Genomic DNA, 115,343 nt, shown 5'->3' on the forward strand with positions numbered 1-115,343 from the left:
CCGACGCGTAGCCGCTCAACGTCGGCCACGGATCGGTACGATCGCCGGCCGAACCGCCATTCCCTTCATCAGCCACAGCACGCACTCCGATGGTCACAGGATCTCGGGTCCAACCCCGTACATGGTGACACGAATCGGACACACGGGTCATCCGGACCAGCATTGGTACAGCTCACAATCCGACCGCCGATCGACGCGGACCTTTCCCGCCTTCCCGGAAGCGTTGTCGCCGCGAGGTTCCCGGTGACCGGATCAATCGTCCCCCTCCGGCCCCCGGGCCGGGTCGGCATCCTGCGTCCACACGGACAGCCCCTGGCGGCGGCGTTCCTCGCGGGTGAGGAAGTCGTGGATGGTGCCGAGGAAGTCCTTCGAGCTGACGGGATCGGACGGCGGGTCGGGCGCGGTGGCGTAGGTCCATTCGGTGAGGTGGAGGCGCTGCGGGCCACGGTCCACGTCCAAGTGGGCGAGGTGGTTGCGGGCGGATCTGCGGAATCCGATGCGGGCCTGGTCGTCCACGGGGATCGCGGTCGAACCGGATTGCAGGACGTAGCCGGTGCCGTCGGCGTCCACGTAGAACGCGACCGGCTTGCCGAGGCAGGTACCGAGCAGGCCCGCGGTCGGCGCGGACCGCCCGGCGGGGCGCAGGCGACCGACGACGCGGCCGGTCGCGGTGTCGTAGCGCACCCATTCGAAGCGGTCGTTGCGTGTCAGCCAGATCTCCCGCCGAGACATCTAGCGCACCCCGAGCATTCGATTCACGTGGGCGCTGGTGCGACCCGCTCCCTTGATGATGTCCATCGGTGTTTTGCCCTTCACGTCGTGGAGGAACTCGTAGGTGGGGCCGACCGGGTGCCCGTAGTGCCGGACATTGCGGCGCTCGGCCCAGATGTTGAGGACTCTGGGTAGCTTCGCACGGGTCGCCGTCTTCATGGCGTTGCGCTCATCGATCGCCCAGCGCGCCACGGTCTCCGGGCTCTCCCCCGCCGCTACACGCGCCAGACCCCGCTCGGTGATGCCGCGCACGGTGTCGACATAATCCTGCCGGGCGGCGCCGATCGGACCGAAGGTGCGCAGCTTGCGCCACCAGCCGTCGCCGCAGGACGCCAAGCCGAGCGGGTCGGCCCAGGTGTGCGGATTGTGCACGTAGGCATGGGCGTTCGACGGGTTGGGCGCCAGCCCGAGGGGATCGGGCGCGGTGTAGGCGGCGGTGGCGGGATCGTAGTAGCGGTGCCGGTTGTAGTGCAGTCCCGTCTCGGCGTCGTGATATTGGCCCGCGAACCGCAACGCTGTCGACGCGTGGCCGTTCCATCGGGTGTGGCCCCACAACGTGGCCGAGGCCCACCCCGCGACGGTGCCCGCGCGCGGATCGATCAATTCGGTCGGCGCGCCGGCGAGATCGGTAACGATGGCGTAGAACTCGGTGTCGACGGCGGACTGGTCCACGCCCGCGAATACCCGGGGGCCGCGCGCGGGACCGGTCGACCGCGTGTACTGGGTGAGCGGCTCCCCGGTCTCCGGGTGATGGGTCCAGCACCAGGTGGTGCTCGACGGGGCCGGACCGTGCGATATGTCCTGCTGGAACACCAATTCATCGCCGTCCCAGCCGAATACGACCGTATCGAGCACGGCGCCCGCACGATCGGTGCGCACCTTCGTGACCCGCCTGCCGAACGCGTCGTAACCGTAGCGCCAGAAGGTGCCGTCCGGTGCGGACACGGTGCGGATCTGGCCCGCCGCGGTGTGGGTGAACTCGAAGACCTCGGGCTTGTGCGACAGTCTGGTGCGCACCACCCGGACCAGACGTCCCGCGGCATCGTAGGTGAACCGGCGCCGGCCTGACGCGGTCACCAGGGTTCCCGACGACAGCACGCGCTCGGGCAGGGCCGATTCCTCCGGATCGGCGGCGAGCGTCACGACACCGGCGGGGTCGTAGGCGTAGCGCTCGATGCCCGTGGTCCCGCGTTCGGCCGCTACCGCGGTAACCCGGCCCGACGGATCCAGTTCGACTCGGCGCGAACCCCGCAGCAGGTCTTGGCCGCCGGTGGTGTAGCCGTCGGCACGATAGGTCCAGGTGCGTCCGGCGACGAGGCCGGACGGGTTGCGCACGTGCTGGGCGATGATCCGGTCCCGCGCGTCGTAGCGCCGGTCGACGACAGCGGCGCCGACGCCACGCACGATCTCGTTGCCGGAACGGTCGTAGCCGAAGCTCACGATGTCGGCGGGCCCCTGCCCATCATCGGTGGCCGCGCTCACCAGCAGCCCCGTGTCGTCGCGCCCGAACACCGTGCGCCTGCCGAGCCCCGCCCCCGGCAACGCCCTGGTGTCGACGATCCGCTGGGTTCGCCTGCCCGCCCTGTCGTACGCGACGGCCACCGTGACGCCACCGACGCGTTCGGTGAGCACCCGGCCCGCCGCGTCGCGCGTGATCAGCACCTCGGCATCGGGATTGGCGGCCTCGACGAGATCGCCGTGCCGGTCGTAGCGGTATCTGGTGACGCCGTCGTCGCTGTGCTCCTCCAGCACGCGGCCCGCGGCGTCGTACACGAACCGGGTCCTGCGCCCGGTCGCGTCCGTGGTGGAGCGGATCCGGCCCGCGGAGTCGTAGGTGTAGGAGGTGCGCGCGCCGTTGTAGTCGGTCTCGGCCAGCAGTCGCCCGGCCGGGTCGTACTCGTAGCGCCACACCAGGCCGGCGGGATTCGTCACGGAGGTGATCTGGAGCTGGGTGTCGTAGCCGATGCGCAGGCGCGCGCCATCGGCTCCGGTGACCTCCAGTGGCGAATCCAGCACTGTGTAGCGGGTCGTGCTGACATTGCCCGCCTCGTCGACACGCGAAAGTTCGTTGCCTTCGGCGTCGTAGGCCCAGACGAGTTCGGTACCGTCGGGGTTACGCTGGCTGAGGGGCTTGCCCTCCGGTGTCCAGGTGTATCCGGTGCTGCGGCCGAGCGGGTCGATGCGCGAGCGGATCCGGCCGAAGTCGTCGCGCTCGTAGGTCCACGTGCGACCGCCGGGCGCGGTGACGCGCACCGGCCGTCCCGCGTCGTCGCAGTCGACCTCTGTGACCAAGCCGGTCGGATCGATCACGCGGCGGAGCACCGAACCGCTCGGACGATAGTCGTATTCGTAACGCTCGCGGGCACCGTCGGGGCCCGTCACCGCGACCGTGTTACCCAGTTTGTCGGATTCGTATCTCCAGGTCCGGCCGCCCTGACCCACTTCTTCGAGCGGTTCACCCCACGCGCCGCGAACGACTCTGGTCGTCGTCCCGTCCGGCGTGGTGACGGCGGTGATCAGTCCGTGGCGATCGCGGTCGTAGACCGTCGCCGCGCCGGACGGATCGGTCTCGCGCACCACCTGATGCGCGGTGTCCCGGCCGAAGGTGCGCACGCCGCCGACGGCGTCGGTGATCTGCCAGACGTCTCCGCGCGCGTCGGCGCGGAACAGCAGTACCCGGAGCCCGCCGAACACCGGATCGTCGGGCACCGCCGCGCGATTGGCGACAACGCGCGGCCCGGCACGCTGAATCTCCCGGACCAGCGGCATGGCGCACAGCGCGTCCATCGCCGCGTCGAAGTCGAGCGCGCCGGACGCCGAGAGGTCGAGCGGCCGAACGGTTTCCACCAGGACGGTCCATCGGCCGCCGGGTGGCGCGTCGGGCGCGTCGTCGACGCCGTGCACGAACGCGTTGGCGTAGACGCCGCCGGTGCCGATCTGCGCGACACAACGGCCCAGCGCGTCGTAGCGGTGGTGGTAGGCGACTCCGTTGCGATCGGTCCACGAGCTGAGCCGGTGGGCCTCGTCGTAGGTGTAGCGCAGTTCCGCGCCGGACGCGTCCGTGACGCCGAGCAGATCACCACGGTCCGAGTACCGATAGGCGGCAACGGGAATGGTGTTCGCACCCGAGTCAAGCGACAGCGCGGTCACCCATCCGGTGACCGGATCGGTGCTGGTGCGCAGGACCGTTCCGCCCGAATGCCGGACGGCGGCCACCACACCGCCTGCGCCGTATTCGAAATCGAGGCGGTGACCGCCACGATGGGTGATCGACGCGATCGGCGCCACGGTGGGCGCTACCGCGAACTCCCGGACGGTCCCCGCGTCCAGGTCCCGTACCCGGTACACCTCACCCGACAGCGATAGCGGCAGTCGCCGTCCGGATCTCGGAAAGACCTCCGCCCCCGTGGCATCGGGATGCGGGTAGTCGAGCAGCGCGCCGTCCGCGCACACCAGCACGAGGCCGCGGTCATCGATCTCGAGCCGCTCGTCCAGCATCGACAGCCACCCGGGCCCGAAGTGCCGCCCCAGCCGCAGCGAGGACAGGTGAACGCGCCGCAGGCTCAGCGGCAGCGCACCGTCGGCGCGTACATCGTCGGCTTCGAGAAGTACGGCGCCCGTGGCCATGTCGACGGGCTCACCGTCGGTGCACCGATCCGGGCCCGAGATCGAGCTCGCGTCGCGTTGTTCGGTCACCACATCGCGGGCGCTCGGGGTGGGCGGCGACGCCTCCCGCTCCGGCGATTCCGGGGTCGCGAACGACTTGTCGTCGCTCCGCGCGGGCGGGGTCTCTCGCGCGTCACCGGCTGCGGGTTCCAGCGGACTCCCGTGCCGTGCCTGGGCGTCCCGCCAAGCCTTCGTGGCCTCCCATTCGACGACTTGGCGCTGAATGTAGTCGAGTTCGAGCCGGTGGCCGGCGGACAGGATGGCGTCGATGTCACCACGATCCTTGGCCCGGTTGGCGATCAGCTTGAGCACGATCACATCCTCGACCGAGATCACCCCGCCGGCCGCGCGATCGAGCGCGTCGTGCTGGAGCGGCGTCTCGGCGACCATCAGGTCCGCCGCTATCCCCTTGCCGTGCAAGCGGATGAGATAGACGTCGCCGTCCTCGTTGTCGAACGTGGCCACCTCGTATCCGGCCTCACGCAGCCGCGCCGGGAGATCGCCGACGTCGCGGATCATCAGATCGATGTCGTCGGTGGCGCGCGGCGCGGCCCGATAGACGTTCGCGGCCGTCGCACCGAGCGCGGCCGTCTCGGCACCAAGCTCTCGCAGGTAGGACAGGAAATCCACGGCCTGGTCGGGCAGCGGGCGGCGCGGACCACCGGTAACGGGGACGACCGCCTCGGCGCGGCCGGGGGCCGGCGTGCGCGCGCCGGAGGCGGCGCCAGGGGATCGCTCGTCGGGTGTGCCGCCCAGATCGCTGTCGTCGCGGCGGGCGGCGCCCGAACCGTCCGGCCGCTCCCCGATCCCTACGTCGGGGCGGTGCGCGCTCGGGGGGTAGGTGTCGACGGGTCGGTCCGCGCCGTCGGCTCGGAGGAGTATGCCGTGTGTGGCCAGCACACCCGTGGGTACCAGCCCGCGCCGGAACGGCTGGGGCGAGGTGCCCAGCGTCCGGTCGTGGATCATGACGCGACCGTTCTCGACGGACAACACGTAGGCGTGGGCGCCGATGCCGTCGCGACCGGCCGGACCGTGGTACTCGTCCACTACGAGCATCATCGGCGCGGGCCGGGCCGGGCCGGTCTGGGCGGCCTCCCGCTTCAACATGCTCGCGATCTGCGCCGGCGAGGGGTGCATCCGCAGCCGCCCGCCCGCGGCCTGCTCCAGCTCGTCGGCCGTCAAGCCGCCGGGACCGACCGAATCCGGCACCCGCACACCGGCGTTCGGCAGAGCGTCGGCGGCCACTCGCAGCGCGTCGATCGCACAGAGCGGCCGTGCGGAGACCTCCCGGCGGGCCGGGAGCCAGCGCGACCTGGGTTTGTGATGCTCGGTCGTGCCGTCGGCGTCCGGTCCGGTGGCCGGACGCTGGTCGGCGCTGCCTCTGGTGTCCTCGACGTCGAATTCCACAGCCGTGCGCCGGGATTCGGGGTCGTTCGGTGTGGCGACTTGACGCTGCCGCCAGCCGGGGTCCTCCAGTCCCGGTCGCGATCGCGCCGCGATCATGTCCTCGGCGCGTTCCGCGACGAACAGCGCCACGTTGCGCAGCGACTCCGAGGCGAGGGTCCGCGCATCGTCGAGGTACTTGAAGTAGCCACGGTGCTGGGTGATCCGATCCATGCCCGCGGGGAACTCCGCAGTCACGCGTCGCACGGCTCCGAACGCCCGCGTCGTCGGGTCGAGTCCGTGCCCGCGCCCGGCGAACCTGCCGCCACGCCCCGGGGTGTCCGCACCGGCCCAGGTCACCGGATCGCCGGAGGACGCCGCGACATACACCGGGACGCCGAACTCGGATGCGTGCCGGATCGGACCGACACCGGGCGACCCCAGCAGCATGATCGCGTCGACCATGCCCGCGAGGCGCGCGTTCTCGCCCGCGTAACTGGTGGCGACCGAGCCGTAACTGTGCGACAGCAGATAGACACGCGGCCGCTCGGCCGAAATATCCTGTCGCGCATCGTATTCCCGGCTCGCACGGAAACTCGCCAGATCCCGGCGCAGGATGCGGCCGCCCTCCCTGGCCGCCTCGGCACCCACCGTGCTCTGCACGACGGTTGAGCCGTTGGGGGTCTCGTACCCGATCCAGATGACCGAAGCGATCGCCAGGTCCGGGTTCATCCGGGCCGTCATCTCGTACACGTTCATCGCGGCGCGCAAGTTGCCGGGCAGCTTGTCCAGCGTGGTGGTGATCCCCGGCACGATCCAGGACAGCGACTGCGCCGTGTCGATGTCGCCGACGGACAGCACAGCGCGGCCGGTGCCGCCGAATTCGCTTCTGTCGTAGGACAGCACGTGTACCGGCGGGCTGTCGGGATGTACCGCGGCGCGCGCGTCCATCTGGCTGAGCGCCTGGGCGGTCCGCACCAGGTTGCGCAGTTGCAGCCGTTCGGCGGCGTCGAGCGTCGCACGCCCACCGTGCGGGTACCGCGCGAGGAAGGCGTCGAAATCCCGGGTGATCTGCAAGCGGTTCGCCTGGTCGCGCACGGCTGCCGGGACACCGTCGGCGTTGCCGATCTCGAACGGGTACACCCGCACCAGCGCCGCGCGCTCGGCGGCGCCGAGTTGCTCGTGCCACCAACCCGCGACGCGGTCGGTGTGGGCGGCGGCCTGGGCTTCGATGGTGGACTCGTCGTAGTCCCCGTGCTTCAGCGCATCGGGCCCCGCACCGGGTTCCAGCAGGTCGAGCGCGGCGCGGGCGAGCGCGCGCTGCTCCGCGGTGGGCGCCACGACGCCGGTGCGCTCGGCGGCCGGGTCGACCGGCACGTCCACGTCGTGCCCGAGGAACCGTACGGTCTCGCGCGTGCCGGGCCGGTGCGCGTCGGTGGTGACGGTGTCGGCTTGTCCCACGGTGATGCGTCCGAGGTTGTCCAGTGCCTCGGTCGGCACCGTGCGGCTCGGGTCGGTGTACCAGAAGTACTGGTTGCGTTCGGCCAGGATGCTGGCGAACCGGGGCGCGACCGGGAATTCGGCGGCGACGCGGACGGCGCCGAAGCCCGCCGACGCCGGATCGACGCCGAGCACGCGGGCATCGGGTCCCGCGATGGCGGCGGGAGTGTGCGCGCCGCGCCAGGTGAGGCGATCCGAGGTGGCGGTGAGCGCGAAGACACGGTCGGCGCCGAGGCCGAATTGTCCGGCGTCGGTGACCGGACCGACTCCCGGCGAACCGACCAGCGTCACGTCGGCAACCTGGCGGGCGAGGCCACCGTCGGCTCCGGCGTAACCGACTGCCGTGGAACCGTATCCGTGCCCGATCAGGTGCACGGCCGGGCGTCCTCGTTCTCCGGCGTCGCGCACCGCGTTGAACGCGGCGAGGTCGCCGAGCAGCGAACGCCCGCCCGCGCGGGCCGGACCGGTGGACGCGTACTGCGCCCACATGGCGCCACCGCTCGGCGGGTCGTAGCCCAGCCAGAGCACGGCCGCGTGCGACGACTCGGGTGCGGTGCGCGCGGCGGTGTCGTACAGGTTGTGGACGGCGTGCATGCTCTGGTTCATCGAGCGGACCGTGGCCGCCGCCCCCGGCACGTGCCAGGCGACATGGTCGGCCGTGTCGATGTCACCCAGCGCGATGACGGCCCGTCCGTCGCCCTGGTAGGCCGTCGGGTCGAAGACGAGGACGCGGACCGGCGGCGACCCCGGCGACCCGGCCGCGTCCCGATCGGCGCGGACCAGCAGCTCCGACATCGCGGTGAGGTCGGCGAGCAGGGTGGCGTCCGGACCCATCGCGCGCAACAACCTGCGCGCGCCACGGCCACTCCAGTCCGGCATCCGGTCCGGCACGGCGTCGGACGGCACCGCCGCGTCGGTGAACAGCAGCCGGCGCACGATCGCGAACTCCGGCTCGTTCAGCGGCTTCGTCCCGAAGTGCCGGAATGCGCGCGGGTTCGCGCCGATGCGCTCACCGAGTTCACGCCACGCCCTGCGGTGCGCGAGCCGGTTGGCGCGGTCGCGGAGGTCGGTGGGCAGGCCGTCCATGGCTCCGACCGTCTCGGGATGCGCGCGCAGCATCGCGTTCCGGTGCGCGCCGTCGAGCGAGTCCCAGACCCGGCGGTTCTCCAACGCCCACGCACGATGCGCCGCGGTGACGGTCGCGTCGGTGTCCTCGGCCCGAACCGCTGGGCGCACCGGGAACCGGTCGAGCGCGCGGGCCGCGGCATCAACGTCGCGCGCGTCGAGCCCGGGATCGGAGGGCAAGGTGGGCGGGACAGCGGGTTCGGGGAGTGCGCGGCCGCGGTGTTCCATGACATCGCGCAACCGGTCCGGGAAGTCCGTCACGATCGCGTCGACGCCCAGCCCGATCACGCGATGCATGTCGGCTGGTTTGTTCACCGTCCACACCGACAGCCGCACGTCCGCCGATTCGGCTTGGCGCACAAGCTTTTCGGTGACCATCGACCGCTCCGGCGACAGAATCGTCGCCCCCGCCTCCCTGGCCGCCGCCGCCAGATCCCCACCCGCATCACGCGGCTTACCGGTGAGCTGCGCCCACAACATCCGCGCGCGCTCACCCCGCGAAACCCCCGGATCCCGCCCCAGCCAAGTCTCGCTCGCGGTCCGGGCGCTCACCAACGCCACCCGCTCGGCATCCGGCGCCAACTCCGCCGCGTGGGTCAGCACCCGCCAGTCGAACCCCAGGACGCGGAAGTTCGCGCCGTGCGCGCGCATGGTCCGCACGGCCGCGTCCACCACGGCGCGCACCTCGGCGTCGGGCCAGCTCGGGTCGGTCTTGATCTCGACCGAGAACGTGCCGTCCCAGCCCGTGTCCGCAGCCAGTCGCGCGACCTCGTCCAGGGTCGGCACCAGCGCCCCGGGCTCGGCCCGCTGGGTGTCGGCGAAGCCCGGGTGCACCACGGCCGCGTCGAGGGTGCGCACCTGGTCGAGGGTCAGGTCCCGGATCCTCTGACCGACATACCTGTGGTCCGGGTCGGTGTCGCGAATCGTGCGCTTGTCGATGCGTTGCTCATGATGCACCACCGGCACGCCATCGGAGGTCAACCCGACATCGAGCTCGATACCGTCCACACCCATCCGCATCGCGGATTCGAACGCGGGCAGGGTGTTCTCCGACCACAGACCACGACCACCCCGGTGCCCCTGCACCTCCGGGCCGGTCGGGCGGGTGACCGGTCCATCGACCGGACGGTAACCCTGTGTGCCGTCATCGATTCCGGCCGTCGTGGCCGGATCGACCTTCGGCACCTTCCCGATCACCCGACGGAAGACATTCACGTCCCCCACGCCCGGCCGGTGTGGTTCGGGCGTGACCGTATCGCCCAGCCCCGCCGCGATCCTGCCGAAGTTCTCCAACGCCTCCGTCGGACGCGTCCGGGACGCATCGACATAGTCGTAGTACTGCGTGTGATGCCTGCGCGAATCGGCGAACTCGGCGGTGTCCGGGTACTGCGCCGTCACGCGGCGCGCGCCGAACGCCTCGATCGACGGGTCCACGCCGACGCCGAGGAATCGCGACGCCCGCCCGGCTCTGTTGCCGCCCACCCACGTGACCTTGTCCGTGGACAGGGTCGCCACGAAAACGTTGTCCCCCACCCCGAACTCACGCGCATGCCCCACCGGACCCGCACCCGGCGACGCCGCCAACGTGATCGAGGAGACCTCGTGCGACAACCGGCCGCCGCCCCCCGCGTAACTGGTCGTGGTCGACCCGTAGCTGTGCCCGAACACATGGTTGTCCGGACGACCCGTTCGGACTTCCCGAGAAGCGTTGAACGCGGCGATATCCCGCGCCAGCGATGCGCCCCCCTCCCGCGCCGGCCCCAGACGGAACGCACCCGAATACCCCGACGGCGCGCCGTAACCCAACCAAGCGATCGACGCCACCGCACGCCCCGGAGCACGACGAGACGTCACCTCAAAGTGGTTGCGCGCGAAATCCGTATTCCACGCCAGCTTTCCGAGATCGGTCTTGATACCCGGCACATGCCACGACACCGAATCGGCCGAATCCACATCACCGATCGCCAGCACCGCACGACCCTTACCACCGAACGCCCCCGCATCGAACGACAACAGGTGCACCGGCGGTGTCGCCAGATCCTCCGCCAGCCCGGTCTCGCGCGCCATTCGATCGGCGTCGACCAGAGCGGCGACGGTGGTCTCCAAGTTGGCCAGGGCGGTGCGCTGGGCATCCGTCCGCGCGCTCGAATGCACAGCGCGCAGGTCCACCAGATCACGCACGATCGCCAGCCGGTTCGCGTAATCACGCGCCACCGCGGGAATCCCGTCCGCGTTACCCAGCTCCCGCGGATGCGCGAGCACCACCGTCCGCCGCTCGGCGGCATTCAGCCCGTCCCACCAGCGCGCGTTCGCGGCCGCCCGGTCCCTGGCGGAGGTGACCGTCTCGGTATCGGCGTAATCCCCGTGCAGCAACCGATCCGGTCCCGCGCCCGGCGATCGCCGATCCAACAGCTCCCGGGCCAGGCGCGATTCGTCCTCCGTCGGCCTGCGGTCCGTCGGGAGTACGTCGGTGAGCGCGAACTGTCCGTCCCCGTCGCCGCCGGGCTCGGACGGCACGGCGGGCACCGGCGGTGTACCGGGGCCCCGACCGCCCCCATCGTGACCACCGGCGGCGGCACCGGGACCGTCGTCACCGTCCTCGTCCGGCTCCGTGGACGGCGGATCGATGCCGGGCGGCGTGCGTGTGGGGTCGATCGTGCCGGGACCGGAGTCCTCCAGGGGAGTTCCGAGGCGGTCGCGCGCATCCTGCCACTCGCGCGTCACCTCCCATTCGCCGGCCTGCCGCTCGATGTAGCCGAGGTCGAGCCGATGCCCCGCGGACAGGATCGCGTCGATGTCCGCACGGTCCTTGGGCCGTCCGCCGATCAGCTTCAGCACCAGGATGTCCTCGATCGAGATCACCCCGTCGAACGCGCGGTCGAGCGCGGCGATCTGGACCGGTTCCTCGGCGACGATCAGGTCGACCGCGCGGCCGTCGCGCCGAGCCCGGATCAAGTAGATCTCGTCGTCGGCGTTCTCGGTGGTGGTGACCTCGTAGCCTGCCTCGCGCAATCGCCGGGGCAGATCGCCCGCTTCGCGGATCAACAGGTCGACGTCCTCGGTCGGGCGCGGGTCGGCCCGATACACATTGGCCGCGACACCGCCGAGAGCCGCGGGGTCGGCGCCCAGCGAGCGCAGGTGAGCCAGGAGGTCGGTGACGTGGCCGGGCAACGCGCGACGCGGACCACCGGTGTCGGGTGGGGTCGGCGGCGGCTCGGGAAGGGCGCGGCCGCGGTGTGCCATGACGTCGCGCAACCGGTCCGGGAAGTCGGTCACGATCGTGTCCACACCGAGTTCGATCAACCGGTGCATATCGGCGGGATCGTTCACCGTCCACACCGACACCCCGATGTCCGCCGATTCGGCCTGGCGCACAAGCTTTTCGGTGACCATCGACCGCTCCGGCGACAGAATCGTCGCCCCCGCGTCCCGCGCGGCAGCCGCCAGGTCCCCGCCGGCGTCCCGCGGCTTACGGGTGACCTGCGCCCACAGCATCCGGGCGCGCTCGCGCCGGGAGATACCCGGATCCCGCCCGAGCCAGGTCTCGGTCGCCGTGCGGGCGCTCACCAACGCCACACGCTCCGCATCCGGCGCCAACTCCGCCGCATGCGTCAGCACCCGCCAATCGAATCCCAGAATCCGGAAATCGACCCCCTGCCCCCGCAACGCGCCGGTGACCGCCGACACGACGGCCCGCACGTCGGCGTCCGGCCAGCTCGGATCGGTCTTGATCTCGACGGCGAGCGTGCCGCGCCAGCCGGTTTCACGCGCGAGGGCGATCACTTCGTCGAACGTCGGTATCCCCGCGCCGGGTTCGGCCCGTTGGGTGTCGGCGAAGGCGGGATTCACGACCGCCGCGTCGAGGGTCCGGATCTGATCGAGAGTCAGATCGCGGATCTTCTGACCGACATACGTGTTGTCCGGATCGGTGTCCCGGATCGTGCGCTTGTCGACGTGCTGCTCGTGATGCACCACCGGCACACCGTCGGAGGTCAGCCCGATATCGAGTTCGATGCCGTCCACGCCCATCCGCATGGCGGCGCGGAATCCGGGCAGCGTGTTCTCCGCCCACAAGCCACGACCACCACGATGCCCCTGCACCTCCGGACCGACCGGACGGGTGACCGGTCCATCCACCGGACGATAGCCGTGTGTGCCGTCATCGATTCCGCCTTTCGCGGCGAAATCGACCTTCGGCACCTTGCCGAGCACGCGACGGAAGACATTCGCGTCCCCCATGCCCGGCCGGTGCGGTTCGGGCGTGACCGTATCGCCCAGCCCCGCCGCGATCCGGGCGAAGTTCTCCAGCGCCTCGGTCGGGCGCGTCCGCGACGCATCGACGTAGTCGTAGTACTGCGTGTGATGCTTGCGTGGTTCGGCGAACGCGGCGGTATCCGGATACTCGGCGGTGACCCGACGCGCACCGAACGCCGCCACGGACGGATCGATCCCGACGCCGAGGAACCGCGACATCCACCCGGCCCGGTTGCCACCCACCCAGGTGACCTTGTCCGTGGACTGCGTCGCCACGAAAACGTTGTCCCCCACACCGAACTCGCGCGCATGACCCACCGGACCCGCACCCGGCGACGCCGCCAACGTGATCGTCGAGACCTCGCGAGCGAGCCTGCCCGCTCCGCCCGCGAAGCTCGTCGTGGTCGACCCGTAGCTGTGCCCGAACACATGATTGTCCGGACGCGCCGGTCCGCCGCGCGCGGCACTCGACTCGCGAGAAGCGTTGAACGCGGCGATATCCCGCGCCAGCAGCGCCCCACCCGCCCGCGCCGGGCCGAGCCGGAACGCCCCGGTGTATCCGGTCGGCGCGCCGTAACCCAACCAGGCGATCGACGCCACGGAGCGGCCCGGCGCGCGCCGCGTCGTGACTTCGTAGTGGTTGCGCGCGAAATCCGCGTTCCAGGCGAGCTTCCCGAGATCGGTCTTGATCCCCGGCACATGCCACGACACCGAATCGGCCGTGTCCACGTCACCGATCGCCAGCACCGCGCGACCCTTACCCTCGAACGCTCCCGCGTCGAACGACAGCAAGTGCACCGGCGGGGTATCGCCGCCGGTCTCGCGGGCCATACGGTCCGCCTCGGCGAGCGCCGCGACTGTCGTGTGCAGATTGGCGAGTCGAGTGTGCTGCTCCTTCGTGCGATCGCTCGAGTGCACGGCGCGCAGGTCCGCCATCTCCCGGACGATCGCAAGGCGGTTCGCGTAATCCCTGGCGACAGCGGGAATCCCGTCCGCGTTGCCCACGTCCCGCGGGTGCGCCGAGACCACCGCCATCCGCTCGGCGGCACTCAGCCCGCGCCACCACTGCGAGTTCGCCGACGCCAGGTCCCGAGCCGACGCGACCGCCTCGGCGTCGGCGTAGTCGCCGTGCGCCAACCGGTCCGGACCGCCTCCGGGCGCGCGGCGATCCAGCAGCTCCTGCGCCAGACGCAGTTGTTCCCCGGTCGGCCGCCGATCCACGGGCAGCAGGTCCGACAGCGCGAATTGCCGGTCACCGTCGTCGGCGGGGTCCGGCATGGCGCCGCGCTCCCCGGGATCACCCGGGCCGCGGCTCCCGTCGTCGGCGTCGCCGGGGGCAGGTGGTACCTCGTCGTCCCCGTCGGTCCGCGGCGATTCCGGCGCGGGCGGCGTGGTCTCCGAATCCGATTCGGCTGCTTCGGATTCCGCCGGATCAGAGGTGGGCTCGGCGCGCCCGGACGCCAGCGCGGCCGCATCGGGACGCGATGCCTTCGGGTGGGGCGAGGTCCCGTCGCCGGGACCATCGGACGGATCCCGGCCCGGCGCCACCGGCCCCGGATCGTCGGGCCTGCGGTACTTCGGCGAGCCGTGCTCGATGGTCGCGACACGCGCCGCTTCCGGGTCGCGCGGCAGGGAGCCGACACGGCGCTGCAACCAGGTCGGCTCCTCCACACCGGGCCGGTGCTCGGCGCGGCTCACCTCGTCCGCGCGGCCCGAGACGATCAAGCCGAAGTTCTCCAGCGCCTCGGTCGGCGTGCGGTGCGCCCACTCGGTGTACTGCCAGTACTGACGGTGCGTGCGCAGACCGTCCGAGAAGCGCGGCACCCGGGGGAATTCCGCGCGCACGCGCTGCGCGCCGAACGCGGCGATGGCGGGATCGGTGCCCTGTCCGCGACCCGCGAAACGACCCGGCAGGCCCGGGATGTTCGCGCCGACGAACGTGACCGGGTCGCGCGATCCGATTGCCACGTAGACGTTCTCGGCGCCGATGCCGAAATCGCTCGCGTGCCGCAGCGGCCCGGCACCCGGTGAGCCGAGCAGGGTGATGGTGGTGACCTCCCCCGCCAGACGGCCGTTCGCGCCGGCGTGCCCGGTGGTCGTGGACCCGTAACTGTGGGCGAGGATGTGGTTCTCGGTGCGTCCCGGTCCGCCCTTGTCCGCGTAGAAGTCGCGCGCCGCGTTGAATCCGGCCATATCGCGGGCCAGCAGCTTGCCGCCCTCCTCGGCCGGACGCTGCGACACCGTCTCGGTCGCCATGGTCTTGCCGCTCGGTGCGTCGTAGCCGATCCAGGCCACCGAGGCGATCTCCCGTTCCGGAGCCATCCGGGAAGCGACTTCGTACAGGTTGAGCGAGTTGCCCATCCGCGCGCGCATGTGCTGTGCGGTGGTGGTGATGCCCGGAATCTGCCAGGCCACCGAGTCGGCGGTGTCGATATTGCCGAAGGAGAGCACCGCGCGGCCCGCGTGACGGAACTCGGTGGCACTGAAGCCGATCAGGTGCACCGGCGGCCTGGCCACATTCGGGTGCAGGCGACCCACCCGCTCCTCGGCGACCGCCAGCGCCCGCCACGTGTAGACCAGATTCTCCACCTCGAGCCGGGTGGTGCCGTCCAGCTGAGAGCGCATCCACTGCTCCGGATCGGTGCCGTCGGGCACCTGGCCGGCGAATTCCGCCAGATCGCGGGCGAGCGCCAGGCGGTTCGCGTAGTCGCGGACATGCGCCGGGATGCCGTCGGCATTGCCGATATGGTGCGGGTGGGTCCGCACCAGCAGACTCCGTTCCTCGGTGGTGAGCGAGTGCCACCACCGGGCGTTGTCGGTGGTCCGTTCCCGCGCCGAACCCATGATGTCGTCCGGGTCGACGGCGTGCAGCAGTCGCGCGGGGCGCGCGCCCGGGGCCAGCCGGTCCAGGAGTTCACGGGCCGCGACACGATCAGCGTCCGTGACGGGCGCGTCGGGAGGCAGTACCCGATCAGGACTCCATCGCGGCGCGTCACGGTCGGGCCCGGCGTCCACCGGGATCGCGTGCTCGGGTCGTTCGCCGCGCGCGACGGCGAACGCGCGGCTCACGTCGGCGGCCGTCACGACCTGGGAGCTGGGTTTCGGGCGCGGGGGCGACTGGTCCGGGGTGGCGATCTCGTCACCCCGGCCCGCCGTGATCAGCCCGACATTGGCCAGCGAGGCGGTCGGGGTGCGGCTGTGGATATCCGTGTGCGCCAGGTAGCCGCGATGCGCTTCGCGGCGCCCCGCGAACTCCCTGGTATCCGGATAGCGCGCGAGGATCTGCCTGGCGCCGAAGGCATCCGACACCGGATCGGCGCCCAGCCCGCGCCGTAGGACCCGACCGGCCCGGCCGGGATTGGCGACCGTGTCGCGCGGCGCGGCGGCCACGAACACGTTGCCGCGCCCGATGCCGAAGTCGTCGGCGGTGCGGACCGGCCCGGAGCCTGCGGGTCCGAGCAGGGTGACAGTCGAGATGCGCCCGGCCAGTCTGCCGTCGGCACCGGCGAAGCCGGCGGTGACGGCGCCGAACCCGTGCGCGATCAGGTGGGCGGCCCCTGGTCCGCCCGGAGCCGTGTGCGCTCTGCTCGTGTGCCATGCCGCGACGTCCCGCGCCAGCAGGTACCCGCCGACCGCCGCCCGCCGGGGGTTGCCCGCTTCCGGTTTGGTGTCCGGATGGTCGTAGCCGATCCAGACGACCGAAGCGACGTCGGCGTGCGCGGTGAGATTCGAGGTGACCTCGAACTGCGCGCGGGCGAACGACATCCGCGTTCCGACGTCGGCCAGCGTGGTGCCGCGCCCGCTCACGTGCCACGACACCGAGGACGCCCGGTCCAGATCACCGAGCGCGACCACGATTTTGCCCTTGCCCTGGAAGGCGCCGGGATCGTAGGAGATCAGGTGCACCGGCGGGGAGCCGAGGGTGCGGGCGGCCCGGCGGCGCATCGCGACCAGCTCGTCGTGGGCGGTGACGACGTTGCGCAGCTCCCGCCACTGCGCCGGGGTCAAGTCCGGCCGCCGCCCGCCGTTGTCGCCGAGTTCGACCAGTCGGCGCAGGTCCCGTGCCAGCGCCAGCTCGTTGGCGGCGTTGCGGTCGGCGGCCGGGATGCCGTCGGTGTTGCCGATCACCCTGGGGTAGGTCATCGCCAAAGCGGAGCGTTGCTCGTCGGTGAGCCCGTGCCACCAGGTCGCGTTGAAGTCGGCGCGGCGCGCGGACGCGTCGACCACGTCACCGGGCGGGACGGGACGCGCGAGCATGGCGAGCAAACGCGCTTCGGGATGGGCGGGTATGTCGGCCCGCACCTCGGCGGGTAGCAGTGTTCGCAGCTGCCGCACGGCGTCCTCGGCCAGCTCCCGCTCCGCCGCGGTGGGCGCGCGGTCCGCGGGAACTCCCGCATCGGCGCGTGGCTCGTTGCCGGCGGGCGGCACCGGCGCCGTGCCGTCCCGGACCACCAGCGGTTCCGGCTCGCCGGAGCGGTCGCGGGCGGCCGGGGCGAGGTCCTCGCCCGCCGCGATCATCCCGAACTGGCGCAAGGCTTCCGAAGGCAGCCTGCCCTCCGGATCGGCGTGGAAGTACAACTCGGACAACGGCACTCGGTGGTTGGCCGGCGTATCCACGGGAATCCGCCGCGCCCCGAACGACTCTGCGGTCGGGTCCACCGGTCCCGTGGCGGTGATCGCCCCCACCAGTCGCGCGGGCACGGCGGCGAACCACGGACCACGGTCCCGCTCCGACGTGGCGACGAAGACATTTCGGCCGACGCCGAACTCGGCTGCGGATCGGATGGGGCCCACCTCATGGGCGCCGACCAGGGTGACGGTGTCGGCCAGCGCGGCAAGTCGCCGGCGCCGGCCCGCGTGGCCGAGTGTGATCGCGCCATGGCGATGGCCGAAGAGGTGGTTCGAATGGCCGGGCGCATCGCCGCGCGCGGCCGCCGCGGCTCTGGTGGCGTCGAACCCGATCAGGTCGCGCACCAGCAGATCGCCGCCCCGGCGGGCGAGGCGGTCGGCGCCGAGCGCCAGCCGGTTCGCGGGGGTGCGTCCGCCCACCCAGGCCACGCTCGCCACCGGCCGGCCGGCGGCGGCCCGCGCGGTGGACTCGTAGTGCGCGGCGGCCGCCGTCACATGGTCGTCGATGCGGCGCAACGACGTTCCGCTGTCGGGCACGTGCCACGCGACCGACTCCGCCCGATCGAGATCTCCGAAGGCCACCACCGCGCGGCCGTGCCCGCCGTTGATCGCGGCGTCGTAGGCGAGCAGCCGTACCGGCGGCCGCGGCACGCCGGGATCCAACGCCGCCGCGAGACGATCCGCGCGCGCCAGCGCTTCCCTGGTGCGGATCATGTTGCGCAACTGGTCGGGCTCGGCGCGGTGGAACTCGGGGTTCACCACCTGGCCCATGCCGAGCCGCTCCGGCGTGCGGGCGCGGAACGATCCCAAATCGCGTTCCAGGGCAAGGCGATTGGCGCGATCCCGGACATCGGCGGGGATGCCGTCGGCATTGCCGATCAGCTCCGGATGCACGCGGATCATCGCGGCGCGCTGGTCGTCGGTGAGGCGATGCCACCAGTCGGAGTTGGCGCGCGCCCGGTCGCGGGTCGCGACGTCGGTCGCGGGTCCGTGCTCATCGCCGTGCAGCAGCCGGGCGGGGCTACCGCCGTCCAGTTCACGCACCGCCGCGGCGGCGAGGTCGATCTCGGCGTCGGTGATCGGCTCGTCGACCATCCGGCTGGCAGGCGAATCCGGGTCGGTGATCGGATCGTCGATCGTCTCGTCGGCGGGCGAATCGTCGTCGGCGCGCGAATCCGTGTCCCCGATAGCGGAATCCGGCCGCACCGCGTTCGCGGCGGTCTCCGCGGTGTGCGCCGCCGTGACCGGGCGTAGTGTCTCCCCCTTCGCCCCGTAGAAGATTCCCCAGGTGGCTTCCGCTTCGGGTGTGTCGTCGGGGTCGAAGACGAACGGCCGATCCGCGCGCAGCGGATCGTCGACCATCACCGAGTCCGTCTCGGCGTCGTAGTACATGGTGTAGGCGTGCGCGCCCACGCCGTGCTCGTCCGCCGCGGCGCGCTGGTCGACCACCACGGCCGTGGCACGGCCGCCCAGCTGCGCCAACCCGTTCGCGATCATCTCGTGGGGCGAGCGCTTCCGGTCACCGGTCACCGGCGTCAGCTCGCCGCCCGCGGCGTTCTGCGCCTGCTGCCAGCTCACACCCTCCGGGCCCACCGCCCCCGGTTCGAACAGCGTGATAGTCGTATTGCCGGTCTGCGTGGCGGCCCGCCACAGCGCCGACTCGAGGCAATTGTTCTTGCTCGGGGCGGGACGGCTGGGGAGGGCGTCCGCCGGAACGGCATCGGGCGCACGGTGGCCCGTCGCGCCGACGAGATCGGCGACCACGGCGTCGATGCGATACATCGCGTCGGCCGGTACCCCGCCCGGCAGCGTGCCGCGCTGGGCCGTGCCGAGCGTGTGATAACGCCGCCCGTTCTCGTCGGTGACGTGGACGCGCACCTCGTCACCGAAACTCCCCGGGCGAATGCGCGCGTCACCGGGCAGGCCGCCGAGGACGACATCGCCGGCCATACCCGTCAGACGGCCGCCGCGGCCCGCGGCCTCGGCGACGTCTACGCCGTAGTCGTGGGCGACGATCGTGTTCCGCGGGCGGGCGCCGTCGTCCGACCGCACCGAACGCGCCGCGTCGGCCGCCGCGACGTCGCGCAGGAGCAACCGCGCCCCTTCCCGCGCGCGGGTCAGCGAGACCGATTGGAACGCGGCTCGCAGGCCATGTCCCTTACCGGCCGGCGCGTCGTAGCCGACCCAGGCGATCGAGGCCAGAGAACCACCGCCGCGCACGCTGCCCGCCGCGGCCAGGTGCGTGTTCAGCACGGTGCCGAGGCTCTCCCCGAGCGCGCCGACGGACTGCCCGCGGCCACCGACGTGCCAGGACACGCGATCGGCGGTATCGACATCGCCGAATGCGACCGCGGCGCCGCCCTTTCCGCCGAACGCCGTGGAGTCGAACGCCAGCACGCGCACCGGCAACCCCGGCGATTTCGCGTCGGCATGCGCCTGCGCGGCGGCCAGCGCGCGCACCGTGCTGCGGAGGTTGGACAACTGCGTGCGCTCGGCGTCAGACAGGGTGTCGCGGGAGAGGAGATCATCGATCTCCCTGGCGATTCGCAGCCGATTGGCGGCGTCGGACGAGGCCGCATCGATACCGGGCGCGCGGCCGACGGTGGCCGGATGCGTCCGGATCATGGCGGCGCGTTCGTCCGGTGACAGCGAATCCCACCACCGGGCGTTGGCGCGGGCCAGTTCCCGAGCGCGAGCGCGCGAGGTGGTCCCCTCGTTGTGCAGCAGATCGCTGAGGTCCGCGCCGTCGCGCTGCTCGGCGAGCTTGCGCGCGGCCGACTCGGCGGCGCGGGTCTCCGCGTCCGACGGCGGAGCCAGGTTCTCGGGCAACACATGCCGGCGCGGACGGGCGCTGTCGCCGGAATCATCGGCGCCGGGTGGGGTCGGGGCGGATTCCGGGTCGGCGTTCGCGTCCGGGTTCGTGTCCGGTCGAGTGCCCGCTCCCGCCTCGGCCGTGGCGTCCCTGGCGGCGGGCCGCGTGCCTTCCCCCGCCCGTGTCCCCGCTTCGGGCCCCGCGACGAGCGGCGGCGCCGGGGAGACCACCACCGGGGCCACCGTGTCCGCACCGGTGTCGACCTCGAGGTCCGAATCGGTGCCCGCGCGCGCCGGGTCCGCCGCGGACGGCGCTTCGGTATCGGCCGTATTCGCTTGCACGACAACGGGATCGGTGACCGTGCTGGCGGCCGGGGCGCCCGCGGCCCCGGCCCGTGGCCGCGCGTCGCCGGTGTCGGTGTCGGTGTCGGTGTCGGTGCCCGGGGTGCGCGCCACCGAACTCTCTCCCGGGCGAGGCGAACTACCGTCGAGCACCGAGGTTCCGCTCGGCTGAGTGCCGTCGGCATCCGTGGCCGAGGTCTGGCGCGCCGGGCCGGCCGAAGAGGCGCCCGCCGCGGGCGCGCCGGGCTGGGCCCCTTGGGCGGGTGTCCCGGCGGCCGGGCCGGTCGCCGCGGAAGTCACTCCTGACGGCGTCGCCGTGACACCGGCCACGGGAGTACCGGGCGGCGGCGAACCGATACCACCTTGTGCCGCACCGGCGTTCGCGGCAGCTCCGCCGCCCTCGGCGCTGCCTTCCATACCCTCGGTCTGCGCACCGCTGCCGTCCATCGAGACAGACGCACCGGCTGCGCGCGCGCCGTCGGTGGTCGAGGAACTCGACGGCTTGTCGCCACCGGAATCCGCGCGTGTATCCCCGGAAGCACTCTCGGACTTGCCTGCCGCGTCCACGGAACGGTCGCTGTCCCCACGACCGTCCTGCCCGCCGTCCTCGGACGGTGACCGCTCCCCCGACCCCGCGGTGGCGCGGTCGTCCGCCGCACCCTGATCACCGGGGGGTGCCGCACCCCGGTCGCCACCACCCTGTCCGGACTGCTCGCCACCGCCGGTCGAGGACGGTTGCGCGCCCGAATGTCCGGCGCCGTTCCGCTGTCCCGCGCCTTCACCCGCGTTCTGCGCGGCGCCCGCGCCGTTCGGGGAGCTGGGCTGGGCTCCGTGGGACTGTGTGCTGCCGGTGTTGTTCGCCGACCCGCTCGGAGAGCTGCCCTGCCCGTCCGGCGAGGGCCCGGAAGCCGGCGGCGTGGTGCCGTCCGGCCCGCCGGGCATGGTGCCGATATTCACCGTGGGGTTACGCACGTTCGGCATGGGTCCGCCGCCGAAATCGGTCAGTCCGCGCCAGCCGTAGATCGCGCTCGGCCCCATGCCAGACAACGCGCCACCGACGAACATTCGCGGATCCAGATCCCACTCCCCGGTGATGACGCCGGTGGACACATAGGCCGCCGCCGCGCCGCCGAGCCCCGCGGTCCCACCGACGACCGCGCCCTTGAACATTCCCTCGAAGCCGGAGTCACCGAGGCTGGTCCGGCTCATCAGCCGGTGCATGCCGAACCCGGTGGCGCCACCCGCCCCACCCGCGATCGCGGAGATGATCGCGTTCTGGCCGACCTGCCCCCAGTTCATCTCCTTCTGGTAGCCCTGGGAGACGTTGAGGCCCTGGATCGCGGTCTCCTGAATGGTGCCCTGGATCACCTCCACGATCGCCTCCTGGACGATCTCGTAGACGACCTTGATCACGATGTCCTGCGCCGCGCGCGAGATCGCCATCCGGCCGACGATGGAGGTGATCCGGTTCAGCAGCATGCCCCCGAGCCACCGGATCGCCACCTGGGTCGCGGCCGTGAGACCCGCCTGCGCGAACGGCGCGCCGGGGCCCAGGAACGCGGCGTAGGCCAGCTCCGCGGCGAGCCAGGCCAGTGAGAAGATCACATTGAGCTTCCCCGACCGGATCTGTCCCGCGTATTCGAGCGCCGTGTCGCCCATCTGCTCGAAGATGCCGGCCAGCGCGTCCAGCGACGCGTCGCCGGAGATGAGCTTGTCCAGCTCCTGCCGGATCTGCTCTTTACCGTCGCCTTCCGGGTAGGCGACCAGCAGCGACCTGATCGCGGTCTCGGCCTCGGGAACCGCCATGGTCCGCAGGTCCCCGCCGACCTCGGCGAGTTTCTCGGCGAGTTCCTTTTGCAGGTCCTCGTTACCTTCGGGCCACTCGCTGCCCGCCACCCAGTCCAGCCATTGCAGCCAGCCGGGAATCATGATCGCCATTGCCGCCCCGACCGCGCTCTACCAGCTGGAATCGACGACCCCGTTGCCGGGTTTGGCCGGACGGTCGTGGTCGATCTCCTCCACGTCTGTGAACGTCATCTCCGGCTCGGCGGCCTCGGCGCGCTCGGGTGCGTCCGGTGGCGCGAGGGAAACCGGCGGCTCCGTGGGAATCTCGTTCTCGAAGTCGGGCATGCCCTCGATCACTTCGGACAGCTTGGGCAGGCGGGCGCGGCGTTCGGTGAGCGGCGCGGCCAGTTCCCGGCTCAGCTTCGCCACTTCCGCCGCGGCCTCCTGGGCGGTCTTCGTCACGGTCTCGGCGATCTCGCCGTAGCTCAAATCCTCGATACCGGAGGAGAACTTGGTCTCGATGACGACACCGTTGGCGTTGACGGTGACCGTCACGCGCCGGTCGCGCGAGGTGGCGGTGGCGGTCAGCCGCACCCGCTCCCGCTGGGCCCGCGCGATCGCGCGCATCTGCTGCTGGAAGGCATCGATCACCGATGCCATGTCACGTTCGTCGTAATCGCTTGCCATGCAGACCTTTCCGCGGACACGCCGCCACGGGCGACCGCACACCCGCGGCGGCGCACCGGCGCGTCTCAGCGCCCGAAGTTCTCGGCCGAGGCCTGCTCGTAGTTCTGGACGGCGTCGGCGGCGCGATACTGGCCGTCCGACATCGACCGGAAGGAGGCGGCCATTTTCTCGGTACCGGTGACGATCTTGTCCATCGAGGCGACGAATCCGTCGGGGCCGTCGGCGAACTGGGTGCCGAACTTGTCCGGCCCCCAGGCGGCGGAACCGACCGACATCGCGGAGGTCACCTTGGCGGCGAGCTGGCGTACCGTCCGGTCGACCGCGGCGGTGTCCTGCCCCGCGATGCGCAATTTCTCCTCGTAGCTCTCGAATCTCTCCGCCATGCGTGAACCCCGTGTCCTTCCAGCAGAACTCGAAACGATGATCGCACGACGAGCGTATTGCCGGTAGGTGAACGGCCATGAACAAAATGACGGAAATCGGCCACGCTCTGACGGATCAAGCGGTCGGCGAACCGTGCCTGCGCCGGAAACGCTCTTCGAATTCGGCGATGTAGCGCGAGGGCGCGACCGAGGAGGACGACTGTTCGAGCACACCGTCGTCGGCGACGTAGAAGATGGCCCGGCCGATCGAGATCTCACCGGGCGCGGTGGGCACATACACCATCCAGCCCACGCCGATCCGCTCCGCGCGCAACTGTTCCAGCGGATAGCCGCTGGTATCGAGGTTCTCGTCGGCGGCGAAGCGCCGCACGGACTCGATGGCGTCGTCCTCGGGCAGCGGTTCCGGCAGCGTCATGGTGACCCCGGCCATGGTGAGCTGGTACAGGGCGCTGTCGATGTCATAGGTGCCGTCGTCGCCGAACACCTCCGCCAGCGTGGCCCTGGTCACGGAGCCGACCTCGGCGGCCGTGACCAGATCGGCCACCGCGGGGCGGCGTTGCTCGCGGACTTGGTCCGCCAGCAGGCCGCAGACCACGTCGATCACCGTCTCCTCGGTCCAGACTCCGGGCACCGCGTCGCTGAGACGGTCGGCGGACGGCGACTCACCGCGATACCATTTCCCGGCTTCCCACCAGTAGCAGAACGACAGCAACCCGTTGGCGGCGCGGGGATTCAGCACCGGGTTGGCGATCCACTCCGGCGCGCCGGCGTAGATCGCCGGCATCGGTTCGCCGCCGTTGTACACAGCATCCAACTCGGGGGCGTTCCAGACACCCCCGGACAGGACCGCCCGCCCGCCCGGCAGCACGTACAGCGTGGAACCACCGCGCTTCGCACCTTCGAACCAGCCGAGCGAGGGCAGAACCCTTGGACCCCACTGCGATCCGGCCGCGACGAAAGCCGCGGCCAGCACCGCCCAGCGCGCCCACATGACCGGCATCGCGGGGAAGTCGTCCCAGGACGGCACCGCCCGAACACCGTCGGCGCGGTCGGCGCGCGCCTGCGCCGCCGCCTGCTGCGCCGTGCGGGACTGCCTGCCCTCGTTGCCGATGTAGGCGGCCAGCCACACCGGCAGCGAATCGCGGGGGTACACCTCGAGATCCGCGCGGTAGACCTCCGGCGGGAACAGCTGATCGTCCGGGAACGGCTCGTCGCCGTAGTCGTAATCGACCTCCAGCGAGCCCTCTTTGGTGAGGGTGACCAGCAACCGCCACCACGGGCCGTCACTGAGCTGCGCCGACAGGTTCCGCTGCTCGCGAACCAAGGCGAGCACCTCGTCGCCCGGCTGGACCCGGACCGAACGATCCCGGTCGTCGGAGAAGATCACTTCGGCGACCTGGACGGGCGCGGTGCACACGAATACGGCCTGAACGCGATCCCAGCCCGCCGGCCCCAACGCGGCCAGCTCCCTGGCGATCCGATGGTTGAGCTGTTTGGCCTGGTCGGCGGGATCGGTGTCGTCCTCGCCCGGCTCCACCAGGGTGAACTCGACGTCAGGATCGTCGTTCTCGTCGGCGAAGCCGCGCATGAACTCCCGCAGGAACTCCTCGTCGGCCTCTGCTCCGGGCAGGTGCTCGGCCACCTCGCCCGGCGCGGACTCACCGTCGGGACGCACGCGGGCCTGGTCGTCTGGGTTGGTCACGTCGCCGCTATCTCCTCATCTGTCCCCGCCGCCGCGACGCCGTTGGCGGCGTCGCGGCGGCGTTCCCATCCTGACACAGCCGCACACCCGGTGAACGGCGATCGAACCGCCGTCCGGCACAAGCACGTCCGGGAGGGCCGCCGGCTAGGCCCGGTCGTGTTTGCGGCGATTGTGTTCCTCGATCATCCGGTCCAGCTCGGCGCGCCGGGCCGCGGCATTGGACCCGTCCAGCTGGCCGGCGAACGCGGCCCGTGCCGCGGCCACCAGATCCTGGGGCACGCTCGGGTAGGCCCGGGCGATGGCGATCAGCGCGGCATCGGTCTCGACGTCCAGTCCGGTCTCCGAGCGCAATCCGCCACCGGTCGTGACCGAGGCCAGCTCGGCCTCGAAGTTGCGCCGCAGTTCGTCATCGGTGGGGTATCGACTGCGCACCAGCGTGCTCCGTTCGTCTCGGTGGGTCCGCCGCGGCCGCCGCGGCCGGTGTCGGCTCCGGGGCCACCTCCCGGCCCAGCCTATCCCCACCGGCCGTGCGGTCGCCGTCCTTGCGCGGGTCGTCGTCCAGAGGGCGGAAGAAGTCGGGCCGGGTGGGCCCAACGCCGAGTTCATCCGAAGAGTCCGCGAGTGCCCGGTTTTCCGCGGTCACCGCCGCGGCCCTGCTGACCGGCAGATCGTCGAGGACGCGCTCACCTTCGGTCGCGGCGTCACCGAGGTACAGCGCCGCGGCCGCGAATCGGTCCGGGCGCCAGACCGGGCGTGGACCACCACTCGCGCTCGCGAAGTCGGTGCCGTCGGCGTCGGCGTCGGCGTCGGCGTCGGCGGGCCAGGGTATCGGCCACGAAACGCCGTTGTAGTCGCGCAACTCGAAGCCGTCCGCGGGAATCAGCCCCTGCTCCAGCAACCAGCGCACCGCTTCGACGTTGCGCGTCATGTCGGGCAGGTAGTGACCGCTGAGGTTGTTCAGGAACAGAATCCGGCCCGCGTGGACGTGGATCATGCCCGCCGCCGCCACATTCGCGCCGGCGAGGAACGACGAGTGAGCGAACAGTCCGGCGGTGTGCTCCCGGTAGGCGTACAGATTGCCGCGGCCGTCCATCACGAACTCGGTGCGGTTCCCGGTCTCCCCGACCGACCTCGTATCGAAGGGTTTGCCGTCGATCACGCGATAGAGCCTGCCGTCCGGACCGATGACGATGCGGGACTCGGCGCGCTCCCGCTCGGTGAAATAGTGGAATCGCCTGCCCAACGGGCGATCCGGAGAATCCTCCCCGCGATAGACCTCGCCCATTTCCACCGTCGCGGGCGGTCCGGCCGAGGTGTTGGCCCGCGGGATCCGGTCGGCGGGCAAGTCGCGCGGGACGGCCCGCCAACGACCGTCGCGGTCCTCCCAGTAAGCCGTCCGCAGCCCCGCCCACAGACCGGATTCGACTGTGCCGCGCCATATCTCGGGCGCCTCCAGCACGTCGAGCAGGACCTGACCGTCCGCGGTGGCCCGCGCGTCGAAGTATTCGACGGTGGCCCCCGGTACCAGCAGCGCCCGCGCCAATTCCGGATGCGCGTCGAGGACCTCGGTGAGGGTGTCGTCGATGCCGGACCCGATCCACTCGGCGACGATCACCCGCGGCGCCGGACCGTCGACCAGGCCCGTGCGGGTGCCGAGCACCCGCCCCCCGGCCGCGGTAACCACCTCCCGGACCCGCTCCGCGAGCACCGGCTCGAGTTCATAGAGATAACCGTCCTCCCACACCGGGATCAGCGGGCGGGGGGCAGGCTGACGGACCGGGCCCAGGGGACGCGCACCGCGTCCCGGGATGCCGGGCCTCCCGTCGGGAACGTCCGTTCCGCCCACGGGGGCTTCGTCCGAGCGGGGCAAAGTGCCGTCGCTCGCGGCCGACGGCACGGCAGGCCCCTGCGCCGGCTCGGCGGCGGGACCGGCCGGGAGCGGATCGAGCCGGGTCACCGAAGACGTTCTCCCGCTGCGCCCTTCGGCGAACCGACCGGTGATCGTGCCATTGTCGACCAGCTCCGACAACCGCAGCGCGACGCTCTCGGCAGCCTCGGGCGCGATCCCCCGATCGTCCAGGTGCCGCTCGAGTTCGTCGCTGTCGACAGCCTCGAGCTGATCGAGAACCTCGACTTCGAGCGGCCGGAACAGCGCGGCCGTCACGAATTCCGATCCGTCGACACCGGCGAGATAGTCGATCGCGGCGCGCGCGGACCGTTCGAATTCGTCGGCGTGCTCGAAGGCGACGGCGTTCGCGAGTCCGGGAAGCAGACCGCGCAGCGCCGCCCGGATCCGCCTGCGCTCGACCGGTTCCGGGTCGGCGCTCGGCGCGGCGCGATCGGGCCGTACCGGTTCCTCGGGCAGGGCGAGCACAGTGGCGGCACCGGGCACCGAAGGACCTTGTCCTCGAGCCGCGTTCGCGAGCAGCGAATCGTAGAGCAACCACGCGCCCTCCCCGGCACCGGCGCCGAGGTGCCGCACCGCCGCGAATGCCTCGGCCACGGCTTCCGCGGGCAGGAAGTCACCGTGCGCGGTGAAACTGTAGGAACCGAATTCGCCGCGCAGCCAACGCTCGAAACCGGCGTAGCTCGCCGCATCCGCCGTGCTCAGGTAGTGCCGCATCAGCGTGGTGGTCGCCTCCCGACGGGTCGCGTTGCCGCCCAGGTGATCCAGCGCGTGTCCCAGCTCGTGCACGATGTTCGCGTACACGGGGCGGTCGCGCGGGCCGACCCGGCGGCCGGAGTCCAGTTCCTCGGCCCAGGAGCGGGCGAACAGCTCCGGATCGACAGCGAAGCGCTGCCCGAGCACGATGGCGCCGGTGCGGACCCGGCCCGCCACCGTGGTGTGTGTCGCCACGGCGAAAGCGCTGTCGGGCAGCGGCGCGATGGACGCCTCGGGAATCCGCAGGGTGGGGTGGTCGTGCAGGACGTCATCGAGTGCGCGGGCATACTCCCGCGCCGTCCGCGCGTCGACGCCGGGCAGGTCGAAACCGTGCACGATGAACCCGTGGCGCGCCGACAGTGCCCGGCCCACGCCGGCGGCCGTGCCGTACCGCGTCAGGTCCCAGGCCGCGTCGACCGGACCTGCCGCGTTCGTCTCGCCGGGAGCGTTTCCGGCGGTGAGTTCCGCAGGCCGGCCCGGCGATGCCGGCCCGCCGTACGCGCCGGCCATGTCGATACCGTCGCCGGGTGTGGTGGGAACGGGCGGCGTCAATTCGTCCGCCAGCAACAGCACCAGGGTTCTGGCCGCCCGACGCTGAAGATTGCGGGCGCGCGCCAGGACGATGTCCATCGCCGCCGCGGTCTCGGCCAGGGAGAGTCCGTCCACCAGGCGCAGTTCCACCAACCGGCGCTGGGCGGGCACCAGCAGCGCGAGGGCGCGCCGGAACGCGACCGGATCGGCCCATTGGACAGACCGGACCGCATCGAGCGCCCTGGCGTAGCCGGGACGCTCCGGCGGCGACGCGCCCCTTTCGCGCGGCACGGTCGCGGTCGCGGGTTCGCTCGCACCGATCACGCCCGCGTCACGCAGCAGAGCCGCCACCAGCCCGCGAACGGCGCCGAGTTGCAGGACGCGCACCGCGTCCTCGGTGAGCGCCAGTTGCCGGGCCGTGCCCGCGATGCTGTGCTTGTCCGAGAAGCGCACGATGAGCACCCGCCGCAGCCCCGGGTCGAGGGTATCCATGGCGCGCTGGATATCCGCGCGGTCCGCACCCGCGAGCGCCGCGTGGTGAGGGCTCGACCGATCCAGCCGCCCGCTGGACTCGAGTACCGTCCACAGCGCCTGCCGGAACTTGCCGAACTCGGTGTGCGCGCGGATCAACGTATCCGCGACCGCCGACAACCACTCCGCCACCGATACTTTCGCGGTGTCGACCGTCGCGATGCCGCGTGCGGCCCGATCGAAGACCTCGGCGGTGATCTCCCCCGCGGTCCGCTCCGAACCCACCCGGGCCAGCGCCATCGCGTAGATCTCGCCCTCGTACCGGGCACGCAGCCGAGCCGGCGCCCCGTCGTTCCCCGCCGCGATCGCGGCCACCAGCGCGCTGTCGGAGAGTTGCTGTTCGGCGGTTTCGCCGGGCCGCCCGGGGGCGTCCCTTGTGATCGCCTCGGCGAGCAAGTCCGGCATCCGTCGCAGCGCGCGGCGCTGGATCGCCGATATCGCATCGACGGTGCGTCCCATTTCCTCGGCTACCTCGGCCGGCGACCGCTCGCGCAGGAAACGCAGCTCCAGAACATGTCGTTCGATCTCGGGCAGCCGTCCGACGGCCTGGCGCAACGCATCGGGATGGTCGCGCTTGGCCTCTTCGACCAGTCGCGCGAGTTCGCCGCGCGCTCGGGTATTTTCGGCCGCGCGCGGGGGTGGTCCCAGGTCGGCGGCCAGTAGCTCGGTGAGCTTCGGCAGCACGCGCCGCTGCAGGCCTGCCACCTGGTCCGCGGAGCGGCCGAGCGCGGACGCGATGGCGACCATCTTCTTGTCCCGCAGGTAGCGCAGTTCGGCGAAAGCACGTTGCGCCCCGGACAGCTCGGCGATGGCGCGCCGCAGGAGGTCGGGATGGTCGTCGCGCGCGGCGCGCACGAACGCGACTTGTTCGGCGGTGGTCGGCTCGCGGACGCCGGCGAGTTCGGCGGCCAGGCGCCGGACCGCCCGACGCTGGAGGGCGTTGACCTGATGTTCGGTGCGGCCCATCTGGGCCGCGGTCTCCGCGATGGATCGTTCGCGCACGATCCGCAGCCGGATGACGCGCGCCTCGTCGGTGGTGAGGGCGCGCAGTGCCCGCCGCAGCGCGGCCGGATCGTCACGCTGAGCCGCGCGGACCGTGCGCAACGCCGCGCCGCCCGCGGGGAGAGCGGGCTCGGCGCCGGCGAGCACGGTGGCCACCGCGGCCACCGCTCGGCTCTGGAGGCGAGTGATCGAGAAGTCGCTGCGCCCCATCGCGGCCGCGGTCTCGGCGATGGATCGCCCCGCCAGGAAACGATGTTCGGCGACTTCGCGCTGCGCGCGCGGCAGAGTGGCGATCGCCTGACGCAGACGGTCCGGATCGGTCCGCCGCGCCGCCCGCACCGCGTCCAGCGCACGCGAGCTGGCCACGGGCTCGGCGGGTACCGCCTGCGCGGCGGGCTCGGACTCGAGCAATTCGGCGAGTTTGCGCACGGCGCGTCGCCCGAACACTTCGGTCGCGCCGACCGTGCGGCCCAGTTCGGCGGCGATCTCGGCGCCGGACCGCCCTTCGAGCATCCCCAGCTCGACGGCGCGGCGTTCGTCCGGACGCAGTCGCGCCAGCGCGGCGCGCACCGCGTCGGGCCGCTCAGCCAGCGCGGCGCGGACGGTCCGCGCGGCCGCGCCCCTCTCGGGTTTCCTCGCCCCGGCCAGCAGACCCGCCAGTGTGCGGTACGCCCGGGACTTCAGCTGACCGAGCTGCGACGGGCCGCGATCCATCTCGGTCGCGATCTCGGTCATCGACCTGCCCTGTAACAAGGCGAGTTCACTGAATTCGCGTATGGCACGCGGCAATCGGGCGATCGCCGCGCGGACGGCGTCGGGATCGTCGCGCAGCGCGGCCCGCACGGCCGCTTCGCTCGGTGACAGTCCTTCTCCCCGTTCATCCGCGAGGAATCGAGCCACCTCACGGACCGCACCGTTCTGGAGGGCGACCACCGCGGACTCGGGCAGACGCAACCGAACGGCCGTCTCGGCTACCGGATGCCGGTGCCAGAACCGGGCGACGACGACCCGGCGGGCATCACGGCCGAGACTGTCGACGGCACGCCGCAATTCGTCCGGCGTCGCGGCCGCGATCGCCCTGCTGTAGGGGCCGTTCTCGCTCAGTCGCGCAGTGCTGAGCAGTGCGGCGTGAATACCGTCGCGAAAACGCTCGTGCCCCGCGGAATTCCGCGGCTCGCCCCCTGACCTCGATCCGTCCGAGCCGGTCGCGGCCGGTCCGGTCGTGCCGGGATCGCGGGCCGCGGCATCGACGTTCGCCAGCAGCAAACGGTTCAGGAAGCGCTGTCCGCCGGTGGCGTCCCTGCCGTGCATGCGCACCGCGGCGAACGCCTCCGCCACCGCTTCCGCCGCGAACAGACTCCCGTCGGCGTGGAACGCGTGCGCGCTGAACTGTGCGCGCAACCAGTCCCGGAACGCGTCGGCGTCGACGTGATCGAGGTCGGCGGCGTAGTGCCGGAGCAGTTCGCGTTCGGCGTGCGCCCTGGTGACCGCGCCGCTCATCCGGTCGAGCAGGTGGCCGAATTCGTGAACGACGTTGGCGTAGACGGGCGATTCCGCGGGACCCACGTGCCTGCCCGCCGCCACATCGGCCGCCCACATCTCACGCAGCTGCCCCGGATCGGCGACAAGGGACGCGTTCAGCGTGATCCGCGCGCTCGCGGACCCGTCGGCGTCGGTCCCGTACCGCGCCTCGGCGTACAGGTTCTCGTCGACCGCGCCGATGCGAACCTCGCGCACCGGTGCCGCGGGAAACGCGGAGAGCAACTCCTCGATCGCGCGGGCGTATTCGCGCGCCTCCGCCACCCGCACGCCAGGAGTGTCGAAGCCGATGACCGTCAGACCTCGACCGGAGTACCGCTGTTCGAGCGCGCGCCCCACCTCGGCCGCGCTGCGGTAGTCGGGCGGCTGTCCCTCCGGCACAACGGGTTCGACGTCGGGCACATCGACACCCGTTCCACCCTCGGGCCGCGCGGCCGACTTCGCCTGGTTCACCAGCAGGTCGTGCAGGACCCGCTGCGCGGCGGTCGCCGCCGCACCGCGGTGGCGGACCGCCGCGAACGCCTCCGCGAGCGCCTCGACGGGATCGAGCGTGTCGTCGTCCTCGAAGCTGTACGCGCTGAGTTGCGTGGCGGCCCACTGCGGGAACCCGGTCACCTCGTCGCCGCGGTGGGTCACCCGGAACAGATGGAGCAGTTCGAACAGGGCCTCCGCACGCGCGCTCCTGCGTCCGGCGTGGTCGAGGGCGTGACCGAGCTCGTGGGTGATGAGCCCGTACACGGCTCGATCCGGCGGGCCCGCCATATGCCCGGCCGATATCCGCTCCGCCCACAACCGCGCGAGCAGCCGAGGGTTCCTCGCGTAGCGGATGTTCAGGACGACGGACTCCGTGTGCCGGGCGTCCTGCTCGGGCGGCGGAAAAGCCCGAGCAGGCATGACCTCCAGCTCCGTCGTGGGCGCGGGGTCCTGCTCGATCGCGCCGATCCGTACTTCGCGTAGATCGATCCAGCGATACGCGCTGAGCACATCGTGCACAGCGCGGGCGTACTCCCGAGCCGCCTCGGTGTCGATGCCCGGGGCGTCGAACCCGGTCACCGTCAGGCCGTGCCGGGCCGCCAGCGCCGTGCCGACCTCGGCCGCCGTCGGGTACTCGGACGGGTCCCATCCGGAGGTCATCGACGCCGGCGAACCCGGGCGATGCTCCCCATGCCGGCCCGTGGCGCGATCGCGCGGAGGCGAATCCTCGTCGCGGGCAAGGCCGTCCGGCCCGGGTTCGGCGTCCGGCCGCAGGCCGGCCGGTTCCGTCCGCCCCTGCTCGGACACCGGCTCGGGGCGGGTGACGGACTCCGGACGCGGAGCCGGTTCGGGCGGCGAGTTCCGGATCGGTCGCGGGAGCGGTTCGGGCCGGGCGGGCGGACGCGGCTCGACCACCGATCCCGGCCGGGCCAGCGGGCTCGGCGCCGCGACCCGCCGCGGGGTCGCCTGCCGCGGGCCCGCGGTGCGCAGCAAGCCCGCCTCGGCGAGGAGCAGCCGGTGCAGGATCTGGGCGGGCTCGGCGGCGTCGGCGCCGAGCACTTCGACGTCGGCGAAGGCGTCGGGGACGCCTTCGACCGGGTTGAGCCTGCCGTGCGCGTCGAAGGCGTAATTGCTCAGTTGACGCAGCCAGGCGGCATAGGGCATGCCGCGCCGCCTGCCCCGCGAGGCGAGAAAGCGGTCGGCGAGCACCGCCTCCGCACGCCGCTGCGCGACGCCGGAACCCGCGGCGTCCACGGCGTGGCCGAACTCGTGGACGATGATGCTGTAGACCGGTCGCGCGCCGTGGCCGGGCAGCGTGTGCCCCGACGCGACGTCCTCGGCGATGCTGCGCCGCAACAGCTCCGGGTCGGTGGCGAATCGGCGGTTGAAGGCGATGTACTCGGTGTGTCCGCCGCCCGTCCGGCCGCCGGTGGGAAACCAGTACGTCTGACCGTAGATGTCCGGATCGTCCAGGTCGTCGGTGATCCGCACCTCGCGCAGGTCCACCTCCGGGTACTTGGTGAGCATGTCGTCGATGGCCGCCGCGTACTGGCGCACGACGTCGGGAGACACGGCGGGATCGTCGAAACCGGTGACGCCCAGCCCGTGGCTGTCGCGGTACTTGTCGCGCAGCCACCGCGCCACTTGGGCATTGGTTCCCCGCTCGAGGAGTTCGCGCCCCGCCGGCGGTGTTTCGGCGGGACCCGCTCCGATCCGCGCCACCGGGCGTTCTCCGTCCGCATACGCACGTGCCGGGTCCGGTGGGTGCGCGGGTGTCCCGTCGGCGTGGTAGACGATGCCGTACACACCGGCCAGCCGCGGTGGCGCGGCTCCCCAGGTGTGCACGAATTCGCGAACTCCGTTGAGTTCTTCGCGCACGATCACCGCGCCGGTCTCGGCCCGGAACAGGACGAAGGCGTGCGCACCCACCACGTCGGGGCGGTTCAGTCCCAGGAACTCCACGACGCCGACGACCACGCCGCCGGTTTCGCGCACGACCATGGCGGCCTCGTCCAGTGAGCGGAATCCGCCCGGCCGCCAGTCGCCGCCCGCGGCCGCCGCGAATTCCCCGGCACTCACACCGTGCAGCGCGATCTCGCCGGCCGCTTCGACCTGCGGCGCGATCGCCTCGACGCCGAGCCGCTCGCGGGCGAAGCCCAACGCTTCCGGTGCGCAGATCTTCGGAACTCCGCCCTCCAGATGCGATTTCGCGCCCTGGCCGGGGTACTGATGCGGAGTGGACCCGTCTGTGAGTGCGGCGCGGCGCGTGCGTTCGGCGGCGGCCTCTGCGTGCACTACGAGCAATCGGTGCAGCACCCGAGCGGGCTCGGTGGCGCTCGGACCGAGCACCTCGACGTCGGCGAACGCTTCGGCCACCGCCTCGTGCGCGACGAACGCGCCGCCCTCGCCCTTGAAGCTGTACCCGGCCAATTGCCGCAGCCAGTCGTCGAACCCGCCGCGCTGCCCGGGATGGGTGTCGCGGTAGTGCTGGGTGAGCACGTCCATCGCTCGCTCCCGTGCCACGGCTCCGCCCGCGTAATCGAGGGCGTGGCCGAGTTCGTGCACGATTCGCGAGTACACGGGCCGGTCGTCGTGCCCGAGGGCCATCCGCCCGGAGCTCACCTGGTCGGCCAACCGGTCTCGCAACGTCCGCGGGTCGGTGGCGAAGGGCAGGTTGAGGCCCAGCCATCGCACCCGGTTGTTGTCGTTGGGCCGAAGCTCGGCGATCGTGTCGGCACTGTCGAGTTCGGCGATTCTGATGCGCGGCAAGGAGATATGAGGGTGCCTGGTCAGCACGTCGTGCACCGCGGAGCCGAACTCCCTGACCACGCTCGCGTCCACGGCCGGGTGATCGAATCCTTCCACCTCCAGGCCGTGCCGGACACGCAGCCAGTCCGCGATCTGAACGGATGTGCCGGTCTCGAGCACCGCGGCGCCCGGCTGGAGCTCGTCCGGAATGGCCGTGCCGGGCGGCACCTCGGGCTCGGGCCGATCGAGGCCGAGACCGGGAACGTCCCACAGTTCGAACCAGGTCACCTTGCCGCCGGGCAGTTCCCGGACGCCGGAGTCGTCGGCCAGCTCCGCGACGATGGCCGTGCCCCGGCCGCGTTCGCCTAGCCCGGCGATGAGCGCGTCGAGTTCGGGCGGCGCCAGCTCATCGACCACATCGTCGGGCACCTGGGCGAACGCGGCGGGCGCGTGCGGGACGGGGCTGTCGTCGGTGATCTCCACGCGCACGGTAGCCGCGCTGTCCCGCTCCCCCACCAACACCGCCACGCGCACCGCGCCGGAGCTGTGCCGCAACGAGTTCGCCACCAGCTCCGACACGGTCAGCCGGATATCGGCCAAGCGGCTCTCGTCGCGCAGCCCGTGTTCACGCAGTTGCTCGACCACCCACTCGCGCGCGGTGGCGACCTCACGGACCCGCTCGCCTTCCACGGGTACGTCGGCGCGCCTGCCCTCCGTTCCGACGGCGAGTTCGGCCCGATGGAGCGGCTCGAACGGCCGTTGCCCGACCCTCGTGTACGAGTGCTCGACGCCCGCGCGACCCGTCGGGGCCGCACCGCGAACGAGCGGATCGACCGGGCGACCCCGCTCATCGAAGACGATGCCGTACACGCCGGCGACATCGGTGTGCCGCTGCCCCCACAGGTGGTCGTACTCGAACGCGCGAGCGCCGTCCCACTCCCGCACCATCACCACGCCGGGACGGTCAGCGGAGCGGAACAAGGTCAGCTGATGCGCACCGACTACGCGGTTCTGGAAGCCCCGGTACTCGACGAGGGCGAGCACGGTCGCGCCCGCGTCGCGGACTAGAGCGGCCGCCTCGTCCAGCGACGCGAATCCACCGCGATGCCAGTCCCCGCCCGCGGCGCGCGCGAACTGATCCGCCGCGAAACCGACGGATTTGATGGCCTCGCCGTCGCCGCTCAACGGGAGCACGCCGTCCAATCCGAGCACTTCGCGGCCGAACCACAACCCGTAGACGGCGCAGTTGCGCGGGGTGTCGGCAGCCAGGCGTGGCCCGGTGTCCGGCTGCCGGAATTCGACACGGGCACCGGCGAACTCGTCGGCCATCGGTCCGTGGGATTGGAGGTCCTGGCCGCGCGCGGCGCCTGCGGAACGATCGGGTGGACGCGCAGGCGCCTCGGCCGCGCCACCATGCCGCTCCGGTGTGAGTTCCGGATCGGGCGCGGACCGCTGTGCCCGCTCGACGACGAGGTTCGAACCCGGATCGTTCGGCGGGCGGCCCGAGCCCGGACGGCCGCCGTCCGCCGTGTCGGCCGCACCGCCGCGCGGCCCCGCCGCCCGGTCCGCCTGCGCCGGTCGGCCGCCGTCGGCCCGCGCCCCGCGTTCCGGTGCGCCCGCACTCCGCTCCGCGGCGTGGCCACCGCGTTCGGCCACCCCGCGCGTCCCGCTGTCCGCTGCCGGGCGGGCACCGGCGTCGGCCGCCGAACGCGCACCGGCGTCCGCCTGCGCCTGCCGCACCACCGCGTCCGCCGCGCCGGCACGGGCGGCGGTGTCGGGCCGGGCGGCGCTGCCGTCAGTGGGCGTGGTCCTGGCCGTCCATTCCTCGCGCAATTCCTTCAGCGCGGCGACGTGCCGCTCGCTGTACTCGTTGCGCTTGCCCGGCGCGTTCGCCTCACCGTTGATGTCGTTGACGCGCTGCATGAACTCGTGGGCGCGGCCGCGGGACTCGCCCGCCGGGAAACGATCCGGGTGGGCCTCGCGGCTCAGGTCGCGGTAGAGACTGCGGCCCTCGGCGCGCGATTCCGGTGTCACCACATCGGGTTTCGGCGCGGCCGCGGCACGCGGCGCGGATGCGTTCTGCGCGGTGACGTGCGGCGCGTCGCGTCCGTGCCCCAGACCCGCGCGCATGCCTTGGACCGCGCCCAACCCGACGCCACCGGCCAGCATCTGCATACTGAACGTGGTGTCCACGGTGTTCCAGTCGAACGAGCCGGCGGCGAGCTGCGCGCCGACCTGCCAGCCGATCCCGGCGCCGTAGCCGCCCACCGCGCCCGCCGCACCGCCCGCGGCACCCGCCAACAGCCCGCGGGCCGCCGGGGACAGCGCCGTACCGGCCAGACCTCGGGCCGCCGCGATACCGGCCGGGGCGCCGACCAGCCCGCCCACACCCCACTCCAGGGCCATCCGCGCGGTCTGCGCCAGGTCTATGCCGCCGTCGCGGTGCCCGGCCGCCACCTGATAGCCCTGGATGGCCAGATCGATCCCGCCCCCCATCGCGCCCAGCTGCACCGCGCCGATCGAGATCTGTTTCCAGTACCGCCGGACGAGATTGCGCAGGCCCTCCCGCGCTCCCTCGATGGCCAGCCGGGTCGCACCCTGCCGAGCCACGGTGGCCAATGCTTGCCGACCCGCCAAGAGCGCGACCGGTATCAACGCCTGTCCCCACGGGTAGGCGGCCAGCAGCTGATAGATGGAGTACACGGTGATCGCCGCGAACACCGCCATCAGGATCTTCGTGTACTCGATTTCCGTGCCGCCCCTGCGGGTGTACTCCCCCAGCTCCCGGATCGCCTCCGCCAGGAACTCGACCGAATAGTCGCCCTCGAAGAGGGTGTCCAGCTCCCGGGCCACCGCCTCGGCGCCCGCGCCGGAGTAGAACTGCTGGGTCGCCGCCGCGATGTCGCGCAGCTCCGGAATCAGTGACTCCAGGTCCGCGGCGGCGGCCAGCCAGGTATCGCCGAGTTCGAACAGCGCGGCCTCGTCACCGTCCGGGTAAGCCTGGCCGAAGTTGAGCGCGGACAGGATCCACGACGGCATCCACTCCCACAGAGAGGTGATACTCGACACGGACGCTCACCACCGTCGCCGCGGGCCGGCGCGGCGCGGCGTACGCTGCGCGCGGCTCACCAACCGGACTCGTGCACGCCGGTGTCGGCGGGCGGCCGGGTGTGGTCCCACTGCTCGACGTCATGGAACTCGGGTCCGGGCGCGATGTCGGCGGCGCGGTCGGCCGCGCCGGGTGGCGATGTCGGCACGTCCGGCGGCGTCGGCACCATGTCCTGCACATCGGGTATGCCCGGCACGAAGTCGGAGAGCTTGGGCATCCTGGCGTGCTGTGCGTGCAGCGAGTCCATGATCTCCCGCGTCCGGCCCCGCACCTGCGCCGCGGCGTCCTGGGCGGCGGCCGTGACGGCGGCGGCGACCTCATCGTGGGTCAATTCCCCGACGTCCGGAGCGAACCGGGTCTCTATCACCTCCCCGTTCGCGTTGACGGTGACGCGCACCCGGCGTCCGCCCGCGTACGCGGTGGCGGTGAGCCGCGCCTGCTCCCGCTGTGCCCGCACGATCGAATCCAGCCCGGACCGCACCGTATCCATGAGATCCGCCAGCTGAGCCTTGGCCATCCGCTCGGCCATCGCCGCACCTCCCGAATCGTGTGTCAGAAGTTCGCCGCTGCGGCCGCGTCGGTGTTCTCCAGCAGGTCCGCCGAGTCCCGCAGGGCGGTCGAATACGACTCGAGCAGTGCTGGTTTCGACTCGAAGGCGCTCTCGACATTCCGCGCGGACGCGAGATAGCCGTTGCCGTCCGCGAAACTGCGGCCGTATTCGTCGTCGCCCCACTTCCCCTCGTTCGGCGCCGCCGAGGCGAGCAGGGTGGCCAGAATCGTCCGGAACCGATCGGCCATGCCGTCGAGATCTCCTGCCACGCCGCGCAATTCGGATTCCAGCCGCACTTCGTCAGTCACGCCGACCTCCAGGTGTCCACCGATCAACCGTTCGATGAACAGTCTCGGCCGGTCCTGTTAACCGGGCATGACACCCAGCGAACAGAATCGCGATTCTGTGTTAACACAGTCCGGCGCGGTTGCGGCGCAAGCGGATTCAGCGCCGACGCACCCCTACCGCTCCAGCCACGCGGCGCTCCCCTCGGGCAAGGTCACCCGAAGGTGCTCCGACCCGCCCGACGCCGATCTCCCCGTGGCGTGCTCGGCCGACGTCACCAGTATCGTGTACAGCACCCGAGCCGGCTCGGAAGCTTCCGCCGCGAGCATCTCCACCTCGGCGAAAGCGTCGGCGAACGCCTCACCGGGATCGAAGGATTCCAGACGCCGATCGTGATCGCCCGCGAAGCTGTACCTGCTCAGCCGAACCAGCCAGTCTCGGAACTCCCCGGCGGGATGCGCGCCACGATGGAAGGCGCGCAACGTGTCCAGGACGTCGCCGGGCGTCAGCTGCCCCAGCACAGGGCTGCCGGCTCGAGCGAGCGCATGGCCGAGTTCGTGGCTGATCAGCGCCCGGATCGGATGCCGCGCGTAGGCGCGCGTGTGGAATCCGGACGCCACTTCTTCGGCCAGCACCGCGCGCAGACCGTCGGCATCCATCGCGTATGCCCGGTTGAGCATGATGTATTCGGTGAACCGGCGACCGCCCACCTCGATCGCCGGGCCGGTCTCGGCCTTCTCACTCGCCGGCATCGCGTCGATGTGGACGCCGCCGAGGTCGATGGCCGGATAGCGGCGCAGGACATCGTCGACCGTGCGGCCGAACTCACGGGCGACGTCGGCATCGACCGCCGGATCCGCGAAGCCCCACGCGTCCAGACCGTGCCTGCGCATGAGCAGCTCGCCCACCTCGCTCGCGGAGAGCGTCCGCCACTGGTCCCCGTCGCCCTCCGGCGACAACGACTCGAAGACGTCGATTTCGGCGGCGCGCGTGGCTATTTCGTCACGTACGCCCGCGTAGGCGGTGTCGATGGCGGTGTGGGCGTGGTGGGCGATCCCGGTGAGGATGTCCTCGCGGAGGGTGCGGACGAGGCCGGAATCGAGGCGGGCCTGGCTTTCGCGCAGCTCGACCGTCGCGTACAGGGCGGCGAGCTCGAGTCCGCGTAGCCGCATCGTGTCCGCATCGGCGTTCGCCATGCGGAGCCGGGCGTATTCCTCGGTGCGCCCGTCGATTTCGGCGCGCAGGCGCGCGGCCTCGGCGAGCCGCTCTTGCTCGTGGCCGATCGGCGCGTCCGCCGCCGCGCGCAACGTCTCCGCGACGACCGCCAAGCGCGCGGTCTCGGACCGCGCCCGCCGCGCCGCCTCCGAATCGGAGCGGCTCACGTCGGTGGACGCCGCCGCGGCGAGGCCGCGGCGCAACCGATCTTGTTCGCCCGCGAGCGCCGTGTGAATCGCCTCCAGCCGAGCCGGGTCCGGGTGGTGCGCCCGGCTCTGGACGGCGTCGAGCCAGTTCCGCAACCGGTCCAGCTCGGCCGCCCGTGCATCGGGGGGCGCCGTCTCGGCGATCAATTGTGCCTGGCGCGTGATGATTTCGGCGCGAATCTGTTCTATCGCGGTGTGCACGCGACCGCCGTTCATACCCGGTGTCACGCCCTCGGCGATGCCGAGCCACTCGCGCCGGCGAACCAGCTCCGCCTCGATCACCGATTCGGGGCGTGCGCGACCGTCGCCGCCTCGGGCCGCGGCGAGTTCGGCGGTGCGGAGTTCGACATCCGCACGCAACCGCTCCAGCAGTTCTTCCCGGACGACCGGACGATCGCCGCCCGCGAAAACCTCGAGCATCGTGCGGCGGCGATCCACCTCCTCGCGCAGCCGCACCACGACGCCCGGGTCCGCACTGCCGGATTCGGCGACACGCGCACGGAGAGCGGTGACGGTGCCGCGTTCCCGCGCGGCGTATCCGGCCGGATCGGTGAGCGTGCCGTCGCGAAGGATCCGGTGCCGGTCGGCGATCCACACGCTGCCTTCGGCGCCGGGACGCGCCGCCGAGTCCGCTCCCACCGCCGCGACGAACGGGATCGAGATCTCCGGTGTGCGCACGGGCGCCGGCCCACCCGCCAGAACGCCTGTTCCGGGCGCGAACTGCCGCCCCGCCGCCCATGCCGCGACGGTCCGGTCGACAACCAGGTGGGCGTAGTCGGCGAGCGCGGCGGCCTGCGCGGCGCGCGTCGCGTTGTCGCGGCGCATCGCCGCGACGGCGTCGGCGGTCGGCGTGACACCGCCGGCCGGCTCGCCCGGGCCGAGTCGCCGGGCGAGCTCGACGGCCGCCGCCCGGTCGTCGGCGGGCAGGCCGAGGGAGTCGCGCACGGGCAGCGCGTAGGCGGACGCGGCCCGCCCCGTCGAGTCCCCGATGACCGAGGACAGTTGGTCCAGCCGCTCGGCCACTCGCACCGTCTCGGCGCGCAATCGCTCGATCGTCGCGGCGAGCTGGTCGGGAGCCAGCTCCACGGGGGACACCCCGACGATGTCCATCCATGCATTCCGCTCGGCCGAGAGCCGATCCATGGTGGCGGTGTCAGCCGGAACCTGTCGCGCCGCATCGTTATAACGTCGCGCGAGCGCGGCGAGCGCCTCGATGGCACCGGCACGCGCCCTGGTGCGGTAGCGCAGTTCGGCGTGCGTCGCCGCCAGCGTCTCCGGATCGTACGCGCGCGGATCCAGGCCGAGCGCGCGCAACGGTTCCTCCGCGCCGGCGAACCGGGCCGCATCATCGGCCGGACGCGCGCCGCTGTCTTCCGGCACCGCGAGATCCGCCCGGCGAGGTCGCGACGACTCCGGCTCCGGGTTCGCCGCGGACGAGCCCGGCGGCGTAACCGAGGTGGGCGAACCGCCCTCCCGGCCGGAGGCGGACTCGGGTGGCCCGGCATCCGGCTGCCGCCGCTCGGCGCGACCGGCCTGGTTCGCCGTGAAGGGCTCGGGCAGTGCTCCCCGCCCCCGGGAGTGCTCCTCGAGCGGCAGATCGGTATCGGGTCCGTCGAACGTGCCATCGCGGCGGACGGGCGCGCGCAGCCCGTCGATCAGTAGCTCGTACAGCACCTGCGCGGGTTCGGGTGCGGCGCGACCGAGACGCTCCACCGTGACGTACGCGTCCGCCAACGCCTCGGCCGGGTCGAACGAGGCCAGGTGCTTGGTTTCGTCGCCGCCGAACGCCTGCCCGCTCAGCTGGGTCATCCAGCGGTGGAACGCGTCCGGGTCGAAATCCGGCCGGGTGGCGCGGAAATGGTCGAGCAGGTGCAGGATCAGCCGCCGCTGGGCGGCCGCCGGATCGAGCCACGTCGCCAGGCCCGCGTTGTCCAGCGCATGGCCCAGTTCGTGCTCGGCCACCGCACGGACCGGGTCGCGTTCGGCGCCCTCGGGCATGCGGCCGTTCGAAACCAGGCCGGCCACCGCGATCCCGAGACCCGCGAGATCCGTGGCGTACGAACGGCTCAGGGTGATCGCGTCGGTGTAGAGCCTTCCATCCGCACCCAGGCGGACGGTCGTCATCGCCAGCCAGCTGCTGTCGGGCAACTCTCCGATCCGCACGGCGCGCGGATCGATGTCGGGGAAGCGGTCGAGCGTTTCGGCGACCACGCGCACGAACTCCCGCACGATCAGCGGGTCCAAGGCGTGGTCGTCGAAACCCGTTGTCTCCAGGCCGTATCGGCGTTCCAGCTCGCGCACCTCTGGCGGGAGATCACCCGCCGAGATCCCACTCTCGTTCGCGCCCGCCGCACCGTCGGGAACACCGCCCGCACCCGGCGCCCCGGCAAGCGGCAGCGTGCCGGGGTGATCCCAGGGCGCATCCGAGGCCGCCTCCACGCTCCCTCCACCCTCGCTCGCGCCGCCGAGCGGGTCCGGAGTCGCGGGCGGCTCGGCGGCGTGGGCACCCTCCGGCGATTCCGCGCGGGCATCGCGCGGAATCATCCGTTCGGTGCGTGTATCGGCGAGGCTGTCGGCGCCGGTCGGCGCCAGCCTCGGGAAACCACGGGCCACCGCGTCGAGATCGGCGCGGCACCGGTCGATTTCAGCGCGGATCTCGGCCAGCGCGGCGGTGACCGGCGCCTGCGTACGCTCGGTGAGGTCGGCGATGAGCTCGTCGGCGGCCGCGCGGCGCTCGGCGTCGGTGAGCCGGACCGAACTCTCCAGCAGTGCCAGCAGCGTGCGGTCAGCGCGCAGGCGCTCGCGCAGGCCACGTTCCGCCGTGCCGTCGCCGCCGTCGAGTTCGTCGCTGCCGGAACGGGCCGCCAGTTCGCTCGCGCGGGCGGTGATGTCGGCGCGCAGCGCATCGATGACGTGAGCGGGCGGCACGGGCTGGGACGCGGCGGTCACCGGCGTCGACAGGAGCTGCCGGACCACCTCGGCCAGCTCCTCTTGCGCGCGCAGATCGGCGTCGAACCGCGCGAGCGGGACCGGCGCCCCGGTGGCGTCCACGATCTCCGCGCCGGGGCGCAGCGTGAGCCGGTCGTTCTCGGCCCGCAGGATGCGCTCGAGCAAATGGTCCACGGCCGCGTCCAGCTGTCGCTCGCCAGGGCGCGGCGCGCGGCTCTCCAACGCGGCCAGCCAGGGGCGCAGCGACTCGATCTCGGCGGCGACGGCGGCGCGCCGGGCCTCGGCATCGGATTCCCATCCCGCCGACAACACGGCGAATTCGGCTTCCGCGCGGGCGATCTCGGCACGCACGGCGGCGATCGCGGCTTCGACGGTCTTGCCGGACGGCGTCGCCACGTCGCTGTCGATGAGCGCGAGCCATGCCCGGCGTCTGCCGACCGGCGAATCGGGGGGTTCGGGTTCCCCCGCGGCGTCGCGTTCCCGTGCGGCCAGATCGGCGCGCAGCTCGACGAGCGCCGATTCCGGCACCGGCCGCCGGTCGCTGCCCGCGAACACCGCGAGGCGACGGCGGACCCGCTCGATCTCGGCGCGGACCCGCTCGACCGGCGGCTCGCCTTCGGCGCGCAGCGCGGCGAGTTCGGCCTTCGCCGCCGCACCGACCGCACTGCCGTCGACCTTCGGGAACTCGGGGAGGTCGAGCACGTCGATCAACCGGCGCAGCCGCTCGATCTCGGCGCGCACCAGCTCCGGTGTGCGGGGTTCGCCGTCGGCGCCGGTCCACTCGCCGCTGAACTGCCCGAGTTCGTGCAGTTCGCCGGTGCGGAAGTCGATTTCGGCGCCGAGCGCGGTGCGGATCCGCTCCAGATCGCCCGTCGCCAATTCCGCGTCCAGCGCCCGCCAGCGCTCGGCATCGGCGAGCAGGCGCTGCGCGAACAGCCGGCCGACGCGGGCGGCAGGCCCCGCGCCGCGGTCGGAACCGAAAGCCGCCGCGATCGCCTCCCGGTGGGCTGCCTCGGCGTCGATCCAGGTGCGGATGGACTCGATCTCCGCCTCCGACAGCGCCGTCCGCTGCCGTGCGCGTTTCAGGTCCACGTCGACGCTCGGGTCGCGATTCGCGGCGGCCAGCGCGGCTTCCAGCCGCCGCAGTGTCGCGTCCATCCGCGCGGTTTCGCCGACCCGTGCCAGCGCGCCGCGCACGGCGCCGGCGGGGAGTTCCGCGGCGTCGTCCACCCGCCCCGGCACCGCGTACGCGCGCAGTTCCCGTATGCGCCGGTCGATCGCCCGCTCCAGTTCGCCGCGCACCGCGGTCCGGTCGCCGGAGCCGAGTGCGGGCGGCGGCGCGCCGAGCAGCCGCTCGATGTCGCGGACGTGGACGGCGGTGCGGTCCGGCGGGAGGATCGGCGGCGCCGGGAATCGGTCCGGGCCCGCGTACAGGTCGGTCTGTCCCGCGACCCCGCCGAGTGCCCGAATCGCGGCGTCGCGATCGGAGAGCGGAACCGCCGCCGGAGACGGGATAGACCGCGCGGGAATCGCGTCGTTCTCGTTCGCCCAGGCGAACGTCGCGTGGCGGGCGAGCATGCGGGCGTAGTCGGCGGCGGCCTCGGCTTTGGCCGCCCGCAGCGCGTTCTCGTAGCGCAACGCCGCGACGATCTCGTCGGCGCGGCCGCTGCCGATCAGCTCCTCCGGGATGCCGAGGCGGCGGGCCGCGGCGACCGGATCGGCCTCGCCGGCACCGCCGACCTGGGCGGGCGAGGGTTCCGAATCCGATTCGGCCGGTGGCGGATAGCCCTCGACGTGCCAGCCGTCGCGCGTAGGGCGCAAGCGCGGCGCGGACAGTTCGCCGGCGAACACCGTGCCGTCCGGGTCCACCCGGATCGCCCGATACTCGACCACGACCTCGCCGCGCTCCACCGCGGCGCCGAGATCGGGCTGATCCGCCAGCAGCTCCGTCAAGGCCCGGTCGTGGGTTCCGTGTCTGCCGAACAGTGTCATCCGCCGCGGGCCGTCCCCGTCGAACACCGCGACCGCGGGAGACAGCCAGAAGCCACGCTCGGCGCGCACGATCACGCCGACCGCGTCGAACATCAGCCGGTCGGCCAGGTCGTCGGCTTCGCTGCGAGCCCGCCGCGCGCGGTCGGCGAGCCCGGGCAGTTCCTCCGCGACGCGAACGCGGCCGGCCAGGTCCGCGCGCAGGTTCGCCAGCGTTTCCGGTAGCCGCTCGGCCGTCAACGCGTCCATCGGGACGTCCAGCACATCGGCCCACTGGGCGAGCTCGGCGGTGACCAGGCCGCGTTCCACCGCCGCCGCCTGCCAGATCGGTTCCAGCGCGCTGCGTGCCCACCCCGGCTGCGCGCCGTTGTTCACACCCGACCAGTTCGCGATCAGGCGGCTGAGGTACCCGCCGTGCCCGTCGCGATAGTCGTCGACGAGGCGCCGCCCCGCGTCACGGTCCAGCACGTCCACCTCGGCACCCGCGGGCACGCGCAGCTCGGCGGCCCTGGCGGCGGCGTCGGCGAGCGCTTCGATCGCCCCGGCGCGCAACAGATTCCGGTGTTCGGCCTCGGCCACCAGCGCGCGCGGGTCGCGGTCGGCGGACGCGGCGTCGACACCGAGCGGGGCCGCCGCGCGGGTCAGCTCGTCGACCTCACGACGGTGGTTCGCCGTGGCTTCCCGCAGCCGCGCCGACCCGTCGGCCAGCTCGGCCCGGATCATGTCGGCGGGCTGGTAGCGCACCTCGGCATCGCCGGCCCGGTCGAGCACCGCGGCCTCGGCGTCGAGGGCGCGCGCCAGCTCGGCGAGCACGACGCGCAGCAGGTGCGGTTCGATTTCGGCGATATCGGTGTCGTCCGCACGGCGGATGCGCTCGACCGCGGCGTTCAGATCCGGGTCGCGCGCGGTGAGTTCGCGCACCGGACGCTCGACCCGCGCGACCGCGCGCTCGACCACGCGGTCGCGAACGCCGATGCGCTCGGCGATGCGGTCGGCGAGCGCCGCGGGCAGGTCGAGCCGGCCCAGCAGCTCGGGGTCGGCCTGATGATTCCAATAGTCGTCGAGAGCGCCGGTGTCGTCGACCGGCGGGCGGAACCGCTCCGGGTGGTTCGGGAAGATGCCGATCGCGATCTTCATGAATTCGGCCAGCCGGGCCCGGTCCGCGAACAGCTTCTGGGTCTCCGACAGGATCCGGGCCAGGTTGACGCTCTGGTCGTCGTTCGGCTGGCCGCCGAGGACGTGCTGATCGAACCCGTCGAACACCACCGTCTGCCCGTAGCTGTCCAGGCTGGACCCCGACGGGTGCTTGGCGTGCGTACGGCCGCCGTCGAACAGTGCCGCGCGAATCCACTGCCACTCGGCTGGCGCTTGCCTGCGCGCGTCGTCCAGCCATTCGCGCAGGGAGCGGCGCCGATCCCGCTCGGCGCGCAGCCACTCGGACAGGCCGCGAGGCCGCGCCTCGCGTGCCGGCCCGGAACCGTCGCCGGACAACGAATCCGAGGAACGAGGCGGTGCGGTGCCGGGGCCTTGGTGCGAGTCGCCGGCGGACCGGCTCGGTTCGTTCGCGCCACCCTCCGGTGGTTCGAGCGCACCGGATGCGGGTCCGCGCGGCGGATCCGACGGAGGGCCGGACGGCGGAGCCGCCGGTGTGCCGCCTTCCGAGCCGGGATCGTCCGGGTCGGCGGGGTTGTCCGCGTCGGCGCGCCGGTTGCCGGCCACGGAATTCGACGGGCCTGATCCCGGGCGCGCGGTCGCGGACCCGGGCTCGTTGGACGTCGTCGCGGAGACGTCATCGGCGCGGCCGGGCGCGGTGTCCGAGGGTTCGACCGCCGCGCTCGACGGCCCGCGCGGTGAATCCACGGGAGGCCCGCTCGGCGGCACGGCAGGGGTGTCCCGATCATCGATACCGGCTCGGTCACCGGAACTGCCGAGCGCCGGGGCGACGTCCGGTGGCTCGGTGATCGCGGCCAACCGCCGGTCGGCCTCGGCCTGGATCTCCTCGAGCCGATCCAGCCAACTCCGATGCAACGCATCGAGCTCACCGTCCACACGATCGGCCAGCGCCTCCCAGCCGCCGTCGGAAGAGGTCGGCTCACCGTGGGATTCGCTCTCGGCGGCCGGAGGGGCGATGCGGGCGGGCGGTGGCGAGGTGTTCGCCCGAGGCTCGGCGATCTCCGCCAGACGTTGTTCCGCGTGGGATTGGATTTCGTCGAGCCGGTCGAGCACACCGCGGTGCAGCGCGTCGAGTTCGCTGTCGACACGGTCGGCGAGCGCGGCCAGGCGCTCGTCGAAAGCGCCCGGATCGGGGCGCGCCGCGGCCTCGATACCAGCGGCGGGATCGGCGTCGTGGCTCGACACCTCGCCTTCCGAACCAGATTCACCGTCCGCCAAAGGGTCACGCGAGCGGGTCGGCTCACCGTCCGGGCCGGGCGCGTGCGCATCCCGCTCGTTCGCCACGCCGGAAGACTCGGGCGTCGGTTCGGCCTCGCGCTCGGTGAGCAAGGGCGCCAGCGCGTCCGGCTCCGATCGTGCCTGCTCCAGCCTGGGAGGCTCGGCGCGTGGTGGCTCCACAGCGGCGTCCTCGGTCATGACGGTCTCCACCGCGCGACCGCCCCGATCCGGGCGCTGGTAGGCGGGGTTCGGCGGAACCGGGGCCGGGGCGTAGGGCACGCCCGCGCGGTCGCCGGTGAGCGGTGGCCGGTCCGCGTCCCAATGGTGGCCGAGGGCGACGGCGTGCGCGTTCGCGTCCTGCCACGTCGCGGTGGGATTCTCGTCGAGGAATCGCGCCTCCGCGTGCGCGTCCCGCAGCAGCACCAGGTCCTGTCGCACCGGCCGGCCCGCGACGAGACGCGACCACGCCTCCGCGACATCGGCCACGGCGTCCGCGCGCCGGTAGACGATGGAGCCGGCCGGGTCCGCGTAGTCGCGCACGCGATGCTCGTCCTCCATCAGGTGCCGCTTGATGCGGCGCAGATCGTCCATGCCGAACTCGGTGACGTCGTGCCGCATGGACTCGGCCAGCATCTCGGCGATCAGCTCCGGGCGCACCCCGTCGGACAGCAGTTCCCGGATATCGGCGACGGTCTCGGTGACGGTCTCGATGTCACCGGTGGCGAAGCGCGGAGCCAGCGCGCGCGCCACGCGCTCGATCTCCTCGCGCACGGCTCGCATCTGGGCGTCGATGTCACCGAGCGGGTCGATGCCGCGATGCGACCGGACCAGCTGGGTGCGCACCGCGTCCACCACCTCGTTCGCGGCGGCGAGCTGGGTGTCGAGGCGGTGCCGCCCGAGTTCGGCGTAGATCGCGTACACGTCGGCGTCGCTGGCGAGGAATTCCTCGTAACGCTCGGCGGCCCACCGCTGGACCTGCTGCCATCTCGCCACGTCGTCGTCCCAGGAACGCCGCAACGACTCCGGGATGCGCGGCCGCAGGTGCGGCGGCGCGTGCTCGGCGGGCGTCCACGGCCGGTGCAGCGGCTGGATGTTGCGCTCCGGTGGCGCGGTCCACGGGAAGTTGCGCAGGAACGTGCCGAACGGCGGAATGCGGCGCAGCCACGGTTTGGACTTCACCCACTCCCCGATGGCGGGATGCGACTGCACCCAGCGCCGCACCGCCGGATGGGACGGGGCCTGGGCGAGCATGAGGATCAGCCGGACCACGTTGTAGGAATCCGCGCCCCAGTGCTGGGCGTAGATCTGATCCTCGTCGAGGCCCATGGGGTTGTACTGCGACGGCGCCATGGGCGCGTTCACCGGAAGGGTGCTCTCCGGGATCATGCCGGGCGGCACGTCATCGGTGGGCAGCGTGATGTCGTTGACGACGTCTTCCATCGCCCAGCCGCTCACCCCGTCCGGCGGGTCCTTGGGCGTGAACTTCTTCGGCACGGTGCCGGTGTCGCGGCCGAGCTGCCAGCTCGGCCGGGTCTCATCGAACGCCTGCCAGGTGCCGGAGCCATCGCGCCACAAGGTGAGGTCGAATCGGCTGGCGTTGTGCCACGGAGTCCGCATCCTGCGCACCTCGACCTCGCCGGCGTCCAGCACCCGCACCAGCCCCTCGCGGTCGGCGAGCACCCGGCGCAGCTCGATTGTCACGTCCTCCCGCAGCAGCAGCCGCACGACCCGCTCGTTGCCGCGCAGAGCGGCCTCTAGCGTGCGATCGAGGGCGGAGCGCGGCCCAGCGCCGTGCTCGTCGCGTCCGGCGAAGACCACCAGCCGGGGGCGGTCACCGTCCACGAAACCGACGCCGAGGGCGATCATCTCGCCGCCCTCCGCGGCGACGAACCGCTCCCACAGTCCGGTGATCCGCGCCATCTCGTCCTGGAGGCGGCCCGCGAGGTTGTGCGCCCGGTTGACATCGTCGCCCGCCTCGGCCAGCGCGTCGATCGCAGCGCGACGGGCTCGGGCCGCGGCGGCATCGATGGCGCCGCGCAACACGTCGTATTGCACCTGGCCACGCAACCGGCGAACCACGCGTTCGAGCCGCCCGGGCTCGAGCGCGGCGGTGTCGGCACTGCCGTCGGCGTCGACGATCCCGAGCCGCACCGCCAGATCGTCGCGCATCTCCCGGCGCGGTTTGATACGGCGCAGAACTTCGGCGCGGTCGCGGGCCAGCCGATCCAGTTCCGCCGCCAGCTCGCGCAGCGCGGGGCGATCCGGGGCGACGCCGGCCGCCTCCAGCTCGGCGATCCGGCGATCCAGCTCGTCGATGCGCGCGGCGAGCACGTCGAACTGTCCGGCGTCGGCGACCAGCTTTTCGATGATCAGCCTGCGGCGCTGCCACTCGGCCGGCTCCACCGCCTGCTCGACCCGGCGGGACGCCTCCTCCATACCGCCCTCGATGTCGACCACATCGACCCGGCTACGCGCGTCGAGGTCCAGGATCGAACGCTGCCGCTGCTCGGGGTCGAGGGTGACCCAGGCGGTGGGGTCGGCCAACCCGAGGTTCCCGGCACGGTCGTCCGCCTTGGCGCGAATGAACTCGCGTTCCCTGGTCAGGTCGCGCCGTTCGGCCACCAGCGCGTCGTACTCGACGCGGTCCGGACGTGCCTCGGGCGCCGTGGCTTCGGCGCGATACGGGCCGGACACCACATCGGTGGTGCCGGAGCCGCTGCCGTCCGGATCATCCGAGCCGGGCGCCGCGGGGCGCGGTGGGCCTGGCGGTTCGCCCGCGCCGCCGTCCGCGGGCATCCGGACAGTCTCGGGGGGCAGTTCGGTTGCCTCCGCCGGCATCGCGCCGGCCTCCGGGCGCGAGCCGGGCTCGATCTCGGCGGCACGGGACGCGACCGGCCCGGCGAAGCCCGGCGGGTAGATCGCGGTGGTCTCGGTGGTCGGGCCGGCGGCGGTGTCCCCGCCGAAGCGGTCAGCGGGCCCTCGTTCCCGCGCCGGGCGGTGTGTATCCGCCGCGATCGTGCTCGACGGCGGCGGGTCCGGCCGCACGGCCGCGGGTTCCGTCCTTTCGGTCTCCGTGGCGTTCTGGTCCGCGATCCCGTCGGCGAGCCGGCGGATATCGGCGACACGCTGGCGGATCTCGGTGCGCAGTTCGGCGTGGACCTCGGCCAGCCTCTGAATGTCGACGCCGTCGCCGGGTGAGGCCACCGCCGGGGCGGGTGGATGACCGAGAGCGGCCTGGACGCCGCGAACATCGAGCAGCCGGACGAAGTCGGCGTCCGGAAGTCGCGGCGGTGTGGCCCGATCCGATTCGACGGGCGCGAAATGACCGATGCCGCCGGACAGTTCGTCCAGGTAGGCCCGCGCGCCCTGGTCGTGCACAGGCAGTTCGCCGTCGGCGACGCGCGGGTCGGCCCCCGGCGCGCGGCGCAGCCCCTCGGTGAACGGGTCCACCGCGCCGAGCGCGCGCAGATAGCGGGTGAGCGCATCGGCAGCCGCGGCGCGATCGGCGGATGCCCGCAGCAGCGGCCGCAAGGCCGCGCGCAACGCGGCGGCGTCCACGCCGCTCGGGTCGAGTGTCGGCTGTCGCGGATCGGCGGCGTGTCCGCGGGCGCGCGGGCGCTCGACGGGTATCCCTATATCGTGTGCGAGCTGCCTCGACGCGGCCTCGACCGCGTCGCGGTCGATATCGCGCACGGCCCGCGCGTACTCGGTCAGGTCGCGCAGCAACCGCGCCCGCGCCGCACCGCGTGTGCCGGGGGCGACCACCGCCTCGGCGAACGCCTCGGGCGTCAGCTCATCGCGGCTGAGGCCGGCTCCGGCGGCCAGCCGGTCCGCCGCGGTGTCCAGGGCGGAGTATCGATCGATGGCGTCGGCGGTGCGCAGGTAGTCGACCAGAGCTTCGACCCGCAATGCCCGCAGCACCTCGTCCTGCCACAGATCGGCGAGTCCTTCGGGTGTGCGGGTGCGCGCCTCGTCGACGCCGAGGCGGCGCGCGGTCTCGGCGCGTTCCGCCGCGAGAAGCGGTGCCGGTCCGGGGACGCCCCGCGCCGCGCGCACCGGTTCGGCGACCTCGCGCGCCGCAGCTGTCGTCGGCACCGCGGCCCCGCCGGGCTCCCCGTCCACGGCTTCGCCTTCCGGATCACGGACGACGCGCCAGGGACCGTCGGCGTCACGAACCAGCGTGAGCACGGCGGGGCGGCCGTCCACCTCCGCGCGAACGTGGCGGACGTCGGGTGCGTCGAGTTCCACGATGTGGACGATGCCGCCGTCGAACAGCCCGGCGTGGAACTCGACGACGCGCTCGCCGCGCTCGAGCTCACCCGCCAGGCCGGCGTCATCGGCCAGTGCCCGCGCCAGCGTTGCCTCGTGGTGACCGGGCTCGCCGACCACCAGCAAACGACCAGGGTCACCCGGCAGAATGTGCACCGCATCGACGGCGTGACGCGCGGCGAATCGTCCGGCCATCAGCTCGAGATGATCGAGGAGATCGCCCCGCCGCGCATGCTCACCGCGCAGTGCCGCCAGGGTGGCGTCCCACCGTCCCGGACGCAGATCGGCGAGGTCGACGCCGAGCATCCGCGCCCAGAGGGAGCGCTCCTGGCGGATCCGTTCCCGCTGCGCCGCGAGGTCCGGGTCCAGGCCGCGATCGCGCTCGGCAGTGCCACGTGGGTACGGCTGTTCGGCATCCGCCGCCTCGTAGCGGAGCACGGAGTCCGCCAGCGCTTCGATGGCACCCGCGCGCCGCGCCCGGGTGTAGTGCGCATCGGAGACCACCCGGCGCAGAGAGCCGGGCGTCACCTCCGGCAGGCGAAGCCCCAGCCCGGCCGCCGCGGCGCGCAGGCTGTCGGCGACCGCGGCGCGTTCCCGCAGGTCACGCGCCATCTCCTCGGCCCATGGCGGAAGATCGCCCGCGCGGCCCTCGATGGTCGACATCCCGGTGCCGCGCTCCGCCGCCGGACCGGCGCCGACCGGGAACTCCGGTGCCGTACCCACCGTGTCGATCCGCACCGGCGGCGCGCCGCCGTCCAGGCCCGCCGCGGCCAGCTCCGCGCGGATCTCGCGCAGGTAGCGCGCGTCCGCCTCGTCGATCCACGGTGCGTACTCGTTGCCGTCCAGGCCGATCATCGGCGCCGGGTCACCGGCCTCGGCCGGAGTCCGCGCGGTCAGCCGCGACCACAGCGACGTGTGCTCACGCGCCCGCCATCTGGCGACGCCGTCACCGGCTTCAGGCGCCCCCGCCTCCGCTGCGGAATCCCGGTGCGGGGCGCCGAAACCCGTGCGCAGCGCTTCCCAGACCCGGCGCAGCATCGAGCGGCGCGCCGGGACGATCGTGCCGGGCTCGGGGACGAGAGGCGTGGGTCGCAGCAACGGCGCGGGTTCGGCGCGCCAGCCGCCTCGGCCGTCATCGACCAGCCGTACCGGGACGCGTTCACCGCCTAGATCGACGGTGTGCCGGCCCGCTTCACCACGCACACCGGCCAGCACCGCGTCCGCGAGATCGGTGATGTCGGCGACCCTGGCCAGCACATCGGCGCGCAACCGTTCGATGGTCGCCGCGGCCGCGGCCGTACTCACCTCCTCCGCGGTCACGCCGAGTCGCGCGGCCCACGACAGCACCGTGTCCTGCGCACGGACATGCGCACCGGGCGCGACCGTGTCGCGATCGTCGGCGGTGGCGGCGTCGCGGAGCACGACCGCCTCGCCGAGGGCGGCCACGGTGGCGGCGCGCACCAGCGCGCGGAACTGCTCGGCGGCGACGGTCTCCGCCAGCGCGCCGGGTACCAGCGCACCGGCGTCGAGCCCGAGGCGGGCGCTCAGGTCGGACGCCAACTCGCCGGGCGAGCGCAGATTCGGCACCCCGGCGGGCTCGGCCGGGACGCCAGCGTTCGACGTGTGGACGGGGTCGAGCAGGCCGCGGTCGGCAACCTCGCGGGCGAACGCGGCGAGCGCGCCGAGCGGGTCCGGATGGCCGGTGAGCCGCTCACCGAGGCCGAGCCCGTCGGCCAACCGGTCCAGGAACGCGCGGTCGGCATCGGCGAGACCGAGATCGACCGACTCGCGCGGCGTCGTCTCGCGCAGGAACGTGATGATCTCCGGCAGCGGTAGCCGCGTCCAATCCGGCGCAGCGACCGCCTCGTTCCCGCCGGAGTCGAGAATCGCCGCGGGTTCGGCGGCTGGCACGGCCGCATGCTCGGCGACCGGTTCATCCGCCCGCTCCGCGACCGGCTCGGCGGCGGTCCGCTCCACCGCCGCGCCCGGTTCACCGAGATCGGGCGCGATATCCGACACCGACGGTCCGATCAGGACGCGGCGCAGCCATTCCGCCCGATCGGCCGCCATACGCGCCGACCACTCGCCCTGCTCGGCCCGCAGCGCCGCCCACGGATCATCGGGCGCGGAGTCGGCGAGCGCACGCAGCCAGGCCGCTCGGTCCGCCGCCATTCGCGCTTCCCACTCGGCCTGCTCGACACGCATCCGTTCGGCGAACGCGCCGGACCACGCGCGGTCGTCCTCGGGCCGGGCGCCGAGGCCGGGCCGCCCGGCATCGCCCGCGACCTCACCACCGCCGGCGCGCTCGCCGGTAGCCGGCGCCCGCTCCGGATCCGCGGGCCGCGAATCCGCCGGCGGCCCGCCCGGCTCACGGGCGGTCCCGTGCCTCGAGGCCGGGTGGCCGACGCCGCCCTCGATCCCAGTACCGACGTCGGCACCTCCGGCGTCGGCGACGGACGCCGGCCACCGTCGCGCGCCACCATCGGCGGCGTCCGGGTCCGGCGGACCAGCGGAAGCCGGCGCGCCGTCATCCGGCGGTTCGGCGGCCGGCGTCGGGAGTTTCCCGCCCGGCGGGACGCCGCCGCCCGCGCCGGCTCCCGTGAGTTCGGGATGCCTGTTCTCCCAAGGCAGATCCCATTCCCAGCTGTCCGGATCACTGCCCGGGTCGTCTCCGGCGCCGGACAGCGAGCGACCGTCCGGCCCGCTCCGCACTCGCTGCTCGACCATGCCGATCAACTCGAGCCGGGAGGACGCGGACAAACCCGGCATCGCCAGGGCGATCGCGTCCGACACGGTGCCCGCGGCCGTCGGCTCGGGTATCCGCCACCGACCCGAGGCATCCGGCTGGACCCAGATCGGGAAGTGCACCGTGGCGGTGCTGACGATCGCGATCTCGAATTCCGGCTCGCGCCTGCCCGATCCGTCGCCGGGGCCCGGTTGGACCAGCGGTCGGCGCTGCTCGAGCAGATCGAGCAACACCGCTTCCGGGGTGAACGGGTCCGGAGGCGGGGCGGCCGGGTCCGCGGACTCGCCCCGCGCGGACTCGAAGGCGCGGTCCAGCACCTGCGGCGCGATGGCGACCTCCCCCGACGCGGGATCGGTGACCGCCTCAGAACTGGTCAACCACGTGTCGAGGTCGTCGGCGATGCGGCCGGTTCGGCGACCGTGCAGATACCGGGTCACCAACCGCGCGACGATGTCGTCGGCCTGCGGTCGGCGGTACGGCCCGGTGACGTCGGCGCGCGCCGCGCCGGATTCCTCGGCGACCCCCACGCCGACCTCGAGCCACTCCAGCATGGTGGACTGATCCCACCACACGTAGCGCAGTTCGGGATGCCGCTCCCACACCGCCTGGAAAACCTCGGTGTGCCTGCCCCGCTCGGCGGCGATGTGCACCATGGGGACACCGAAGACATCGCGTCGGATCACGTGATCGCTCAGCCACGTCTTACGGCCCCGGACGCGCTCCAACGCGGCCCGCGCCAGTGACGCGTGCACATCGTCGGGCAAGTGTGCGGGTCCTTCCGCTCCCTCGAGTAGACCGAATCCCGGATTGCCCCATTCGACGGTGTGCTCACGGTCATCCGCGCGGACCACGTCCAGGGCCACCTCGGCGGCGTCGCGACCGACTTTCGCGAGATATCGCTCCAGCGCCCGGTGACCGGCCCGCCGGGCTACCGCTGCGGGGTCGGGAGCGGTCGCCGGGGCCCGGACGCGCGCGGCGGCGCGCTCCGCCTTCCGCAACGCCCTGTCGTGCGCGTCGGTGTAGACACGTTCGGCCGGACCCATGACCACATCGACGCCGCTCTGGCGCGCCTGTGTGAAGCCCGCGACCTCCTCGGCCATCAACCGCGCGTATCTGCGCCGGGCGCCCGGTCTGTTGTCCAGCACTGGATCACCGTGGCGCGGTAGCCGCGCCCGATCGGGCACCGCGGCCGGGCGCTCCGGGGAGACGCCGTGCGCGCGATCCCATTCGGCCCGGAACACCTCGCTCAGGCTCCGCCCGCCGACCAAAGGGCCCACCGAATCCAGATGCGCGCGCACCGCCCGCACGCCCGCGCGGAACGCCGCTCCCCGCAGCGAGCGCCGGATCGCATCGCCCGCGTCCGGGAAAGCGCGCGCGGCGGTCTCGAGCGCCCACCGGTATGTCCGCCGGTAGAGGTAGTCGAGAGCGGCTCCGGACGGATCCTCGACGACGTCGCGGTCACCGTCGAGCGTGCCCGCGGCGACGCGGCGCGCGTCCTCGGCCATCAACGCGTACCCGTGCGCCGTCCGGTCCAGCATCGCGTCCACGTACTCGTCACGCAGCATCGCGAATCGGTCGATCCGGCCGGCGGCCTCGGCCGTGACCGCCGCGCGAATCACCTCACCGCGGATCTGTTCGGGCGGGAGGTCCGCAGGCAATGTCAACCGGCCTGAGACGGCGTCATAGCCGGCGTCCGCGCCTAGCCGGTCGCGGGTCCCGGCGCGACGACGTTCGATCGCGGCGTCGGAGTCCGATCGGAACCGGATCTCGACCTCGTGCCGGGCGAGCACGTCGACGGCCCAGGCGGCCAGTTCCTTGCGCTGTCGGCGATCGGCCCATCGATCGTCGGCGAACTGTCTCGCCAGTGTGGACCGGTCGGTCGCGGAGAGAACCCGCACGACCGCCGGGTCGATCGCGTCCTGTTCGCTGTCAGCGGCAGGCGGCGTTTCGTCGGCCACCGCCCGCGCGCGCTCCCATAGCGCGGCGTACCCCTCACGTCCCGGCGCGCCCACCCATCCGGCCGCCAGGTGATCGTCGAACAATCCGCCACGCAGCACAGCGTCGGCGCCGGCCGCCCGCGCGTCGAGAAGAGTCCGGCCCGGATCCGGGTCCGGCCCGGAACGCTCCGCTTCCAGCGCGCGATCGAAGACAGCGAAGTACTGCTCGGACAGTGCCCGCCGGTAGGAGCGATCCGTACCCTCGCCGAGCGCTTCTTCCCCGATCGTGTACCCCGCCCGATCCATATCGCGCAGGAACTCCGCCATCCGCCCGAACGCCACCGCCTCCGCGTGCGCCATCCGGTCCGGGAACTCGTCGCGCCCCTGCGCCCGGATCATCTCGAGGCTCGCCTCGCCCAGGCCGAATCGGGAACCGCGCAGGCTCCTGATCAGCTCGGTGGCCCGAACCAGCTCGGCCGCGCGCTCGACATCACCGCGATCGTGCGCGTGGACCACGATCTCTCCGGCCTCCCAATCCACGCGGGTGTGTCCACCGGGGCCCGCGTCGACCAGGCGCGCCCGCACCGAGCCGAGCTCCAGCACAGTCAGAGCCGACGTTCCGGCGGGGCTGCGCCTCAGTACGTCGCGCAACCGCGCGGTCGCCCCGCCCGCGGCGGCGTCCCGGAAGCGCAGCGATTCCCCGTCGGGGTCACCGCCGGCCGGCCCGAGTACCGCGCCACGACGCGTCGAACGCCCGTCGGGCGCACCGGAATCCCGCTCCGGCGGCGAGGCGCGCTCGACTGCCTCGACCAGCAGGTCGTAGAGAACGCGCGCCGGTTCCGACGCCCGCGCTCCGTTGATCTCCACCGCGAGGAAGGCATTCGCGAAGGCTTCCCCGGGATGAAGGGACTCCGGTCGCCGGTCCGCGTCCGTTCCGCCGCGCCCGTCACCGAAGCTGTGTTCACACAGCTGACCGATCCACCGGTGGAATCCGTTGTCGTCGACGACCTCGCGGGTGGACGCGAAATGGTCCAGCAGCCGGGACACGACGAAGCTGTGCGCCTGCTTCGGATCCATCGATCCGCCGAATCCGGCGTCGTAGACCGCGTGGCCCAGCTCGTGCAGCATCACAGCGCGCGCCGGGTTCGCCGCCGACCCCTCGGGGAAGTACCCCGTGCGTTCCCGAGCGGCCATGACCTCCTGCGACAAGGCCGGATCGACCGCGTAGGTCCGGTTCAGCACGATCGCCTCGGTGTGGACCCGACCGTCGGCGTCCACCCGGTTGTCCGCGGCACCCAGCCAACCGTCATCGGGCAGTTCGTCGATGCGCACCTCGCGCAGGTCCACCGAAGGGAAGCGGGTCAGGATCTCGTCGACCGCGCGTGCCAACTCGACGGCGGTCCCGGGGTCCACCGCGGGGTCGTCGAAACCCGAGGTCTCGAGTCCGTGTCGTTGCGCCAGATACCGTGCCGCCCGTTCGGCGGCGTGGGGCGCGTCGGCGCTCAGTACGCCACGGTCCCCCGCTCCGGCCAGGTCTCCGTCCGATCGCGGTGCCACAGGATCCACGAAACCGACTGCGTCGCCGCCGTTTCCGTCGGCCGATAGGTCCGGGTCGCGGTGTCGATCGACAGGGGCAGTTCCCGTTCGATGCCGGTCCGCAGATCCCGCACCGTCAGCAGGTAGTCGATAGTCTCGCCGGTCTGCGCGGTCCGCGTCAGCTCGACCCGGATCGTCGGGGGGTGGATTCTGCGCGCCGAGGGCGGTCTGCCCAGCCGCTTCGCCTCGGTGAAGTCCTGCGCCACCATCGGCCCCGGCCAGCTCGGATACAGGAACACCTCGCCCGTCTCCGCGTCCGCCACCAAGCTCGCCATCCCCGTGCAGCGGCCGTCCGCCCGCTGCTGCGTTCCCGGGACGGGCTGGCACAGCCAGCCCGCCTCGATCCGGCCTACCCGGAAGGTGGTGCCGGGACCGGTCAGCCGGGCCAGCAGCCGGGTCACCTGATCGGGCGTTGTCAGTGGGCCCGCCTCTTCCGTCATCGGAACCTCCCTCGGTCGTCTCGTCGCCGGACGGGCCACCCGACGGCCGCTCGCGGGGCAGCAGCATGCCGGCGCGGCCGTCGGGATCATCCGGCTCGCCCTCGCTCGGCGGTGCGCCATCGCCGTCATCGGTCGACACTTCGTCGCGTGGCGGCGCTTCCTCGCCGGCGCCGGCATCGACGGCGTCGGCATCGACGTCCTCGCCCGGTGCGGCGCGGTCATCGGAACGGGCGTCGCCGGACCAGGGGTGGGGCCGATCCCGGGCGAGACCTGCGTCGCCGGGCAAACCGGGAATCCCGTCCAGGTCCGGTGCGTTCGGGTCGCGGTCGAGATACGTCCGCCCGATCGGGCCGTCGATCTCGTCCCCCCACGTCGGCCGGTATGAGCCAAGCCCCAGGATGCCGACCGACCCGTGCTCCGACTGGGCCAGGAACCGCACATCCTCGGCGTTCTGCGCCAAGTCGCCCGGCGCCTCGTCCCACACCTGCCCCGATCTGGGGTCCCACCACACGGGTGTCGCGGCGTCCGACGGGAAGACGAGCAGGATCGCGCGGTCGGGACCGAGTCCGGGGTCCTCGAGGGAGCCGCGGTCCCGGTAGACGACGACGGCCGCGGTCCCGGGCCCGGCCTCCACCACGTAGTCGTAGATGGCGTGTACCTGCTCGGGGACGGTCTCGCCGAACATCGTGACCAGCGGCTCGCGCAACCACCTCTCGATCCGCTCCGCGCCGTACCGGTCGGCGAACATCCACGCCAGGCCGGGGAAGTCCTGGGCGATCTGTTCGCGGATGCCCGGGACCGCGGGGGGCGCCACCGCGGGAAGCCCGAAGAACGCGGCCATACCCGCCATCGCGGATTCGATGTCGTTGGCATCCCGGCCGTCCTCCACGCTCGCGTCGGGGTTGATGAGCGTGCGGTACGGATGGGTCCGCGGATCGGCGCCGATCGTGAACCGGTCGCCCACCCGCAGCGCGTCCTCGACAGCGATCTGGTGTTCCCGATGCCGCGGCGAGGTCGGATTGCCGGGGTGGCGCGGATATTCGAGGGGCAGCCCGTCGGTGCGCCGCTGGGCGATGTCGTTGCTGATCTGGCGAAGATCACCTTCGCTGAGCCCGGCCTGTGCCCCTTCCTCCAGTCCGGGCAGGCCCAAGTGGCGCCGCAGTACGTCGAAGACCTCGTCCGGGGACGCGTCCGGATGCGCCAGTGTGCCGAGAGGATGCTCGGATCGGTAATCGAGCGTCACCACACCGGCGCCGCCGATGTCGTCCTCGGCGGCGAACCGCACGTCCACCAGGAGCCGGTCACCGTAGAGCAGTCGGGCACCGCGAGAGTTCACCGCCCGATCGGCTTGCGCGACGAGCGCCGCCTTGAATGCCTCGGCCTTCTCCTCCGTGACGCCCGGTCCGTACTCCACCTTCAGCCGCAGCTCGAGCATCGTCACCCGGTGCCGTCCGAATCCGGGAAGCCGGGCGACGTCGTAGCCCGCCGCGACGCCGATACTCCTGACGAAAGGCCGCAGCGAGTACCGATAGAACTCGCGCAGCGCGCGCGCACTGGCCGCTGCCCGGTCCGTCCCGCGGTCGATCTCCGCGGCCAAGTCCGAGAGCAGGACTTCTACGCTGTCGCGCGGCGGCGTCTCCTCCGGCCGCGTCGGAGGAGAGGCGAGCTGATCGGCCGGCCCGGGTCCCTCTCGCAACCGCCGCGCGATGAGCTCGGTCAATGCGGGCACGGTGGGAGCCGACAGCTCCGGCAGCATCCGGCCGAGGGCGTCGGAGGCATTGCCGTGGTGTGACGGGGGTGCCACTCGCCAGTCGCCACTGCCGTCGGTCCGCAACCACACCGGGATGGTCACCAGCTCCAGTTCCACATAGCCGATGGTGAATTCCGGCTTACGCCGGCCGGTTCCGTCGTTGTAGCTCGGCTGCTCCGGCAGCATGAGGCCGCGGGTCACCAGGTCGAAGAGCACCTTGTCCGGGTGCACAGCTCCATCGGCGAGCGGTAAGGGCTCGCCGTTGCCCGCCCGCGCCGCCTCGATCGCCCGGGCAAGCAGCCGACCCATGACAGTGAAGCTGGGCTCGTCGGCCCCGCTGGGCGGGAGGGCGTCGGACTCCGAACGCCGCAACCAGTCGTCGAATCCGGAATCGATCCGGCCGTCCGCGTAGCCGTTCAGGTAGTGCAGCACCAGCTGGTCCTGCACGTCATTCGTTCTCGGCGAGCGCAAGCCGCCCGCGGCGACGTCGGGGGGGATACCCCAATCGTGGTTTCCGTCGGGCCGCAAACCGACATAGGTGATGGTGTAGTCCCCGCGCCACAACACGCCGGGGTACTCCGGCAGCGTTTCCGGGAGCCGGAGCAAGACGCCCTCGTGCCCGCCGTGGTCGGCGAACACCACCAATTCGGGCTTGGTCCACTTCGCCGGAAGGTGGCGCGGATGCCCGCTGATCTCGGCGATCTTGTAATCGGCCTGCTCGTCGCTGTGTTCGTAGGACGACCACCGCCGGCGGGGCAGCTCCACGATGTGATCGGTCAGCAGCAGCGCGCCGGGATTCTCACGCACCAATTCCTCGGCCGCTCGCCGGGCCCGAGCGGTCTGCGTGTCGTCGGCGGCGACGCTGCGCGGGTCCGGCGTGGTCGCTCGTTCGTGCCCGGGCTCGCCCCACGTGAGGGACGGCTCACGGTGGTGCGCGCGGACGACATCGAGGAGCAGTTCGGCGGTGTCCCGGCCGGCCCAGCGCAGATAGCGTTCGATCGCGCGGCGACCGGCGGCGTGTGCGGTGTCGCCGTCCCGGCCGCGCGCCGACGCCCGGTCGAACGCCCTGGTGTACGCGCGCTCGATCGGGCTGTGCCGCACGTACATCCCCGATTCCCGCAGGGCCCGGAACTCGCTGACCTCGTCTGCCAGTGCCGCCGCGTGCCTTTTGCGCGCGGCCACGCTGTTGCCGAGCACCGGGGCATCCACGCGCGGCAGCGACACGCGGCGGGAGACCCGTCGGGGCGGGTCCTCCGGCCTGCCGTGCGCCCGATCCCACTCGGCGCGCGCCACATCGGCATAGGTACGGCCATCGATGAGTGGTCCGACTCTGTCGAGATGCGCGCGCACCGCGCGCAGACCAGCCCGGAACGCCGCGGCGTGACGAATCCGCAGCACGTCCTCACCGCCGACCAGTGGCAGATCGCTCTCGACATGCTTCCAGTCCGGATCGGTGGACGCGAGGAAAGCCGAACTCGCGTCGTATGCCCGCCGATAGACCATGTCGATCGGGGTGCCGGAGTCCAGCGGCGTCATCGGTCGTTGGTCTTCGGTCACCAGCGCGTGGTTCAACGCCGCGCGATCCAGCACGGCGCGGACGTAATCGGCGCGCGACATCGACGCCGGATCCGGCGCCACGCCGATGAGCTCGGCCGCCGCGCGCACGAGCTCCCTGCGCCGTCCGGACAGACTGCTCGAATTCTGATGCAGCACAACGGTATTGCTGCCAGCGTCGTATCCGGCAGCAGGGTTGGGCAGCTCACGCGTGCGCGGGTGACCCGGTTCGATCACGGCCGCGGGGTCCGCGGTCACCCGGATCCGGACGCCCGCGCGGTCGAGGACATCGAGCGCCCAGAGCAAGAGGCCCGGCCGCACGTGCTCGTCGTCATAGCCCCAGCCGAGCAGGCGCCTGCGATCGTCCGGATCGCCCGGTGCGTAGATGTGGTCACCGTCGTCACCGCCCGGGACCACGGCGCCCGCCGGAGGTGCCTCGCCTCCGTCCCCGCCGGACACGGCATCGGTCACGCCCCGATCGCCATCGCCAGGCCCCTCGCCCGCCGCGGCAGCGGTGTTCGCCGCGGCGATGGCGCTGCCGAGCCGCCGCAGGTCGGAGTCGGTGAGACGGAAGTGCGCACCCAGCGCGGCCGCCTCCGCGGCGACCAGCGGGCCGAGGATCTCCGACGTGATCCGCTCGACCTCCGCGGTCTGCTCGGCACGCCGGGCATTCGCGGCCTCGAATCTGTCCGCGGCGGCGAACATCCGGTCGACGAGGGCCTCGCGGTCCGGACCCGCGGCGGCCGCCTCTTGGCGCAGGCCGGGCTCGATGCGCGACCGGACCGGGTCGCGCAACGATACGTCCGGATGGCCGATTCCCACCTCGGCCGCCAACCGGTCGCGCTCCGCCAGCGCCCGTTCGGCCTGCCGGATCGTCCGGGCGCGTCGCTCGGCGGCGCGTTCCAGTTCTCTGCCGATGCCAGGCCGGGTGACGGTGACCTGCGCGGGGGGCGTCGAGCGCGCGGATTCCCGCACCGCGTCCATCAGCATCGAATACAACGCCCGCGCGGGCTCGGACGCCCGCGGCCCCAGCAGTTCCACGGCTTGGAATGCCTCGGCCAGCGCCTCGCCCAGGTCCAGTGTTTCGGGGCTCGGCCGGGTCCGGTCGGTGAAGCTGTAGCGGCTCAGCCGCGACAGCCACTCGGCGAAGTCGTCCCGGGAGACGGTGGCACGGTCGGCGGCGAAGACGCCGAACAGCCGCGCCAGCGTCTCCGCCGTGCCTTCATCCCGGAGCAGCCGTTGCCCCGCGGTATCGACCGCATGGCCCAACTCGTGGACGATCACCGCGCGCACCGGATCTCGTTCCGCGCCCCGGAGGGTGTATCCGGACTCGACCTGGCTTTCCACCCGTGCGCGCAACGCCACGAGATCGGTGGCGTGCGCGCGGTTCAGGACGAGGGATTCGGTGTACATCCGGCCGTCGTCGCCGACCCGCCGCCGCGATTCGGCGATCGAAGTGTCGTGGACGGTGTCGCCGATGCGCACGGCGCGCAGATCGATCGCCGGGTAGCGGGTCAGGATGTCATCGACCGTCCGCGCGAGTTCCCGTGCGCCCCCGGCGTCCACGGCAGGATCGTCGAATCCGGACACCTCGAGCCCGTGTAGCCGCGACAACTGCTCCCCGACTGCCGCCGGCGCCAGCCCGGCCCACTCGTCACCGGTCAGCGCACCCCACAGACGCTGCAGCGAAGTGAGCACCCGATCGGTCACACCAGAGTCGCGGCCGGTGTCCCGCGCCGGATCGTCGGGGCGGGACGCGGGGGATCCGGTCGCCCCGGAATCCGGCGCGTCCGGCCGCGCCGCGAGCTCGTTCGCCGCCGGTCCTGGCGGCGCGGCGGAGTCGCCGCGGCCTGCGCGGAGCGCGCCGTCGTCCGGGTCGGCCCGCCCAGTCGCGGTGGCGCCCGTTGGGTTTTCGGGTGGAATGCCCGCGGTGCCGGATGCGCTTTCCACCCGTACGGGTGCGACTGTGCCGTCCGGCCCGAGCGGGATGAAAGACACCGACGCGGCGGAGGTGACGACGTGCTCGGGCGGCGCGTCCCACATCGCCCGCGTCTGTGCGTCCCACCACACCGGCCCCTCGGCGCCGTAGGGATAGACGACGGCCATCACATGACGGTGGTCGATCCGCGGGTACCCGTCCTCGTTGTACAGCCACCCCGCGTCGGGGTCCCACGCGTGCCATCCGATCCAGATCGGGGCCGCCGACCCGGGCCCCAGCTCGGCGACCCGGTCGTGCATGGCCCGCAACTGGTCGGCGATGGTGATGCCCTCGGCTTCGATGAACTCGCCACCGAGCCACTGCGACAACCGCTCGACACCACCGGCCTCGCCGATGCCGTATTCGAGCAGTCCGGCGTCGTTGCGGAACGGGGCCACCGGCACCGCCACCGTCGGGACGCCGAAATGCGACGCCAGTGCCGCCGCCGTGCAGTCGACGCAATTGACATTGCGGCCGGGCACGAAATGCCCGCCGTCGTTGATGAGCGAACCGTACCCGTTGACTCGGGGGTCCGCGCCCACCGCGAACCGGTCGCCCACCCGCAGCGCGTCCTCGACGGCCCATTGGTGGTGCGCGCTCTCCAGCTCGGACAGCCGGTGCGCCCCGAATCGTCGCGTCTGGGCCGGATCGCTCACCACCGCATCGGTTCTGGCCGCCGCCATGTCGGCGTCGATCCGGCGCAGATCGGCGTCGGTGAGCCCCGGTTCGACGCCGCGCAGACCGAGGTCCTCGAGGCCGAGGCGGAGCCGCAGCTCACGGCCGATGACCTCCGAGGGCGCATTCGGGTGCAACTCGGTGCCGTCGCCCGCCGCGTCGCCGAGAACGATCCGAGTGTGCCCGCGGAACACATTGGTGAATTCCACGTCCACCAGCAGCAGGCTGCCGTCGGGCAGGCGCCGGGCGGAGTTGAACACCCGGTCGACCTGATCCTGTACCTCCGCGCGGAACGCGGCGAGCTGTTCGGGACCGATATCGGGCGAGGCCGCCAGATTCACCCGCAGGGCGAGCACCGAGACCGGTTCGCCCGCGGCGGTGTGCGCCTGGCGGAGGTCGTAGCGCGGCGTGCCGATGTCCTCGGCGGACCGCTCGAGGCGCACGGGCAGCACGAATCGCTCATCGAGTTCGAGAGCGCGCAGCGCGTCGCGGAACGCCCTGGCCTCGGCGGCGATCTCGTCCGTCGCGCGCGCCGGCGTCTTCGCCGCGATCTCCAGGTCGGTCCGGGCGAGTTCGTCCTGTCGCAGGGCGAACGATTGCGCGCGGTCGGCGAGCCGCTGGAAGTCTTCGACCCAGCCCGTCACCGATCCCGGCTCGGAGCGGGCGTCACGGTTGAGCCGCCGCCGCAGCGCGATGAGCGTGCGGTCCAGGTTGTCGGCGCGCAGGGCCGTGGCCGGATCTTCGATACCGAGCCGCGCGGCGATTTCGTCGCGCGCCATCTGGTCGGCGGCCAGCCGCATCTCCAGCTTCTCCCGCGCGGCGAGCAACTGCGACAAGCTCCGCCCGCTGTCCGGGACCGGGGTATCCGCCTGGACCGCACCGTCTTCCGGAGCGATGGTGGACAGCTCACGCGGCATCGGCATCCCCGACGCCGTGCCCGGTGTCCCGCCGTCCCCGGTGGAGGGCGGTGCGCCGTAGCCCTCCGGGGGTGTATCCGGGGCCTCGATGAACCGGACCGCACGGGCGTCGGTGAGCGTGCCCTGGATCAGCACCTGCTGGTACTGCATCATCAGGTCGTAGTCGATGAAGGGCTTGAACGCCCAGGACGCGCCGTCGGGTGGCGCCCCGGTGCGCCACTCGAGGATGATCCCGTCGCCGTCGGCGAAAGCCTCGGCCATCGTGCGTAGACGCGACCACGACGTCAGATCACTGATGTCGTGCCCGCCGAGCACGTGTTCTTCGGCCGACACCGACTGCGTGCCGCGCGGCATAGCGACGCCGGCCAGTGCCGCCTCGTAGGCGGGATTGATCGTCCCGTCCTCCAGCAACCGCGGCACTCCCCGGTACAACGGTTCGCCGCCCACCGGCAGGTTGCCTTCGGCCACAACGGTCCCGTGGACGACGGGTGGCGTGCCGCCCGTCAGCCCACCGATCGGCCCGGCATCGTCGGTCCCGGGGCCGTCGTCGGCAGCGCGGCCGGATTCCGTGTTCGGCTCGGCGACCCGATCCGGCGGGGGTGCGGGCGCCGGATCACCCGGTGGCCGCCCGGCTCCGGAGGCATCTGCGGCAGGGCGGGTGAACAGGGCGCCGGCCGATTCCAGCTCGCCCGAGGCGTAGGTCAGGTCGCCCGGGGCGATCGTCACCTCCGTGAAGCCGAACAGCCGGGCGAGTTTACCCGTATGGGTGCTGCGCGCGGCCTCGACGGGATCGAGTCCGGCTTGCAGGGACGCCGTGAAGGTCTCGAAGTTGTCCGAGAGCGGCGGGGTAGAGAACCACTCGCCCCGGATCGCCCGGACCCGATGCCCGAGCGCCCGCAGAACGTCGGCGAATATCTCGGTCCCCGAGGGAGTTCCCGGTCCGCTACGCAGTTCGAGGGTGAGCACGCCGTCGGCGTCGACCTGGGCCAGCACTCCGAACCGGTCGCTGCCGCCGTACCGGTTGACGTACACCGATCCGTCCGGGGACATGCGGCCACCGAGCGGTGCGTCGACCATGGCGTCCGGGCGGGCGAACGTGGCGAGTTCGTCCAGGCGCAGCAGGAGGGCGGTGTGCCAGTTCTCCCGGCCAAGCGCCGCGAAGTCCGGCGCCAGCGCCTCGATCCGGGCGCGGAGCGAACGCACCTGGCCGGGCGTGAGATCGTTGGGCACGAACGCGATCTCACCGCCGGCCGTCCTGGTCACATACCGTTCGGCGAAACCGAGCGGGACCGGCGTGGGGCGGGAGTCGTTGCCGAAGGCGAGGTGGTTGCCGATACCGCCGATCTCCTCGCCGGGCCGCACGGTCCAGTCGGAGTTCGCCCGGCCGCCACGATCGGTGAGCGCGTCGAGCAGCCCCAGACCGTTCGCACCCGGCGCGTCGCGGAAGGTGTCGGCGGCGTCGAGTATTCCGTCGGCGACCGGACGCCCCGGCTCGAGGTCGGTGAACACGGTGGTCGGCGAATCGCGATGCACCGGTGCGATATTCGCGCCGACAGCGGCGCCCATCAGGGCGACCAGCTGGGCGGCGTCGGCGTGGCGCGTGTTGCGATAGGTGGTCCGGACCAGCACGTCGCCGTTGCCGAAGGTGATCCGCTCGGCGCGCCGGGGTTCATACATCGCCCGGCCCTCGGCGATCGGTTCCACCGACCGGATGCCCGAGTCGAGCGCGGCGGCCACACGGTCGGAGAACGGGCGGATGCCGTGCGCGATATCCCAGGCGCGGCCGAAGCTTTCACGGTACGACGGTGTGTCGACCGAGTCCCGATGTTCCGGCAGCACGGTCCGCAACGCCGCCAGGCCCGCCTCGTTGGCGATCCGGTCCAGCTCGGCGCGCACCAGTCCCCGCTCCGCCGCGGCCGCCCGTGCCCGCGCCGCGTCGAACGCCTCGGTGTAGGCCCGCTCCGGCGCACCGACCGGCAGGTCGTGCCCGGCCTCCCGCAACTGCCGCGCGATTACGATCTCGAGCGCGAGCGCGCGGGCCTCGCCGGCGATCATGCGCTCGATGTAGTCCGCGCGCGAGGACAGTTGCCGGGTGCGGGCGTACGCGACGGGATCGGTCCGGGCGATATCGGCGTGGATCGCGGCGTGCGCGAGGGCCAGCAGGTTTTCGGCGTCGGTCGCGCCCGGGTCGAGGACGAGGGTGTTGCGCTCGGGCAGATACCCGGCGGGCCTGCCGGTGTCGTGCACGATCCGGACGTCGTGACGGCGCAGCGTCTCTTCGATCCACTGTCCCGGTGGGAGCGCGACGAGGGCTTCCCGCAGGGCGGCGAGACGCTGGGCGGTGGCCTCGGCCACGAGGTCGCCGGGCGTCACCTCCGGGACGCGTGGTGCGGGCTCCGCGCCGGTGTTCGCGGCGGCCTCCACCGACACCCGGCCGTCGCGGTCGACGGTCACGGTCCGCGACTCGCGCTCGGATGTACGCGAAAGACGTTCCGCCGCAGCGGGATCTGTCGCGGCATCGGCCAGCACCCTGATGTGCTCACCCGGTGGCGCCGCGACGATCACCCGATCGGGGTCGCCCGCCCGGATCGCCACGTGATCGCTCAGAATCGTCAGCCCGTCCGCGCCCGCCTCGGCGATGAGCACGTCGCGCGCCGCCGCTGCCGCGAGGGTCTCATCGATCCGCTGGTACTCCCAGCGAGCGTGCGCGTGGCGGTCGGCCGCATCCGCGAGGGCGCGCAGATCGTGTGCGCGGCGGCGCAGTGCCGCGGACTGCTCGGGTGGGAGTCCGGGCTCGGTGAGCGCCCGGTCGATCCGGGCCAGCTCCTCGAACACCCGCTCGCGCAACGCCGATCGACCGGCGTCCGCGGGAAGTCCGAGCGCCGTGGCGGACGCGCGCACTTCGGCTGCGAGCTCGTCCGCCAGCAGTCCGGCCGCCTGCCGCTCGAGCGCGTCGGCGCGGAGGCGTTCGGCCAGCGCCGGGGTGGACACGGGATGGGCATTCGTCCCGGCCTCGGAATCGGCCGCCCGCGCGCGATCCCAGGCGGCGCCGTAGTAGTCGGCGTAGGTCACCCCGTCGTCGGAGCGGAAGGCGGCGATATCGGCGCGGATCGCGGCGGCCGCGAACTCGTGTGCGGCGCGATGGACGACCTCGGGGTCCCGGGCGAGCCCGGGATCGCGCAGCGCGAACCGGTCCATGGACAGATTCGCGACGGCACGCTCGTAGGCCTCGGTGTACTCGCGTTCGAGCGCGCCCGCCACCGGGCTCGCGTCGACCTGGTAGCCGAGGTCGCGCAACTGCTGGGCGAGCTCGATGCGACGCACGTTCGCCTCGACCTCTTCGTCGACCATGGCGCGGACGAACTCCTCGCGCCCCATCGTCCGTATCCGCTCGCGGGCGCTGCGCCCGTCCCGCAAGTACTCGGCGTGCACGGATTCATGGGCGATCACCAGCGCCTGCTGCACGTGATCGGTGCCGCTGGTGTAGGTGACCAGCGTCAGATCCCGCCTGCGCATCTCGCCGGCGCGACCGTCCGGGTGCGCGCCCGCGAACCGCTCCCGTACGGGCCCCGCGTCCAGTTCGGCCAGTATCCGCGCCCCCACCTCGGTCTGCGCCAGGAGAGCGCGCACCTGATCGGCGGGGTCGCCCAGCGACCGCATGCTGGACACCTGCCCGGAGTCCCCGGCCGCGCGTGGCCCGTCACCCCAGGCGGGCACATCCAGCTCATCGTCAGATCCCGGGCCGCGCATGATGTCGTCGAGGCGGGCGTCGGCCTCCGCGAGCAGGGCGTCCATGCGGTCGTGGAACCGCAGGACGGCGGCATCGATGCGGGCCGCCGGGTCGATCGGGGGTGCGGTCCGATCGGGTCCGGCTTCGATCTCACGCAGGATCGCGTCGTATCGCGCGTCGGCGGCGCGCTGGATGGTGTCGAGGCGGACGTTCAGCTCCGCCATCAGGGCTTCGACGCGGGCATGGAACCGCCGGACCGAGTCGTCGATGCGCACAACCTGATCGCTGGGATCGGCTCCCGCGATGAACGGCTCGCCGGGGTCGCGGGGGAATACCAGCATCATCTCGTCCAGGCGAGCGTCGGCGCGACGCTGGATCTCATCCAGACGGGAGTTCGCTTCCCGCATGATCTCGTCGGCGCGCTCACCGAACCGCCGGACAGCCTCGTCCAGGTCGGCCACCGGGTCGTCCGAATCGGCACGGGGCCGGGCTGTACGCTCGGCGCTCGGTCCGTCGAATTCGCGCCGGAGCTCGGCGAACCGGGCATCAGACGCCCGCTGAATGTCGTCGAAATGTCGCTCGGCGCGGCGCTGGGCGTCATCGATGCGGGCATTGGCCTCCGCGACCAGGGCATCCGCTCGTTCCCCGAACCGCGCCGCGGCTTCCTCGAGGGCCGCCAGCGGATCGTGCCGATCCGAGCGCATCTCGGTCGGTTCGGCGGAACTCGCGGCATCGCGCGGGGATCGCGGAGGAATGATCTGCTGCTGGACCTCCTCCACACGGCCCTCGGCGCGCGCGGCCTCGATACCACGGGCGAAGTCGGCAACCCGGTCCTGCGCACCGCGCGAAGCCGCACCCTCCGATGCGGAATCGGCGGCCGGTCGGCCATCACCAGCATCGGAGTGCCCGGACGCCGTCCCGGTCCGCGGCACCTGCTCCGTCGAATCCGACTGCTGCGCACCGGATTCGGCCACGGAACGGGCGCCTCGCGGAGGCAGGATCTGCTGGTCGCCGGACGCGTGCGGTGGCCCCGCGCTCGCGGCGGCCTCGAATTCGCGGGCGAGTTCGGCGAAGCGGGCGTCGGAGGCGCGCTGGATCTCGTCGAATCCCTCCCCAGCGCGGCGCTCGGCCTCGTCCAAGCGGGAGCGGGCCTCGGCGATCAGCGCGTCGGCTCGATCGCCGAACTCGCGCACGGCTTCGTCGATGGACGCCAGTGGGTCGTCCGAATCCGGTTGCCGCGCCGCCGATTCACCCGCGCCGGCGGGGTCTGGCTCAGGGATGCGGCGGGCGGCCGAGGCGGGGCCCTCCGGTGGACTGTCAGGAGCGTCCGGGCGCGGCCCCACCGGGGCCGGACCGTCGTCGTCCGGACCGTCGCGGAACTCGTGCATGATGTCGTCGAGGCGGGCGCCGGCACGACGCTGGATCTCATCCAGCCGGGTGTTCGCTTCCCGCATGATCTCGTCGGCGCGCTCGCCGAACTGCCGGACCGCCTCGTCCATCCGCGTGAACGGGCCGTCGGCGGGCGGCGTGACGGGCGGCTCGGGGTCGCCGAGATCGGTGCGAGTGACCGTGATCCGGCCGTCCTCGCCGAAGTCGATGCGCAGCTCCCGCACCGGTGTGCCGCGATCGAGCAGAGCGGCGAGTTCGGGATGATCCCGCCGCCCTTGATCCAACACCCGGGCGGCGTCACCGTCGCTCCACCCGACGACCACGATCCGGGGTGGGTCGTCCAGCACACCGATGCGGTCGGTCAGCGGCCTGGCGCCCTCGTTCGCGACGGCGTCGCGTTCCATCGCAATGGCCATCGCGCCGTCGAGGATGCCGAGCCGTTCCGCCGCGTCCAGGTGGCGCAGCGCCGCCTCCTCGAACGCGTCGATGGCAGCCAGACGGTCGGCCATCTCGTCCGCGCGCATCGTCCGGCCGCGCATCTCCTCGGCGGCGCGGCGCACCGAATCCCGGTCGGCCACATCGGAGTCGTCCACCGGCAGCCGGTCCATGGCCCGGTTCAGCGCCGCACGGGCCGCATCGCGCTCCCGCACGGCGGCCGCGTTCTCCGCCGCCAACCTGTCCATGACCGCGGCGCGCATCCGCGCTTCGTCGGCCAGTGCGGCCGTCTCCCGGCGGTAGGCGTCCTCGATGCGCGAGCGTGGATCATCTGCGGGGATCGGCGCGGGCGACGGCTGCGCGGCCTGCCTGCGCTGGAACTCGGACGATAGTTCGGCGAGTTCGGCCAGCCGGGCGGCCCGTTCGCGCACTTCCTCGCGCAGGCGGGCCTGGAGCTCGGCGAGCTCGTCGGCGGAGAGGCCTTCGTGCTTCTCGATCCTGCCGTCGCGGTAGTCCTCGTAAACCTCGACCAGGCGGGCGGCGTCGGCGCCCTCGATGTCGACGCCGATCACGCCGGCCCAGTCGGGATCGACCTGCGGGCGGGCCTCGGCGCCGGGCGGATCCGCCGGTACGCGGTCCGGTGCGCCGACCGCGTCCGCGAAAGCCTGCACGTCCCCGATGATTTCGCGCAGGTGTGCGGGCGATCCGGCATCGTGGACCGGTAGCTCCCCCGTCCCGGCACGCGGGTCGGGCGATCGACTCCCCTCCGGTGTCTCCCGGTACGGATCGATGTCGAGCAGCGCCTGCGCGAACTCCGCCAGCGCGGCCCCCACCTGATCCTCGCGACCGCTCCGGACCGCCTGCCGGATCTGGTCGACGAGAACCCCGGCGTCGATACCCTTCTTGTCGCCGTGGCGCACATACCGGAGTTCGCTCGGAGCGTGCTGTTCGCCCCGCTCGGCGAAGTACGGATCGTCCCCCTTCAAGTACTTGCGCGGGAAGAGCTCCTCCGGAGCGAGGCCGAGACGGCGGGCCAGCTGATCGCGGGCGGCGAAGACGGCCGCGGAGTCGATGTCGCGCAGGACTTTCGCGTAGCCGGTCAGATCCTGCACACGCTGGCGTAGCAGCGCCGTGCGCTGTTCGGAAGTGAGCACCTGCGCGATCCGGTCGGCGGTGAGTTCCGACGGCGGCACACCGAGCCGGTACGCCACCTGATCACGCACCTCGGTGATGCCGAAGAAGGACTCTATCGCCCAGGCGCTGCGGGTGAAGTCCGCGATGGCCTCGATGCGCGCGGCGCGCAAGGCGTTTCGCAGGCGCTCGTCGGCGACGATTCGGTCCAGCGCGTCGGCATCGCCGGCATCGATGCCGAGTTCGCCCGCCAGCCTGTCGATGTCGGCGCGCAGCTGCTCGGGCGAGAGGTCGCGGAGATCCCGGGGAGTGGCCGGGTCACCGGGCGGGGTATCCGGAACCGGCTGCCAGGTACCGTCCGGCGCGCGCAGCAGGGTGACGTCGACGGGGCGGCCGTCCACCACGCCGTGAAAGTGCCGCACATCCGCTGTTCCCGCCGGATCCATGTGCAGACCCCCCGCGCGGTCGACCCACGCGTCGGCGAACTCCACCCGGATCGCACCTCGATTCACCGCCTCGGCCAGGTCGGGATCGGCGGCGAGCGTATCGGCGAGCCTGCGTGCCGTATCGCCGGGACCGTCCAGCACGAGGAGACGATCCCGGCCGCCCGCGTCGGGCACCCGCGCCACGCCGTCGCCCACCACGGACGCGTCGTGGGCGGCGAACCATTCGGCGAGCGACGCCGCGCGCAGTGGACCGCTGTCCTCGGACCGCACCAGAGGTGCCGCGATATCGGCGAATCGAGCCAGTTCCGCGGCGTGGTCCGCCGTTTCGGCATACAGCTGCCGTACGGCCGCCTCCAGGCGCTGACGCTCCAGTTCGGCTCGCACGCGATTCACCTCGGCGGTGTCCGCGTCGGCGAGCAGTCGCACCAGCTCCGCCGGATCCCGCGGCGCCAGCAGCGAACTCAACTGCGCAGGGGGCAGGCCGGCCAGTGCCTGGAGCGGATCGGCCGGCACGGGCGATCCCTCGCGGGCAGTCGTCGACACCAGATCCGCGAGCGCCCCCGCGTCCAGGTTCGCCAACAGCCGCGCTCGGTCCCGCTCGCTCAGGTTGGCCAGCACATCGGCGGGGCGCACCGCGTCCAGCGCGGTCAGGTCTACGCCGAGCAGTTGCGCCCAGACCGACCGCTGGTCCTTGATCTGGTCGCGGCGCAGCGCGTTCTCGAAGTGCTCCCGCAGGCCGTCGTCGCGACCGGGCTGATCGCTGTAGTACAGATCGCCCCAGTCGCGCGCGGGCTCGCCGCCGTTGTTGACGCCTTCCCAGGCCAGCAGGGTCGGGTCGAGGCCGCCCGCGCGCAGTGCCTCCATCAGATAGCGGTTCAGCGGATCGCTGTCGAACATGCTGATCTCGCGGCTGTACGGGATGCGCGCGTTCTCGTCGATGTACCGCAGACCCGCCGCGTACAGCGCGTCGATGGCCGCCGCGCGGCGCGCAGTGCGGTACTCGGCTTCGGCCAGAGCCCGCCGCACGCTCGCCGGGTCGGTGTCGCGCAGCGGGATGCCCGCGCGGTCGGCGGCGGCGCGGAGTTCGTCGTCGGCCGCGCGGGCGGCGTCGTCTCCGGTGCGGTGCGCGTTGTCGCCGGTCCGCGAGTCGTCCGCGGCGGGAGCGCTGGATTCCACTGCGGTGTCGCTGTTTTCGGGCGGTCCGAGGGTGACGTCGGGATCGAGCAGGCCCGCCAGCTTCAGTTCCCGCTCCATCTCGCGCAGCAGCTGCGGGTCCGCGTCCTCGATCCAGTACGCGTACTCGGCGCCGTCGGCGTCCAGGATCGGGATGTGCTCGCCCGCGATATCGCGCATCCGGCTCGACAGTTTCCCGAAGAACTTGATGAGCTCCCGGTTCTTCCACATCGTCGCGCCCTCTTTCCAGATGCGCGCCGGATTGAACGCGCCCTGGGCGTCGGGGTCGGTGAGGCCCGCGAAGTCCGACAGCGCGGTCTGGCCGCGACCGTCCTCGCCGGACCCGGATGGGTACTTGGGATTGTGACCCTGGTGGCCGGCGCGAGAGGGCGTCAGCTGGTCGCGCCCCTGATCCCCCAGCTCGCGCAGCGTCGCCCGCAACCGGTCCCACCACTGGCGCAGGCGCGCGCTCCGCTCGGAGACGGGATTCCCGGGCCGCACGACGATCTCGCCTTCCCCGGACGACTCACCTTCGGCGGCAGTTGTTTCCGGTTCCGGACCGGGCACCCGCCACTCGCCATCCGCGTCGGCGCGCAAAGCCACCGCGACGACCTCACCGTCGACGTCGAGCAGCAACCTGCGCACGTCTGCGGGCTCCGGAGCCCTGGCGGCGCGCGCCAGGTCGGCGAGCAGGGCGATGTCGCGTGCGCGACGCAGGGTTTCCTCACGCAGCTCCGCGATCGTGCGGTCGACGGCGGGACCCACGGCGTCCCGGTCGAGACCCAGGAGCCGGGCCAGCTCGGCGCGTTCGGCCGCTATCTGGGCGCGATGCGCCGGGTCGGTGGCGGCATCGAACCGAGCCGCGTTGTCGGCGAGCGATTCGATGGTGCCCGCCACCAGCAGATTCCAGTATCGGAGTTCGGCGAGCGTGCGATCCAGGGTGTCCGGGCGCAGATCGGCGTCGGTGGCCGCCAGGCGCCGCGCCAGCTCCGCGCGCAGGTCGGCCTCGGTGCGCATCGACGGCGGTGTGCGCGTACTGTCCGTGCCAGGTCTGGGCACCTCGTCGGCATCGCTTCGGACCTCGCCCCCGGTGTCGCGCCGCGCCGAAGCGTCCGCGCCGAGCGGAGTCTCGCTGTCGCGTCGCACCGCGTCACCGGCATCGAACCGGTCCGAGCCATCGGTGCCGGATCGGGCAGGGCCCTGCGCGGCGTCCGGTGCACCGGGCTCCAGCGCGGGCACAGCCAAGCCGTCCAGACCCAGTGCGCGGAGCTCGGCCTCCATCGCGCGCCGGGTCTCCGGGTCGGCCTCACGCCAGAATTCCTCGCCCCCATACAGCTCGTCGACGTCCATCGGACGGAAATCGTCCGGGAAGCGCATGAGGCCCGCGCCGTCGTCTAGAAAGCCTCGGGCCCTGGCCATATCGGCGAGCTCACGCAGGGTGCCCAACGGGTCGCGGTTGCCCGTCAGTTCCTCCGAGAGACCGAGCGCCTCGGCGAGCCTGTCGGCGTAGGCCCGCTCGGCATCGGTCAACCGGGCTGGATCGTCACCACCGGCCCGGACCTCGGGCCGGTCGAGATAGCGACGGATGTCGTCCAGGGGGTCGCGATCACCCGGTGGATCGGGACGATCGCCCGAGCTGTCGCCGTCGTCGCCGGGATCGTCCGGATCGGGGGGACGGCCGGTGACCGGTCCTTCCGGTGGGCGCCCCGATCCGCCGCCCACCGGGTCGATCACGGGATCGTCGTCACCGGAACCACTTTCGGCGCGGTCCGCCGCGTTCTCCGGTTCCTCGTCGGCACGCGCCATTGCCTCGTAAGCCGACCGCAGCTGCGGCGTCAACGGTTGCAGCGGCGCGCCCGCGCTGTCGAACAGCACGGCGTAGGTGCCCTCGATCGGACCTGCGGTCCGCGGCGGGAACGGACCGGCGGTGCGCTCGGACAGGTCCCGCACCACGACGTCGCCCCCCTCGACGGCCATGACGTAGGCGTGCTGCCCCGCGGGGCCGTAGTCATCGATCACCAGCGCGAACACAGGGCCGTCACGGCCCTGCTTGCGCTGGTGCGCGGACTCGTCGCGCAGACGCTGCGCCATCGCCTCGTGATCGGTGAACGGACGCAGTTCGCCGCCGCCCGCCGCGATCACCTCCGGGCCCGACATGCCGTCGAGGCCGATCTCGCGCTCGGGTACCCGGATCACGTCGCTGCCCGTGACCCCCTTCAGGTACGCCAGCGACAGCTGTGCGCACTTGCCACGCGTGTCCGCGGGATCGCGCGACGATATGGCGCCCTCGCCCACCGGCCGGGCGTCGGCGTCCGTGCGGTCGCCGGACGCGTCGGGTGTGCCCCGATCACCGTCGCCGGAGTCGGTGGCACGCGGCCCCTCCGCCCCTGCGACCGAGTCCGGCGATCCGGCACCCACCGAATGTGGAGCAGCGGCAGCGTCCCGGGATTCCCCCGCGTCCGTGCGCGCGGCCGCGGCGTCGGCGGTGGCGGCCTGGACCGCGCCGGTGAGATCGATGGTGGACCGACGAGCTCGCGCCGCGAGTGGTTCGGAGGCGGAATCCGCGTCGGCTCGTCGCTCGGCCGCGCCCACCCCGGCATCACCGACGTCGGGTCCGGCGCCGGTGGCGCGCCTGTCGGTCGCACCCTCGCGCGCTTCCGCGGTTGCGGGGGCCACCTCGGCGGCGAGCCCGCTCGCCGCTGTCGCGGGGGCCGGTCGCGCACCGGCATCGCCGTCGGGTACTCCCTGCTTCGTCCGCGCCGCCCCACGCTCGATCGGCGCACCGCCGGACTTGATCTGGTCCATGCCCGGTCTGCCTGGCGCAGAACGATTCTCGGCCGCCGGGTGTGGACGGGAGCCGTCACCGGCCGGTCCGGAGGGCGCCGGCGGCGCCGCAACCGGCTGCGCTGCGGTGGATGTCGACGCCGAAGAGCCGGTCGTCGAGGGCGGGTCGGCGCGCGAGTCCGGCGCTTGCGCGGCAGTACCCGCCGGATCGGCTGTGCCGCCCCCGGGAGCGCCCGCGACGGCGTCGTCTTCGCCCGGCCGCGGGGCAGCCGCGGGGTCTCCGGGCCGGGGATTCGCGTCGGAGACGCCCCCCGGAACCGCCTCCGCCGCTCGGTTGTCCACCGAGGTGGCGGTGGGTTCACCATCCGTGGCGGCGTCGGTCGGCGCCGCGCCCTCGGCCTGTCGCGCACCTTCGGCGGGGGGCGCATCGGTCGGCGCCGCGCCGGTGGGCGGCTCCCCCTCGGCGCGATGCCCAGCCTCGGTGGGCGGTGCGTCCGCCGCGGGCGGGGTTCCGTCGGTCGATGGCGTGTCCTGCTCGGGAGCCGGTGCCCCCTCGGCGGGCGCCGGGTCTCGGTCGGTGAGCGAGGCGGCATCGTCCGACGTGGCCGGATCGACCACCTGCTGCCCTTCGGCGAGGGGTCGCTCGGCCGGTACGGAGTCGCCCGTGGTGTCGCTGGCGGCGGGCGCTTCGTTGTCGGTGCCCTCGGCCCGCGAACCCCCGTCCACGCCCGGCTGCCGCGAAACGGCGCCATCGCCCGCAGTTGCCGCGCTCTCACCGGTCAGCGGCCCGCCGTCCCCCGAACTGCCGTTTGTCGCATCATCACCCCCGCGGGGAACCCCCTGTCCCGGTGCGTGCCCCCCGCCCTCCGGTGTCGCGGCGACTGCACCGCCATTCGCCGAAGTTCCTCCACTCCCGGGACCGGTCGCCGCCGGACCGGAGCCGTGCGTCGGCGTCTCACCGCCGACCCCGGCGGTGAGACCGTCGGCCGAACCGGGCGCTGTGCTCGTACCGTCCGATGAGCCCGGCGGCGGCCCGGCGACCAGCGCGAACCGGGAGGGGTCAGCCGCGGGCTGATAGATGTCGGGATACTTGTTGGCCCAGTAGTGGTGTGCCTGCGCCGTACTCGCCCCGGACAGTGCGCCGTTGATCATGCCCGCACTCGCGATGCCGCCGCCGGAGACCGAGCGCAGGTCGAACTCGCTCAGCGACTTGTCCAGCCGGTTGACCGCCTCGTCCCATCCGTGATTGGCGGCGTCGAACGCGAACTGGGTTCCCAGACCCGCGAGGTAACCGGCGCCACCACCGGCCAGACCCGCGGTGGCGCCGGTGATCGCGCCCTGCATCCACGGCGCCATCGCATCGCCGAATTTGTCGCTCAGCTTCCGGCCCACGAGGTCGCCGAGTGGCCCCGCGGCGGCGCCGCCGGCGGCCGATCCCACCAGCGCGCCGACGATCTGGTCCACCTTGAAATCGGTGCGGTGGCCCTGACTGTGCTGCCAAGCCTGGATGCCCACCTCCTGGCCGACACCGATGACCGCGTCGAGGGCGATGTGGCGCATGACGAACCGGAAAAGCCCGGGAAGATCGGCCGTCCACCGGGCCACTTGGGTCATCAACCGCGTGAAGATCGCCCGGATGCCCATGCGAGTAGCGGTGATGGCCGCCGCCGACACCGCGGGCGCCGCGGGCGGGAAGAGCCACGCCGCCGCGATCTCCGCCGCCAGCAGCGCCAGCGACGTGATCATCAGCAGCTTGGCGTAGTCGATCTCGGTGCCGGTGTTGAACGCCGACGTGGCGATCGCCTCGAGGTTCGTGACGAGACCTTCGAGCGACTGTTCACCGGAGGCGAGGGCTCCGAGCGCTTCGATGATCTCCGCGCCACCGGCCCCGGACGGGTAGGCGGTCTGCGCGTCGGCCTTCGCCGCCTTCACGTCCTCGATGATCGATTCGAGTTCCCGCGCCGCCGCCTCCCACTCCGCGGCGAGCGCCCACATGCCCTCTTCGTCGCCGTGCGGCCATTCCGAGCCCGCGACCCATTCCAGCCAGGCCAGATAGCCGGGGATCCCACTCATTCGCTACTACCCGGCGTCACCAGCTGCTGTCGGTGACTCCACGCGCCCGCACCTCGTGATGGTCGAGCTCCTCCACGTCGCTGAACCGCATCTCCTCCGACCCGTTCTCGTCGGCGGCACGCCGCTCGTCGGCATCGGGCGGCGCGAGTGGAGCCACCTGCGTCACCGGCATTTCACCGCTCAAATCGGGCATGCCCTCGACCAGGTCGCTCAGCTTGGGCAACCGTGCGCGCCGGTCCTCCAGCGGAGACATCAGCTCGCTGCCCAGCCGAGCCACCTCGGCGGCCGCCTGCTGCGCCGCGTCGGTGACCGCCTTGGCGATCTCGGCATAGCTCAGCTCGTCGACGCCGGACCCGAACTTGGTCTCGATCACGATGCCGTCGGCGTTCACCGTGACCGTCACCTGCTTGTTCCTGACCGACGCGGTGGCGGTGAGCCGGGCTCGCTCCTGCTGCACCCGCGCGATCATGCGCAGCTGCTGCTGCACCTCGCCGAGCACCTCGGTCATCTCCGCACGGGTGCGCTCATTGACCAGACGACCGGGACGGCTCATCGGAACATGCTCTCGTTCGCCCGCTCCTGCGCCGCCAAGTAGTCGGCGGAATCGTTCTCCACATCGCGGATCTGGGCCAGCGTCGTCGCGACGCCGTCCAGTGCGCCCAAGGCCGAGTCGCGGGACTCGGCGTAGCCCGGGGGGCCCTGCTCGAAGGTGGTGCCGATCTTGTCGTCGCCCCACGGTTCCCCGAGAGCCGCGGTCGAACTCGCCAGCCTGACCCTCAGGGCTTTGATGCGATCGTGCACGCCTTCGGTGGTCCGCGCGGCCCTGCGAAGCAGATCCGGGTCGACTTCCACCCTGTCCGTCATCGCCATCACTCCTCCCGAAACACCCCGCGGCCCGTCCGCCGATTCCGACGGTGCCAGTCCAGCGCTAACCAGCGGTATCCCCTTTGTGAACCAAAGGTGGCCGGGAATAGACCAGCGCAGTGCCGCAACGGAATTCACACGGATCGGTGGCGCGCCGCAACCGACGCCGAGACCTGCGATGATGACCTTGTGCGAATCCTGGTGCAGCGAACGACGGCGGCGGAGGTCACCGTTGCCGGCGAAGTGGTCGGCCGCATAGACCCCGCGGCGCACGGCGCACCGCACGGTTTGGTCGCGCTGGTCGGCGTCACCCACACCGACACCGGCGCGACCGCCGCAGCGCTGGCCGAAAAGCTGTGGCGGCTGCGCGTTCTCGACGGTGAACGCTCCGCCGCCGATCTGGACGCCCCGATTCTCGTGATCAGCCAGTTCACGCTCTACGCCGACACCCGCAAGGGGCGCCGACCGTCGTGGTCGATGGCCGCGCCGGGGTCTGTCGCCGAACCCCTGGTGGCGGTGTTCGCCGACGCGCTGCGCGGACTCGGTGCGACCGTCGCGACCGGGCGTTTCGGCGCGCATATGAAGGTCGAACTGATCAACGACGGCCCCGTGACGGTGCTGCTGGAATCGTGACGCGCACGGGTCGAACCCACTGCGGCACAAAAGAATCCGGCCCGGCCACCGTGAATGGCGGCCGGGCCGAGTGGATTCGGGGCTCCGGAGAGCTCGCGCTACTCCGGCCGCAACGTCAGAATGCGCGGACCGTCTTCGGTCACCGCGACCGTGTGCTCCCAGTGCGCGGCGCGGCTGCCGTCCAACGTCACCACGGTCCAGTCGTCTTCGAGGACCTTGGTCTGGGTGGTGCCGAGGGTGAGCATCGGCTCGATGGCCAGCACCGATCCGACCACCAGGCGCGGGCCCTTGCCGGGGGCGCCCTCGTTGGCCAGGAAGGGGTCCATATGCATTTCGCGGCCGATGGCGTGGCCGCCGTAGCCGTCGACGATGCCGTAGGCGCGGTCGTGCAGTTTCTCGGCGGCGCGGGTGCCCAGTTCGATGGCGTGCGACACGTCGGTGAGCCGGTTGCCGGGCAGCATGGCCTCGATGCCCGCCTCCATCGACAGTTTGGTGGCCTCGCTGAGCAGGCGGTCGGCCTCGATGAGGTCGCCGACGCCGAAGGTCCACGCCGAGTCGCCGTGCCAGCCGTCCAGGATCGCGCCGCAGTCGATGGACACCAGATCACCGGCCGACAGGATCTCCTCGGCGGTCGGGATCCCGTGCACCACACGGTCGTTCACCGACGAGCAGATGGATCCGGGGAAGCCGTGGTAGCCCTTGAAGGACGGGACGGCGCCCGCGTCGCGGATGGTCTGCTCGGCGACCTCGTCCAGCTCCAGCGTGGAGACGCCGGGCTTGGCCGCCGCCCGGACCGCGACCAATGCGCGGCCGACGACGGCGCCCGCCGCCGCCATGGCGTCGAGTTCACCGGCGGTGCGGAACGGCACCACCTTCTTGTTCTTGCGACCGAAGACCATGGCGGCTCAGCCCCGCGCCGACGGCGGCATCAGTGTCCCAGAGCGCTCAGCGCGCGGGCGTTGACCTCGTCGACCTCGCCGACGCCGTCCACGGTGACGACCAGGCCGTCGTAGTGGTCGAGCAGCGGCTCGGTCTCCTCGCGGTACACCCGGAGACGGTTGCGGATCACGTCCTCGTTGTCGTCGGCGCGACCGCGCGCGAGCATGCGCTCGACCACGGTGTCCTCCGGCACGACGAAGCACAGCACGGCGTCGAGCTTCTGGTCGAGATCGCCGAGGATCTTCTCCAGTGCCTCGGCCTGGTCGACGGTGCGCGGGTAGCCGTCGAGCACGAAACCGTTCGCGGCGTCGGGCTCGTTGACGCGCGCCTCCACCATGCGGTTGGTGACGTCGCTGGGCACCAGGTCGCCGGCGTCCATGTACTTCTGCGCCTCGCGACCCAGCGGGGTCTGCTGGCTGATGTTCGCGCGGAAGAGATCCCCGGTGGAGATGTGCGGGACGCCCAGCTTCTCCGACAGCAGGACGGCCTGGGTGCCCTTGCCGGCACCCGGCGGACCGAGCAGTACAACTCTCACTTGAGGAACCCTTCGTAATTTCGATTCATCAGCTGGCTTTCGATCTGCTTCACGGTGTCGAGGCCGACACTCACCATGATCAGCACCGCGGTGCCGCCGAACGGGATGTTCTGGATACCGCTGGTATTGCCGATGTCCAGGAACACGTTGGGCAGGACCGCCACCACACCGAGGTAGATGGAGCCGGGCAGGGTGATGCGGCTCAAGACGAAGCTCAGATAGTCGGCCGTCGGCTGACCGGGACGGTAGCCCGGAATGAAGCCACCGAACTTCTTCATCTCGTCGGCGCGCTCCTCCGGGTTGAAGGTGATCGCGACGTAGAAGTAGGTGAAGAACACGATCAGACCGAAGTAGATCGCGATGTACACCGGGTTGGTCGGGTTGACCAGGTATTTCTGGATGATCTCCTGCCACCAGCTCGGATCGGTGTTGTTCTGCGACCCGGTCAGCTGGGCGATGAGGTTGGGCAGGTAGAGCAGCGAGGACGCGAAGATCACCGGGATGACGCCCGCCTGGTTGACCTTCAGCGGCAGGTAGGTCGAGGAGCCGCCGTACATCTTGCGGCCGACCACGCGCTTGGCGTACTGCACCGGGATGCGGCGCTGACCCTGTTCGACGAAGGTCACCGCGACGATGATCAGGAAGGCCGCCACCAGGACCAGGCTGAAGACCAGGCCGCCGCGGCTCTCCAGGATGGCCCCGCCCTCACCGATGATGGCGGCGGCGATACCGGCGAAGATCAGCAGCGACATGCCGTTGCCGACGCCCTTCTCCGTGATCTGCTCACCGAACCACATGACCAGGGCGGCGCCCGCGGTCATCACCAGGACGATGATGACCATGCCGAAGATGCTGGTGTCGGCCAGGATGTCCTGCGGGCAGCCCTGCAGCAGCTGACCGCGCGCGGCCAGCGCGACCAGACCCGTCGCCTGCAACACGGCCAGCGCGATGGACAGGTACCGCGTGTACTGCGTCATCTTGGTCTGGCCGGACTGGCCTTCCTTGCGCAACTGCTCGAACCGCGGAATGACCACGGTGAGCAGCTGGACGATGATGCTCGCGGTGATGTAGGGCATGATGCCGATCGCGAAGACCGACAATTGCAGCAGCGCGCCGCCGGAGAAGAGGTTGATCAGCTGGTAGATGCCGGCGTTGTCGCCATCGGAGACCAGCTCGACGCACTCCTGCACCGCCTGGTAGTCCACGCCCGGTGAGGGCAGCGCGGCACCGACGCGGTACAGCGCGACCAACCCCAGCGTGAAGAGAATCTTCCGCCGTAAGTCCGGAGTCCGGAAGGCCGATACGAAGGCGGAAAGCACAGATCCTCCTGGCGCGAACGACATGGTCATGCCATGGCTGTTTCAGCGGTGTGCCCGGACCCTCGTCGGACCGGGACGCCGAAAACCACGACGTGGCTTGGCAGACAACAACTGAACTCTAACAGTGGCACCGGACGAGCTCTTCACTCGTCCGGTGCCACTGTCGTCGAGACTACCGTCAGCCCAGCTCGGTGACGGTGCCACCGGCGGCGGTGATCTTCTCCTTGGCGGAGCCGGTCACCTTGTCGGCGGTCACCTGGACCGCGACGCCGATCTCACCGTCGCCCAGCACCTTCACCAGCTGGTTCTTGCGCACGGCACCGGCCGCGACGAGCTCGGCCTTGCCGATCTCGCCACCCTGCGGGAACAGCTCGGCGATGCGGCCGACGTTCACCACCTGGTACTCGGTGCGGAACTTGTTGGTGAAGCCCTTGAGCTTGGGCAGCCGCATGTGAATCGGCATCTGCCCACCCTCGAAGGCGGCGGGGACGTTCTTGCGAGCCTTGGTGCCCTTGGTACCGCGGCCCGCGGTCTTGCCCTTGGAACCCTCACCGCGGCCGACGCGGATCTTGTCCCGCTTCGCGCCGGGTGCGGGGCGCAGGTGATGCAACTTGATGGTCATGTCAGACCTCCTCAACTGTCACGAGGTGGCGCACGACGTTGATCAGCCCGCGATTCTGGGCGTTGTCCTCACGAATGACGGACTTGCGAATGCCGCGCAGACCGAGGGTCCGCAGGCTGTCGCGCTGATTCTGCTTGGCGCCGATCGAACTCTTGATCTGGGTCACCTTGAGATCTGCCATGGTCAGGCTCCCTGTCCCGCACGCGCGCGCAGCATGCCCGCCGGAGCGACGTCCTCGAGGGGCAGGCCACGGCGGGCCGCGACCTCTTCGGGACGCTGCAGCTGCTTGAGCGCGGCCACCGTCGCGTGGACGACGTTGATCGCGTTGTCGCTACCGAGCGACTTGGCCAGAATGTCGTGGATACCGGCGCATTCGAGCACGGCACGGGCCGCGCCGCCGGCGATCACACCGGTACCCGGGGACGCCGGGCGCAGCATGACCACACCGGCCGCCGCCTCGCCCTGCACCGGGTGGGTGATGGTCGAGCCGATCATCGGGACGCGGAAGAAGCCCTTGCGCGCCTCCTCGACACCCTTCTGGATGGCCGCGGGAACTTCCTTGGCCTTGCCGTAGCCGACGCCGACCAGACCGTTGCCGTCACCGACGATCACGAGGGCGGTGAAGCTGAAGCGACGACCACCCTTCACGACCTTGGAGACGCGGTTGATCGCGACCACGCGCTCGAGCTGGTTCTTCTCGGCCGCGTTGTCCCGGCGGTCGCCGCCGCGACGGTCGCCGCCGCCCCTGCGGTTCTCGCGACCCTCGGGGGCGCTGCCATTCTGTCCGGCGGGTCCGCTTCCGCCGTCACGCCGCTGACGTCCCGGCATCAGACGTTCCTTCCGTTCGAAATCTTGGTCATCAGAACTTCAACCCGCCTTCACGAGCGGCATCGGCCAGCGCCGCGATGCGGCCGTGGTAGCTGTGGCCACCACGGTCGAACACGGCGGCCTCGATGCCCGCCGCCTTGGCACGGGCGGCGAGCAGCTCGCCGACCTTCTTGCCCTTGGCGGTCTTGTCGCCCTCGACGGCACGCACATCGGCCTCGATCGAGGACGCGGCGGCCAGGGTGCGGCCCGCCGAGTCGTCGACCAGCTGCGCGTGCAGGTGGCGCGAGGAGCGGTTGACCACCAGGCGGGGACGCTCGGTGGTGCCTTCGACCTTCTTGCGCAGGCGGAAGTGACGACGCGCCTTCGACAGACGACGCTGGGTCGAGGAGTCCTTGCCCTGCGGGATGCGCTTGGCCTTCTGGTTTTCGGTTTGCGCCATGATCACTTACCCGTCTTTCCGACCTTGCGGCGAACGACCTCGCCTGCGTAGCGGATGCCCTTGCCCTTGTACGGGTCGGGCTTGCGCAGGCCGTGGATGACCGCCGAAATCTGGCCGACCTTCTGCTTGTCGATACCGGACACGGAGAACTTGGTGGGCGATTCCACCGCGAAGGTGATGCCCTCGGGCGCCTCGACCGGCACCGGGTGGCTGTAGCCGAGGGCGAACTCGAGGTTCGAGCCCTTGGCCTGCACGCGGTAGCCGACGCCGAAGATCTCCATCTTCTTCTCGTAGCCCTTGGTGACGCCCTCGATCATGTTCGACACGAGGGTGCGGGTCAGGCCGTGCAGCGACCGGTTGCGCCGCTCGTCGTTGGGACGGGCGACCTCGAGCTGGCCGTCCTCGCCACGGGTGACGGTGATCGGCTCGGCCACGGTGTGGGACAGGGTGCCCTTGGGACCCTTCACCGACACGTGCTGGCCGTCGATCGTCACCTCGACGCCGGACGGCACCGCGATGGGCTTCTTTCCAATGCGCGACATAGTTTCCTGACCTCCCTTACCAGACGTAAGCGAGGACTTCGCCGCCCACGCCGTTCTGTGCCGCCTGCCTGTCGGTCAGCAGTCCCTGCGACGTGGAGATGATCGCCACGCCGAGGCCGCCCAGGACCTTGGGCAGGTTGGTGGATTTCGCGTACACACGCAGACCGGGCTTGGAGACGCGCCGCACACCGGCGAGGCTGCGCTCGCGGCTGGGGCCGTACTTCAGGTCGACGACGAGGGTCTTGCCCACCTGGGCATCCTCGGTCCGGTAGTCGGCGATGTAGCCCTCGCGCTTGAGGATCTCGGCGATGTTCGCCTTGAGCTTCGAATGCGGAGCCTTCACCTGATCGTGGTACGCCGAGTTGGCGTTGCGCAGACGGGTCAGGAAGTCTGCGATCGGATCGGTCATGGTCATGGTTCGACCTCGACACCTTTCTCGCCGCGGTTCCCATACAGCACCGGCGCGCCCGGGAGCGCCCCGCATGGTGGGCCTACAGCAATTCGGCTGGTCCGGCAGGCACTTGCCGACCGGATGAGTTCGCGTCACCCGGGCGTCCCGCACAGAATGCGGGCACAGATGTGCCCCGGCAACCGCTCTAGTGTAGGCAACGCCCTGATCAGGACCAAATCGGGGGTGGGCCGGCCGCCGTGATCTCGGTCCCGCGGAGCCGGTGCGCGACTACGATCGAGCCATGGCGCATCCGCCGATCGAACGTCCCGATCTCCCGGAGTACATGACCTGGGAGCAACTCGAACAACTGCCCGACGAGATCGCCGGGCAGATCGAACTGTGGGAGGGGAAAGTGGTATGGCTACGCCGTGGTCCGGCCGAGCACCAGGAGTTCACGAACCTGATGTGGAGCGGGCTGCGCCGGTGCGCACGCGAGGACATGGCCGGCGAAGGTGACCGCTGCTGGCGTGTGCACACGGAGACGAACGTATTCCTGGGCCAGACCGGCAAATCCGACTTCGTCACCCCGGACTTCCTGGTTCACCGTTGCCTGCCGGAGCCTTATCAGGATGTCCGGGCCGACGATGTCTTGCTGGTCGGCGAGGTCTTGTCCCCCTCGAACACACCGACGGACATGGAGGCCAAGAAGGCCCGCTACGCCCGAGCGGGCATTCCTTGGTACTGGGAAGTCACCCTGGAACGCAGGAGGAGCGCCATCGCGACGGTCCACGCCTTCGTGCTGGAGACCACCCACGGCAGGCTTCCGGACGGTGTCCGACCGCTGTACCCGGCGAACTATCTGCTGGCGGGAAAGTGGTCCCCCAAGGACTCCGACGCCATCGACTACCCGTACCCCTTCTCCATCCACGTCCCCTGGTCCGAGCTCGAATTCTGAGCGATCGCACGGCCACGCAACGGCAGCCGGCCCACTCGGCATCGCGCGACGGGCGAAGGTTCCGGTTTCGGGGAGCCGTGGCCGGTCAACCTCTGTGGCTGCGGCCGTTCGCACCGGGGCGACGGGCGGTCGCGGTGGCAGGTCCGCCCCGGACCGGATCGCGCCGTCGGGCGCGGGAGGAGTACAGGTGCGAATCGTCAAAGCGGGCGTCGTTGCGGTAGCGCTGGCGGCCATGGCCGTAACCGGAGTCGGCCCGGCCGTCGCCGACGAAGGCATTCCCGGCACCCCCGAGGAGACCATCACCATCGACATCAACCTGCTCGGCTGCTCCATCGGGGCCGGGCTCGGCGGCGAGGTGCTGGCCGCGCTGACCGCGGGCACCGGGTCCACCACCGCCGTCGGGGCGGGGCTGGCGACCCGGCTGCGGGCCGCGGGCTGCCTGCCGTTCTAGACGAGCGTCGGCGGGGCGCGGTTCCATGACCGCGCCCCGCGAGCGGTCCGTCCCTGCGCTTTCCCATCGCGCCTCGTGCTGCTCCGACCGATTGTCGCTAGTAGGGTGGCCGGGACAATGATTCACAGGGGAGGGTAATCATGGCGTTCGCCAATTCCTGGGCAATGATGAAGGCGTCGGCCGGTGTGCTGCGCAGCCGTGGCGAGCTCGCGCTGTTTCCCGTGCTGTCGGGGGCCGCGAGTGTGGTCGTGGCGGTGTCGTTCTTCGTGCCCATCGCGCTGATCGGGACCGAGAGCCCGACGGCCGCGACCTACGTGCTGCTGCTCGCCATGTACGCCGTGATGGCGTATGTCACGGTGTTCTGCAACGCGGCGCTGATCTCGCAGGCCGATGTCGCGCTGCGGGGTGGTGATCCCAGCGTGGCCGGCGGGTTGCGGGCCGCGGGATCGCGGTGGTTGCGGATCCTGCCGTGGGCGCTGCTGTCGGCCACCGTGTCGTGGGTGCTGCAGGCGCTGAAGGAGCGCGCGGGCTTCGTGATGCAGCTGGTGCTGGGATCCGCGGGCGTCGCCTGGCAGGTGGTGACCTTCCTGGTGCTGCCGAAGATCGTGCTCGAGGATCGCGGCGTGGTCGACGCGGTCAAGGATTCCGCCGCCGCCATGCGCACCACCTGGGGCGAGAACGTCGTCGGCAACGCCGGACTCGGGCTGCTCGGTGTGCTGCTGGCCCTGCCCGGCATCGGCCTGATCTGGCTGGCGTTCCAGCTCTCCGGGGCGGGCCTGCTCCTCCTGCTCGCCCTCGCCGTCCTGTGGCTGCTCACCGCCGCGGTCCTCACCACCGCCCTCACCGGCATCTACCAAACCGCGCTCTACCACTTCACCCGCGACGGCCAGGTCCCCGCCCCCTTCGCCGCCGCCAACCTCCCCGCCGCCTTCACCGCACGCTGAGCGGGAGCTACTCTGCGCCCGACTACCGCCGCCGAGGCACCGGACGACTCAGCTCCGACGTTCTCGTATCCCCGTCCGGACTGGCGAGCCGCCGCTCCAACGCGGTGAACGCCTCGATCACCTCGGGCACCTCGAACGCCCTGTTGCGCCGCCCAACCGTCAACTGCCGCAGAACCCCCGCCCCGGCCAAACGCTCGATCGCGGCGTTGGTGGTGGGAAAACTGCGTCCGATCAGCGTCGCGGCGGTGGCCACGGTCAGAATCGGGGCGCCGACGAGTTTGCCGAGCAGCAGGTCGACCGCCGAGCTCGCCCGGACCGGCGCGAGCCTGGCGCGCCAGGACTGCTGGAGTTCGGCGGATCCGCGCTCGAACGTGATCGCGTCCTCGGCCGCGCGAGCGCAGGCCGCGGCGAAGCGCGCCACCCAGACGTCCACGCCCTCGGCGGCCTGTGGCGAGTCGGGCGGACCGAGGTGCCGGTATCGGGTCAGTCCGTCGATATAACTGTCGCTCCAGGTCGCGAGGATCAGCGAGACCGGGGCGACCACCCGTGCCACGGTGCCTCGACGACGAAGAACCATGTGTATCAACGCTCGCCCCGTCCGCCCATTGCCGTCCACGAACGGGTGAATGGTTTCGAACTGGGCGTGCGCTATCGCCGCCTGCGCCACGGCGGGCAGGTCGTCACGGTCACAGAACTCGACCAGGTCGTTCATCAACGCGGGCACGTGGGACGCCGGCGGCGGCACGAACGCGGCCGCGAAGGGATTGAACGAGCTTCCGCCGATCCAGTTCTGCTCCTCTCGGTAGCGTCCGCCGTGCCGCGCGAGCCGGGTGCCGGCGAGCAACCTGCCGTGCACGTCCAGCAGCGCCTGCTCGGTGATCGGCTCGCCGGGTCGTACCGCACCGGTCGCCACTGCCATCGCGTCGATATTGCCCAGGACCTCGGTGGCGGTCACATCCGAGGTCTCCCCCTCCAGATGCCGCGCCACCTCGGCGCGCAACAACCGCCGCGCGCCGATCTCGAGCCCCTCGATCCGCGAGGAGGCGATGGCCTCGGCGCGCAGCAGCAACCACGCCAGCGCCTCGGTCTCGACCAGCGCGTTCGCCTCGGCGTCGAGCCGGGCGATGGCCACCTCGGCATCGGCGACGTCGGCCGCGGTGGCGCCCGTCAGCGTGAATCGCCGATCGGCCAGCGAGTCCGGCAGATAGGCCAAGTATGAGCCCGAGCTGCGATCGCGCCTCGACAGTTCGCCGCCGTCCACACTGCCCACCCAATGCTCACGCAGAAGTTCGGCCATCAGGATCCTCCTTATTAAAGGTTAACGGCTGAACCCTTAATAAAGGCAGCGGCAATCAAGGTTCGGCGCGGAGCTCGCGGAACAGGCGAAGGCACGGACTCGCCGGAGTCCGTGCCTTCGTCAGGTGTTCGGTTGGGCGCTCGCTAGGAGCGCGAGCTCACCAGGAGCTCTTGTGCACGCCCGGGAGTTCGCCGCGGTGGGCCATCTCGCGCAGGCAGACTCGGCACAGGCCGAACTTGCGGTAGACGGCGTGCGGGCGGCCGCACCGCTGGCAGCGGGTGTAGGCGCGGACCGCGAACTTCGGCTTCCGGTTGGCCTTGTTGACCAGAGCTTTCTTCGCCATGGCTCAGTTCTCCTTGAACGGGAAGCCGAGGTGCTTGAGCAGGGCACGGCCTTCTTCGTTATTGGTCGCGGTGGTCACCACGGTGATGTCCATACCGCGCGGACGGTCGATCTTGTCCACGTCGATCTCGTGGAACATCGACTGCTCGCTCAGACCGAAGGTGTAGTTGCCGTTGCCGTCGAACTGCTTCGGCGACAGGCCGCGGAAGTCGCGGATACGGGGCAGCGCGATGGAGACCAGGCGATCCAGGAACTCCCACATGCGGTCGCCGCGCAGGGTGACCTTCGCGCCGATCGGCATGCCCTCGCGCAGCTTGAACTGCGCGATCGACTTGGTGGCCTTGCGGATCTGCGGCTTCTGACCGGTGATCAGGGCCAGATCCTCGACGGCGCCGTTGATCAGTTTGGCGTCGCGGGCGGCGTCACCGACACCCATGTTCACGACGACCTTCACCACGCCCGGGATCTGCATCACGTTGGCGTAGTCGAATTCCTGCTGCAGCGCGTCCTTGATCTCCTCGCGGTAGCGAAGCTTGAGGCGCGGCTGGATCTTCTCGGTGGTGGTCATGTCAGATGTCCTTCCCGTTGCGACGGGAGATGCGGACCCGCTTGCCGTTCTCGTCGGTCCGGTAGCCGATGCGGGTCGGCTTGCCGTCGGAGTCGACGACCATCACGTTGGACACGTGGATGGGGGCTTCCTGGGTCACGATGCCGCCGGAGGAGGCGCCGCGCTGGTTGGCCGAGTTCGCGACGTGCTTCTTGATGCGGTTCACGCCCTCGACGAGGACCCGGTTCTGCGCCGGGTAGGCCTGGATGACCTTGCCCTTCGCGCCCTTGTCCTTGCCCGAGATGACGAGCACGGTGTCGCCCTTGTGCACCTTCATGTCAGAGCACCTCCGGGGCCAGCGAAACGATCTTCATGAACTTCTTGTCGCGCAGCTCGCGGCCGACCGGGCCGAAGATGCGGGTGCCGCGCGGGTCGTTGTCGGGCTTGATGAGCACGGCGGCGTTCTCATCGAACTTGATGTACGAACCGTCCGGACGGCGGCGCTCCTTGGTGGTGCGCACGACGACGGCCTTCACCACGTCACCCCGCTTGACGTTGCCGCCGGGGATGGCGTCCTTGACGGTGGCGACGATGATGTCGCCGATACCGGCATAGCGACGCGACGAACCACCGAGAACGCGGATGCAGAGGATTTCCTTCGCACCCGTGTTGTCGGCGACGCGCAGTCGCGACTCCTGCTGAATCACTTCAGCCTCCTTGACCTGGACGTGTCAGTCCGCCGGATTGCCGACCCGACGGACATGGTCGTGTCGCCACTCGAAACGCGCGCCTGCCGGCGGTATCGAACGGCCGGCGCACAGACGTGTACCGGACCAACCATCGGGGGTTCGCGGCCGAGCTGCGGGCAGAGCTCCCGCAGGCAACCGGTCTAGTGTATGGGAACGCCCTGGTCGGCCCAAATCGGGGTCCACCGGCGGGCGGCGGGCGCCTCGGCGCGGCGGCGTGAATCCGTGCCCGCCCGGACCGGCGCCGGTAGCCTCGGCGAGCATACGCCGCCTTCACAGACACGTGCGGAACGCGAAACCGCAGCGGGGAGAGGAATCACGTTGACATCACCAGGTCGCCGACCGGTCCGGTTGGACCGCCGCGCCTTCTTGATCGCCCTCGGCGTCGCCGCGCCCACCGCGGCCTTCCTCGCCTCCTGTTCCGACGACGGTGACGCGAGCGACGTGCAACTCACCGGGGTCGACCTGAGCGGCGCCGACTCGGCGATCCGCCCGCAGGACGATCTGTACCGCCACGTCAACGGCGCCTGGCTGCGCGATTTCCAACTACCGCCGGACAAGGCGGAGGTGGGCGCGGTGAGCGACGCCTACGACCGCACGCTGGAGCAGCTGCGCGCCATCATCGAGGGCATCAGCGATCCGGAGCCGGGTTCGCCGGAGCAGCAGATCCGCGATCTCTACGACGCCCGGCTGGACCTCGAGGAGATCGAGCGGCTGGGGATGAGCCCGCTCGAGCCCCTGTTCGCGCGGATCGACGCGGTGCGCGACAAGTCGGAGCTGGCCGAGGTGATGGCCTGGTTGCCGATCGGCGGCCTGATCGGCCTCGGCATCGGCGTGGACCGCAAGAATTCCTCGGCGTACGTCCCGAGCGTCGGGCAGTCCGGCCTCACGCTGGGCGAGCAGTACTACCGCAAGCCCGAGTTCGCCACCCAGCTCGACGGGTACCGCACCTACGTGGGCAAACTCGCCGAGGGCGCGGGATTCGAGGATCCCGAGGGCCTGGCGCGACGGGTGGTCGATCTGGAGACCCGCATCGCCGCCTCGCACTGGGACAGCGTGCGCCTGCGCGACACCGACGCCACCTACAACCGGATGAGCTGGGACGAGATGACCGCCCTGGCACCGCAATTCGACTGGGAACGCTGGCTGACCGGCATGACCGACCGGCCGCGCGAGCTGTTCGCCGAGATCGTGGTGGGCCAGCCCGACTACATCACCGCCGCGGGCAAGCTGTGGGAGGAGGTGGACCTCGCGCAGTGGCGGGAGTACCTGCGGGTGCACACCACCAACGCCTACGCGCGGTTCCTGCCCGCGGCCATCGCCGACGCGCGCTTCGATTTCGTCGGCAGGGTGCTCGGCGGGCTCGAGGAGAAGCCGGAGATGTGGAAGTCCGCGGTCGGCGTCGTGGACGACAACCTGGGCGACCAGCTGGGCAAACTGTATGTGGCCGAGCACTTCCCGCCGGAGGCCAAGGAACGGGTGCTCGAGATGATCGACGACCTGTTCGCCGCGTACAAGGACAACTTCACCAACTCGACGTGGATGACCGAGCCCACCCGGCAGGCGGCGCTGGCGAAGCTGGACAAGATCACCGTCAAGGTCGGCTACCCCGACGAGTGGGTGGACTACTCGAAGCTCACCATCACCAAGGGCAAGCTGATCGAATCCCTGCTCGCCGTCAACGATTTCGAGGTGAAGCGGGCCTTCGCGCGGCTCGGCACGCCGGTGGACAAGACCGAGTGGGCGATGTCGCCGCAGACGGTGAACGCCTACTACTCCCCCACCCTCAACGAGATCGCCTTCCCCGCGGGCTACCTCCAGTCCCCGTTCTTCGACAAGGACGCCACGACCGCGGTGAACTACGGCGCGGTCGGCGCGACCATCGGCCACGAGATCGGGCACGGCTTCGATGACCAGGGCTCCAAGTACGACGGTGACGGCAACCGCCGCGACTGGTGGGCCGAGGCGGATCTGGCGGCGTTCCAGGAGAAGACCGACCGCCTCATCGCGCAGTACGACGGGCTGGTGCCCGAGGGCGTGGGCCCCGAGTACACGGTGAACGGCGCGCGGACGGTCGGTGAGAACCTGGCCGACCTGCGCGGATTGCAGATCGCGATCGCCGCGTACCGCAAGGCCGCGCAGCGTGACGGGATCGAACCGGATCTGCGCGAGATGTTCCTCTCACACGCCCGTACCTGGCGGGAGAAGCAGACCACCGAGGCCACCATCTCGCGGTTGCAGGGCAACCACTCCCCCAACGAGTTCCGGTGCAACCAGGTGGTCCGCCACATCGCCGAGTTCTATACGACGTTCGACGTCAAGGAGAACGACAAGCTGTTCCTCCCGCCGGACCAGCGCATCACCCTCTGACGGCGGCGCCCTCCGGGTCACCCCGACCCGGAGGGCGTTCCGCATCCGGCCTCGCGAAGATCGCCGACCGCTGCCGTATCGGCCTAGGTTAGGCTTGGCTGACTTAACCGGTATGGCTCGAGGGAGCCGGGTCGAGGTCCGCCTCGATGAATGGAGGGTGCACACGATGGGGTCTCTTCGGGAGTCGCGCGGCTGGACGCGCGCGGCCGCGGCCGTGCTGGCCGGAGCGCTCGCCTTCGGCATCGCCGGATGCGGGTCCTCGGACGAGGATTCGGGCTCCGGCGGCGAGACGATCACCGTCAAGCACGCCAAGGGGGAGACCGCCGTTCCCACCGAGCCGCAGAAGGTCGTCGTGCTGGGCAGCCAGTGGCTCGACACCGCGCTGGCGCTCGGCCTGCAGCCCGCCGCCTACCTCGACCCGGCCGCCGTGCAGGCCAACGCCGCGCCCGCGTGGCAGACCACGAAGCCCACGGGCCAGCAGCTCAACGCCACCGGCAACGTGCCCGAGCAGGTCGCCGCGCTGGAGCCGGACCTGATCCTGACCGATTCGTTCATCGCCAACCAGGCCAACAATTACGACGAGCTGTCCAAGATCGCGCCGACGGTGTCGGGGCTGTCCGAGGAGATCATCACGCCTTGGCAGGACCTGGTCACCACGCTCGGTGACATCCTGAACAAGGACGACGAGGCCGCCGCGCTGATCCAGGGTGTGAACGACAAGATCGCCGGCCTCACCGCGGCCAACCCGGGCCTGCAGGGCAAGACCTTCGCCAGCACGTTCCTCTACAGCGCGTCGCAGCTCATGGTGCTCACCGATCCCAAGGATGGTTCCGCCAAGCTGATGGAGCAGCTGGGCCTGACCATCCCGCAGAACCTGCGGGACCAGCCCGCCGCCGGTGGCCGCCTCGCGCTGTCTCCGGAGCGCGTCGGTGAGCTGACCGCCGACCTGCTGCTCGCCGGCTACACGCCCGGTATGGACGAGAAGTTCCGCCAGCTGCCCGGCTTCGGCGAGCTGCCCGCGGTGCGCAAGGACGCGGTCGTGTTCATGACCACGCAGGAGATCACCGGCGTCAACCAGCCGACCGTGCTGTCGATCCCGTTCGTCCTGGACACGATCTCACCCGCCCTGGCCAACGCCGCGAAGTAGTCCGTTCGACAAGGAGTTCCACGGTTTGTCCGCCGTCCTGTACCCCGACCAGACGCGCTTCGCCCTGCGCGAAGGCGTCACCTGCGTCACCGATCCGTGCGGCGCGGTGCTGGCCGGCCCCGCGCGCGACCGGAAACTGACGGGCCTCGGCGAGGCGCAGGTGCGCGCGCTCGAGACCATGGCGCAGGGGCCCGCCACGCTCACCGCGATGGCCGGTGACGGGGTGGACGCGCTGGTGGACGACCTGGTCGCGGACGGCTGGCTGGCGGTGACGGTGCGCGACGGCGGCCGTGACCTCTACACCATCCAGCCGCTCGCGCGGCCGCCCGCCCGGCCGCGCACGGCGTTGCCGTGGTCGGCGACGCTGTCGAAGTTCGCTGTGCTGCACCGGGATTCGGCCGGGTTCGTGCTGGAGAATCCGCTGTCCTGGTGCGATCTGCGGGTGCACGATCCGCGTCTGCTCGCGCTGCTGGACGGTCCCGGCGCCGCCGATTCCGAGGTGCCGATCGCGATCAAGGCGCAGCTGGCCGACGATCTGCACTGGTGCGGGTTCCTGGTGGACGCGTACGCCGAGGAGAGCGACGCCGCCACGCGCGGCTGGAGCGCGTCCGACCTGTGGTTCCACCGCCGCAGCACCCGGGGCGGTCCGCCCGGAAACCACGCCGCCCCCGCCGAGCCCGCGCGCGAGCCGGATCATGCGGGCGCCCCGGTCCCGCTGGCGCGGCCGGATCTGGAGTCGCTGCCCGGCGCCGACCTGACCGACGTGATCGGGAACCACGTCGCCTGCGGCGAGTTCGACGACGACGCGCCGATCACCGTCGACGGACTGGGCGAACTGCTGTACCGCGCGGCGCGCGCCCCCGAGGGTGCCGCACCGGGCGAGCTGGTGCTGTACTCGATCGCCCGCAACGTGGCCGGCCTGAAAGCCGGTATGTACCACTACGATTCGGCGGAGCACGTGCTTCGCCCCGTCGCGGGCGCGGATTCCCCCGAGGTGCGGCGACTGCTGCGCGCCACCTCCGAGGAAACCGACAGCGCCCAACCGCAGCTGGTGCTGGTCATCGCCGCCCGCGCGAGCCGGTTCGCCGGTGAGCGGGCCGCCTACGCGCGCATCCTCCGGGAAGCGGGCGCGCTCACCCGGACGATCCACCTGGTGTCCAGGGCCATGGGCCTCGGCGCGGACACGCACGACGTGACCGACGCCGCCGCGTTCGCCGCCGCGTCCGGTGTGGACGAACTCGCGCAATGCCCGGTGGGCACCGTCATCGTGGGGACGCCGGCGCGGCGCTGATCGCTTCCCGCGCCGTAGCCGCTTCCCAGCGCCGGGCGATGTCCATCAGGGCGACCGGTGTGGGCGCGATGTCGGTGATGTGCCCTGTCGTGGCATCCGGTTCGGCGCCACCGCTTTTCGCGACGACCGCACTCGCGATCCAGCGCGCGTACCCGGCGGCGTCGGCCGCGTCGGGGGGCGCGCCCGGCGCGTATCGCCGCAACCGCACCAGCGCGTCGAGGATCTCCACCTGCATCCGGTAGCGCCGCGCGGCCGAATCCCGCCCCGTGTCGTCCGGCCGGTGCAGCACCACCTCCGGCACCGCGGCGGTGACATCGCGCCACATCGGGCGCAGCAGGCGGCGGTCGCGCCCCGCCCGGTCCAGGCCGAACCGTTCCAGCGCCCGGTGGCCCAGCGGCACCGCCGCGAGCAGGGCGAATCCGGCCTGCACCAGAAACGGGCTCGCGTTGCCGAAGCGGCCGCCGTCGATGGGCAGCGAGGTGCCGGTGACCACGACCCGCACCATCGAGACCGCCGAGAGCGTGCCCGCCAGCGTGGTCACGGCGAACAAGCCGACGAAGGCCAGCTGTTCGGAGAAGGCGCCACCGCGGCGCAACTCACGCAGCGCCGACCACGCGATCAACACCGTGGCCACCACGATGATCCCGGACGAGGCCAGCCAGGTGATCCGATACCAGTCCGCCACCCGGTCCAGCGACAGCGCGCGCCCCGCTCCCGACAAGACGATCAGCAACGCCGCACCGAGGGCGGCCGCCGCGACATCGCGGCGGCGCCGGCGGCGCTCCCCGGTGGCACCGCTCTCCAAACCGGCGAAGTTCGCCGCGACACCGTAGATGCTCGCCGTCGCCATGAATCCGGTGACCAGCAATATCTGCGGCCCCACGCCGGTCGCGCCCAGACTGTCCGCCGACCAGTACCCGACCGCCCCGGCCACACTCCAGGAGAGCGCGGCGTTGATCAGCCGGTCGACCGTCGTACGGCGCAGCAGCGTCCACCGCGCCGCCACCACCGTGGTGGTGAGGACGAGGGCGGGCACGGCGACCGCCGCGGGTATAGCGTTCATCGGCGATGACGGTAGCGCGAGTCGCGGCGGGCCGCGCGGCGCGCAATCAGCGCACCGCCCGGTCGCGGGCCGGCGCGGCGGCCGGCTCGGCCCGCGCGAGCTCGATGCGCAGGACACGATCGGACAGCTCGCCCAGGCAGCTCAGGTTCGGGAAGCCCGGCCCCTGGGCCAGCGCGGCGAGATTCGGCAGGTACAGCTTGGCGTCGAGGTTGCGCACGGCCAGGTCGAGGTCGATCGAGGCCGCCACCCAGCGCAGGTACGCGGCCCACACGTGGTGGCGCGGGCTGGGGCGGCCGCGGTCGATCCATTCGGCGTAGGTGCCCTGGTCGACCGGGAAGGAGGTCCAGCTGTAGGCGGTCATCGCCTCATCGATGCGGCGGTTGTACTCGCCCGCCCAGATGGTGCGGTAGGGGAATCCGACGTCCTTCTCGGGGCTGGTGCCGAGCCCGGTGCTGACCGTCGGTCCAGCTGCCGGGCAGCCAGTTGGCGCCGACGGTCTGCGCCTCGACCACCACCACGCGGGGCGTGGGCAGGCCCAACTCGCGCAGGACGTGGGCTTTTGGCCGCCACGGCCAGCGATTTCGGACCGGCGCCGATCACGACGAGTGTTTCCACCTGCGCTCCACATCTCGAACCACTCGCATCTCGTGTTCCGCGCTCACCTACGGGACCCCGGGCAACCCGGGGGCGCGCTACGCCGCCGGGGTGTCGGTGAGGTAGCCGCCGCGCCGGAAGAACTCCGCGCCCGAGTGCTCGGCGCCGTCGGCGGTGCGCACCTTGGTGATGAGCAGTCCGTGGTTGTGGCCGCGGAACGCGTCGGGGCCGCAGACCACCACGCCACCGTCCTCCTGGACGATGACGCGACCGGGCGTGCCGCCGTAGCGGGCCGAGGACACCTCGGCCGCGAGCACCTCGACGCGCTCGCCGCGGTAGTGGCTGAACGCGGGCGGGTACGGCGCGGAGAGCGCGCGCACCAGGCGCTCCAGATCCTCGGCGGGGGTGTGCCAGTTGATCAGACTGTCGCGCTCGGACCGCTTGTGGAAGTAGGTGCGCTCGGCCTTGTTCTGCGGTCGCCACTGGGCGGTGCCGGTCTCCAGCGCGTGCAGCGCCTCGTGCACCGCGGCGGGGATCAGGTCCATACCGGCCAGCACCAGTTCGGTACCGGTGGCCTTCGGCCCGATGGGCAGCGAGCGCTGCACCAGGATGTCGCCGGTGTCGAGCTGTTCGTCCATGCGGTGCACGGTGAGGCCGAACTCCGACTCCCCGCTGATCAGCGCCCACAGCACCGGCGAGAAGCCGGTGAACTTGGGCAGCAGCGAATCGTGCAGGTTCAGTGTGCCGTGCGGAGGCATCAGGTACAGCTCCGGCGGCATCCAGGTGTACCAGCTGTTCACCACGATGACGTCGGGCTCGGCCCGCTTGACCAGGTCGATGGTCTCCTGATCGGCGCGCTCGGTGAGGTGCACCGGGATGCCGTGCTCGACGGCCAGCTCCTCGACCGAATCCGACCAGATCCCCTTGTAGGAGTCATCGCTGGACGGGTGGGTGACGGCCAGGACGACCTCGTGGTCCGAGTCGATCAGGGCCTGCAGTGTTCTACGGCCCCAGGTCTGGAAACCGAACGACACGATACGCATGGAGCAAACCTCATCTTCGAAAATCAGCAACTAGCTGGCTAAAAGCCGAGTTAGGCTAACCTACCTCGGGAGCGAACGCCAGCGATGCCGACCGGGCGACGGGCTCGGCGGCCACCGGCGCGCCGAGCACGCGATCCGAGAGTTCGCCCAGGCAACTGAGATTCGGGAATCCCGGCCCCTGCGCGAGCCCGGCCAGATTCGGCAGGTACAGCTTGGCCCCCAAGCCCTCGACGGCCAGATCGTGCCCGATCGCGAGCTCCACCCGTTCGGTGGTGACCTGCCCGCCGACGGCGAGCTCCAGCAAGTCGGCGGCGTCGGAGTCGAACAGGTCGGTGAACCACAGCGGCTGCCCGCCGGTCGCGTCGACGACGAGGTCGAAGGCGTGCGCGCGGTCGCCGTGCGTCTCGGTGCGCAGGGTGAGCGCGACGGCGTCGCCCTGCGCGGCGGCGCGCACCACCCGGCCGCGCAGGTGGTGCACGCGATCGTCGCCGAGCAGACGCTCCTGCACACGCACCGAGATGACCCCGCGATCGGTGCGGCGCACCACCTCGCGGCGCTCGGCCGTGCTGAGCGCGCGCCACCGGGCCGGATCGCTGTAGAGGGCGTTCTCGAAGTAGCTCTCGCCGCGGGTGTAGATGGTCGGGGCGGGCGAGACCACCGCGATGCTGAGCACGTCGTGGCGGATCAGTTCGTCCAGCGCCGAGCCCGCGGTCTCACCGCCGCCGATGACGGCGGCGCGCGAGGAGGCGGGCAGTTTGCGCTTGCCCGCCAGCTCCCAGAAGTCGGCGATGCTGAGCACCTTCGGATGCTCCGAGAGCGCCCGGCGGCTGTCGCCGGGGCCGGTGATCATCAGCCGGTCGGCGTCGATCTGGGTCTCCACGCCGTCGGCGCCCGCGACCGACACCAGCCAGCCGTCGGCGGCCGGCGCGATCCGGCGCACGGTGGCGAACACGATCTCCACCTCGGATTTCGCCGCGACCCACCGCAGGTATTCGGCCCAGACGTGGTGGTGCGGGCTGGGGCGGCCGCGGTCGATCCATTCGGCGTAGGTGCCGCGGTCGACCAGGAACGACGCCCAGCTGTACTCGGTCATCCGCTCGTCGATCGCGCGGTTGTGCGCACCGGCCCAGATGGTGCGGTAGGGGAAGCCGACGTCCTTCTCGGGGCTGGTGCCGAGGCGGTGCCTGCCGTCGGTCCACCCACCGCCCGGCAGCCAGTTGCCGCCCACCGCGTGCGACTCCACGACGACGACCTGCGGCGCGGGCAGACCCAGGTCGCGCAGCACCCGCGCCTTCGCCGCCACGGCCATGGCCTTCGGGCCACCGCCGACCACGAGAAGTCTCTCCACCGGTACTCCTATCTGGACAACCAGCCATCGCACAGCAATCGGCACGGGTACCTGCCGCAGCGATGGCCATCGACGCCGTGACGGCGCCGGGAAACCGGGCGTACCACAACCCGGTTTGCATAGGCTTACCTTAACCGTACCGTGATGCTCGCGACCACGGGGTCGCCGGGATGAAACGGCGAAAGTCCAGGAAAGCGCGGATTTCGATTGAGCGAGAACATGATTCGCGCTCGCGCGGGTTGGCGAGGACCCGCGCTCGGGCTCGCTCGCGACGCCGTCGAGGTCCGTCGTCCGACGGTGGCGCGGCGACCTGGGCTCGGCTCCCGGTAGCGGGCGAACTCCGGGAAACCTTTCCGGACGCCGGGCGCCGCTCGGGGTCACCGCCGCCGAAAGGACGAGACCGACTCATCCGCGGGTCGGATTCGACTCGCGACCTGGCGGCGACGCGCACCGGAGCCCGCGCGCGGCAAGCTGGAGCCCGTTCCGTGGACGAGAGGGCTCAGATGTCGATCATCGATGGCGTGATCCCGGCGGCCGTCGTGGTGTGCGCACTGGTGGTGGTCGGCGGGGTGCGCGTCCGGCGTGTGTGGGTAGCGGTGGCGCTCGGAGTGATCGCGGGGCTCGCGGTGATCCAGCTGATCACCGAAGGGTTCTATTGGCAGTTCCTGCCGACGTACGTATTGCTGTGTGTCACAGCGCTGTTCGCGTTCTTCCCGCCCGGGCGTCGCGCGTGGTCGGTGGTGTCGCGGGTCGCGATCGCCCTGCTGATCGTTCCGGCGGCGGGCGCCTGGGCGGTGACGCCGGTGCCGGAATTGCCCGCGCCGAGCGGGCCGTACCTGGTCGGCACCGAGACGTTCCGCTGGGTCGATCCCGCCCGGGACGAGCCCGCGACTCCGGACCCCGATGACCGGCGCGCGGTGATCGCGCAGGCCTGGTACCCGGCCGCCGAGCCGACCGGCCGCCGCGCGCCCTACCTGGACGGACTCGGCGACCTGCCCGCGAGCGTGTCGGGCATCCCCGGATTCGTGTTCGGCGCCTACGCCGATGTCGACACCCTCGGCGAACTCCTCGCAACCCCGCACCCCGACCGGGAGCGCTGGCCGGTCGTGCTGTTCTCCCCCGGCTACGGTGCGCCGCGCGGCTTCTACACCGGGTTGGTCGCCGAGCTGGCGAGCCGCGGATTCGTGGTGCTCGCCGTGGATCACCCGTACGAATCGGCCGTCACCGAACTGCCCGGCGGTGATCTCGCCACACCCGTCGCCGTCCCGGCCGACCCGGACGAGGGCGAGCGGTACATGGCCGCGCAGCAGGACGTGCGCGCGTCCGACCTGCGGTTCGTCCTCGACCGGCTCGACGCGCTGGGCCCGCGGCTCACCGGCCGGGTCGACACCGAGCACGTCGCGGTGATCGGCCACTCGTTCGGCGGCGCCGCCGCGGCCGCCACCGCCGCGGCCGACCCCCGGGTGCGCGCCGCCGCGAACATCGACGGCACGCCCTACGGCTCGCTGCCGGAACAGGCACTGCGCCAACCATTCCTGCTGGTGGAGAGCGATCGCGCCGAGACGGGCCACTCCCGCGCATACCTCGACCGCAACGAAGCGCTGCTGACCCGCGCGGCCGAGGGCTACCGCTACGAGATCACCGAGGCCAACCACTACAGCTTCACCGACACCCCCTTGTTCCTCACCGCCCCCGGACGATTCGCGCTGGCCCAGGTGATCGGCGGCTCGCGCGGGCCGGAACCGACGCAGCGCGCCACCGTCGACATCCTCGCGGCATTCCTGAGCGAACCTCTCGGCGGCGTGAGGGGCGACCCCACCGCGGCGGCGGGCTCGCATCCGGGAGTCCGGGGCGGGCCGGTGGGGTAGGCAGAGGGTCCGCCGAGCCGGACGGACCGGAACCCCACTGTCCCGAGCCGATCGGTGCGGCGGATCGGCTCAGCTCACCGGCTTGCCGCGACCCGCCGGACACGACCCGCCGGGGCGACACGCGGCGACACGCGAAAGACAGCGGGAATCGGACGGATCGGGCGGCGATCGGAATCGGCCGGAACGACACCGCGTTGGTGACGAATATGACTGCTACGGCATCCGATCGCACCGCCCCCACCGTGGACACCTCCACCGAGTTCGGCGCGAAAGCCGCCGAACGCCTGGCCCGCGAGCCCATCGTGTGGTTCACCACCGTCGGCAAGTCCGGGACGCCGCAACCGAATCCGGTGTGGTTCCTCTGGCACGACGAGTCCGTTCTGCTGTTCAGCCAGCCCGAGACCCCCAAACTGCGCAATATCGCGCGCAACCCGCGCGTCTCGCTCAACCTCAACAGCACCGAACACGGCGAGAACGTCATCGTCCTGAGCGGCACCGCCACCGTGGTGGAGGAGCCGATCACCCCGGAGATCACCACCGCGTACGTCACCAAGTACACCGAGGGCCTGAAGAGCATCAAGATGACGGCCGAGGAATTCTTCGCCGACTACTCCGTCCCCGTCCGCATCGTGCCCGACCGCCTGCGCGGCTTCTGACATTTCCCGGCCCGCGCCCGGACCTGCCGGTGGGCACTCGCATCGCCGGGCTCCGGGCAGCAGGCCGGCCGACCGCACCCCCACTCCCCCCGATTAGAGTCGTCGGCGATGAGAAGGAGGCAGCAGCCGCCGCTGCCCAAGCGGTTCGGACTGGACCCGGCCCGGCTGCGACTGCCGGAGACCGGTGAATGGGCGACCCTGCGTGATCACCTGGTGGAGCGCCTTCCCCGCGTGGATCCGGCCCGCATCGACCAATTGCTGCGCGAGGGCGCGATCGTCGACATGGACGGTCCCGTCGCCCCGGACGCCGCCTATGTGCCGGGCGGCGCGGTGTGGTTCCACCGCGATCTGCCCGACGAGACACCGGTCCCGTTCGAGATCACTGTCGTGCACCGCGACGACGACCTGCTCGTCGTGGACAAACCCCACTTCCTGGCCACCATCCCGCGCGGTCAGCACATCCGGCAGACGGCGTTGGTGCGGTTGCGCGAGGAACTCGGCCTCCCCGATCTGGTGCCCGCGCACCGGCTGGATCGGGTGACTGCCGGCCTGGTGCTGTTCATCGTGAACCCGGCCCGGCGCGGCGCCTACCAGACGATGTTCCACCGCCGCACGGTGCGCAAGGAGTACGAGGCGATCGCGCCCTACGATCCGGCGCTCACGCTGCCGCGCACCGTGCGCAGCCGGATCGTCAAGGAGAAACACGTGCTCGCCGCCATGGAGGTCGACGGCGAGCCGAACGCCGAGACCGAGGTGGACCTGCTCGAGCACCGCGACGGCCTGGGCCGCTACCGGCTGCGCCCGCACACCGGGCGCACCCACCAGCTGCGCCTGCACATGAACGGCCTGGGCATCCCCATCCTCGGCGACGACTTCTATCCCACGCTCACCGACAAGCCGGTGGACGATTTCACGCGCCCGCTCCAATTGCTGGCCGCCACACTGGAATTCACCGACCCTATCTCCGGCGAACCCCGCCGCTTCGACACCACCCGCACGCTGTCTGCCTGGCACGACTACGCCGGGTGGGCGGGCGGCTAGGACCCCATCCAGCCGAGCGGTCCCGCGCCGCAGGTGGCGCTGCCGGTGAGCGTCGGCTCGGCGACGTTGACCTTGATCTCGTAGGCCAGACCCTGGAGCGCGGCCAGCGTGTGGGTACCCGACTTACCGGGCTTCCACTGGATCGTCGCCGTGCCGTTCACGGGTTTGACCGGGCTGCCCGAGATCACCAGGGCGTTGTCGTAGAACCACACCTCGAACCAGTGGTTGACCTTCGCGGTGAGCTGGTACGTGCAGCCCGCCTGGAGGTCGCGCGAGGAGACGGTCAGGCTGTCGACGGTCGCCGACGCGTAGGACGCGGTCAGCACGGCCGCGCAGCCGGCGGCGGCCAGCGTGGTGAGGCCTGCGGCGAGGCGGCGGCGGGTCCGGGTGGTGCTCATTCGGGACTCCTCTGGGGGACTCGGGGTGCGAACGAGCGGACTGTATCGAGCGTCCAGTTCACTACGGGCCGGTTTCGCGAAAAAACTGAAACACGTTTCATTCAAATTGGTCCGAGACCGTGTCGCACGGCACCGCTGTGAGGGGTGTCGCAGGCGCGAGCGTCCGCGCATGAGCCGTCCGTACACTGGGCCGGGTGCTTCTCACGGTTCCCGAGGAAACGGCGCCCGCGCGCCGCAAACTACATGCCTATATCGATGTAGCCGTCGTGATCGTGGTCCTGGCGGGCACCAACCTCATCGCCCACTTCACCACGGCGTGGGCCAGCATCGTCACCGTGCCGGTCGCGGCCGTCGTGTTGCTGATCCTGGTGCGCCGCCGCGGGCTGGGCTGGGCCGAACTCGGGCTCTCGCCCCGGCACTGGCGGCGCGGGTCGCGCTACGCCCTGGCCGCCGTCGGCGTGGTGCTCGCGGCTGTCGCGATAGGGGCGCTGCTGCCCGTCACCCGGCCGTTCTTCCTGGCCGACCGCTACGCCACCATCTCCGGCGCGCTCATCGCGTCGATGATCGTCATCCCGTTGCAGACCGTCATCCCGGAAGAACTCGCCTTCCGCGGCGTCCTGCACGGCACCCTGGACCGCGTCTACAGCGCGCGCGGGGTGTTCGCGGCGGGCTCGCTGCTGTTCGGCCTCTGGCACATCGCTTCCTCGTTCGGCCTCACCACCGGCAACCGCGGGCTCACCGGCTTCCTGCCCGGCGGGGCCGTCGGCCAGATCGCGGGCATCGCGCTGGCGGTCGCGGCTACCGCCGCGGCGGGCGTGGTCTTCACCTGGTTACGCCACCGCAGCGGCAGCCTGCTCGCCCCCATCGCATTGCATTGGTCGGTGAACGGATTGGGAGCGCTGGCGGCCGCCGTCGTGTGGCAGACGACCTTGGCCTGACCGCGCTCGGCGCGAACACACCTGCGCCTCCACGGCGCGGTCCTCACCTGGCTGCGCCAAGGCAGGTGCAGCCTGCTCGCCACATCGCGCTGCACCCGCTCCACCCGATGGCCCCATCTCGGCCGCGCCCGCCGAGGCTGAGCCGGATGTGCCCGGCGTCGGCGGCGTAGCGCAGGCCGCAGGCCATGGCGATCTCGAGGCCTACGCCGATCCCGGACTGCGGAGTCCATCTCGCGGCTATCGTGCGCGGTGTCCTATCCGCGCACCAGTTCACCGGTGGGCAACGGCCACGGAACGAACCTCGGGATGTACCGGAACATCAGCGCCGCCCCCGTGCTCGACACCACCCCCAGGGCCGCGACGGCGGCGGCGAGCGGAGCCGCGGCGGCGAGATAGCTCTGCCGCGCCAAACCCCACACCGCGTTCGACACACCGGTGAGCGCGGCGCCCACCGCGAGCACAGACGGGTTCGGCGCGAACAGCGCGCAGAGCGCACCGACGGCGCCGAGCGCACTGCCCCCGATGATCGACCGCCGCTCCCCGAACCGGGCCACCACCCGGCCGGCGGGCAGATCCCCGATCACCGCGCCCAGTCCGACCAGCGCGACGATCACGCCGGCCGCGCCCGCCGACGCGCCCAGATCGCGGGCCAGCAGCGCGAACACGGGCATGCCCGCGGCCCTGCCCGATCCCGAAGATCGCCGAGGCGACGAAGACCGAGGCGACGAAAGGCCGCAGCGCCGCCCCGGTCGTCATGCGGTGGAGCGATCCGCCGCCTCGGCGAAACAGTTGCCCGGGTGCGGCAGTCCGTAGTGGCCGCGCAGCGTCGTCGCGGTGTATTCGGTGCGGAACAGGCCGCGCTCGCGCAGGATCGGCACCACCTGGTCGACGAAGTCGTCGAGCCCGCCGGGCAGGTAGGGCGGCATGATGTTGAACCCGTCGGCCGCGCCGCCGGTGAACCACGCCTGCAAGTCGTCGGCGACCTGCTCGGGCGTGCCGGCCAGGGTGCGGTGCCCGCGCCCGCCGCCCAGCTTGGCGATGAGCTGGCGCACGGTCAGCGACTCCTCGGCCGCGAGGTCCTCGACCAGCTGGTAGCGGCTCTTGTTGCCCTGGATCTGCTCGATCGGCGGCAGCGGCGGCAGCGGCGCGTCCAGCGCGTGCGCGGTGAGATCGACGCCGAGCATCCAGGACAGTTGCCGCAGTGAGTATTCCGGCGGCAGCGCGCGCCTTCAGGTCCCGGTAGAACTGCTGCCCCTGGGCCAGGGTGCGCTGCGCGGTGAACACCGCCTCGGCGTACTTCGCGGCAAAATCCTTTCCGCTCTCGGAGGATCCGGCCTGCACCAGCAGCGGCCTGCCCTGCTCCGAACGCGGCACGTTGAGCGGGCCGCGCACCCGGAAGCGCGGGCCCGCGTGGTCGATGGTGTGCACCTTGGACGGGTCGGCGAAGGTGCCCGACGCGGCGTCCAGGACGAGCGCGTCGTCCTCCCAGCTGTCCCACAGCGCGGTCGCCACGTCGACGAATTCGGCGGCCCGCTCGTAGCGGCCCGCGTGATCGGGAACCGTGTCGTAGCCGAAGTTCTGGGCCTCCTCGGCACCGCCCGAGGTCACGAGATTCCCGCCGGCGCGGCCACCGCTGATCCGGTCCAGCGACGCGAAAGCCCGTGCCAGCGCATAGGGTTCGTGGTAGCCGGTGGAGGCCGTGGCGATCAGGCCGACGTGTTCGGTGACCGTCGCCATCGCCGTCAGCAGGGTGATCGGCTCGAACACCGCCTGGGTGTTGTGCTCGATACGCGGGCCGACCGCGAGGATGTCGGCGAAGAACACCGAATCCAGCGTGCCCCGTTCGGCGATGCGCGCCAAAATCCTGGAAATGCTTGACGTCCAAGGCTTTCGCCGCGTCGGTGCGCGGATGCCGCCACGCGGCCTCGTGGTGGCCCACGCCCATCAGGAAGGCGTTGAGATGTAGTTGTTTCGTCATCGTGGTCCTAGTTCGTGGCCCGCCAGCGCGACAGCCTGCGTTCGATCGCGACCAGCACGCCGTTGAAGACGAGGCCGACCAGCGCGATCGCGACGATGCCCGCGTACATGTTCGGGATCTGGAAGTTCAGCTGCGAGGCGGTGATCAGATAGCCGAGTCCGGCCTTGGCGCCGACCATTTCGGCCGCGACCAGCACCAGGATCGAGGCGGCCGCCGCCATCCGGATGCCGGTGAAGATGGTGGGCACCGAGGCGGGCAGGATCACCTTCTGGAACAGCCGGATCGGTGAGATGCCCAGCGACCGCGCCGATTTCACCAGCAGCGGGTCGACGGTGCGCACACCGGAGATGGTGTTCAGCAGGATCGGGAAGGTGCAGGCGTAGATCACCAGCGCGATCTTGGAGGTCTCGCCGATGCCGAGGATCAGCACGAACACCGGCAGCAGGGCCAGCGCGGCGGTATTGCGGAACACCTCGAGCACCGGGTTCAGGAAGTCCGCGACCGGCCGCCACCAGCCGATCGCCACCCCGAGCGGCACCGCGATCAGCACGGCCACCGCGAACCCGATCAGGGCGCGCGAGAGGCTCGCCGAAAGATGTTCGGCGAGTTGACCGTTGGCGATCAGGTCACGCAGGGCCGCGACGACCTCGCTGAACGGCGGCAGGAACACCTCGTCCACCAGCCCGGCGCGCGGCGCGAACTCCCACAGCGCCAGGAAGGTGACGATCGCGATCGTCGGCTTCACCACGCGCCAGGCCAGTCGTCCGGCACGCCGGCCGAGGTCGGGCGACGCGACGGGTCGCGCGGCCGGTTCCTCGTGCGGGCGCGCGGCGGGCCGCGTGGCCGAGAGGGTCAGATCAGCCATGGAAGGCTCCTTCGACGGCGGCTAGTTCGTACTCCTGCGCCCGCTCGACCTCGGTGTGCAGCAGCGACCACACGCGGTGGCGCAGGGCGTGGAATTCGGGTTCGGAGCGCACGTCCTCCACGTCGCGGTCCAGTTCGATGTCGACGACGGCCTTCACCCGGCCCGGCCGCGAGGTCAGCACCGCGACGCGCTGGCCGAGGTAGACGGCCTCGTCGATGCCGTGCGTGATGAACAGGATCGTTTTGCCGGTGGCCCGCCAGATCCGCAGCAGTTCGTTCTGGAGCGATTCGCGGGTCTGGGCGTCGAGTGCGGCGAACGGCTCGTCCATCAGCAGTACTTCGGGGTCGAAGGCGAGGCTGCGGGCGATCGCGACGCGCTGCTTCATCCCGCCCGACAATTCGTGCGGGTACCGGTCGCCGAAGCCGCGCAGGCCGACCAATTCCAAATAGTGCTCGGCCAATTCGCGACGCTCGGCGCGACCGAGCCCCTTCGCCTCCAAACCGAATTCGATATTGCGCCGGGCGGTGCGCCACGGCAGCAACGCGTACTGCTGGAAGACGATGCCGCGATCGAGTCCGGGCCCGCGCACCGGCCGCCCGTCGAGTTCGATCGAGCCCGACGTGGGCGCGCCGAGCCCACCGAGCAGGTCGAGCAATGTCGACTTACCGCACCCACTCGGGCCGACCAGGACCAGGAATTCGCCGTCGGCCAGATCCAGGCTGATGTCCTCGACCGCCGTGAACTCCTCTTTGGAGCCGCGGATCGGGAAGCGCTTGGTGACGTTGTCCAAGCGCAGTTTCGGAGTACCCGTCATTTCGCACCCGCCAAAGCCTGGCCGTCGGGACCGGCATCCTGAGCGTAGGTGCCGTTCGCGTACGGGTTGTATTCGTTGGTGTAGAGGTCGCTCGCGTTCAGCTTGCCCTGTTCGAGTTCGCCGTTGCGGACCAGCCAGTCGATCCACGTGGACAGTTCGCGCTCGGCCACCACGCCGCCGGGGACGGGAATGCCGGGGCTGCGCCAGAATTCGATGCGGGTGGTGTCCTCGTTGCGGTTGCGCTTGCCGATGATCTGGCGGGCCCGCTCGATCACCTGCTCGCGCGGGGTGACCTGGGTCCAGCGGATGGCGCGGGCGGTGCCCTGCACGAAATCCTTGACCGCGTCGGGATTTTCGGCGATGTAGCGATCGCGCAGCACGTACGTGCCGTAGCTGAACGCGCCGAACAAATCCTTGTCGGTGAACAGCGAGCGGATGCCGCCCCGGTACAAGGCCTTTTCGCGGTGAATGGTGTTGAGCGCGGCTACCTGGATCTGGTCCGCGCGCAACGCCTGTTCGGTGTTCACCGGCGGCACCACGGTCAATTCGACCTGTTTGATCTCGTCGGCGGTCAACCCCTCCTTGGCGAGCCATTCCCGCACCAGGAATTCGTGGTGCGCGCCGAGGGTGTTCATACCGACCTTCTTGCCGATCAGGTCGCGCGCGGAACGGATCGGGCTCTCCTCGAGCACGTAGTACCCGGTGAACTCACCCTCGTCGGCGCCGTAGGAGCTGAGCACCGAGGTGATGGGCGCGCCCGCGGCGTTGAGCTTCACTACCGCGCCGTTGAACGCCGACCCGAAGTCGATATCGCCGGTGGCGACCGACTGGATGTCCTGGGGGCCGCTGGTGGTGTCGCCGACCCATTCCAGTTTCACCTTCGCGAAGTAGCCGAGGTCCTCGGCCAATTCGTGGAAACCGACCTGGCCCGTCCAGCCCTGATAGCGCAGGACCGTCCGGTCGCCGTCGGTTCTGGCCTCGTCCGAAGAGCTGCCGCAGGCGCTCACCCCGAACGCCAACGCCAACGCCATGGCCGCCACGGCCAGTGTCTTCTTCTTGAAAGCCATCGAGATTCCCCTGGTAGGAACAACACAAGTCCGACCATGGTGCCGTCACGCGACAGCGCGGGGAACCGTTTGCATCCGCGAGAATCGAACCCGGGGCACGGGCGCGCGACACGGCCGGAACACCCTTTCCGACGTGCGTTTTCGCGATTCGGGACGGCGTTCGCGTTGACCTGCGCGGGCCGCCGGATTACTCTCATCGCGTCCGCACATATGTTCGAGCATGCTGTGTCGCCACCGACTGATCGGCACGATATCTGCTCCAGGGAAGGCTCGCGATGCCCGACGAACAGTCGACCGGCCATTCCGAGATCGCCGCATTGGCGCAGCGGGTAGCGACGGCCCGCGGGAAGCTGCCGCTGCAACACGACACGGCGCTGGTGGAGGTGCTCTCCGACAGCGAGATCGCCGCGGAACGCGAACTCGCCGAATGGATCAGGGCGCAGCGGCGCGGTCAGCGCAAGCGCGCTGTGCGGGCCGAACTGTCCGCCGAGCGCCGCGACCGGCGCGCCGCCGCCCGGCTGCGCCGCGCCGAGGCGGCCGACGCGCGCTGGCATCGCAAGGCGCTGGCGGCGCGGCGGCGGGTGGCGAATCAGGACGCGCGCCTGGCCCAGCTGTACCGGCGCGCCGAATGGTCCTCGCGCGCGCTGATCGGCGTGGTGGTGCTCGGCATGGTGTGGGCCGGGGTGAACGTGCAGCGCAACTTGGTGCCCGACGGCGATATGACCAATCCGCTGTACTGGCTCAGTTACGGCATCGAGGCGATGATCTCCATCCCGATCATCGTCATCATGGTCACCGCCACCACCGCGGCCCGCTGGGGTCGCGAATTGCCGCGCGGCAAGGTGATCTTCTTCGAGGTCGCCCTGCTCGGCACCACCATCGCCCTCAACTGCGGCCCGCATCTGGCCGCCGGAAACCTCGGCCGCGCCGCCGAATACGCCATCGCCCCCGCCATGGTCGGCGTCGTCATCTGGCTGCACGCCTGGGTCGCCGCCCGCTACGCCCACCTCATCGACAGCATCCCCATCGTCGACGACACGGCCGTGCCGCGCCTGCGGGGCAGTGTGCGGGAGTGGGAGGCGGAGCCGTTGGGGTACGACCAGAGCAGGGAGACGGGGGCGGTGCCGTTGGGGCACGGCCCGACCGGGGAGCCGGGCGCCGCTGTCCACCGCGGGACCGGTCGGTCCGAATCGCGTAGCGACAGCTATGCCCGCGAGGGCGCGCCGAGCCACGATGCCGATGGGCTGTCCCGCGATGCGGTCGGACCGGCCGTGCTCCATCCCGCGGCGTTCGCAGACGCCGCCGCACCGAAATCCGTCTCTGCACAGGCGGTCCCCCCGCGCCCGACGACCGATACCGTCGCTGGGCCCGACCCGGTTTCGCGGCACGATGCCGAGGAGGTCCGGCGAGGGCACGCGTCCGGCGCGAAGGGGTCAGATTCCGGTCGCCGGAATGCGCTGCCGCACAACGGCGCAGCTGTGTTCGCCGAAGACGACGCCCGGCGCATCAGCGACGAGGTCCTGCGAGCCGATCAGCGGGCCGCCGCGTCCGAGCCGACGCCCGAAGCAGCACCCGAATCACCCGAGACCTCAACGGCTTCCGATACGACACCCACCCGGGCCGCCGCGTCCGAGACTGACGACGCCGAGATCCCTCCGTGCGACGGCGGTGAGCTTGCGACCGACACACCGAGTGGCGGCGCTCCCGACTCCCCCTTCCGCGTCACGGATTTCGTGCCCGCCCCCACCACCCGAGAGTTCCGCATCGAGCGCACACCGGCGCGGCCGCACAACGGTCATGTCAACGGCGGTGAGCCGCCGAAGCGCAACGGGCACGCGTTGCCGAGCATGAACTCCCGCGACACCGCCGGCGGCGACCACGCCGAGACCGCGAATCGCCCTCTCGTGCACGCCGTTCCGCTCTCCCTCGTCACCGGCGGCCTGACCGCGGCCACCACCGAAGGACGCCCGAATCCCCGCCCCGGCGCCCGAGGACCACGCACCCCGAACGGCGCTGTCGCCCACGCCTATTCGCCCGCCGAAGACAATCCGCACTCCGAACTCGCCACCGCGTCCTGGGCGGAAGTCCGCAACCTCCGGCCGGAGACCGGACACGCGCCCACCGCTCCCACCCGCGATACGGCCTCCCGCCCACCCAGCGGGTCCGAGCACGCGCCCGCCGACGACCGCACCGACACCACACGCCCGCGCAACTCAGGCCACGCGCCCACCGACGACCAGTCCGACGCCACACGCCAACCGACTTTCTCCGACCTCCCGGCGCAGCCCACCGAGCACACGCCCGCCGCCCGCCCGCGCACCCCGGACCACGCCCCCACCGACGACAACGTGCGTCACCCGACGACCACAGACCGCCCGGCGCAACCCGAACAACTCACCCTCGAACCGGAACCCGAACTCCCCCGCAGCACCGAGATCATCCTCGCCACCGAACGCGCCCTCACCGACGAGAACGACGCCCCCGACCTCGAACCCGACACCGCCGAGGACGAGGTCCGCTTGGTCGCCCGCGCCATCGCCGACCAGCGCCGCTCCACCCTCCCGTTGGACCAGATCGCCGAAATCCTCACCCTCGCCGACCAATCCTGGCCCACCCCCGGCATCGCGAAGGAAGTCGGCGTCTCCACCTCCGCCGTCACCCGCGTCATCGAGGCCGCCCACAAAATAGGCCGCCCCTACGCCGACCTCCCCTGAGCAATCCCCCGCCACCGACCTCCTCACCTCGTCGGCAGCACCATCGCGTCGCCGAGGTCGTTGTCACTGCGAATCGTCCGGGAGAATCCGGAAGGCGGGGTACCGGTTCAGCGGGCGGATCGCGCGGAAGTCACGCCGGTCGAGCGTCAGAATCGCATCGGTGTCGAACTCGTCTGCCAGCGTGACGCAGATGGCGTCGACGATATCCAAGTTGAGCCCGTCGTACTTCGCTCGCACGTCGAGCGCGGTACGAATCTGGGCCGCCGACGTGTTCCCGACGACGATACGAGTCGAGGCGATCCGGTCAGCCAGCACAGCCAGTATCGCGTCGGCGGCCGCGCGACCGGCGCGGACGCTCGCCACATGGTGAATCTCGGTCAGCGCGAGCGGACTGATCACCAACGCACCGGCTTGGTCGGCGGCGCGTCGCACTGCGAAGTGCTCGGGATCGGAGCGATTGAAGAGCGCGAGTGTTCCCGAGGTGTCCGCGATGACGATCATGCGGATCGATTCATCGCGTCGCGAATATCGTCCTTACCAATCGCGCCACCGAGGTCGAACGTCTCTTCATCACCGACCAGCGGCGAGTCCCACTGACGATGCCGCATCAAGTAGTCACGCACGGCGTCACGGGTGATCTCCTGTTTCGAACGCCCTTCGGAATCGGCTTGCGCGGTGAGCGCCGCCTCTTCCGCCTCTGACAGCCGCATTGTCCATGCCATGGACCCATGGTATCAGTGCTGATACCAATCGGCCACGATCGCGGTGCAGGATTCGGCATTCTCGGGCGACGTGATAGATGATCAACGGAGGTGCGCCGTAGCCTGGCATTCGTAAGATCCATGCGTAACTCGATGTCGATATCGGAACGTCGTTCCATTCGACGACTCCTACCGTGGCGGGGCCTGGTCGTACGTGCATACGCGCCATCCACGACTCCTCGGTTGGCTGAAGGGTGCGTTCGGCCGAACCCGCGATAATCTCACAGCCACTGTGACGTACGGCGTCCCGCGCGCGGTCGGGTGCACGTCGTCTGTGGGTCCGGAGGGAGACACTCCGGAACGCCGAAGGCCCGCCTCCCCGAACGGGGAAGCGGGCCTTGGGTTTTCGACGTCAGCCGAGGAGAGGGCTTACTTGGCCTTCTCCAGGACCTCCACCAGGCGCCAGCGCTTGGTGGCCGACAGCGGGCGGGTCTCCATCAGCTGAACGCGGTCGCCGATGCCGGCGATCTCGTTCTCGTCGTGCGCCTTCACCTTGGAGGTGGTGCGGATGATCTTGCCGTAGAGCGGGTGCCGCGCACGGTCCTCCAGCTCGACGACGATCGTCTTGTTCATCTTGTCCGAGACGACGTAGCCGACCCGCACCTTGCGGCGGCCACGCTCCTGTGCCTGTTCACTCATGCGGCGTCTCCCTTGTCGGCGGGTCCGGTGGCCAGACCGAGCTCGCGCTCACGCATGACCGTGTAGATGCGCGCGATCTCGTGACGGACGACGCGCAAGCGACGGTTATTGTCCAGCTGACCCGTCGCCATCTGGAAGCGCAGGTTGAACAGCTCCTCCTTCGACTCGCGCAGGCGGGAGACGAGTTCGTCTTCGGTGAGCTCGCGGAGCTCTGCGGCCGGTGTACCGGTAGCCATCAGAACTGCTCCTCCCTGGTCACGATCCTGCACTTCATCGGGAGCTTGTGCATCGCGCGGCGCAGGGCCTCGCGAGCGGTCTCCTCATTCGGATAGCTCATCTCGAACATCACGCGACCGGGCTTGACATTCGCGACCCACCACTCCGGCGAACCCTTACCGGAACCCATGCGGGTCTCGGCGGGCTTCTTGGTGAGCGGGCGATCCGGGTAGATGTTGATCCAGATCTTGCCACCACGGCGGATGTGGCGAGTCATCGCGATACGCGCCGACTCGATCTGCCGGTTGGTGACGTAGGCGGGCTCGAGAGCCTGGATGCCGTACTCACCGAACGCGACCGAGGTGCCGCCCTTGGCGATGCCCGAGCGGCCGGGGTGATGCTGCTTGCGGTGCTTGACCTTACGAGGCATCAGCATGCGTCAGCCCTCCTGATTCTCTGCCGGCGCCTCGGCCACCGCGGTGGCCGTGCGACCGGCGTCAGCGGCGGCGCCGGCGGAGCCGGAACGACGCGGACGGCTCGGACGCTCCCGGCGCGGACGCTCGGGGGCGGCCGCCGCGGCGGTCAGCTCACGCTTGCCGCCGACGATGTCGCCCTTGTAGATCCAGACCTTCACGCCGATGCGACCGAAGGTGGTCTTGGCCTCGTAGAGGCCGTAGTCGATGTCGGCGCGCAGCGTGTGCAGCGGCACCCGACCCTCGCGGTAGAACTCCGAGCGCGACATTTCGGCGCCGCCCAGACGGCCCGAGCACTGCACGCGGATGCCCTTGACGTTCGGCGAACGCATGGCCGACTGGATGGCCTTGCGCATCGCGCGACGGAACGCCACACGGTTGGACAGCTGCTCGGCCACGCCCTGGGCCACCAGCTGCGCATCCGACTCGGGGTTCTTGACCTCGAGGATGTTCAGCTGCACCTGCTTGCCGGTGAGCTTCTCGAGTTCGGCGCGGATGCGGTCGGCCTCGGCGCCGCGACGGCCGATCACGATGCCCGGACGCGCGGTGTGGATGTCCACCCGCACGCGGTCCCGGGTGCGCTCGATCTCGACCTTCGAGATGCCGGCCCGCTCCATGCCCGTGGCGAGGAGCTTGCGGATCGCGACGTCTTCCTTCACGTAGTCCGCGTACTGCTTGTCCGCGTACCAACGCGACTTCCAGTCGGTGGTGATACCGAGGCGGAAGCCATGGGGATTGATCTTCTGTCCCATTTACTCAGCCCCTCCCTTCCGGCGGTTGCGAGTGGCGCCGCCGGCGGTGGGCACGCTCTCGACCTCGATGGTGATGTGGCTGGTGCGCTTGCGGATCCGGAACGCGCGGCCCTGGGCACGCGGCTGGAAACGCTTCAGGGTGGGACCCTCGTCGACGTAGGCGGTCGACACGACCAGGGTGGCCGGGTTCAGGCCGAGGTTGTTCTCGGCGTTGGCCGCGGCCGAGGCAACGACCTTGGCGACCGGCTCGCTCGCGGCCTGGGGCGCGAACTTCAGGATGTTCAGCGCGTCCTCGACCCGCTGACCGCGGACCAGGTCCACGACGCGACGCGCCTTCATGGGCGTCACGCGGACGAACTTCGCGGTCGCGCGCGCGGTCGGGTTCTGAGTTTCGGTGCTCATCGCCGCTTGCTCTTCCGATCTTCCTTGACGTGGCTCTTGAAGGTCCTGGTCGGCGCGAACTCACCGAGCTTGTGCCCGACCATGTTCTCCGACACGAACACCGGCACGTGCTTGCGGCCGTCGTGCACCGCGAACGTGTGGCCGATGAAATCGGGGATGATGGTCGAACGACGCGACCAGGTCTTGATGACCTGCTTGGTGCCCTTCTCGTTCTGGACGTCCACCTTCGCGAGGAGGTGATCGTCGACGAACGGGCCCTTCTTGAGGCT

General features: G+C 71.4%; 55 protein-coding genes and 3 pseudogenes (2 of these 58 running past the window's edge). 13 read left to right on the forward strand and 45 right to left on the reverse strand.

Features of this window, described 5'->3' with window-relative positions; translation table 11 throughout:
- From DFR74_RS20895 to DFR74_RS20955, 13 genes are all read right to left on the reverse strand, one after another.
- A protein-coding gene (locus DFR74_RS20895; protein ID WP_170160781.1) for a hypothetical protein crosses the window boundary here: on the reverse strand, nucleotides 1–76 show its 5' portion. Its footprint begins 1,778 nt before the window's first position; 76 of the gene's 1,854 nt are visible here — the first part of the coding sequence; its start codon is at nucleotides 74–76; the stop codon falls past the left edge of the window.
- A 176-nt stretch (nucleotides 77–252) separates the two neighbouring features.
- Nucleotides 253–732, reverse strand: a complete 480-nt coding sequence (locus DFR74_RS20900; RefSeq protein WP_067507422.1) for a hypothetical protein — start codon at nucleotides 730–732, stop codon at nucleotides 253–255.
- Nucleotides 733–22,419, reverse strand: a complete 21,687-nt coding sequence (locus DFR74_RS36710; RefSeq protein WP_067507425.1) for an alpha/beta hydrolase — start codon at nucleotides 22,417–22,419, stop codon at nucleotides 733–735.
- A gap of 18 nt (nucleotides 22,420–22,437) precedes the next feature.
- Entirely contained in the window at nucleotides 22,438–22,953 is a 516-nt protein-coding gene (locus DFR74_RS20910; protein WP_232331706.1) for a YbaB/EbfC family nucleoid-associated protein, read from the reverse strand.
- A 65-nt stretch (nucleotides 22,954–23,018) separates the two neighbouring features.
- Nucleotides 23,019–23,336 carry a hypothetical protein gene (locus DFR74_RS20915; protein WP_067507445.1) on the reverse strand — a complete coding sequence of 106 codons (318 nt, stop codon included), beginning with the start codon at nucleotides 23,334–23,336 and terminating at the stop codon, nucleotides 23,019–23,021.
- A 115-nt stretch (nucleotides 23,337–23,451) separates the two neighbouring features.
- Nucleotides 23,452–25,038 carry an antitoxin YezG family protein gene (locus DFR74_RS20920; protein WP_232331707.1) on the reverse strand — a complete coding sequence of 529 codons (1,587 nt, stop codon included), beginning with the start codon at nucleotides 25,036–25,038 and terminating at the stop codon, nucleotides 23,452–23,454.
- Between the two features lie 144 nt (nucleotides 25,039–25,182).
- A complete protein-coding gene (locus DFR74_RS20925; protein ID WP_067507448.1) occupies nucleotides 25,183–25,470 on the reverse strand; it encodes a hypothetical protein in 288 nt (95 codons plus the stop codon).
- Nucleotides 25,445–37,594: a sigma factor-like helix-turn-helix DNA-binding protein gene (locus tag DFR74_RS20930; protein WP_147265864.1), complete on the reverse strand. Its 12,150-nt coding sequence runs from the start codon at nucleotides 37,592–37,594 to the stop codon at nucleotides 25,445–25,447. Before DFR74_RS20930 ends, DFR74_RS20925 begins: the two co-directional genes overlap by 26 nt.
- A gap of 56 nt (nucleotides 37,595–37,650) precedes the next feature.
- A complete protein-coding gene (locus DFR74_RS20935; RefSeq protein WP_067507497.1) occupies nucleotides 37,651–38,163 on the reverse strand; it encodes a YbaB/EbfC family nucleoid-associated protein in 513 nt (170 codons plus the stop codon).
- Between the two features lie 23 nt (nucleotides 38,164–38,186).
- Nucleotides 38,187–38,492, reverse strand: coding sequence for a WXG100 family type VII secretion target (locus tag DFR74_RS20940; protein ID WP_147265865.1), 306 nt, complete (start codon nucleotides 38,490–38,492; stop codon nucleotides 38,187–38,189).
- A gap of 153 nt (nucleotides 38,493–38,645) precedes the next feature.
- Nucleotides 38,646–78,242, reverse strand: a complete 39,597-nt coding sequence (locus tag DFR74_RS20945; RefSeq protein WP_113975220.1) for a toxin glutamine deamidase domain-containing protein — start codon at nucleotides 78,240–78,242, stop codon at nucleotides 38,646–38,648.
- 16 nt (nucleotides 78,243–78,258) lie between these two features.
- Nucleotides 78,259–78,795: a YbaB/EbfC family nucleoid-associated protein gene (locus DFR74_RS20950; RefSeq protein ID WP_232331709.1), complete on the reverse strand. Its 537-nt coding sequence runs from the start codon at nucleotides 78,793–78,795 to the stop codon at nucleotides 78,259–78,261.
- Entirely contained in the window at nucleotides 78,792–79,106 is a 315-nt protein-coding gene (locus DFR74_RS20955) for a WXG100 family type VII secretion target (RefSeq protein WP_147265866.1), read from the reverse strand. The genes DFR74_RS20950 and DFR74_RS20955 overlap by 4 nt, the downstream gene beginning before the upstream one ends.
- 189 nt (nucleotides 79,107–79,295) lie before the next feature.
- Between DFR74_RS20955 and dtd the strand changes: the two genes are divergently transcribed.
- The gene (gene dtd, locus DFR74_RS20960) at nucleotides 79,296–79,739 is read left to right on the forward strand and encodes a D-aminoacyl-tRNA deacylase (RefSeq protein WP_067507508.1); all 444 of its coding nucleotides are present in this window, start codon (nucleotides 79,296–79,298) and stop codon (nucleotides 79,737–79,739) included.
- Nucleotides 79,740–79,837: 98 nt separating this feature from the next.
- Here dtd and map read toward each other — a convergent pair whose 3' ends face one another.
- From map to rpsH, 9 genes are all read right to left on the reverse strand, one after another.
- Nucleotides 79,838–80,638 (reverse strand): type I methionyl aminopeptidase, encoded by an 801-nt coding sequence (map, locus tag DFR74_RS20965; protein ID WP_067507511.1) that lies wholly within the window; start codon nucleotides 80,636–80,638, stop codon nucleotides 79,838–79,840.
- Between the two features lie 29 nt (nucleotides 80,639–80,667).
- Nucleotides 80,668–81,213, reverse strand: a complete 546-nt coding sequence (locus DFR74_RS20970; RefSeq protein ID WP_067507514.1) for an adenylate kinase — start codon at nucleotides 81,211–81,213, stop codon at nucleotides 80,668–80,670.
- Nucleotides 81,210–82,532 carry a preprotein translocase subunit SecY gene (gene secY / locus DFR74_RS20975; protein ID WP_067507517.1) on the reverse strand — a complete coding sequence of 441 codons (1,323 nt, stop codon included), beginning with the start codon at nucleotides 82,530–82,532 and terminating at the stop codon, nucleotides 81,210–81,212. Before secY ends, DFR74_RS20970 begins: the two co-directional genes overlap by 4 nt.
- A gap of 178 nt (nucleotides 82,533–82,710) precedes the next feature.
- Nucleotides 82,711–83,154, reverse strand: coding sequence for a 50S ribosomal protein L15 (rplO, locus tag DFR74_RS20980; protein WP_067507519.1), 444 nt, complete (start codon nucleotides 83,152–83,154; stop codon nucleotides 82,711–82,713).
- A gap of 1 nt (nucleotide 83,155) precedes the next feature.
- On the reverse strand, nucleotides 83,156–83,335 hold the full coding sequence (gene rpmD / locus DFR74_RS20985) for a 50S ribosomal protein L30 (protein ID WP_067507522.1): 180 nt from the start codon (nucleotides 83,333–83,335) through the stop codon (nucleotides 83,156–83,158).
- Nucleotides 83,336–83,337: 2 nt separating this feature from the next.
- Nucleotides 83,338–83,982, reverse strand: coding sequence for a 30S ribosomal protein S5 (gene rpsE, locus DFR74_RS20990; protein ID WP_067507525.1), 645 nt, complete (start codon nucleotides 83,980–83,982; stop codon nucleotides 83,338–83,340).
- Nucleotides 83,983–84,013: 31 nt separating this feature from the next.
- Nucleotides 84,014–84,421 (reverse strand): 50S ribosomal protein L18, encoded by a 408-nt coding sequence (rplR, locus tag DFR74_RS20995; RefSeq protein WP_067507562.1) that lies wholly within the window; start codon nucleotides 84,419–84,421, stop codon nucleotides 84,014–84,016.
- Between the two features lie 2 nt (nucleotides 84,422–84,423).
- Nucleotides 84,424–84,963: a 50S ribosomal protein L6 gene (gene rplF / locus DFR74_RS21000; protein WP_067507529.1), complete on the reverse strand. Its 540-nt coding sequence runs from the start codon at nucleotides 84,961–84,963 to the stop codon at nucleotides 84,424–84,426.
- Nucleotides 84,964–84,979: 16 nt separating this feature from the next.
- Nucleotides 84,980–85,378, reverse strand: a complete 399-nt coding sequence (rpsH, locus tag DFR74_RS21005) for a 30S ribosomal protein S8 (RefSeq protein WP_067507531.1) — start codon at nucleotides 85,376–85,378, stop codon at nucleotides 84,980–84,982.
- Nucleotides 85,379–85,655: 277 nt separating this feature from the next.
- On the opposite strand from rpsH, the gene DFR74_RS21010 reads away from it, so the two are divergent.
- The 3 genes from DFR74_RS21010 (at nucleotide 85,656) to DFR74_RS21020 (ending at nucleotide 87,704) form a co-directional block, all read left to right on the forward strand.
- The gene (locus tag DFR74_RS21010; RefSeq protein WP_067507534.1) at nucleotides 85,656–86,309 is read left to right on the forward strand and encodes a Uma2 family endonuclease; all 654 of its coding nucleotides are present in this window, start codon (nucleotides 85,656–85,658) and stop codon (nucleotides 86,307–86,309) included.
- Nucleotides 86,310–86,496: 187 nt separating this feature from the next.
- A complete protein-coding gene (locus tag DFR74_RS21015) occupies nucleotides 86,497–86,760 on the forward strand; it encodes a hypothetical protein (RefSeq protein WP_067507537.1) in 264 nt (87 codons plus the stop codon).
- A 140-nt stretch (nucleotides 86,761–86,900) separates the two neighbouring features.
- Nucleotides 86,901–87,704 carry a DUF6159 family protein gene (locus tag DFR74_RS21020; protein ID WP_067507540.1) on the forward strand — a complete coding sequence of 268 codons (804 nt, stop codon included), beginning with the start codon at nucleotides 86,901–86,903 and terminating at the stop codon, nucleotides 87,702–87,704.
- Nucleotides 87,705–87,726: 22 nt separating this feature from the next.
- On the opposite strand, the gene DFR74_RS21025 is transcribed toward DFR74_RS21020, so the two are convergent.
- From DFR74_RS21025 to rplN, 5 genes are all read right to left on the reverse strand, one after another.
- On the reverse strand, nucleotides 87,727–89,001 hold the full coding sequence (locus tag DFR74_RS21025) for a Fic family protein (protein WP_067507543.1): 1,275 nt from the start codon (nucleotides 88,999–89,001) through the stop codon (nucleotides 87,727–87,729).
- Nucleotides 89,002–89,158: 157 nt separating this feature from the next.
- The gene (locus tag DFR74_RS21030; RefSeq protein ID WP_014349101.1) at nucleotides 89,159–89,344 is read right to left on the reverse strand and encodes a type Z 30S ribosomal protein S14; all 186 of its coding nucleotides are present in this window, start codon (nucleotides 89,342–89,344) and stop codon (nucleotides 89,159–89,161) included.
- 3 nt (nucleotides 89,345–89,347) lie between these two features.
- Nucleotides 89,348–89,911: a 50S ribosomal protein L5 gene (rplE, locus tag DFR74_RS21035; protein ID WP_067507545.1), complete on the reverse strand. Its 564-nt coding sequence runs from the start codon at nucleotides 89,909–89,911 to the stop codon at nucleotides 89,348–89,350.
- Between the two features lies 1 nt (nucleotide 89,912).
- On the reverse strand, nucleotides 89,913–90,227 hold the full coding sequence (gene rplX / locus DFR74_RS21040) for a 50S ribosomal protein L24 (protein WP_067507548.1): 315 nt from the start codon (nucleotides 90,225–90,227) through the stop codon (nucleotides 89,913–89,915).
- A gap of 1 nt (nucleotide 90,228) precedes the next feature.
- Nucleotides 90,229–90,597 (reverse strand): 50S ribosomal protein L14, encoded by a 369-nt coding sequence (gene rplN, locus DFR74_RS21045; RefSeq protein WP_067507551.1) that lies wholly within the window; start codon nucleotides 90,595–90,597, stop codon nucleotides 90,229–90,231.
- A gap of 360 nt (nucleotides 90,598–90,957) precedes the next feature.
- Here rplN and DFR74_RS21050 point away from each other — a divergent pair, with 360 nt between their 5' ends.
- The 3 genes from DFR74_RS21050 (at nucleotide 90,958) to DFR74_RS21060 (ending at nucleotide 95,444) form a co-directional block, all read left to right on the forward strand.
- On the forward strand, nucleotides 90,958–93,006 hold the full coding sequence (locus DFR74_RS21050) for a M13 family metallopeptidase (protein WP_228790265.1): 2,049 nt from the start codon (nucleotides 90,958–90,960) through the stop codon (nucleotides 93,004–93,006).
- Nucleotides 93,007–93,172: 166 nt separating this feature from the next.
- The gene (locus DFR74_RS21055; RefSeq protein WP_067507554.1) at nucleotides 93,173–94,153 is read left to right on the forward strand and encodes an ABC transporter substrate-binding protein; all 981 of its coding nucleotides are present in this window, start codon (nucleotides 93,173–93,175) and stop codon (nucleotides 94,151–94,153) included.
- A 25-nt stretch (nucleotides 94,154–94,178) separates the two neighbouring features.
- Nucleotides 94,179–95,444, forward strand: coding sequence for a nitroreductase family protein (locus DFR74_RS21060; RefSeq protein ID WP_067507556.1), 1,266 nt, complete (start codon nucleotides 94,179–94,181; stop codon nucleotides 95,442–95,444).
- Here DFR74_RS21060 and DFR74_RS21065 read toward each other — a convergent pair.
- The 4 genes and pseudogenes from DFR74_RS21065 to DFR74_RS21080 all read right to left on the reverse strand — a co-directional run bounded on the left by DFR74_RS21065 (nucleotide 95,416) and on the right by DFR74_RS21080 (nucleotide 99,492).
- Entirely contained in the window at nucleotides 95,416–96,507 is a 1,092-nt protein-coding gene (locus DFR74_RS21065; protein WP_067507559.1) for a DUF6545 domain-containing protein, read from the reverse strand. The two genes, DFR74_RS21060 and DFR74_RS21065, sit on opposite strands and share 29 nt — an antisense overlap.
- Before the next feature lie 220 nt (nucleotides 96,508–96,727).
- A pseudogene (locus DFR74_RS37260) lies at nucleotides 96,728–97,122 on the reverse strand (Rossmann-fold NAD(P)-binding domain-containing protein); the annotation flags it as partial.
- 77 nt (nucleotides 97,123–97,199) lie between these two features.
- Nucleotides 97,200–98,144 (reverse strand): methionyl-tRNA formyltransferase, encoded by a 945-nt coding sequence (locus tag DFR74_RS21075; RefSeq protein ID WP_067507571.1) that lies wholly within the window; start codon nucleotides 98,142–98,144, stop codon nucleotides 97,200–97,202.
- 55 nt (nucleotides 98,145–98,199) lie between these two features.
- A complete protein-coding gene (locus DFR74_RS21080; protein ID WP_157115818.1) occupies nucleotides 98,200–99,492 on the reverse strand; it encodes a SidA/IucD/PvdA family monooxygenase in 1,293 nt (430 codons plus the stop codon).
- Nucleotides 99,493–99,995: 503 nt separating this feature from the next.
- Between DFR74_RS21080 and DFR74_RS21085 the strand changes: the two genes are divergently transcribed.
- The 3 genes from DFR74_RS21085 to DFR74_RS21095 all read left to right on the forward strand — a co-directional run bounded on the left by DFR74_RS21085 (nucleotide 99,996) and on the right by DFR74_RS21095 (nucleotide 103,057).
- Complete coding sequence (locus tag DFR74_RS21085) at nucleotides 99,996–101,360, forward strand: alpha/beta hydrolase family protein (protein ID WP_067507573.1); 1,365 nt, start codon at nucleotides 99,996–99,998, stop codon at nucleotides 101,358–101,360.
- 206 nt (nucleotides 101,361–101,566) lie between these two features.
- Nucleotides 101,567–102,016: a TIGR03667 family PPOX class F420-dependent oxidoreductase gene (locus DFR74_RS21090; protein ID WP_084537490.1), complete on the forward strand. Its 450-nt coding sequence runs from the start codon at nucleotides 101,567–101,569 to the stop codon at nucleotides 102,014–102,016.
- A gap of 108 nt (nucleotides 102,017–102,124) precedes the next feature.
- Complete coding sequence (locus DFR74_RS21095; protein WP_067507579.1) at nucleotides 102,125–103,057, forward strand: RluA family pseudouridine synthase; 933 nt, start codon at nucleotides 102,125–102,127, stop codon at nucleotides 103,055–103,057.
- On the opposite strand, the gene DFR74_RS21100 is transcribed toward DFR74_RS21095, so the two are convergent.
- Nucleotides 103,054–103,455: a hypothetical protein gene (locus DFR74_RS21100; RefSeq protein WP_067507581.1), complete on the reverse strand. Its 402-nt coding sequence runs from the start codon at nucleotides 103,453–103,455 to the stop codon at nucleotides 103,054–103,056. The two genes, DFR74_RS21095 and DFR74_RS21100, sit on opposite strands and share 4 nt — an antisense overlap.
- A gap of 194 nt (nucleotides 103,456–103,649) precedes the next feature.
- Here DFR74_RS21100 and DFR74_RS21105 point away from each other — a divergent pair, with 194 nt between their 5' ends.
- The gene (locus DFR74_RS21105) at nucleotides 103,650–104,393 is read left to right on the forward strand and encodes a CPBP family intramembrane glutamic endopeptidase (protein ID WP_084537491.1); all 744 of its coding nucleotides are present in this window, start codon (nucleotides 103,650–103,652) and stop codon (nucleotides 104,391–104,393) included.
- A 350-nt stretch (nucleotides 104,394–104,743) separates the two neighbouring features.
- Here DFR74_RS21105 and DFR74_RS21110 read toward each other — a convergent pair.
- Together DFR74_RS21110 and DFR74_RS38020 are read right to left on the reverse strand one after the other, a co-directional pair.
- Nucleotides 104,744–105,149 (reverse strand): annotated as a pseudogene (locus DFR74_RS21110) (MFS transporter); the annotation flags it as partial.
- Between the two features lie 276 nt (nucleotides 105,150–105,425).
- Nucleotides 105,426–106,217 (reverse strand): annotated as a pseudogene (locus DFR74_RS38020) (NtaA/DmoA family FMN-dependent monooxygenase); the annotation flags it as partial.
- Here DFR74_RS38020 and DFR74_RS38025 point away from each other — a divergent pair.
- The gene (locus tag DFR74_RS38025) at nucleotides 106,117–106,359 is read left to right on the forward strand and encodes a hypothetical protein (RefSeq protein ID WP_369689991.1); all 243 of its coding nucleotides are present in this window, start codon (nucleotides 106,117–106,119) and stop codon (nucleotides 106,357–106,359) included. The pseudogene DFR74_RS38020 and the gene DFR74_RS38025 sit on opposite strands and share 101 nt — an antisense overlap.
- A 19-nt stretch (nucleotides 106,360–106,378) precedes the next feature.
- On the opposite strand, the gene DFR74_RS21120 is transcribed toward DFR74_RS38025, so the two are convergent.
- Genes DFR74_RS21120 through DFR74_RS21130 form a run of 3 tightly spaced genes read right to left on the reverse strand, consistent with a single transcriptional unit; the run spans nucleotide 106,379 to nucleotide 109,117 of the window.
- Nucleotides 106,379–107,236, reverse strand: coding sequence for an ABC transporter permease (locus DFR74_RS21120; protein WP_084537492.1), 858 nt, complete (start codon nucleotides 107,234–107,236; stop codon nucleotides 106,379–106,381).
- Nucleotides 107,229–108,050 carry an ABC transporter ATP-binding protein gene (locus tag DFR74_RS21125; RefSeq protein WP_067507589.1) on the reverse strand — a complete coding sequence of 274 codons (822 nt, stop codon included), beginning with the start codon at nucleotides 108,048–108,050 and terminating at the stop codon, nucleotides 107,229–107,231. The genes DFR74_RS21120 and DFR74_RS21125 overlap by 8 nt, the downstream gene beginning before the upstream one ends.
- A complete protein-coding gene (locus DFR74_RS21130; protein WP_067507592.1) occupies nucleotides 108,047–109,117 on the reverse strand; it encodes an ABC transporter substrate-binding protein in 1,071 nt (356 codons plus the stop codon). The genes DFR74_RS21125 and DFR74_RS21130 overlap by 4 nt, the downstream gene beginning before the upstream one ends.
- A gap of 275 nt (nucleotides 109,118–109,392) precedes the next feature.
- Between DFR74_RS21130 and DFR74_RS21135 the strand changes: the two genes are divergently transcribed.
- On the forward strand, nucleotides 109,393–111,831 hold the full coding sequence (locus DFR74_RS21135) for a hypothetical protein (RefSeq protein WP_113975222.1): 2,439 nt from the start codon (nucleotides 109,393–109,395) through the stop codon (nucleotides 111,829–111,831).
- Between the two features lie 63 nt (nucleotides 111,832–111,894).
- On the opposite strand, the gene DFR74_RS21140 is transcribed toward DFR74_RS21135, so the two are convergent.
- From DFR74_RS21140 to rpsS, 8 genes are all read right to left on the reverse strand, one after another.
- Complete coding sequence (locus tag DFR74_RS21140; protein ID WP_067507603.1) at nucleotides 111,895–112,332, reverse strand: PIN domain-containing protein; 438 nt, start codon at nucleotides 112,330–112,332, stop codon at nucleotides 111,895–111,897.
- Entirely contained in the window at nucleotides 112,329–112,553 is a 225-nt protein-coding gene (locus tag DFR74_RS21145; protein WP_147265867.1) for a hypothetical protein, read from the reverse strand. Before DFR74_RS21145 ends, DFR74_RS21140 begins: the two co-directional genes overlap by 4 nt.
- 408 nt (nucleotides 112,554–112,961) lie before the next feature.
- Nucleotides 112,962–113,231 (reverse strand): 30S ribosomal protein S17, encoded by a 270-nt coding sequence (gene rpsQ, locus DFR74_RS21150; protein ID WP_067507609.1) that lies wholly within the window; start codon nucleotides 113,229–113,231, stop codon nucleotides 112,962–112,964.
- Nucleotides 113,228–113,467: a 50S ribosomal protein L29 gene (gene rpmC / locus DFR74_RS21155; protein WP_040794488.1), complete on the reverse strand. Its 240-nt coding sequence runs from the start codon at nucleotides 113,465–113,467 to the stop codon at nucleotides 113,228–113,230. Before rpmC ends, rpsQ begins: the two co-directional genes overlap by 4 nt.
- Nucleotides 113,467–113,883, reverse strand: a complete 417-nt coding sequence (rplP, locus tag DFR74_RS21160; protein ID WP_067507612.1) for a 50S ribosomal protein L16 — start codon at nucleotides 113,881–113,883, stop codon at nucleotides 113,467–113,469. The genes rpmC and rplP overlap by 1 nt, the downstream gene beginning before the upstream one ends.
- 3 nt (nucleotides 113,884–113,886) lie before the next feature.
- Nucleotides 113,887–114,672 (reverse strand): 30S ribosomal protein S3, encoded by a 786-nt coding sequence (gene rpsC / locus DFR74_RS21165; RefSeq protein ID WP_067507615.1) that lies wholly within the window; start codon nucleotides 114,670–114,672, stop codon nucleotides 113,887–113,889.
- Nucleotides 114,673–115,074, reverse strand: a complete 402-nt coding sequence (gene rplV / locus DFR74_RS21170; RefSeq protein WP_067507619.1) for a 50S ribosomal protein L22 — start codon at nucleotides 115,072–115,074, stop codon at nucleotides 114,673–114,675.
- Nucleotides 115,071–115,343, reverse strand: partial view of a 30S ribosomal protein S19 gene (gene rpsS / locus DFR74_RS21175; protein ID WP_067507622.1) — the 3' portion only. It continues 9 nt past the right edge of the window; the window shows 273 of its 282 coding nt (coding positions 10–282); its start codon lies beyond the right edge, outside the window; its stop codon occupies nucleotides 115,071–115,073. The genes rplV and rpsS overlap by 4 nt, the downstream gene beginning before the upstream one ends.

The sequence above is a fragment of the Nocardia puris genome (assembly GCF_003315035.1).
Lineage (GTDB): Bacteria > Actinomycetota > Actinomycetes > Mycobacteriales > Mycobacteriaceae > Nocardia > Nocardia puris.

What these genes read in the sequence shown, in the direction of transcription:
- DFR74_RS20900 (WP_067507422.1), bottom strand. Translation starts at nt 732, where the DNA reads ATGTCTCGGCGGGAGATCTGGCTGACACGCAACGACCGCTTCGAATGG.
- DFR74_RS36710 (WP_067507425.1), bottom strand. Translation starts at nt 22,419, where the DNA reads ATGGCGATCATGATTCCCGGCTGGCTGCAATGGCTGGACTGGGTGGCG.
- DFR74_RS20910 (WP_232331706.1), bottom strand. Translation starts at nt 22,953, where the DNA reads ATGGCAAGCGATTACGACGAACGTGACATGGCATCGGTGATCGATGCC.
- DFR74_RS20915 (WP_067507445.1), bottom strand. Translation starts at nt 23,336, where the DNA reads ATGGCGGAGAGATTCGAGAGCTACGAGGAGAAATTGCGCATCGCGGGG.
- DFR74_RS20935 (WP_067507497.1), bottom strand. Translation starts at nt 38,163, where the DNA reads ATGGCCGAGCGGATGGCCAAGGCTCAGCTGGCGGATCTCATGGATACG.
- DFR74_RS20945 (WP_113975220.1), bottom strand. Translation starts at nt 78,242, where the DNA reads ATGAGTGGGATCCCCGGCTATCTGGCCTGGCTGGAATGGGTCGCGGGC.
- DFR74_RS20950 (WP_232331709.1), bottom strand. Translation starts at nt 78,795, where the DNA reads ATGAGCCGTCCCGGTCGTCTGGTCAATGAGCGCACCCGTGCGGAGATG.
- DFR74_RS20955 (WP_147265866.1), bottom strand. Translation starts at nt 79,106, where the DNA reads ATGACGGACAGGGTGGAAGTCGACCCGGATCTGCTTCGCAGGGCCGCG.
- map (WP_067507511.1), bottom strand. Translation starts at nt 80,638, where the DNA reads ATGGTCTTCGGTCGCAAGAACAAGAAGGTGGTGCCGTTCCGCACCGCC.
- rplO (WP_067507519.1), bottom strand. Translation starts at nt 83,154, where the DNA reads ATGACCATCAAGTTGCATCACCTGCGCCCCGCACCCGGCGCGAAGCGG.
- rpmD (WP_067507522.1), bottom strand. Translation starts at nt 83,335, where the DNA reads ATGGCAGATCTCAAGGTGACCCAGATCAAGAGTTCGATCGGCGCCAAG.
- rpsE (WP_067507525.1), bottom strand. Translation starts at nt 83,982, where the DNA reads ATGCCGGGACGTCAGCGGCGTGACGGCGGAAGCGGACCCGCCGGACAG.
- rplR (WP_067507562.1), bottom strand. Translation starts at nt 84,421, where the DNA reads ATGGCGCAAACCGAAAACCAGAAGGCCAAGCGCATCCCGCAGGGCAAG.
- rplF (WP_067507529.1), bottom strand. Translation starts at nt 84,963, where the DNA reads ATGTCGCGCATTGGAAAGAAGCCCATCGCGGTGCCGTCCGGCGTCGAG.
- rpsH (WP_067507531.1), bottom strand. Translation starts at nt 85,378, where the DNA reads ATGACCATGACCGATCCGATCGCAGACTTCCTGACCCGTCTGCGCAAC.
- DFR74_RS21010 (WP_067507534.1), top strand. Translation starts at nt 85,656, where the DNA reads ATGGCGCATCCGCCGATCGAACGTCCCGATCTCCCGGAGTACATGACC.
- DFR74_RS21020 (WP_067507540.1), top strand. Translation starts at nt 86,901, where the DNA reads ATGGCGTTCGCCAATTCCTGGGCAATGATGAAGGCGTCGGCCGGTGTG.
- DFR74_RS21025 (WP_067507543.1), bottom strand. Translation starts at nt 89,001, where the DNA reads ATGGCCGAACTTCTGCGTGAGCATTGGGTGGGCAGTGTGGACGGCGGC.
- DFR74_RS21030 (WP_014349101.1), bottom strand. Translation starts at nt 89,344, where the DNA reads ATGGCGAAGAAAGCTCTGGTCAACAAGGCCAACCGGAAGCCGAAGTTC.
- rplE (WP_067507545.1), bottom strand. Translation starts at nt 89,911, where the DNA reads ATGACCACCACCGAGAAGATCCAGCCGCGCCTCAAGCTTCGCTACCGC.
- rplX (WP_067507548.1), bottom strand. Translation starts at nt 90,227, where the DNA reads ATGAAGGTGCACAAGGGCGACACCGTGCTCGTCATCTCGGGCAAGGAC.
- DFR74_RS21055 (WP_067507554.1), top strand. Translation starts at nt 93,173, where the DNA reads ATGGGGTCTCTTCGGGAGTCGCGCGGCTGGACGCGCGCGGCCGCGGCC.
- DFR74_RS21065 (WP_067507559.1), bottom strand. Translation starts at nt 96,507, where the DNA reads ATGAACGCTATACCCGCGGCGGTCGCCGTGCCCGCCCTCGTCCTCACC.
- DFR74_RS21075 (WP_067507571.1), bottom strand. Translation starts at nt 98,144, where the DNA reads ATGCGTATCGTGTCGTTCGGTTTCCAGACCTGGGGCCGTAGAACACTG.
- DFR74_RS21085 (WP_067507573.1), top strand. Translation starts at nt 99,996, where the DNA reads ATGTCGATCATCGATGGCGTGATCCCGGCGGCCGTCGTGGTGTGCGCA.
- DFR74_RS21090 (WP_084537490.1), top strand. Translation starts at nt 101,567, where the DNA reads ATGACTGCTACGGCATCCGATCGCACCGCCCCCACCGTGGACACCTCC.
- DFR74_RS21095 (WP_067507579.1), top strand. Translation starts at nt 102,125, where the DNA reads ATGAGAAGGAGGCAGCAGCCGCCGCTGCCCAAGCGGTTCGGACTGGAC.
- DFR74_RS21100 (WP_067507581.1), bottom strand. Translation starts at nt 103,455, where the DNA reads ATGAGCACCACCCGGACCCGCCGCCGCCTCGCCGCAGGCCTCACCACG.
- DFR74_RS21120 (WP_084537492.1), bottom strand. Translation starts at nt 107,236, where the DNA reads ATGGCTGATCTGACCCTCTCGGCCACGCGGCCCGCCGCGCGCCCGCAC.
- DFR74_RS21125 (WP_067507589.1), bottom strand. Translation starts at nt 108,050, where the DNA reads ATGACGGGTACTCCGAAACTGCGCTTGGACAACGTCACCAAGCGCTTC.
- DFR74_RS21130 (WP_067507592.1), bottom strand. Translation starts at nt 109,117, where the DNA reads ATGGCTTTCAAGAAGAAGACACTGGCCGTGGCGGCCATGGCGTTGGCG.
- DFR74_RS21135 (WP_113975222.1), top strand. Translation starts at nt 109,393, where the DNA reads ATGCCCGACGAACAGTCGACCGGCCATTCCGAGATCGCCGCATTGGCG.
- DFR74_RS21140 (WP_067507603.1), bottom strand. Translation starts at nt 112,332, where the DNA reads ATGATCGTCATCGCGGACACCTCGGGAACACTCGCGCTCTTCAATCGC.
- DFR74_RS21145 (WP_147265867.1), bottom strand. Translation starts at nt 112,553, where the DNA reads ATGGCATGGACAATGCGGCTGTCAGAGGCGGAAGAGGCGGCGCTCACC.
- rpsQ (WP_067507609.1), bottom strand. Translation starts at nt 113,231, where the DNA reads ATGAGTGAACAGGCACAGGAGCGTGGCCGCCGCAAGGTGCGGGTCGGC.
- rpmC (WP_040794488.1), bottom strand. Translation starts at nt 113,467, where the DNA reads ATGGCTACCGGTACACCGGCCGCAGAGCTCCGCGAGCTCACCGAAGAC.
- rplP (WP_067507612.1), bottom strand. Translation starts at nt 113,883, where the DNA reads ATGCTGATGCCTCGTAAGGTCAAGCACCGCAAGCAGCATCACCCCGGC.
- rpsC (WP_067507615.1), bottom strand. Translation starts at nt 114,672, where the DNA reads ATGGGACAGAAGATCAATCCCCATGGCTTCCGCCTCGGTATCACCACC.
- rplV (WP_067507619.1), bottom strand. Translation starts at nt 115,074, where the DNA reads ATGAGCACCGAAACTCAGAACCCGACCGCGCGCGCGACCGCGAAGTTC.